At 42.7% G+C, this 87834-nt stretch carries 82 protein-coding genes, 1 tRNA gene, 2 pseudogenes and 1 riboswitch (1 of these 86 running past the window's edge); of the genes and pseudogenes, 13 read left to right on the plus strand and 72 right to left on the minus strand.

Features of this window, described 5'->3' with window-relative positions:
* Positions 1-1169, minus strand: partial view of a leucine-rich repeat protein gene (locus G587_RS24250; RefSeq protein ID WP_051200837.1) — the 5' portion only. 1969 nt of this gene lie to the left of the window's left edge; the window shows 1169 of its 3138 coding nt (coding positions 1-1169); it begins with the start codon at positions 1167-1169; its stop codon lies beyond the left edge, outside the window.
* Positions 1170-1321: 152 nt separating this feature from the next.
* On the opposite strand from G587_RS24250, the gene G587_RS0106720 reads away from it, so the two are divergent.
* Positions 1322-1567 carry a helix-turn-helix domain-containing protein gene (locus tag G587_RS0106720; protein WP_026491606.1) on the plus strand — a complete coding sequence of 82 codons (246 nt, stop codon included), beginning with the start codon at positions 1322-1324 and terminating at the stop codon, positions 1565-1567.
* Between the two features lie 66 nt (positions 1568-1633).
* On the opposite strand, the gene G587_RS0106725 is transcribed toward G587_RS0106720, so the two are convergent.
* The gene (locus G587_RS0106725; protein ID WP_026491607.1) at positions 1634-2560 is read right to left on the minus strand and encodes a hypothetical protein; all 927 of its coding nucleotides are present in this window, start codon (positions 2558-2560) and stop codon (positions 1634-1636) included.
* Positions 2561-2789: 229 nt separating this feature from the next.
* On the opposite strand from G587_RS0106725, the gene G587_RS0106730 reads away from it, so the two are divergent.
* The gene (locus G587_RS0106730) at positions 2790-3026 is read left to right on the plus strand and encodes a helix-turn-helix domain-containing protein (RefSeq protein ID WP_026491608.1); all 237 of its coding nucleotides are present in this window, start codon (positions 2790-2792) and stop codon (positions 3024-3026) included.
* A gap of 45 nt (positions 3027-3071) precedes the next feature.
* On the opposite strand, the gene G587_RS0106735 is transcribed toward G587_RS0106730, so the two are convergent.
* From G587_RS0106735 to G587_RS0106915, 37 genes are all read right to left on the minus strand, one after another.
* Entirely contained in the window at positions 3072-3692 is a 621-nt protein-coding gene (locus G587_RS0106735; RefSeq protein ID WP_051200839.1) for an HAD family hydrolase, read from the minus strand.
* Positions 3693-3713: 21 nt separating this feature from the next.
* On the minus strand, positions 3714-5486 hold the full coding sequence (locus tag G587_RS0106740) for a hypothetical protein (protein WP_026491610.1): 1773 nt from the start codon (positions 5484-5486) through the stop codon (positions 3714-3716).
* A 21-nt stretch (positions 5487-5507) separates the two neighbouring features.
* Entirely contained in the window at positions 5508-6557 is a 1050-nt protein-coding gene (locus G587_RS0106745; RefSeq protein WP_035786006.1) for a glycosyltransferase family 2 protein, read from the minus strand.
* Positions 6557-7816, minus strand: coding sequence for a glycosyltransferase family 4 protein (locus G587_RS0106750; protein ID WP_242830045.1), 1260 nt, complete (start codon positions 7814-7816; stop codon positions 6557-6559). Before G587_RS0106750 ends, G587_RS0106745 begins: the two co-directional genes overlap by 1 nt.
* A 4-nt stretch (positions 7817-7820) precedes the next feature.
* Positions 7821-9146 (minus strand): glycosyltransferase family 4 protein, encoded by a 1326-nt coding sequence (locus G587_RS0106755; RefSeq protein ID WP_026491613.1) that lies wholly within the window; start codon positions 9144-9146, stop codon positions 7821-7823.
* Positions 9147-9156: 10 nt separating this feature from the next.
* Positions 9157-10110 (minus strand): glycosyltransferase, encoded by a 954-nt coding sequence (locus G587_RS0106760; protein WP_026491614.1) that lies wholly within the window; start codon positions 10108-10110, stop codon positions 9157-9159.
* Positions 10111-10122: 12 nt separating this feature from the next.
* Positions 10123-11283, minus strand: coding sequence for an EpsG family protein (locus G587_RS0106765; protein ID WP_026491615.1), 1161 nt, complete (start codon positions 11281-11283; stop codon positions 10123-10125).
* A 39-nt stretch (positions 11284-11322) separates the two neighbouring features.
* Positions 11323-12144, minus strand: coding sequence for a glycosyltransferase family A protein (locus G587_RS0106770; RefSeq protein ID WP_035786009.1), 822 nt, complete (start codon positions 12142-12144; stop codon positions 11323-11325).
* A gap of 1 nt (position 12145) precedes the next feature.
* Positions 12146-13279 (minus strand): hypothetical protein, encoded by a 1134-nt coding sequence (locus G587_RS0106775; protein WP_026491617.1) that lies wholly within the window; start codon positions 13277-13279, stop codon positions 12146-12148.
* Positions 13280-14692 (minus strand): sugar transferase, encoded by a 1413-nt coding sequence (locus tag G587_RS0106780; protein WP_026491618.1) that lies wholly within the window; start codon positions 14690-14692, stop codon positions 13280-13282.
* A gap of 10 nt (positions 14693-14702) precedes the next feature.
* Entirely contained in the window at positions 14703-15476 is a 774-nt protein-coding gene (locus G587_RS0106785) for a glycosyltransferase family 2 protein (RefSeq protein WP_026491619.1), read from the minus strand.
* Positions 15476-16408, minus strand: coding sequence for a glycosyltransferase family 2 protein (locus G587_RS0106790; RefSeq protein ID WP_026491620.1), 933 nt, complete (start codon positions 16406-16408; stop codon positions 15476-15478). The genes G587_RS0106785 and G587_RS0106790 overlap by 1 nt, the downstream gene beginning before the upstream one ends.
* 5 nt (positions 16409-16413) lie before the next feature.
* Positions 16414-17355, minus strand: a complete 942-nt coding sequence (locus G587_RS0106795) for a GDP-L-fucose synthase family protein (RefSeq protein WP_026491621.1) — start codon at positions 17353-17355, stop codon at positions 16414-16416.
* Between the two features lie 63 nt (positions 17356-17418).
* Positions 17419-19215 carry an LIC_10190 family membrane protein gene (locus tag G587_RS0106800; RefSeq protein WP_026491622.1) on the minus strand — a complete coding sequence of 599 codons (1797 nt, stop codon included), beginning with the start codon at positions 19213-19215 and terminating at the stop codon, positions 17419-17421.
* Positions 19216-19231: 16 nt separating this feature from the next.
* Positions 19232-20110: a dTDP-4-dehydrorhamnose reductase gene (gene rfbD / locus G587_RS0106805; RefSeq protein WP_026491623.1), complete on the minus strand. Its 879-nt coding sequence runs from the start codon at positions 20108-20110 to the stop codon at positions 19232-19234.
* 80 nt (positions 20111-20190) lie between these two features.
* Positions 20191-20454: an HPr family phosphocarrier protein gene (locus tag G587_RS0106810; RefSeq protein ID WP_026491624.1), complete on the minus strand. Its 264-nt coding sequence runs from the start codon at positions 20452-20454 to the stop codon at positions 20191-20193.
* Between the two features lie 32 nt (positions 20455-20486).
* Entirely contained in the window at positions 20487-21836 is a 1350-nt protein-coding gene (gene glmM, locus G587_RS0106815; protein WP_026491625.1) for a phosphoglucosamine mutase, read from the minus strand.
* A 15-nt stretch (positions 21837-21851) separates the two neighbouring features.
* Positions 21852-23132 (minus strand): CdaR family protein, encoded by a 1281-nt coding sequence (locus G587_RS0106820; protein WP_026491626.1) that lies wholly within the window; start codon positions 23130-23132, stop codon positions 21852-21854.
* Positions 23129-24016 carry a diadenylate cyclase CdaA gene (cdaA, locus tag G587_RS0106825; RefSeq protein WP_026664231.1) on the minus strand — a complete coding sequence of 296 codons (888 nt, stop codon included), beginning with the start codon at positions 24014-24016 and terminating at the stop codon, positions 23129-23131. Before cdaA ends, G587_RS0106820 begins: the two co-directional genes overlap by 4 nt.
* Before the next feature lie 6 nt (positions 24017-24022).
* Positions 24023-24988, minus strand: coding sequence for a hypothetical protein (locus G587_RS21710; RefSeq protein WP_051200843.1), 966 nt, complete (start codon positions 24986-24988; stop codon positions 24023-24025).
* 5 nt (positions 24989-24993) lie between these two features.
* Positions 24994-25383, minus strand: coding sequence for a hypothetical protein (locus G587_RS0106835; protein WP_026491628.1), 390 nt, complete (start codon positions 25381-25383; stop codon positions 24994-24996).
* A gap of 7 nt (positions 25384-25390) precedes the next feature.
* Positions 25391-25819, minus strand: a complete 429-nt coding sequence (locus tag G587_RS0106840; protein ID WP_026491629.1) for a flagellar protein — start codon at positions 25817-25819, stop codon at positions 25391-25393.
* A gap of 29 nt (positions 25820-25848) precedes the next feature.
* Positions 25849-26568 (minus strand): ComF family protein, encoded by a 720-nt coding sequence (locus G587_RS0106845; protein ID WP_051200845.1) that lies wholly within the window; start codon positions 26566-26568, stop codon positions 25849-25851.
* Positions 26558-28783, minus strand: coding sequence for an SF1B family DNA helicase RecD2 (gene recD2, locus G587_RS0106850; protein WP_026491631.1), 2226 nt, complete (start codon positions 28781-28783; stop codon positions 26558-26560). Before recD2 ends, G587_RS0106845 begins: the two co-directional genes overlap by 11 nt.
* A 103-nt stretch (positions 28784-28886) precedes the next feature.
* Positions 28887-29264 (minus strand): rod-binding protein, encoded by a 378-nt coding sequence (locus G587_RS0106855; protein WP_026491632.1) that lies wholly within the window; start codon positions 29262-29264, stop codon positions 28887-28889.
* A 15-nt stretch (positions 29265-29279) separates the two neighbouring features.
* A complete protein-coding gene (locus G587_RS0106860) occupies positions 29280-30107 on the minus strand; it encodes a flagellar hook-basal body protein (RefSeq protein ID WP_026491633.1) in 828 nt (275 codons plus the stop codon).
* Positions 30108-30192: 85 nt separating this feature from the next.
* A complete protein-coding gene (locus G587_RS0106865) occupies positions 30193-31053 on the minus strand; it encodes a flagellar hook-basal body protein (protein ID WP_026491634.1) in 861 nt (286 codons plus the stop codon).
* A gap of 37 nt (positions 31054-31090) precedes the next feature.
* A complete protein-coding gene (locus tag G587_RS0106870; protein ID WP_026491635.1) occupies positions 31091-32083 on the minus strand; it encodes a rod shape-determining protein in 993 nt (330 codons plus the stop codon).
* A 205-nt stretch (positions 32084-32288) separates the two neighbouring features.
* Positions 32289-35168 (minus strand): excinuclease ABC subunit UvrA, encoded by a 2880-nt coding sequence (gene uvrA, locus G587_RS0106875; RefSeq protein ID WP_051200858.1) that lies wholly within the window; start codon positions 35166-35168, stop codon positions 32289-32291.
* Between the two features lie 49 nt (positions 35169-35217).
* Entirely contained in the window at positions 35218-37212 is a 1995-nt protein-coding gene (gene uvrB / locus G587_RS0106880; RefSeq protein ID WP_026491637.1) for an excinuclease ABC subunit UvrB, read from the minus strand.
* A 60-nt stretch (positions 37213-37272) separates the two neighbouring features.
* Positions 37273-38133, minus strand: coding sequence for a serine/threonine protein kinase (locus tag G587_RS0106885; RefSeq protein WP_026491638.1), 861 nt, complete (start codon positions 38131-38133; stop codon positions 37273-37275).
* Positions 38121-38744 carry a hypothetical protein gene (locus G587_RS0106890; protein WP_026491639.1) on the minus strand — a complete coding sequence of 208 codons (624 nt, stop codon included), beginning with the start codon at positions 38742-38744 and terminating at the stop codon, positions 38121-38123. Before G587_RS0106890 ends, G587_RS0106885 begins: the two co-directional genes overlap by 13 nt.
* 155 nt (positions 38745-38899) lie before the next feature.
* On the minus strand, positions 38900-40159 hold the full coding sequence (locus G587_RS21715) for a S41 family peptidase (protein WP_196808783.1): 1260 nt from the start codon (positions 40157-40159) through the stop codon (positions 38900-38902).
* Between the two features lie 53 nt (positions 40160-40212).
* Positions 40213-41436, minus strand: a complete 1224-nt coding sequence (locus G587_RS0106900) for a murein hydrolase activator EnvC family protein (protein ID WP_242830046.1) — start codon at positions 41434-41436, stop codon at positions 40213-40215.
* 29 nt (positions 41437-41465) lie between these two features.
* Positions 41466-42362 (minus strand): permease-like cell division protein FtsX, encoded by an 897-nt coding sequence (gene ftsX, locus G587_RS0106905; protein ID WP_026491641.1) that lies wholly within the window; start codon positions 42360-42362, stop codon positions 41466-41468.
* Positions 42349-43038, minus strand: a complete 690-nt coding sequence (gene ftsE, locus G587_RS0106910) for a cell division ATP-binding protein FtsE (protein ID WP_026491642.1) — start codon at positions 43036-43038, stop codon at positions 42349-42351. Before ftsE ends, ftsX begins: the two co-directional genes overlap by 14 nt.
* A 224-nt stretch (positions 43039-43262) precedes the next feature.
* A complete protein-coding gene (locus tag G587_RS0106915) occupies positions 43263-44345 on the minus strand; it encodes a PucR family transcriptional regulator (protein ID WP_026491643.1) in 1083 nt (360 codons plus the stop codon).
* Between the two features lie 179 nt (positions 44346-44524).
* On the opposite strand from G587_RS0106915, the gene G587_RS0106920 reads away from it, so the two are divergent.
* Positions 44525-44716, plus strand: a complete 192-nt coding sequence (locus G587_RS0106920) for a YjfB family protein (RefSeq protein ID WP_026491644.1) — start codon at positions 44525-44527, stop codon at positions 44714-44716.
* Positions 44717-44765: 49 nt separating this feature from the next.
* On the opposite strand, the gene G587_RS0106925 is transcribed toward G587_RS0106920, so the two are convergent.
* Genes G587_RS0106925 through G587_RS0106935 form a run of 3 tightly spaced genes read right to left on the minus strand, consistent with a single transcriptional unit; the run spans position 44766 to position 48170 of the window.
* Entirely contained in the window at positions 44766-45599 is an 834-nt protein-coding gene (locus tag G587_RS0106925) for a CvfB family protein (protein WP_026491645.1), read from the minus strand.
* Positions 45593-46360 carry an acyl-[acyl-carrier-protein] thioesterase gene (locus G587_RS0106930; RefSeq protein ID WP_026491646.1) on the minus strand — a complete coding sequence of 256 codons (768 nt, stop codon included), beginning with the start codon at positions 46358-46360 and terminating at the stop codon, positions 45593-45595. Before G587_RS0106930 ends, G587_RS0106925 begins: the two co-directional genes overlap by 7 nt.
* Positions 46361-46364: 4 nt before the next feature.
* Positions 46365-48170, minus strand: a complete 1806-nt coding sequence (locus G587_RS0106935) for a DUF6020 family protein (protein WP_155829447.1) — start codon at positions 48168-48170, stop codon at positions 46365-46367.
* Positions 48171-48231: 61 nt separating this feature from the next.
* Here G587_RS0106935 and G587_RS0106940 point away from each other — a divergent pair, with 61 nt between their 5' ends.
* Positions 48232-49827, plus strand: a complete 1596-nt coding sequence (locus G587_RS0106940) for a hypothetical protein (RefSeq protein ID WP_026491648.1) — start codon at positions 48232-48234, stop codon at positions 49825-49827.
* Here the strand turns inward: G587_RS0106940 and G587_RS0106945 are convergent.
* Complete coding sequence (locus tag G587_RS0106945; RefSeq protein ID WP_242830047.1) at positions 49798-50235, minus strand: sugar 3,4-ketoisomerase; 438 nt, start codon at positions 50233-50235, stop codon at positions 49798-49800. The genes G587_RS0106940 and G587_RS0106945 overlap by 30 nt on opposite strands.
* Before the next feature lie 136 nt (positions 50236-50371).
* Here G587_RS0106945 and G587_RS21720 point away from each other — a divergent pair, with 136 nt between their 5' ends.
* A complete protein-coding gene (locus G587_RS21720) occupies positions 50372-51520 on the plus strand; it encodes an AI-2E family transporter (protein ID WP_051200849.1) in 1149 nt (382 codons plus the stop codon).
* Between the two features lie 2 nt (positions 51521-51522).
* On the plus strand, positions 51523-53202 hold the full coding sequence (locus tag G587_RS0106955; protein WP_026491650.1) for a GGDEF domain-containing phosphodiesterase: 1680 nt from the start codon (positions 51523-51525) through the stop codon (positions 53200-53202).
* A gap of 57 nt (positions 53203-53259) precedes the next feature.
* Here the strand turns inward: G587_RS0106955 and G587_RS0106960 are convergent, their stop codons facing one another.
* The 12 genes from G587_RS0106960 to mtaB form a co-directional block, all read right to left on the minus strand.
* Positions 53260-53895: a CPBP family intramembrane glutamic endopeptidase gene (locus G587_RS0106960; RefSeq protein ID WP_026491651.1), complete on the minus strand. Its 636-nt coding sequence runs from the start codon at positions 53893-53895 to the stop codon at positions 53260-53262.
* Between the two features lie 118 nt (positions 53896-54013).
* Positions 54014-54086 (minus strand) — tRNA-Gln (locus tag G587_RS0106965).
* A 142-nt stretch (positions 54087-54228) separates the two neighbouring features.
* A complete protein-coding gene (locus G587_RS0106970; protein WP_026491652.1) occupies positions 54229-56340 on the minus strand; it encodes a glutamine synthetase III family protein in 2112 nt (703 codons plus the stop codon).
* 108 nt (positions 56341-56448) lie between these two features.
* Positions 56449-57705 carry a peptidase U32 family protein gene (locus G587_RS21725; RefSeq protein ID WP_035786013.1) on the minus strand — a complete coding sequence of 419 codons (1257 nt, stop codon included), beginning with the start codon at positions 57703-57705 and terminating at the stop codon, positions 56449-56451.
* A 13-nt stretch (positions 57706-57718) separates the two neighbouring features.
* Complete coding sequence (locus G587_RS0106980) at positions 57719-58360, minus strand: O-methyltransferase (protein WP_026491653.1); 642 nt, start codon at positions 58358-58360, stop codon at positions 57719-57721.
* Positions 58357-58752, minus strand: a complete 396-nt coding sequence (locus G587_RS0106985; protein WP_026491654.1) for an endolytic transglycosylase MltG — start codon at positions 58750-58752, stop codon at positions 58357-58359. Before G587_RS0106985 ends, G587_RS0106980 begins: the two co-directional genes overlap by 4 nt.
* 17 nt (positions 58753-58769) lie before the next feature.
* Positions 58770-60452 (minus strand): ribonuclease J, encoded by a 1683-nt coding sequence (locus tag G587_RS0106990; protein ID WP_026491655.1) that lies wholly within the window; start codon positions 60450-60452, stop codon positions 58770-58772.
* Positions 60449-60907, minus strand: a complete 459-nt coding sequence (locus G587_RS0106995) for a Fur family transcriptional regulator (RefSeq protein ID WP_026491656.1) — start codon at positions 60905-60907, stop codon at positions 60449-60451. Before G587_RS0106995 ends, G587_RS0106990 begins: the two co-directional genes overlap by 4 nt.
* Before the next feature lie 15 nt (positions 60908-60922).
* Positions 60923-61183, minus strand: coding sequence for a DUF1292 domain-containing protein (locus G587_RS0107000; protein ID WP_026491657.1), 261 nt, complete (start codon positions 61181-61183; stop codon positions 60923-60925).
* The gene (gene ruvX / locus G587_RS0107005) at positions 61183-61620 is read right to left on the minus strand and encodes a Holliday junction resolvase RuvX (protein ID WP_026491658.1); all 438 of its coding nucleotides are present in this window, start codon (positions 61618-61620) and stop codon (positions 61183-61185) included. The genes G587_RS0107000 and ruvX overlap by 1 nt, the downstream gene beginning before the upstream one ends.
* Entirely contained in the window at positions 61620-61895 is a 276-nt protein-coding gene (locus tag G587_RS0107010; protein ID WP_026491659.1) for an IreB family regulatory phosphoprotein, read from the minus strand. Before G587_RS0107010 ends, ruvX begins: the two co-directional genes overlap by 1 nt.
* Before the next feature lie 50 nt (positions 61896-61945).
* A complete protein-coding gene (gene mtaB / locus G587_RS0107015; RefSeq protein WP_026491660.1) occupies positions 61946-63295 on the minus strand; it encodes a tRNA (N(6)-L-threonylcarbamoyladenosine(37)-C(2))-methylthiotransferase MtaB in 1350 nt (449 codons plus the stop codon).
* Positions 63296-63383: 88 nt separating this feature from the next.
* Between mtaB and G587_RS0107020 the strand changes: the two genes are divergently transcribed.
* Entirely contained in the window at positions 63384-63614 is a 231-nt protein-coding gene (locus G587_RS0107020) for an HPr family phosphocarrier protein (RefSeq protein ID WP_022760362.1), read from the plus strand.
* Between the two features lie 144 nt (positions 63615-63758).
* Here the strand turns inward: G587_RS0107020 and thiI are convergent, their stop codons facing one another.
* The 16 genes from thiI to metK all read right to left on the minus strand — a co-directional run bounded on the left by thiI (position 63759) and on the right by metK (position 82400).
* Positions 63759-64961, minus strand: coding sequence for a tRNA uracil 4-sulfurtransferase ThiI (gene thiI, locus G587_RS0107025; RefSeq protein ID WP_026491661.1), 1203 nt, complete (start codon positions 64959-64961; stop codon positions 63759-63761).
* Positions 64962-64970: 9 nt separating this feature from the next.
* Entirely contained in the window at positions 64971-66179 is a 1209-nt protein-coding gene (locus tag G587_RS0107030) for a cysteine desulfurase family protein (RefSeq protein WP_026491662.1), read from the minus strand.
* 40 nt (positions 66180-66219) lie between these two features.
* Positions 66220-66969 carry a 16S rRNA (uracil(1498)-N(3))-methyltransferase gene (locus G587_RS0107035; RefSeq protein WP_026491663.1) on the minus strand — a complete coding sequence of 250 codons (750 nt, stop codon included), beginning with the start codon at positions 66967-66969 and terminating at the stop codon, positions 66220-66222.
* 54 nt (positions 66970-67023) lie between these two features.
* On the minus strand, positions 67024-68079 hold the full coding sequence (locus G587_RS0107040) for a 50S ribosomal protein L11 methyltransferase (protein ID WP_026491664.1): 1056 nt from the start codon (positions 68077-68079) through the stop codon (positions 67024-67026).
* A gap of 63 nt (positions 68080-68142) precedes the next feature.
* Positions 68143-69318, minus strand: a complete 1176-nt coding sequence (gene dnaJ / locus G587_RS0107045) for a molecular chaperone DnaJ (RefSeq protein WP_026491665.1) — start codon at positions 69316-69318, stop codon at positions 68143-68145.
* Positions 69319-69501: 183 nt separating this feature from the next.
* Positions 69502-71382 (minus strand): molecular chaperone DnaK, encoded by a 1881-nt coding sequence (gene dnaK, locus G587_RS0107050; protein WP_026491666.1) that lies wholly within the window; start codon positions 71380-71382, stop codon positions 69502-69504.
* Between the two features lie 44 nt (positions 71383-71426).
* The gene (grpE, locus tag G587_RS0107055; protein ID WP_026491667.1) at positions 71427-72095 is read right to left on the minus strand and encodes a nucleotide exchange factor GrpE; all 669 of its coding nucleotides are present in this window, start codon (positions 72093-72095) and stop codon (positions 71427-71429) included.
* A 21-nt stretch (positions 72096-72116) separates the two neighbouring features.
* Entirely contained in the window at positions 72117-73148 is a 1032-nt protein-coding gene (hrcA, locus tag G587_RS0107060; RefSeq protein ID WP_026491668.1) for a heat-inducible transcriptional repressor HrcA, read from the minus strand.
* A 148-nt stretch (positions 73149-73296) separates the two neighbouring features.
* Entirely contained in the window at positions 73297-73896 is a 600-nt protein-coding gene (locus G587_RS21730) for a DUF6465 family protein (RefSeq protein ID WP_051200851.1), read from the minus strand.
* A gap of 91 nt (positions 73897-73987) precedes the next feature.
* Positions 73988-75184, minus strand: a complete 1197-nt coding sequence (locus G587_RS0107070) for a pyridoxal phosphate-dependent aminotransferase (RefSeq protein WP_026491669.1) — start codon at positions 75182-75184, stop codon at positions 73988-73990.
* 62 nt (positions 75185-75246) lie between these two features.
* The gene (locus G587_RS0107075; protein WP_026491670.1) at positions 75247-76197 is read right to left on the minus strand and encodes a glycosyl transferase GT17 family protein; all 951 of its coding nucleotides are present in this window, start codon (positions 76195-76197) and stop codon (positions 75247-75249) included.
* Positions 76187-77242, minus strand: coding sequence for a glycosyltransferase family 2 protein (locus G587_RS24255; RefSeq protein ID WP_026491671.1), 1056 nt, complete (start codon positions 77240-77242; stop codon positions 76187-76189). The genes G587_RS0107075 and G587_RS24255 overlap by 11 nt, the downstream gene beginning before the upstream one ends.
* Positions 77239-78006, minus strand: coding sequence for a DUF5672 family protein (locus tag G587_RS21740; RefSeq protein WP_242830048.1), 768 nt, complete (start codon positions 78004-78006; stop codon positions 77239-77241). Before G587_RS21740 ends, G587_RS24255 begins: the two co-directional genes overlap by 4 nt.
* A gap of 73 nt (positions 78007-78079) precedes the next feature.
* Positions 78080-79123: a glycosyl transferase gene (locus tag G587_RS0107090; protein ID WP_026491672.1), complete on the minus strand. Its 1044-nt coding sequence runs from the start codon at positions 79121-79123 to the stop codon at positions 78080-78082.
* Between the two features lie 56 nt (positions 79124-79179).
* Entirely contained in the window at positions 79180-81069 is a 1890-nt protein-coding gene (gene asnB, locus G587_RS0107095) for an asparagine synthase (glutamine-hydrolyzing) (protein WP_026491673.1), read from the minus strand.
* 134 nt (positions 81070-81203) lie between these two features.
* The gene (gene metK, locus G587_RS0107100; protein WP_035786016.1) at positions 81204-82400 is read right to left on the minus strand and encodes a methionine adenosyltransferase; all 1197 of its coding nucleotides are present in this window, start codon (positions 82398-82400) and stop codon (positions 81204-81206) included.
* 172 nt (positions 82401-82572) lie between these two features.
* Positions 82573-82666, minus strand: a riboswitch (SAM riboswitch).
* A 216-nt stretch (positions 82667-82882) separates the two neighbouring features.
* On the opposite strand from metK, the gene G587_RS0107105 reads away from it, so the two are divergent.
* The 6 genes and pseudogenes from G587_RS0107105 to G587_RS25050 all read left to right on the plus strand — a co-directional run bounded on the left by G587_RS0107105 (position 82883) and on the right by G587_RS25050 (position 87562).
* Positions 82883-83284 carry a BlaI/MecI/CopY family transcriptional regulator gene (locus G587_RS0107105; RefSeq protein WP_026491675.1) on the plus strand — a complete coding sequence of 134 codons (402 nt, stop codon included), beginning with the start codon at positions 82883-82885 and terminating at the stop codon, positions 83282-83284.
* A gap of 28 nt (positions 83285-83312) precedes the next feature.
* On the plus strand, positions 83313-84488 hold the full coding sequence (locus G587_RS0107110) for a M56 family metallopeptidase (RefSeq protein ID WP_026491676.1): 1176 nt from the start codon (positions 83313-83315) through the stop codon (positions 84486-84488).
* A gap of 338 nt (positions 84489-84826) precedes the next feature.
* The gene (locus tag G587_RS0107115; RefSeq protein WP_026491677.1) at positions 84827-86140 is read left to right on the plus strand and encodes a leucine-rich repeat protein; all 1314 of its coding nucleotides are present in this window, start codon (positions 84827-84829) and stop codon (positions 86138-86140) included.
* A gap of 139 nt (positions 86141-86279) precedes the next feature.
* Positions 86280-86555 carry a helix-turn-helix domain-containing protein gene (locus G587_RS0107120; protein WP_022763376.1) on the plus strand — a complete coding sequence of 92 codons (276 nt, stop codon included), beginning with the start codon at positions 86280-86282 and terminating at the stop codon, positions 86553-86555.
* Entirely contained in the window at positions 86542-86829 is a 288-nt protein-coding gene (locus G587_RS26170) for a HipA N-terminal domain-containing protein (protein ID WP_026491678.1), read from the plus strand. Before G587_RS0107120 ends, G587_RS26170 begins: the two co-directional genes overlap by 14 nt.
* Before the next feature lies 1 nt (position 86830).
* Positions 86831-87562, plus strand: a pseudogene (locus G587_RS25050) (type II toxin-antitoxin system HipA family toxin).
* Here G587_RS25050 and G587_RS25820 read toward each other — a convergent pair.
* A pseudogene (locus tag G587_RS25820) lies at positions 87542-87834 on the minus strand (RNA-guided endonuclease InsQ/TnpB family protein); the annotation flags it as partial. The pseudogenes G587_RS25050 and G587_RS25820 sit on opposite strands and share 21 nt — an antisense overlap.

An 87834-nucleotide genomic window follows, 5' to 3' on the forward strand; every position in this document is an offset into this window, starting at 1 on the left:
ACAGTTACATTTACTGTAATTGTCTCATTTACTGTTTTTTTAGTATTTGCATCTACATAAGAATATGAGCCCTTAACACCAGCTGTTCCTGCCTTCAGAGCTGTTATACTGCCATTTGATCCAACTTCTATAACAGACTCATCAAGACTTTCCCATGCAACATTTACATTTGATTCACCGTATGTCATGCTAAATACGGATGTTGCACCTTCTTCCATTTCCGCCGATGCTTTATGTTCATTAATTACTACAGACCGTCCATCAACCGCTAATGCGATTTCAGCGGGAACTATCGGCTCCTGATCATCAGCAACCACAAAGCTTTGAGTAGCAGCCAAAGACAGGTCGGCATTCATTTTCCATGTTCCAACAGCCATCGCAGGTACAGGTGCTGGAGTCTGAGCTTCAGTCATATTTGTCTGTTTCTTACCAGTCACCTTACCATTACTGCTAACTGTAATAAATTCATCATCTCCAGCTTTTGCGGCCCAAGTAATGTTCTTTTCTACCGGAGCCCCATCATTCCACAAGATTATAGTTGCATCATCGCCAACGTCAAGCTCAGCATAATCTTTTGATTCCGCATTTATTGAATCTCCGTCCGGATTGGTAACTGCAAAATCATCACCTATTCCAACTACGTTAAATGCATATGACTGAGTTGCAATAACTTTATTATTTTGATCTTTCAAGTCCACTGTAGCAACATAGGATCCTGCTTTCGCAGTCGTCCCCTGACCGGTAACAACAGCTATGGTACCACTTACAGTACTACTCTTTTTACTACTATCTACATCATTTGAGAAAGTATTATCATCGATCGCGAACCCAGTTGCATCTTTACCCGTCTCATCTTTTATAGAAACAGTAGCCTTTGGCGCTAAAACAGTTTCTGTAATCGAATCTGTATAAGTAACTGTAGATGTAAGTGTAAGACCATTTTTACCATTTCCACTTAACGCATCATTTTTTGCGAACAGCTCTCTTGTTGGTATATTTTTTACCCTATTTGCAGCAGACAGTGTTCCCATCTCATTGACTCCCGCAGTCGTTTCACCTTCTGCTTGCGCCACTATCGCCGTAAACGGAGCCGCGACTACTCCACTCAGGTTACTTACAGCCAGTGCTCCAGCAAGAGCATACGACCATAACTTCTTGTTTTTCCTCATGTTGTCATTCTCCCTTCATAAAAAAATTTTTCGTTAAAAAGATAATTTTTTGAAAATTCTTATCTTTAGCATATTTTATGCTCGAAAAAATGTTAGTGTCAATACAAGATTCTGATTATTAACATATTTTTTATAAATTGAAAGGACACGTTATGAAAATTTATGAATATAACGGAAAAAAGAACATTTGTGGTGAAAGAATTAAAGCCGTCAGAAAGGCCAAAAAGCTCACCCAGACTGAGCTTGCGGCACAGATTCAGACAAGGGGAATATTCATGGATCAGATTTCACTTAGCCGAATCGAGAATGGTTCCCGGTTTGTTTCAGACTTCGAGCTAAAATGCATTGCAGAATTGCTGGAATGTAGCATCAACTGGCTGCTTACAGGCAAAAATTAACGGATTACACCACACATGGCATAATCCGTCTTTACATAATAAACCATTAAGTTTTTGAAAGCTTTGTTAGTTTTTATTATTTACTAACAATTTAAATTCTTTATACTCTTTAAGCACTTTTTGATAATATCCAGGATCCGTTGACGCCTTTCCAATATCATCCACTCTATTCTCTGAGTAAAGCCAATTATATACATCCTGTATCTCTGAAGTCACTTCTTTTGTAACCTGTTCGGTAAGTTCTATATCATGAATCCTTTGTCTATCCCATTCTTTCATATAGCTCTTGGTCACCTCCGATTTCTTCTTCACGGAACTAACGATACCATCAAGCTCTAAAAGAGAGCTGAGAGGCTGTGTAGGCTTATTCCCCGTAACAATATACCTCACAAGATCCGCAACTGCCTTTCCGTTAAACTTGTCAGGTGGCAAATTATCTTTTCCTTTGCCGTAAAAGAAATAATTCACTCTACCATCATCATAGCACAAATCCGGATGGCTGGTCAGCACGGTTTTCGCCTCATAATACATGTCTCCTACACCAAATGGATCATATGAAAGAACCGTAATAGAAACATAGTCCAGTAGTTTTTCATACGGAGTGTTGCTTTCCAATAGCTTCGAATCCACCATAGATGAATAAAACCTCTGTCTCCTGGGAATCCCCGTTCTATCTGCTGCTCTGTCCTCTACTTCAACATCATAGGCAACGTCTGATGTCGCACTTCCGTCTGCCTCTGCTGCTATAAGTGCATCGAATCTGACACCATGCATCCCATTATCAATCCCTGTTAATACTTTCTCTCCAACCGCTCCCTTAATTATTACTTCATGTCCAACGATTGTAGAAATGATTATGCTGGCGACCTTCTTCGCAGTAGCAGGATTCTCCATAACGCTATTAAACAAAAAGTTATTTACAAGCGTCATATCCTCAATTTTTTTCTTTGCCTGCTCATAAGTTATTGCCTCATACTTACTTATTTCTTCCATAACTCTGATCAATCTCCTCACAATATTTCCATAGTGATCAATTAGGAATAATCACTATGGAAATATTCTAACATATGTTCGGAACAATTGTTCGAACAAGTCCTTAAATCTTTCTTAATATCCATTTATTAATTTTTTATTAAATCTAAACATTCTTATCATTAGCACTTTTTTTGCTAATAAAAATGATACCTTCTCTTTGACTATTTTTAAGGGGAGATTTCTTATCATGAAAATTTACGATTTCCAAGGAAAAAAGAACATTTGTGGCATGCGCCTAAAGGAAGCAAGAAAGGCCAAGAAGTTATCACAGCTTGAGCTTGCTGAAGAAATGCAGGCAAAGGGAATTACATTGGAGCGCGATTCAATAAGCCGCATTGAGATTGGCACCAGATTCGTTGCAGATTACGAACTGATGATGTTTTCACAGATACTGGAAAAAGAAGTGACATGGTTTCTTAGTTGAATCCATGCCACTTCCTTTTTTTGCGAAAATTATTTATATAAAACCTTATATTCCTAATTTCCTAAGTTCTCTTATCACCTGCTCGTAGCTCTTATAGACAATACCCTGCATCGAAAGTGCTTTAGCTGCTTCAATATTTTCGAGCATATCATCTATAAACACACACTCCTCGGCTTTTAGTTCATATCTCTCCATAAGCAGTCTGTATATTTCAGGATCCGGTTTGGTCAGACCTACCGAGAAGCTTATGATTCCTCCGTCAGTTTCATCCAGAAATTCCTTCATAAACGGATTGTCATCCAGACCCTGCTCTGCAAAATTTGAAAGAATCAGTACTTTGTAACCGGAAGCTTTCAAGTCTCTTATCCAGGGAATTGTTCTTTCTCTTTTCCGCACAATACCATTTAGGTCACAGAAAGCATTCCTTAATTCTCCTTCTATTTCAGGATCATGTCTTGCAAATATTCCGATTGCACCTTCAAGATCAACATGATTTTTATCAAACTCAGTCCAATCTCCGGGATTTGTACATGTAAGTAAAAGTCTCTGTACCATATCTTCGGTATAGCCCTTGTTTCTGAAAAAGTCGTCAAGACAGCCATCCACAAGAACTCCGGTTATATCGAAGATTATTGTATTTATCTTACCCATATTTATCTTACCCATTTTTATCTAACATCTTTCAAGTTATTGCATCTCTATTACTGTCCACATATCCTTCCGGGATATCTCTCCGCTCCAGGATAAATTGGGGTCTGCTTTCATCAGTACGCTGAGTATATTGTCCATATTATCATTATCCGCGATATATACAGCTAATATATTCGCTTCAGCAATCTCACTGTCGTCTATGGCTTCAAGATTATCCGAGTTGACATAATAGAGCTTGTCATACACCAGAAGTTCATCCGTGAGCCGCCATATATTATCCGGGGTTGCACTGTTATAAATCACAACAGCTTTAGCTCCCTCTGCCTTCATATCCTCGGAAAAAGCAATCCTGTCCTTATCCTCAGGATAAAGGAAAAGAACGTTCTGATCAATCGTAAGTCCCTTGATAAGAATTATGGTAAAGATCAGCAGCGTACCAAGAACCGGTATCTGTATCTCAGCGAAGGTCCTGTTTCCCACAATTGCTCTTATACCTATTCTGGTAAAATACGCTGCAAGCAGCAGTACTATCGGATAGATTGGCATCTGATAACGATTGGAGGTATCTCCAAGTAGAAGCGCTGTCTTTGAAACCAGGAAAAAGTAACCAACAACTGAAACCATCAAAATTCTGATGTGAGCGATATGGAGCTTATCCTTCTCCCCTTTAACTCTCAGCATAAAGAAAAGTGCTATCAGCGCTATAACTGCCAAAACAATTATTATCCAGAGCATCCCTGAAAAGAGATATTTATTCAGAAGTCCAAAGAAGAATCCCAGTCTGTCCCAGATATTTGACATATCGGAAAAGGCCTCGGCTGCTTCCTGTCCTCTGTAGCCTCTGAAAATATGTGAAAGTGCTGAAGGATATATGAGGACTGCTATGCCAAGGGAAACAGCTCCTCCCAGAGCATATACCAGGATGTATTTAAATCTCTCCGCCATTGATGCGGCCTGCTGAACAAATTCCTCATCTCCCAGTATGTTTTCGATGTTAAGGACAGGCGCAGTATCCTTGTCAGTATCCTGATTCTTTTTCTTTCTGTTCTTAGGCATAAGAAACAGGAACCACACACCGAACGAAAGCCCCATAACACACATATAGATCAGGTAGTAATACTGAGTCAAAAATCCGAGAACACTTACCAGTGCTATCGCTGCCACATAGGATACAAACCCCTTTTTGAATTTTGCATCGAAGGGCTTATCAAGAACAAAGCCTTTAAGCTCATTTCCCGCATAATACTTTTTTATCAGACTTATCAGCTTCATGTGCAGATAGGCGGATGCCAGCACAAAAACCGTAAGCCACATGTACATTCTGATGAATAGCACACAGGAAATAGTCATTGGATTAAAGCCGTAAACGAACATAAGAGTAAGTCTTAAGCCCTTACTCATTCCAATAGCCTTCGCAAGCTTATTAAGAATTACAAAACTTATGATAAAGGCGATAAGATTTACGATAAGCCCCTGCCATTTGCTAAAAATCCCCGGACTCAGTGAACAAACCGTATGCAGAAGATCATAAAAAAGCGGAGGATGAACATCCCATGACTGCACCAGATGGACAAGTCCATAGTTAAAGCCTTCGCCTCTTTTAACTACAAATTCATCCCTCAGGGTGTCAGTATCCACCCACTCTCTGTCCGGATAGTAAAAACCAAGGCTTCTGTTTGATGAAAAATAAGAATAGTACTCGTCCTGATGGTAACCCGCTTTCTGTGCTCCATAGAAGCAGATAAATACCACCTGAACGATCAACATAAGAAGCAGTATTAAGCTATACTGTTTTGTCTTTAGCTTCATGCTCAGCTCTTCTCTCCTATACTATTTAATCCCTCTCACCTTAGCATGTGCGCTCCTCACTGCCTTTGGTGCTATACCAAGTGCAACAAGATACGCTCTGTTCTTTGTCGTAAGATATTTATTTGAAAAAATATCCTTCATATGTTTTTGCAAAAATCCCACAACTTCTTTACGGTAGAATTTATTGCCATGATTCATCTTACTTATCGGAATGTGCAACAGGTAATCAAGTCTCTGAATAAGACAAAATCTCATTGCCACATCCATAAGAGCAGGAAAATTCTTCCTTACCAGTCGATACGCCACATCGGAATTTCTCACAATATCCGTAAACACCGGAGGGAAATAATCCTTCTGATCCGCTTTTTTCCTTGAATTGCTGCCGCTCCTGTAAAAAACATGGTAATACTGCTGTGGCAAAATTACCAGCTTCTCCACCCTTTTAAGCATATGTATCATAAGATAAAAATCTTCGTTCAGCTCATTTTCAGGAAATCCCCTGCACTCCCCCTTAAACAGGGCTCTGCTTGTGAGCTTGGTGCAAAAGGACGCATCCCCTGTATGCATCAAAAGAGTCCTGAGGTGCTGCTCACCGTTTATGGTCTTCACTGCCTTAGGCGGGATACAGACATCCGGCAGTCTTGTTCCATCCTCTGCTATCTCGTCCCTTGATGCCTGGGCCATAAGTACCGGTGATTCCTCTGTACTGTTCTCTTCTATCGCCTTCATGAGACTCTCATACATGTGAGAGTCCACGTAATCATCCGAATCCACGAATCCGATATAATCTCCTGTAGCCGCACTTAGCGCCAGGTTCCTGGCCTTACTGCTTCCGCCGTTTTCCTGATGAAGCAGAAGCATTTTGGGATGCTGTTCGCCTTCCTGCTCAGATTTCTCTATGAATTCCTCTATCCGCTTATAGGTATCATCCGTTGATCCGTCATCAACAACAATTATCTCCATAAGCTCAGACGGATAGGTCTGATCGCGGACAGATTTCAGGCAGCGGACTATCAGATCCTCGATATTATAAGCAGGTATTATTACACTTATCTTTTTCCTGAATGTCATCACTCTAAATGATTATCCTCCTGAAGTGCTCTGATAAATCCCGGAGCCTTTATAATATGAGCAACACTCATAGGTCCGTTTTCCGGTGGAATATACTTTTCATTCGCAGCAAGCTTACTGCAAAAATCAAGCAATTTCCTTGCAGCGGCAGAACCGTTCCATTCATCGGCCACAGTCTCATACGCTGCTCTCTGAAGCCTTCTTAATAATTCTCCTCCCTGTTTTCCATGTATTATCATATCGAGCTTTTTCTTTAGCTCTCTCTCATCGCAGCCGTCAAAGGTAAGTCCGTTTTCTCCGTTTCTTATAAGATAAGGAACCGATCCTGCCTCAGAGGATGCCACAACTGCGCAGGCACTGTTCATGGCTTCGTTCACAACTGCTCCCCAGCCCTCAAGATAGTTACTTGCAAAGAGGAAAACATGGCTCTTTTCCATGATATCCCTTACTTCATCAGGCTTCATAAAACCGCTGAGAGTAACCCTATCCTCCAGGTTCTTTTCCTTTATCATGGCTGATATCTCCGAAAACAGCGGACCATCACCAATTATATCCATGTGGAAATCCACATCATTTTCTCTTAAGTACTCAGCAGTCTTAACTGCAAGCTCAGGATGCTTTAGCTTAATAAGACGAGCTGCAAAACATAACCTCAGCTGCTCGCCATCCTTGTAGAGCATGTCAGATATTTCCGAAGTCTCATATTTTCTAAAGGGCGGAAAATACCCCCATTTAAACATTTTTCCAGGATAAGCACCAATAAGCTTATAATCCCCGGACACATACGCCCCGGCACACAGCATGTAAACAGGCTTGTTCCTGTACTTAATGTGCTCATCATACTTTGCCTTAAGGCCCCTCGGGGAGATCATCTTCCATCTGCCCTCACGGTAGATTCTCTCACTCACTCTGATAACCGGTTTTCCGGAATCAAGTCTTGCTATTATCCTCTGCATGGCAGGGGTATCCTTTTCAAGACCCGTCCATCCAAGGATAAGCACGTCCGCCTCGTCTATGAGCTTAAGGCATCCTTTCTCATCCTCGTAAAGTCTGTGCACATAGGGCAACTTGCCGCCATCCTGTCCCCATCCCATATTCTTCCTCTCAGATTCCATGGGCTGAGCCTCAATAAATGCAAATGCTTCGCCAAGCCTTGAGAAGAGTTCATCACAGAAGGGAATCTGATGATGATTTATGAAGTTAGATATAAATGTAATCTTTATTATGGTCTTATCCTCATCCATCAGCTTCGCTGACACCTTCTCAATTACTATTTATCTCCTTGTATATCTCGATAAGCCGTTTGTAATTCTCTCCGGCATCGTGGGTTATCATGGCGTGTTTTCTTGCATTATCTCCGTAAACAGCTGCAATTACAGGCTCTCTGAACATCTGCTTTACGCACTTTGCAAGCTCTGACACATTTCCGGCTTCAAACAAAAGTCCGTCCACATTTTTCTCAAGCATACTCGGAATACCGCCTGTCTCAGCAGCAACAGTCGGAACACCAAGGAGCATGGCCTCTGCCATGGTATTGGGGGAGTTCTCAACGATTGACGGACACACGAAAACATTACACTTAAGAAGCTGCTCCTTCATCTGCTCTCCGGAGAGCTTTCCAAGCATGATAACCTTTCCGCCAAGTCTTCCACGTCTTATCAGCTTCTTCAAATATTTTCCATAAGCGGAAATTCTGATAGCCAAGGGATATTTACTACGTCCGGAGGCATTTTTCTGCTCATCCGGAATAGTAACTGTCTTTCTCTTAATTCTGCCAATAACACTATTACCTGCAACGTACAGCTTCGTATCAGGAAACTCCTTAAGTATCTCAGGCATCGCTTCAAGCATGAAATGAAATCCCTTGAGAGGATAATCTCCCTGGGATAGAAAAATGCTGTGTGACACCGTGTTAACCGATCTCCATGCCCCCTTGTAAAAGGTAGGTCTCATGGTCTCGTTCATTTTATGGTACTTAGCTTTAGGATTTATCGCAGCAGTAGCCTCTTTGTCAAAATCGGTTCTTCCTGTGATATGTCCTGTCAGCATTATTGCTTTTCTCTCATTCTCAGCACGCTTCTCAAACTTCTCCTGCTGCTGTACAAGCGAATCATTTTTATATCTGTCGCGGAAGGTCGTATCCTTATACACACTCTCGGGAAGCCCTGCCATATACAGCTTACTGATCTCACCACAAATACCCTGTATCCCCAGAAGTGTTTTTTCCGGCTTATCAAATACCTTTATGGCTGCCAGGCTGTGCGGGAACTCCGTTCCAAAGACATGTATGATATCAGGCTTAAAGTCCTCATATATCTCGCCAAATCTGCCTTCCAGCTTTTCATCATATATCTCGGGGGTATTTAAATTTTCTGAAAAGCCGTAGAATTTAACCCCGTCTATTTCTATAGCATCCTTCCCAAGGTTATCAGCAGGAAAAGCCACACCAAGAGTGACATTCCCGGATTTTTTCCCGGATGAAATCCTGTCATAGGCTCCTGATAACCAGCCCTCTCTGTCTGACCAGGGAAGATTATTAGCTCTCGCAAAGGCAGGGAGCATTATATTACAGACCCACAAAACTCTCATAGGAAACCTCTTAACGATGCCTGTAAATCAGGCTCTTAAGTTTATTGTAGATACCGGCTGTCTTGGGATTCTCCGATATCTTGGTGCGAAGCGGCGCAAGCGTAACCATCCGTATCATATCGAACTTTTTAATCTGCTGCTTCGGCAGATACATGCGTATAATCTGCTGCCTCTCGTTCTCAGATACCTTGCGGTTCTCCTTCGTCTCTGAAAATCCTCCGCCCTCGTAATCAGCCACGCGCATTTTCATATACTTGGTCTGCGCTTTCTCCACATAAAAACAGCGGAGGAAGTGTTCGTAATCAGCCCTCACCTTCCAGACCGTATCAAAAGCATATCTGAAAACCAGTCTCTCATCATAGAAGCAGGCCTGATGCGAAGGAACATTCCTGTAGCAGGCAAAATCATCAATCTTCGGATTGGAAGAAACCCTCTGCCTAGTCTTCATCTCGAAAATATCACCATAATAGATGGTGGGCACAATTGTTCCGGAGTCCCTGCTATCAAGCTGGATCTTCTCGAAAACCCTCTGCAGTACCTTATTGTTTGAGAAAACATCACCGCAGTTAAGGAAATAGACATATCCCGGAGCAGTGTCAGATTTTAATCTGCTTTCATCCTTCTTAACCGCATCTACAGCCATGTTCATGGCATCGTAGATTCCATGATCCTTGCTTCTGATAATACGGATACTTCCATCGCGGTATCTGATGTCAAAGGAACCATCGGAATTCACTTTTCCAGCACTAAGACGCTTTCTTCCGCCAGCCTCTGAGGTCTTGTCCTCACCACTGACACCGAGAACCTCCTCCGCTTTTTCAAGGGACCCATCTGTAGAACCACCATCCTTTATGACAATAGCCACATCCTTAAAGGTCTGAGTCTTTATGCTCTCCAGTGTCTTTAGAAGATCCTCACCGGCATTATATGAAACTACAATGATTGTAAAAAATGGTCTTTTCATGTTATACCTCTGTCAGCCAAAGCCTCTCTCCGATAATGTTGCCGGAAGCTCATGAAACAGAAAAGTCTCATAAGGCAAAATTCTTACTCCGTCGTCGCCTGCCTTCATCATGAAAACAGCGAAATACATAACACATCCGGCTATGGTCAGAACCTTAAACATTCGTCCGGCATTATATCTTCCGGCTTCCCTATCGCCAATAAGCCTTGCTAAAAGTGCAGGCACATACAAAATCTGTGTAATAGAAAAATAGTAAGCGATTCTTGAAATGGTGGGCAAAAACGAACAGAAAACATACATGAGCAGTGCACCGTAATTAGCGTAAAAATAAAAGCTCATTCTGCGGTCCTTCACCACGTCTTTTCCCAAAACAAAGAATGCCAGCAAAAGCACCGCAACGCATCTGGCAATACCCAGCTTACTGGTTCCGCCTGTCAGGAATTCCGTTCCCTCGTAAGAAGGATACAGCTTTACCGCCATATTCAGATAAAAATCCTTTAAAAACAGGCATGATATACATAACAGGGCAAGTGCACCATGCATCCACCTTTTCCACTTCATCTGAGCAAGCGGATACAATACCAGCACCACCAGCAGTGACTTGTGAAAAAGTGACCCCAATAAAATCAGAATAATAAACCTGGGCCAGTCTCTTTTTATGCAATAGTTTATGGAATAGAAGGCTATTCCAAGAGCCAGGTAATTTCTCACAGTGTTAAGGGACTGGAAATAGTAACCAAGCAGCATGAACATCGCAAAGGACATAAAGAAGTCCTCTGCCTGAATAAATATCCCTGCCAGGAAAAAGAACACGGTAGCAGCGGCAAAAATCGCAAACACTCCAACATAGTTCTCAAATCCCGAGAGATAATAAACTATCTTGGTCAGATAATTAAAACCCACCTCTGTAGGAACAAATGCATTACTGTAGGTTCTGTGCATGAACTCAACATATTTGCTGTAATCATTCCCTACATTTAACCTGAGCGCAGACACGCCTGTAAGGATAACAAACAGAAACAGAAGTCCCACAGAATTTCTCATCTGAATTCTGCTTATTCCTCGGAAAATGCTGCAGTATTGTCCCGTCCTTATAACCGGCGCGGTTACGGTTCTTTTTATCTGATATGCAATTATAAGGCTTATCGCAGTAAGCGCTAAATAAACAAGCATAAGATAACCTCTGGGACAGGCAAAAGCTATTTGTGTAAATTAAAAATTGCCTTCTCTCTCCTCCAGCTTTCCCTGTCTGATTCCCTTTTTCATAAGTCTGTAGCACTGAAGCACAGACTTTTCCCTACACATCTCTTTTCTCTTGACCAGTACAAATCTAAGGCTCATCGCAGCTGCCAACGAACCATACAGGAAATGGTAAAGCACGCCTCTGTCAAAAAAGAATTTGTCATTATATCCATCAAACCATGTAGAAGGCCTCTCTGCCACCTCATGTCCTATGCTGACATCAGTACGGTATATCCTTATTCCGCTCTTTAAACAGTCATGTAAAAAAAGCGAATCCTCACCGTTACTGTATTTAGCGCCTCCTCCAAACAGGACTGAGAATTTTACTCCTGCATTTTTTAATACAGCGGTTCTGGCCACTATGGCATAGGCCGGATATCTTCCGTAGTTTTTCCATGTCACCCTGGCAAAGTCTGTATTGTGATAGGTTTCACGGCCTTCCTGAGCCTTAACATTGAACATCAGCATGTCCGCCTCAGGGTGAGCATCAAACTCCTTCTCAACCAGCTCTGTGTAGCCATCATTATAAACAATGTCCTCATCAGCGAACTGAAGAAGCTCGCGGTCCGCGTTTTCCAGCGCAAGATTCCTTGATAAGCCAACTCCTCTTTCATTTCTGTGAAGACATTTTATCCTGCAGACCCTTCCCGTTCTGTCAGTATAATCATTTTCAAAAGTCTGATCCTCATCACACTGATTGACGATGACGGCATCAGACTGAATATTCATTTTTGATGGTAATGCCTTGGTATCCTGCCTGACAGCAGCTACCAGCAACTCTATTCTAGACATATCAAAGCCCCAGATATCTGTTTAAAAGCTTTATATCAGCATCTGTGATAACAATACCACAGACATTGCAGCCAAGCTTTCTAAGAAGGGAAATAAGGTGCTCTGTCATAGCTCCGTTATGAGTTCCCATGGATACTGCGATAACAGCTCCGTCAACACTTGACAGCTTGGCAGCTGAATCATTGGAATTACCGGGAAGTGTCATGGGTACTACTTCAGCCATGCCTTCAGGTATTCCGTTTCCGATGACGCTCTTAAGTCTGGATACGGTCTCCTCAGCTTTTTCAGATCCCTTCCTGTCATCAGCACTTATAAGCGCCACTGACTTTTCATTTTTCAGCTTCTCCCTGAACATGAACAGGAGCTCATTTCTGAAAAATGAAGGCTCCTCCACGCCGTCACTTGTAAGAACGCCAAGAACCGGAAGATTGTATCTTCTCTCCACATCCTCCGGAACATATACAGCATCATCCATTGCCTTTGAAAACAAAAGCACGAGAATGGCAAAAACAAATCCCAAAACTGCACCGAAAATTACGGCAACAGCCATTTTATCCGGGATAAGCTCCATCTTTGTATCTGTTCTTCCAAGAAGCTTAATCTGTGTAAATGCCTCATTATTTTTTCCGTATTCTACCAGGGCTGCGTTGGCAGCATCTGCTATGGCACCTGACAATTCCCTCTTGGGATTGGATACGGTAAAGATCATAACTCTGACATCAGAGGGTATATCCGCATTCACGGAAGCTATTACCTCTTCCCTTGTGACATCGCTGCCCTCGTGATATCCCGCCTCATCAAGCTTCTCCATTATTCCGTCAAGAATATTGTAGTCGGTTTTCTCCACAAGGTTCTGGTCCTCTGCCTTCACAAGAAGATTCCAGGTATAAGCGTTATAGAAATCAACCTCTGTACCTTTGTTCTCATCATAGGCAAAGGTAATATAAAGAGTGGATTCAGTCACATAATTCCTTGCAGGAGCATATACAACATTTGCAAGGAAATAGATTATTCCCGCAACGATTGCTCCTATCACAGCTGCCACTGGAATTATCCATATTTTTTTAAGAAGCACCAGATAAAAAGCCCTGAGATTCAGTATTTCATTATCGTAGCTTTCACGTTTAGTTGCCATTTAGTTTTCACCGGAATTTTTAAGTGCTGTAGTCTGTGTTTCCTCTACGCCTTCAGTTGCATCGGGAGTAAATAAAATCTTAAGTGTCAGAAGCATCAGCTTGAAATCAAGCCATACTGAATAGTTCTCAATATAGGCAAGGTCAAGCTTAAGCTTATCATACGGAGTGGTGTTGTATTTACCATAAACCTGCGCATATCCTGCAAGTCCGGCCTTAACCTTCATTCTGAATGCGAACTCGGGCATTGTCTCCATATACTGAGCGATAATCTCTGGTCTCTCGGGTCTTGGTCCGATAAAGGACATCTCTCCCTTAAGAATATTGAAAAGCTGCGGCAGCTCGTCTATCCTGCACGCCCTTATAAACTTTCCTATAGGAGTAATTCTTGAATCATGTTTGGTAGCAAGTCTTGCCACGCCATCCTTCTCAGCATCAACTCTCATGCTTCGAAACTTCATGATCTTAAACTCCTTCTGCCCCTCTGTACAGCGAATCTGCTTGTACAGTACAGGACCTCTGTCATAGAGCTTAATGATTATTGCAGTTATTAGCATTATGGGAGATGTGAGTATTATAAGGAGCAGAGAGCATACAATATCAACCAGTCTCTTTATAAAGCGCTGCTCGATCTTAAGGTAATACTCACGAAGTAAAAGAACGGGGGTATCAAAAATGTGCAGCTGCTCAGATCCCTTAACAAGCACATCAGTTATCTTGGGCATAAGATAAACTCTGATAGAATTTGAATACAAAAACTTCAGAAGCTTATTTCTCTCCTTGGTAGGAATATCCCAGATAACAACAGCATCATAGCCCTCTATGCATTCTCTCTCAATCTGCATCAAGCCTTCGCTGATATTCATACATTTAACGATATTGTATTTGTCCTGTCTTGAATTGAATTTTCTTAAGATATCATCAACCGGATATTCTCCGCTTACAAGAAGCATCTGCCTTGCAGGGAAGATTGAACGGTATAGCCAGTTGGTAAACACAGCCCACAAAAAGGAAATAACGAGCTGTATCGCCAGTACCTCCAGCATCGGATAAACAGGAACCAGTCTGATTCCAAACAGTGATATCTGAAAATATGAGATTATATTTACCATTAAAAGGGCGAATATCTGAGACAGGAAAATATCCATAGCCTTCAGATATCCTATCTTCAAGCCCCCATAGGTGTTAGACAAAAAGAGTACTAAAACGAAATAAATCGCGATTACAAGAAGATGTCCACGGAAATAGAGATGTAATCCGGGACCAACATAATATCCGCCGGCATATCTGGGTGCGTTAACAATCGGATAGTAAACATTAAACCAGAACCAGCCATAAACAAGGGTCTGCATCAAAAGACCTATCAGCCCCAGGCATAATACAAATACTCTTTTTTTAGATTCAATCTGTTTCATACAATTCCCTTTATAGCCTGCGCACTGTAGCTCTCACAGCCCATCCCACAAAGTAAAAAAGACTGGCAGCTACTGATAATCCGGCTATTTTTCTGTACAATCCCCAAATTCTTCGGATTGCCGAAAACTTATTTGATGAAAGCGATTTCGTAGGTCTCCTGTATATTGCAAGGACTTCATCAAGTCCGTATGCAATGGTGCCCCCTTTAAGTATTTTCCACCAGGTGGCAGTATCCTCACTCTCGATCTTCGGCATGTAAATATCATCTTTTGGAAGCTTTTCCATATCTATCATGACGGTTGTTGTAAAAATAATCGTCCTGGAAAGCGCCTCCTTAAATGAGAATTTTTCCGGCACATGAACTATGCGTCCCGTAGGATTCGCATTTTCATCCCCGAATTCATATGCGGTAAAAACAAATGCAGCATTCTTTTCTTTAAGAAAAGCAAGCTCCTTTTCGAGCTTGTCTTCCTTCCATATATCATCAGCATCCAAAAAAGCCAGATACCTTCCGGTTGCTGCGCTTATTCCTGTATTTCTTGCAGAAGCCGCTCCTTTGTTTACGGCAGTCCTGATGAGCTTGATTCTGTCATCACCCTCGTTCTTTACACCTTCTATGATCTCGGTGCTCTTGTCCGATGAGGCATCGTCCACAAGAATAAGCTCGAAGTTCTCATAGGTCTGACGCTGAACCATTTTTATGGTCTCACGAATGTAATCCTGCGCGTTATACACGGGAACCACGATACTGATGCGATTTCCTAGGCTTCTGTCACTTTTCATCAGATCTCTTCCTTAACGATATAAATCGGTCTGTGCTTAACCTCAAGGTAAGTCTTGCTGAGGTACTGTCCCACAATACCAAGACAGAACAACTGAACACCACTTACCAGTGAAATGATGCAGACCAGTGACGGCCATCCGCTTGTAGGATCACCGAAGGCAGCTTTTCTGATAATAGTCACAATAATAAGTATCAGCGCAAGGAAGCAGAATATCACACCCAGGAAGGATGAAAATGCAAGTGGCACTGTAGAAAATGCCATAATTCCATCAAGGGCATATAAGAACAGCTTCCAGAAGGACCATTTGGTCTCTCCCTTTTTACGCTCAATATTTTCAAACTCAAGCCACTTTGTTGAGAATCCAACCCATCCGAATATTCCCTTGGAGAAACGGTTGTACTCCTCCATGGAAAGGATCGCATCCACAAACTGTCTTGTCATAAGTCTGTAATCTCTTGCTCCATCAACAATCTCTGTCTTGGACATCTTGTTGATGAGGCTGTAGAATCTGCGAGCAAAGAAGGATCTGATCGGCGGCTCGCCCTTTCGTGTAACTCGTCTTGTAGCTACGGAATCATAACCCTCATTCACGATGTATCCGTACATCTCAGGAAGCATTGCCGGCGGATCCTGAAGGTCACAGTCAAGCATTACTGCGTAGTCACCCTTAGCCTTCTGAAGGCCTGCATAAATAGCAGATTCCTTACCGAAGTTTCTTGAAAAATTAATGAGGTGAACCCTTTCGTCCTGCTCATGAAGCTTCTTAACCTCACGGACAGTACCATCCTTGGAACCATCATTTACATATATTATTTCCATGTCGACATCATGCTCCTTAAAGAAGCTCTCAGTCTTCATGAGTTCATCGTAAAAATCTCTTATGTTCTCCTCTTCGTTATAGCAGGGAACAATTATGCTAATAAGCTGCATTTCCTTTATCTCTCCGCTCTCATAGGGTTATTCAAAAAGTCATCATAAGCAAGCCTGATGCCATCTTCAAGCTCAGTCTTGTAGGTCCAGCCAAGTCCTGCTGCCTTTGAGACATCAAGGAGCTTTCTGGGTGTTCCGTTGGGCTTGGTTGCATCCCATTCGATCTCGCCTTCATAGCCAACAACCTTAGCGATTGTCTCTGCCAGCTCCTTAATAGTAAGTTCTTTACCTGTTCCGGCATTTACTGTCTCGTCTCCACTGTAATTGTTCATAAGGAATACGCACAGGTCTGCAAGATCATCAACATATAAAAACTCACGAAGCGGTGAACCATCACCCCAGCATGTTACCTTTTTAAGTCCTGCTTCCTTAGCTTCATGGAATCTTCTGAGCATAGCAGGAAGTACATGTGAATGTGTAGGATGATAGTTATCATTAGGTCCGTAAAGGTTTGTAGGCATTACGGAAATATAATCTGTACCATACTGCTTATTAAGATATTCGCAGTACTTAAGTCCTGAAATCTTAGCCAGAGCATAGGCTTCGTTGGTCTTCTCAAGCTCACTTGTAAGAAGGCAGCTCTCCTTCATAGGCTGAGGTGCCATTCTGGGATAAATGCATGAAGATCCAAGAAACTCCAGCTTCTTACAGCCATTTTTCCAGGCAGAGTGAATAACATTCATCTCGAGTATCATATTTTCATACATGAAATCAGCCAGTGCGCTCTGGTTAGCCTCAATTCCGCCAACCTTAGCTGCAGCAAGGAATACATACTCCGGCTTTTCCTTTTCGAAAAACTCCTCAACAGCATCCTGTCTTGTGAGATCAAGCTCTTTATGTGTACGGGTAATAATATTTGTATAACCCTGTTTTTCAAGTGCTCTTACAATTGCTGAGCCCACCATTCCGCGGTGACCTGCAACATAAATCTTTGCATTTTTCTCCATAACATATATCTCCAATCAAACTACAATACTTTATTTTACTCTATTTTGCCTGTTTTTTTCAACTTACCTGCCAGCGGGCAAAAAACCATCCAGTATACTTTCATCTGCCATGGTGAATCCATCGGGATTAGGAGTTGACGGAAACTTGTCATAACCGGTTCTGTCGCCCTCTGTAGGATAGTAAAATATCTCTCCGTTTATCTCCTTTTCCTCAAGCTCATAACTGTTATAGGGCTGCTGAGAAATAAGGTTTGCACCGCTGAATCTTGGAACATCATCCTTTATCAGCATTCCGAATTTAAATATCATAAAAGCAGCAAATGCCACTATCACTATCTTGTAAATATATCCCTTTATATCCTGTCCTATGCGGTTGTCAAAAAGAATGACAAATCTTCCGATAAGAATTACCGCTGGAAGCCAAAGGTATATGCATCCATATCGCACAAGGGGCGAAGTGAACAGGAAATAAAAAAGTGCAATATAAGCTATTCCTTCAATAAAGATAAAATCCGAAAGTGAAACGGTTCTTCTGTGGCTCAGATGGAATATCTTTGTTATCCCCTCCTTTTCCATAGCTGTCCCCTTGTTCTTTCCGGAAAAAGCACTCACAAGGAAATAGAGAACACAGCCAAGATACACCGGCAGGCATATCGCATCCAACATCAGCATCCCTTTATTTACAAGTGTAAGTCCGGTAAGCCATGTAGGAAACCACTCCGTAAAGGGAGCAGCTATCATTGAAACATCCGTAAAGCCTCTGCCGTATACCGTTATCTCATTTGCATCACTGAGAGCTGTCTCATACGGTATTTTCCATGCAAAATTAAATAGATCAATTCCGGTAAAGGGATATACAAGCCACCCTGTCTGAATCACGTTTCTCACAAAGTACGGAATCGCGATCACAAAGCAAAGCAATACGCAAAGGGCTATAGAGATAATTCCCTTTTTACCGTTTTTCTTTACAATGTAGACTATCGGATAAATCGCAAGAAGTACCAGTGGTGCTGCCGATAGCTTTATTGTTGTTATATACACAGCACATATACTCAAAAGTGCATATGGTAAAAACGCCCTCTCATGTGCCGCATAAAGATCAAGCCAATGGATAACTATATAGAGTACCATTGTGGCCATGAAGTAATCCGATGCCGGTGAAACCATTTCATCAAAAATGGTAAATAAGTAATATATAGCTACAACTCTGACAAAATCAGATAAAATGATGTGCTGTCTTCTCGCAATGCTCTTAATATCTGCACTTTGCCATGCCAAAAGGAGCGCGAAATATCCTGCCATCGCATGCATGGGCTTTCCTAAAAAAGCTCCACTGTAAAGAGCAGAAAGCGCAAAGGATGCGCTGTTATACCCAAGTCTTAGATGAAGATTGCCAAGACCCTTTACAACACCGAATTCCTCAATCCATCTGATAGCCTGCGCGTGATACAGATCCGTATCATAGTGCATCAGTCCATGTGAGGTTCCGTATGCCATCAGAAGAAAAATCGCCAGATACAGCCAGAAGCTACCGGTGCTGACAATCCTTCCCATTCCGACGATAAGCCTCTCATTCATCCCCTCTCTGTACTGATAGTACAAAAGGAAGCAGGCAAGCAACAGAATCAGATTGGCTGCCAGAGATACCCTTGTAATAAGGCTGAACAATTCAGCATATACATTGACCACCAGAATTCCTGCAACAAGTATGCTCTCGGTATACTTATATGTATAAGGGGTTTTCTTTTGTCCCTTGGCGGATTGCATACAGCCGATTGAAGAAATACCTTCAAGTGTGGCATACCCGATAATGTATGTAGTTATGATCACATAAATCCAATTAGCAATTACAGCCAGCATTTTTAGGTACTATCCTTTATCCAACAAGCTCCTTAAGATATCTCTCAATTGCATCATGCCAGTCAGCAAACATGAAATCAGATGTCAGCTTGAGCATGTAATTCTCAAGGATTGAATACGCAGGTCTGGGAGCAGCCTGCGGATTCTTTGCAGAGTACTCTGCACTTGTCACATGATTGACCTTTGTATTTTTACCTGCAAGTCTGAAAATCTCTTCGGTAAAATCTGCCCAGTTTGTATCGCCTTCACAGGTACCGTGGAAAAGTCCATAGTTCTCTGTTTCAAGAAGGAAGTGGATTGCTCTTGCAAGCTCGTAGGTACTTGTAGGTGTTCCAAGCTGATCGCATACAACACTTACTTCATCGTACTTTTCAGAAAGACCGAGCATTGTCTTTACGAAGTTCTTGCCATCACCATAGAGCCAGGCTGTTCTTATAGTGAAATAGTTCTTTGCAAACTTCTCAACAAACTGCTCACCTGCAAGCTTGGTAATTCCATATTTACTTACGGGACCTGTCTTATCGAATTCGGTATAGGGCTTGTTGCCATCACCTGCAAAAACATAGTCGGTTGAAATATGAACCAGCTTAGCATCTGTGTCAGTAGCTGCTATAGAAAGGTTTCTCGGTCCAATGGCGTTTATCTTGTAAGCCAGATCCACATCGCTCTCCTGAGCATCAACTGCTGTGTAAGCTGCGCAGTTGATGATTGCGTAGGGCTTAACCTCTCTGGCAAGAGCTACAACTGAATCAACATTTGTAATATCGAGAGGAGTAATTCCTTCGCCCTCAAAGACATCTGTATTAACCAGCTCATACTCGCCTGTCTTACCAAGCTCAAGATTTACTGCTCTTCCAAGCTGTCCGTTACATCCTGTTACAATGATTTTTTTCATAAAAATTCACCTCTTTGATTCATTTCTCATATAACGCGCATACGGACGACAAAATTGCCGTCCGTTTTGTTATCAGTATATTATTCACCAAGGCCATTCTCTATAGCTTCAACAAGGGCTTTCATTGCCTCTGCTTCATCCGGCCCCTCACATTTAAATTCAAGTTCATCTCCACATTTGATGCATGCACCAAGAACACTGAGAACGCTCTTGGCATTTGCTGAATTATCACCATACATAAATGTGATATGCGATTTATAATTCATCGCGACTTTACATAAATTCCCTGCAGGACGCAAGTGAAGCCCTGTCGGGTTTTTAATAACCACTTTCTGTGTAATCATAAATGTTAACCTCTATTTAAAAGCTGTACGTATTACAGCATTACATCCTGTATCAACTCTGCAAGTTTCTTAGCTTCTTCCTCTATAACCTTCTGGTTTTTGCCCTCTATCATTACACGAACAAGAGGCTCTGTTCCTGAAGGTCTGATAAGTACTCTTCCGTCTCCGGCAAATTTCTTCTCGAGCTCCTCGATTGCACTGGCAATCTCAGGATACTCCATGTAATGATCCTTCTTATGTGTAGGTACGGTAGCATTGCAAAGAGCCTGGGGCATAACCTCCATAACCTTTGAAAGCTCAGAAAGCTTTTTACCTGTATCCTTCATAACCTTAAGAAGATGAAGTGCTGATAAAAGTCCATCTCCTGTTGTGTTATCGTCAAGGAAGATAATATGTCCTGACTGCTCTCCGCCGAGATTAGCGCCGATCTCCTTCATGCGCTCAAGAACATATCTGTCTCCGACCTTAGTCTTCTCAATCTTGATTCCTTCACGCTCTCCCATTTTGAAGAAGCCAAGGTTACTCATAACTGTAGCGACAATTGTATCGCCCTTAAGATCTCCTCTGTCCTTCATATGCTTGCCGATGATGGCCATAATCTCATCACCGTCAACAAACTTACCATTCTCGTCAACTGCAAGGAATCTGTCAGCATCTCCGTCAAAAGCAAGACCTATGTCAGCCTTCTCGGTAACAACGCGTCCCATGAGCTCCTCCATATGTGTGGAGCCACAGTTAGCATTGATGTTTGTTCCATCAGGATTGGTGTGGATTGCAATAACCTGCGCACCTGTCTGTCTGATAGTCTCAACTGATGTGTAAGAGCTTGCACCCTCAGCACAGTCCATAACAATCTTGAAACCATCAAGTCTTACATCAACACATGTCAGATTGTGGTTGATATACTCCTCGCGGGCATCTGTGCGGCTCTTGATCTTACCAACACCTGCGCCTGTAGGCATCTTAATACCCTCAAGATTATGCTTAATGAGATCCTCGATCTCGTCTTCCATAGCATCGGGAAGCTTAAATCCGTTGCCATCAAAGAACTTGATTCCATTGAATTCCATCGGATTATGTGAAGCAGAAATAACTACTCCTGCATCAACGCGATATTTTCTGGTAAGGTATGCAACAGCAGGTGTAGGAAGCACTCCTACGTTTACTACATTTGCTCCAACTGAGCAGGCACCAGCCATGAGTGCAGACGCAAGCATATCACCTGAAAGTCTTGTATCGCATCCTACCATGATTGTAGGCTTATGCTTATTTTCCTTAGAAAGCACGTATGCTCCGGCCTGACCGAGCTGCATTGCAAGAAGTGGTGTAAGTTCATCATTAGCCACGCCTCTTACTCCATCTGTTCCAAATAATCTAGACATTTTATCCTCCAAATATCATTCAATCTTCGTTAATCTCACAACAGCATTAACCATGTCACATGTTGTAACGCCTCCGGGAAGCAGTAACGAAACATTTATATTGTACTCACCTGAGATATCCTCTGCTCCGCTCTCTACCTGTGAAAGATCGGCAACACCTGACACATCCTCAGGTTCAATTTTGTTAACCTTATCGGAAAGTCCGCTGATCAAAAGATCAAAGTTCTTTCCCTCATCAACAAGCTCAGCTTCATAGCCTTCGGGAATATTGGTTATCTCGATCTGACTATAGGGTACGCTGACTGTCTTATCGCTCTTCTTGTCAATATGAGCCACGACTGTTGCGATTCCATTGAAATCTGCATCGCCAAAGCTTACATTGCCAGGCAGATATCCGGACAAATCGATGGTAGTTGTAAGATCACCGGTATATCCTGTGATATCAAGAGCTGCATCTGATACAAAAATTGAATCTATCTTGTTAAGTACTGACATTCTGCCAGCAAGCAGAACATCCTCCGGACTGAATTCAACCTCACCTGTTGCTACATATCCCTCAGCAGGAATACCTGATATCTGATAAGTGATAGGTACTCTCTTTGTAGCAAGAATAGTAACTGACACGCCAACTGAGGAACTGCTGAGCTTTAAGTTGTCCTTCGGAACTTCATTACCTTCATCATCATAGAGATGAATCTCTGCATTGGTTCCGATGTTTGTCGTGTAGCCTGTAACCTCTACATTTACCTGAGCATCCTTCACGCTGTCAACAACAGATTCGGCTCCTGTAATTCTGATCTGGTTCTGATCAGTCACAACATCACCTATTATATACCCATCAGTCAAGGTACCTGTCGTTGTAGCAGAAATCGCCAGTGTCTTTGAGGCTCTGTTCTCTATGCTCAGCTCCACAGAATCAATACTTCCGCTAATGCTCTGTATCTGATTACTGTACTTATTGGTTGAAAGCTGAATGGCAACATAATATGTACCATCAATATTTGTTGTATTTTCGAGATCTGCAATAGCAACGATATTCTCCTTGTTAAGAGAATCAACGATGGATCTCGGAGCATAAACGGACACGGTCGATATCACATCGCTGTCCTCAAGCACCTGATATACCTGGTTGTTATCCGTTATGCTGTTTGCATTTCTAAGGGTGACCGGAACATTACTGAATCTAACTGAATCCACCGGGTCACTGATGTTTGTAACAAGGAACCAAAGAATTGCTGCGAATAAAAGTGAAGCAATCTTCAGCCCCAGATTGGCAGTCAAATTGAGCTTCTTCATTTTGCAATCCCTTTCCCTATTATGCTTATCTTGTTCTTCTTATTCTTCTTTTTATCCTTTTTATCTTCAGTGGACTTGTTCTGGATCTGGCGAAGCCTCTCTCTCAAGCGCTCACTATCCACTGCTCTCTCAAGCTCGCCCATGTAAGCGACGCTTATTTTTCCTGTCTCCTCGGAAACTATTATCGTAAGGGAATCTGTAACCTCGGATACACCGACACCTGCACGATGTCTTGTTCCAAGCTCCTTACCAAGCTCCATATTGTCTGAAAGAGGGAGATAGCAGGTCGCAGAAGTGATCCTGTCTCCTCTTACTATAACCGCACCATCATGAAGAGGTGTATTGTGCTCAAAGATATTGATAAGAAGCTGGCTTGTAATAATTCCGTCTATATCAATACCCGTTCTCTCATACTCGCTAAGAGATGAAAGCTGCTCTATTACAATGAGCGCACCGGTTCTGACCTTGGCCATCTCAACGCAGGCTCTCACTATCTCGTTAATAGTCTTGTCAGAAAATCTGCCCTCCTCTGTTGCCTCTGTGAAGTTAAACAAACCGTGCAAAAAGTTTCTTCGGCCGATACCTTCAAGTGCCTTCCTGAGCTCCGGCTGCAAAATTACAACCATCGCGGTTACTGCGATACCAAATACATTCTGAACGATCCACAAAATGGTGGACATGTTGAATGCAGCAGCAATAACTATAAAGACAACAATAACTACGACCCCTTTTAACAGGGACCATAGTCTTGTAGTTTTGGCCCAAACCAAAATATGATAGATCAGGAATGCAATTATCAGCATCTCGACGACATCGAGAGCCCTGACCGAAGGCATATGCAGGTTTGTCAGATTGTTTTCAAGAAAAAATCCGATGTGTTGCATCTAAAATTACTCGCCTCTATCCTTGCCTCTGTAGTCTCTACCGGCGTTTGATCCGCTGATTTTCTTAACCTTAGGAGCAGGTGTAGAAACTGTAACCTTCGGAACCGCCTTGACGTAGTAGTAATACTCATCATCCTCAAACTGCACCTTCTCAATTCTCGAATAATCGAGATTGAACGCAAAGAACTGAAGAATCAGGAGTAGTAAAATTGAAATAACAGTCTGTACTATTACTGCTATAAATGAAAGCTCTGTAGAATAAATCATGTCACCAACAAGCAGACAAACAATATCTGCAAGAGCTCCGGCTACTATAGCGATAGTCCAGGCATGATCAATTGACATTCTTCTAATGAAATAAACTATAGCCAGTGTTATGGCAAACGCACCGATAAATACCCACATGCGCTTATTATTCAAAAGCTCGGAAATAACTGTCTGGAACTGGGTAGCAGTCTCCTCGATCTGACCACCTGTAAGAGTTGTGGCACTTCCTGAAATATAATTCACAAGAAAAGCAACCACGATTCCACATGACATTGAAATGATTGATGTGGGTGTTCCCATAAGTCCCAAAGCAATGGGCATCACATAAGGAATGCTGAAATAGAAACACATAGGTGTCAGCATTACCGCGATAGTATCCTTCGGTGAAAATCTGAAATAAAGCAGAAACATCAAAAGAAAGATGATCAGTGCTATAGCTGCACAAAAGATTGAAAGCTTGTAAAGATGTGCAAGAATAAATCCGGCAGAGATGAGCACCATAAAGTTCTGCGGCATAATTGAACACAAAAGTGATGCCATAAGCAGTATGGGCAGCTTTGTCAGATTAGTCTGATATCCAATCTTGTTACTGATCATCGTAAGTGCGATTAATGAAAGTAAAAACTTCCACACGTATGTGATGTACAGTTCGTATTTAACATAAAAATTCTTAATATATTCTCGTATTTCTAGTAAAGATGTCATTTCCCCTATTCCTTTTCATACATTCTTCCCAGCTTTTTAAGGCAGGAATAATATGCCCTCATATTCTTACGCATTCTTCCGTATCGTATAGAATAAATGATGTATGAAATCACTGAGTACACGACTACAAGCGCAACATAATAAACCAGATATTTTCTGGCCGTTGCTGCAATATCCGTGTTGTATATATCCTGAAGTACATCAGAAAAATGATACATCACATAGGCAGCGACCAGTATCAGATAAACCACTGTGGCACTGATGATAGACTTCAGCACCTGGAATCCGACATAGTCGCTGCGAAAGTACGAATTTATAGCGTTATTCTTTTTCCCCTCATGCTGCTCAAAGGCAGCCATCCTGGTCATCAGGATAACTCTCTCCTCGTTTAACATAATATCCTCAGGTTTTAAGAAATTTCATTCCGGAGGTTGCATCCGACTTCTGAGCCTGCTTCTTAGCTATTTCGGCTGCAAGAGCCTGCTGACGCTCCTTAACAGTATTATTCAACGCGTTTGTAACAGTTGCCTTACACTTTGCACATAATCTGCCTGTTGAAATACGAGCACCACAATTCTCACAAGTAATCTGGATAGGTGATCCTTCAGTGAAAACAAGTCTCTCCTCCAAAATCCACTTCTTGAGCTGCTTAGTTGAAACTTCGCATTCTTCGGCTATCTGCTTGATTCCGCTTCCAGGGTTCTCTTCGATATATTTCTTAACCTGCTGGAATTTTTCCTCAATCTCCTTCTTGCAATTCTCGCAGATAACATCACCTACGATATAATTGAACATCTTACCACATCTTGAACAATTACGAATATTACTCATGATATCCTCCTATTTTGCAGTGGTTATTTTCACACCACCTGGCCTATTGCAAGCGTTACAAAGAATATCCTATTCACTCCATGTCTTCGAAATCCCCTGGCTAGCTCATCAATAGTACTGCCGGTCGTGTAAATGTCATCAACAAGGATAATACACTTAAATTCTACATCATTTTCACTTATATTGAAAGCCTTTTTCAAATTTGAACGCCTTTGTGATGCGTCCAAAAGCTTCATTGGAACTGTATCTCTGACTCTGATAACCATGTCATTTATGACAGGTATGTCAAATTGTTTGCCAAGAGCTCTTGCGAATTCCTCCGCCTGATTGTACCCGCGCTTACGCTGCTTTTTCCTGTACATCGGTACCGGAATTATGGCATCTGCATGCATGCTCCTAATGGCTTCTCCCAGATAATTGGCTGCTGCCTCGGCATAAAAATCCGCATATTCTCTTCTTCCCGAATACTTGAATCTGTAGACCGAACCCGAAATGGATCTGTATCTGAAAATACCAAAGCCTCTGTCAAAATAGTGCTTTGTCTTTTCACAGTCGGGACAATACTCCTTATCCGGATCCCCCAGGGGCTTTCCACATTTCATACAGATTATTCTCCCGGCAGGCTTTATTATCTTCCTGCATTCTGGATGTATCAGCCCTTTACCCTGACCTACTATTTCATCACAGACAGGACATCTTCGAGGATACAGAATAGATATGACCCCCTCCTTTATATCCTCAATCTGCACTCATAGCCTCCAGTATTCTCGTCTTTAATCCCGTATATCGTTTGAGCTGCTCCTCATTTTCGATCATAGTGTCCACAGTTTCCTTATTACCAAGGATAACAACGCATTTCTGTGCTCTTGTTACCGCTGTATAGAGGAGATTCCTGTTTAGAAGCATCCTAGGCCCTCCAAGTAGCGGCAATATAACCGCGGGATACTCTGATCCCTGGGACTTATGTATTGTAATGGCATAGGCGTGCTCAAGGTCATCAAGCTCTGAAAAAGGATAGGTTACCTGTCTTCCTTCATCAAACTCAACCACCAGCTCCTTCATAACCGTATTTATCTCTTTTACAACTCCCATATCGCCGTTGAATATACCAAGACCCTTTTCAACCGTAATTCCGAATTTCCCCAGTATCTCCCACTCGGCCTGGTAGTTGTTATGGATCTGCATGACCCTGTCCCCGACTCTTATTACTCTCTCTCCGTGAACATATTCCTTTTTATGTTCATCCGCAGGATTTAAGTATCTCTGCAGCACCGCGTTCAGTGTCTGGGCACCTAGAGGACCTCTTTTCATTGGTGTAAGCACCTGTATGTCGCTGCTTGTGGCTTCAACATAGCCCGGAAGCTTATCCCTTATCAGTTCGATCATATGCTTGTAGATGACATCCGCATTATCTCTTTTCAGAAAAAAGAAATCCTTGCTCTTGTTATCCATCTTGATCTGGCTGCCATCCTTGATTTTATGGGCATTCATGACAATATCACTCTGCTTTGCCTGCCTGAAAATCTTCTGAAGAGTAATAGTAGTAAACTGTCCGCTCTCTATAAGGTCATGAAGCACCTGTCCCGGACCAACGCTCGGAAGCTGTGAGCTGTCTCCCACAAGGATCAGGTGAGTTCCGGGAAGAACCGCTTTAAGCAGAGCTGAAAAAAGATGCATATCAACCATGGACATCTCATCGATTATGATCGCGTCTGCTTCCAGAGGATTATCCGCATTCTTGTCAAAATGGATCCTGGCTCTGTCAGCGTTATCTTCAGAGAGACCTGCCCCGCCTACTCCAAGAAGCCTGTGTATCGTATAGGCTTCATAACCGGTTGCCTCCTTCATACGCTTGGCAGCTCTTCCCGTAGGCGCAGCAAGAAGAATCTCCATCTGCTCCTCGGCATAATATTCAATTATGGTATTTATGGTCGTGGTTTTTCCCGTTCCAGGTCCACCGGTGATTATTACAACACCGTTCTTTGCGCTTGCCGCAGCTGCTTTTCTCTGAAGATCATCAAGCTCTATGTCTCGCCTTTTCTCGATACTCTTTATTCTCTCAAGCAGTGCTGCATCAGAGGTGCCTGACACCTGAAGATTAAGCTCCTTTAGCATGACCGCTATAGCCTGCTCCTCATAGAAAAAAGAAGAAGCATACACCTCATCCTCTCCTCGGTAGATGAGCTTCCTTTCAACCATCAGGTTGTCCATCTGAAGAGTTACGTTATCCTTTTGTACCCCAAGGAGCTGCACGCATTTTGTTAGCAACTCTTCTCTTGGCAAAAAGCTGTGGCCATCAGCTGATGCTTCCAATAGCACATACAGTATACCGCTTCTTATTCTGTAATCTGAATCAACGCTTATTCCTACTCTGGATGCTATTTCATCAGCCGTTTTAAAGCCTATTCCTTCGATATCATCCGCCAGCTTGTATGGATTCTCTTTTAGTATCCTATAGACCTGGGCTCCGTATTTCTCATATATTCTGACTGACATATTGCCTGTAATTCCATAGCCGGACATAAAAACGAAGGCATCCCGCATTTCTCTTTTTTCTGTAAGCTGAATAGCAATATCCCTAGCCTTCTTCTCACTTATGCCCTTAATCTCTGCCAGTCTTTCAGGTTCATCTTCAATTATCCTGAAGGTATCTTTTCCAAACTTCTTTACAATTCTTCGGGCCATTGTCTCGCCAATTCCTTTGATGGCGCCTGACCCAAGATATCTCTCCATGGATTCCGTATCATCTGGAGCAGCTATTTTATAGCTGCTGACCTTGATCTGTTCTCCATAGACAGGATGCTCTGTCATTTCTCCTTCGATCTCAAGAGTATCCCCTTCATCCACGTCCACGAAGCTTCCGACGCAGGTAATCTCCTCGCCGTCAGAGACAAAAACCATTACCCCATAGGTTTTGTCCGGACTTCTGTATATAAAATGATCTATATATCCCTTTACTTCCATCTTCCTCCCTGAATTGACCAAAAGTATTCCTGATTCAAAAATAGACAAAGAGCCGCAAGCGACTCTTTGCAAAGAACAAATTATCTATTCACTTGATCATGTTTTAAATGTTATAGTTTCTCTTCATGTTCTCATAAAGCATCTGCGCAAGTCCTACGCTCTGGGTATCTGCTCCTGTAGATGCTATGTCCTGAATGGTGAGATCCTTGAAATAGTCAACCATTTTGCCCATGGATCCCGACTCATCCTTACTGAATACCTTGGTGGTATTCTCATAGCCCTTATAGATCTGCTCCATAAAGTACGCCTCGAACTGCTTGCAGGCATCCATAAGTTCCTTATCAACCTCAGCCTTATCCTCATCTGTCTGGATTCTTCTCACCTTGGATGCTGCTGAATTGATCTTATCGGAAGCAGCCTGACTGCTGGCATATTGCGAAATCCCTGTTAAGTTATTTATAGAATTCATATCAATTGCCATATCTTACACCCTTAATTATCTCTTAAGTCCGTTTGCAGTCTGCATCATTTCATCAGTAGTAGTAATAGCTGTTGAGTTCATCTCGTAAGCTCTCTGAGCAACGATCAGGTTAACCATCTCTGTTGCTACATTAACATTTGAACCCTCCAGGTATCCCTGAACTACTGTACTTCTTCTAATACCCTGAGTGGTAGCTTCGGGAAGTGCATTACCGCTGGCCATAGTAGCCATGAAGCTTGTATCTCCAACTCTCTCCAGGCCTTCAGCATTTCTGAACTGGAAAAGAGCTATTGTTCCGATATCCTGCCTTTCCTGGTTAGCATTGAGATAATAAAGATTACCCTCTGCATCACAGGTTATGTCTGTTGCCTTAACTGTCTGATCGGTAACTACCAGCGGATTACCATCTACTCCGATTACAGGATTACCTTCGGAGGTTGTGAGCTCCAGAGTGTTTGCCTCTGTAAGTGCCCATACGAAGTTACCATTTCTTGTATATCTGATATTGTTCTGATTTAAATCCTGAGCATCTGTTGAATATGCAAAGAATCCATCACCCTGAATAGCAAATGCAGAGCTTGAATCATTGTCCTGCAGATTGCCCTGTGAAAAGAACTGATTTATTGATGAAACTCTTACACCGAGTCCTACATCCGAATTAACAGGTGATCCTGTTGTCTGCACCGTCTTGGTTTTCAGCTCCTGATACAGAAGTGATTTGAACTTTGCACTCTGTGCCTTGTAACCTGCGGAGTTAACATTTGCAAGGTTATTTGCGATGGTGTCTACATTTGTCTGCTGAGCATTCATTCCTGATGCTGCTGTCCATAAGCTTCTTACCATAAAAATACCTCCTGGCTAAAAAACCATACTCTGCCATTAATTATTTCGGCTACTTAGTCCGATTTATTAAGACCTGCGTGGTTTTTTACTGTACCTTTCCGAGCTGATTAACCGCTATATCCAGTGTATCCTCTTCTGCCTGCATCACCTTGGAATTAGTCTCGTAATTCCTCTGAATCGAAATGATATTAACCATTTCATCCACAACGCTGACATTTGAAGCTTCCAAATATCCCTGATTAACGGTTGCATTTGCTTCAGCAGCAGTAGTAGATACCACCTGTGCACCTCCATCACCAATGATGAAAGCGTTATCCTGATATCTCTGTAAAAACTGAGGAGAATCAAATCTCGCAACCTGTATCGTCGATACAACATTTTGATTTTGAACAATTCTGCCGTCCTGCAAAATTGTGGAATCCGAATTAGGATCAAGCTGAATGGGATTATTGTTGACATCCAGGACATTATTACCCTCGCTGGTGACTAAGTAGCCATCCTGCGTAAGGGTAAAATTACCGTCTCTGGTATATTTGATAAGCTGCCCTCCGCCATCAGGATCATCTGAAGCGAATGAGGTAGCAAAAAATGCATTACCGCCGGCGCCCATATTATCATTAACCATTTGGTCGTCGACATCAGGAAGTCCGTTGTTAAGAGCAACGTCATAGGTCTGGCCTGTCTGTCTGAGGCCTCCCTGTTCGAAGTTAGTATATGATCCCGCAAGCTTTACGCCGGGATTCATAAGGCCCAGCCTTCTGGCAGTCCAGGGCGCATCAGAATAGTCCTTGATCTTCAATCCGAGAAGATCACGAAAAGACTGACTAACCGAGCGTTCCTCCTTGAAACCGGTAGAATTCACATTGGCGAGATTATTAGTCTCGATATCCATGCGCTTCTGTTCGTTTACCATGCCTGTGTACGCTGTGTAAAGACCTTTTACCATATACTATCCCCTATTAATTTTTTTGAACATCACGAAATTAAATTTCTTTATATCCGGCAAGGAACTCAACGTAACGTCCTGTTCCGATAGCAACCGCTGTCATGGGATCCTCCGCAGTAACAGTATTGATACCTGTCTTGGATGCGATAAGATCATCCAGTCCACGAAGAAGGCTACCGCCACCGGTAAGAACAATTCCTCTGTCTGCTATATCTGCAGCAAGTTCCGGAGGAGTTCTCTCAAGTACGCCGTGGATAGCTTCTACGATCTGAGCTGTTGTCTCACGTAAAGCTTCCTCTGTTTCCTCTGAAGATACCTTAACAGTCTTGGGAAGACCTGTTACAAGGTTACGTCCTCTAACATCCATATAATCAGCTTCAGCTCTGGGATATGCTGCACCAATCTTGATCTTGATATCCTCAGCAGTTCTCTCACCGATAAGGAGATTGTGCTTTTTACGCATATATCTGACTATAGCTTCATCAAAATCATCACCCGCGATCTTAACTGATGTGCTGACAACTGTTCCTCCAAGAGAGATAACAGCGATATCAGATGTACCACCACCTATATCAACAATCATATTACCGCAGGGCTTGGTAATATCTATTCCTGCACCGATAGCAGCTGCAATAGGCTCCTCGATGATACGGACATCTCTTGCGCCCGCCATAAGGGTAGCATCCTCAACTGCCTTACGCTCAACCTCTGTAACTCCACTGGGTACGCAAACAGCGATAAGTGGTTTACGGAAGGTTCTGTGTCCAATAGCCTTGGTGATGAAATACTTCATCATCTGCTCAGTAACTTTATAATCTGAAATAACACCCTGTCTAAGAGGTCTGACTGCAACAATGTTGCCGGGTGTACGTCCAAGCATAAGTCTGGCATCTTCGCCAATAGCCTTGATCTTCTCTGTGTCCCTGTCATACGCAACAACTGAGGGCTCTTTTAAAACGACACCCTTACCACGGATGTAAACAAGGATACTTGCTGTTCCTAAATCAATACCTATGTCTGTATACTGCATGAAATCTATTACCCCTTTCTGGAAATAAGGCTCAGAGCGCATAGTCGCTCACATTAACTATTAAAAGATATAATTCATTAAGCATTATAAACCAATGGGGCGATATTTTAAACACAAAATAACATTTTTTTCATATGCCACATTCATGTCAGTAGTTATATCGGCAGTACTTTATAAAAACTTTATACTTTTTTGCAAAAAATTTTTATTTTTTCTCCAGCATTTTTTTGATGTAGGCTCCGGTATAAGATTCCTTACATTTCGCAACCTGCTCGGGTGTTCCCTGGCTGACAACCGTTCCGCCTCCGGATCCGCCCTCAGGTCCCATATCGATGATATAGTCACCTGTTTTTATCACGTCCAGATTATGCTCGATAACAACTACTGTGTTACCTGCATCCACAAGATCATGAAGTATCTTTACAAGCTTTTGCACATCAGCAAAATGAAGTCCCGTAGTAGGCTCATCAAGAATGTATATGGTCTTACCTGTACTTGCTCTTGATAACTCCGTGGCAAGCTTTATTCTCTGAGCTTCACCACCTGAGAGCTCTGTTGAAGGCTGGCCGAGCTTAACATAACCAAGTCCTACATCATAGAGAGTCTTGATCTTTCTCTTTATGGTCTTGATATTTTCAAAGAAAGGAAGCGCCTCTTCTACTGTCATATTGAGCACATCATAAATATTCTTGCCCTTATAATGTACCTCCAGAGTCTCTCTGTTATATCTCTTACCACCGCAGACCTCACAGGGAACATATACATCAGGAAGGAAATGCATCTCTATCTTGATGATTCCGTCTCCGCCGCAGGCTTCACATCTTCCGCCCTTAACGTTAAATGAAAATCTTCCCTTTTTATAACCTCTGGTCTTGGCATCAGGAGTACCTGCAAAAAGATCTCTTATCATATCAAACACGCCAGTATAGGTTGCAGGGTTTGATCTGGGAGTTCTTCCGATGGGTGACTGGTCTATTGCTATGACTTTGTCAAGCTGCTCTATTCCTTCAATTCCTTTATGCTTTCCAGGAATACAACGGGCGCGGTTTAAGTCTCTCTCAAGGTGCTTATAGAGAATCTCATTTACAAGTGAGCTCTTTCCTGAGCCTGACACACCTGTAACAATAGTAAGCACTCCCAGAGGAAACTTAACATCAATATTCTTAAGGTTATTTTCCTCTGCTCCTTTTACCTTTAGCCATCCGGTAGGCTTTCTTCTATGCTCGGGAACCTCTATCTTAAGCTTTCCTGAAAGATACTGACCGGTAATGGATTCCGGAACCTTCATTATCTCTTCCGCTGTTCCTGCAGCAACAATCTCACCTCCGTGAGCGCCTGCACCGGGGCCGACATCAACGATATAATCCGCAGCTCTCATGGTGTCCTCATCATGCTCAACCACGATAAGTGTATTACCAAGATCCCTCAGATTTTTCAGAGTATTAAGAAGCTTGTCGTTATCCCTCTGGTGCAGTCCGATACTGGGCTCATCCAGTATGTAGCATACTCCGCAAAGGCCTGACCCTATCTGAGTCGCAAGCCTTATTCGCTGAGCTTCACCGCCGGACAGAGTTCCTGTTGCTCTGGAAAGAGACAGATAATCAAGACCCACGTCGATAAGGAAGCCTACTCTGGCTCTTATCTCCTTTAGAACCTGCGCACCGATGAGCTCCTGCTGCTTTGTGAGCTTTAAGCCTTCAAGATATTCATGAAGATCACCTATAGACATAGATGTTATCTCAAAAATATTCTTGTCATCTATAGTAACTGCTAGAGAATCTGCCTTAAGTCTCTGACCCTTACATGCAGGGCAGGGCGTAATTCTCATATACTGCTCATACTCAGCCTTCTGGTTCTCAGAAAAGGTCTCTCTGTATCTCTGCTCAACATTTTTGATAAGGCCATCAAAGGTAATGGGATATCTTCCCTCACCTCGCTGACCCGAGTATGCAACAGTAACCTCTCTGTCTGCTCCATGCACCAGCATATCTCTCACCTTTGCAGAAAGCTTTTCAAAGGGCGTATCAAGACTGAACTTATATTCCTTGGCGAGGGCTCTAAGGATCGCGTTACTAAAGCTTCCCTCCTTGTTTGAGGACTGCCATCCCATAACCTGGAAGCATCCTTCATTAATAGAAAGAGACTTATCCGGGATCATCAGATCCTCGTCGAATTCCATCTTATATCCAAGACCCGTACACTCAGGACATGCGCCAAAAGGATTGTTAAAGGAAAAGCTTCTGGGCTCTATCTCTGAGATACTGATTCCACAGTCAGGACAAGCAAAGCTCTGACTGAAATTCATTGGCTTTCCGTCAATTACATCAACCGTCAGAAGGCCTTCTGCAAGATTAAGAGCACTCTCAATTGAATCAGTAAGGCGTCCCCTTAGCTCCTCTGTGTCCTCCCTGATCACAAGTCTGTCCACGATTATCTCAATATTATGCTTGATATTTTTATCGAGCTTAATCTCCTCTGAGAGATCATACTGGCTGTCATCAATTCTCACACGAACAAAGCCGGCTCTCTTAGCTCTGTCCAGAACCTTGGCGTGTTCACCCTTTCTTCCTCTTACAACAGGTGCAAGAATCTGAAATCTTGTGGATACAGGAAGTGCCAGAATCTGGTCTGCCATCTCATCAACGCTCTGCCTTCTGATCTCCCTTCCGCAATTAGGACAGTGCGGAACGCCTATGCGGGCATAGAGCAGTCTGAAGTGATCATATATCTCCGTAACAGTTCCCACCGTTGATCTGGGATTTCTGTTTGTAGATTTCTGATCTATTGAAATTGTAGGAGACAGTCCCTCTATTTTCTCAACATCAGGCTTATCCATCTGCCCCAGGAACATTCTTGCATAAGAAGACAGTGATTCCATGTATCTTCTCTGTCCCTCCGCAAAGATGGTATCAAATGCCAGTGATGACTTTCCCGAACCGGAAAGACCTGTGAAAACAGTGAGCGTATCCCTTGGTATATTAACCTTAATATGCTTGAGGTTATGTTCATTCGCACCGCGAACACGAATATAGTCGTGAATATCGTCAGATAAAATTCTCTTAGCTGTAGTATTCTTTTTAGTCATATGTGTATTATCCGCCATTTTTTCTCCTTCGCCCTTACAAAGATAAAGATCACTTTCCTCCTGTTACTTCCAGGAGATGCTTTTTAAGGTCAATCATCTGATCTCTCAGCATAGCAGCTGTCTCGAAGTCAAGCTCTGTAGCAGCTCTCTTCATGCGCTTCTCGACATCCTTGATAACCTTCTCAAGCTCCTTCCTATCCATTGATTCCGGATCCTTCTCGAACTGAACCTCCTGCTTCGCAACAGCCTTGGTGACACTGATAAGATCACGGACTGCCTTGCGGATTGTCTGAGGTGTTATTCCATGGGCTTCGTTATATTCCTGCTGAATCTTCCTTCTTCGCTCCGTAATCTCGATAGCGTTCTTCATGGAGTCAGTCATATTGTCAGCGTACATGATAACGTGTCCGTCTGCATTTCTTGCAGCTCTTCCGATTGTCTGGATCAGTGATGTCTCAGACCTGAGGAACCCTTCCTTATCAGCATCGATTATCGCAACCAGCGATATCTCAGGAATATCCAGACCCTCTCTCAAAAGGTTGATTCCCACAAGAACATCAAATACATCAAGTCGCATATCGCGAATTATCTGTGCTCTCTCAAGGGTATCGATATCTGAGTGCATATACTTAACCCTGATTCCGGTCTCAGCAAGGTATTCCGTAAGATCCTCTGCCATTTTCTTCGTAAGAGTTGTAACGAGAACCTTGCTCTTCTTAGCTGTCTCCTTATTGATCTCCGTGATCAGATCATCAATCTGTCCCTCTACAGGTCTAACGGATATCTCGGGATCCAGAAGTCCCGTAGGTCTTATTATCTGCTCAGCGCGCAAAAGCTCATGCTCAGCCTCGTAAGGTCCGGGAGTAGCTGAACAGAACAGCATCTGATCTATATGCGTCTCGAATTCTTCAAAATTAAGAGGCCTGTTATCAAGAGCCGAGGGGAGTCTGAAGCCGTAATCAACAAGCGTGGTCTTACGGGATCTGTCTCCGTGGTACATAGCTCCTATCTGCGGAATCGTCATATGTGACTCATCCACAATTATCAAAAACTCTCCGTCAAAAAAGTCCATCAGCGTAAGCGGTGGTTCCCCGGGCTTTGCAAAATTAAGATGCCTTGAGTAGTTCTCGATACCGGAGCAGAACCCCGTCTCTCTCATCATCTCCACATCAAAATTCGTGCGCTCCGCAATTCTCTGAGCCTCTATAAGCTTATCCTCACTCTTAAAGAACTTAACCTGCTCATCGAGCTCAGCCTCAATATTCTGGCAGGCAAGATTTATCTTTTCCTGGGGTACAACATAATGAGATGCAGGGTAGATCATCACATGGGACAGCTCACTTTTAATAGTGCCTGTCACCGGCTCAACCTCGCAGATTCTGTCTATCTCATCACCAAACAGCTCTATTCTTATGAGATAATCATCAGCCTGTGCAGGGAAAATCTCGATGGTGTCTCCTCTTACTCTGAAATTACATCTGTTTATATCAAGGTCATTCCTTGTGTACTGAATCGCCACCAAATCCTTAAGTATCTGATCTCTGCTCCTCTCCATACCGGGTCTTAGTGAAATTGACATCCCCTTAAATTCATCAGGACTACCCAGACCGTATATGCAGGATACGCTGGCAACAACAATGACATCCTTCCTTTCTGTAAGGGAAGCGGTTGCAGAAAGCCTCAGCTTATCTATCTCATCATTTATGGCAGAATCCTTCGCAATATATGTATCCGTCTGAGGTACGTAAGCTTCAGGCTGATAGTAATCATAGTAGGACACGAAATACTCGACAGCATTATTTGGGAAAAATTCCTTGAATTCTCCATAAAGCTGCCCCGCCAGTGTCTTGTTATGGCTTATGACAAGTGTGGGCTTATTAAGTGCCTGTATTACATTAGCCATGGCAAAGGTCTTACCGGAGCCGGTGACACCCTGAAGGGTCTCAAACTGATTACCGCTCTTAAATCCATTTACCAGCTTCTCTATGGCCTGGGGCTGATCCCCGGTGGGCTTATACTCAGATTTTAGTTCAAAATGATCCATGAGTTTTCCTCTTTTGTTATCCGAACATATTTTCGATATCTCTTAATTCTAACATAGGATTTATAAAAACTCAATCGTGTCACAGGTTCTTACAATATCAATAAAAACTCCGCATATTTCCTCATCTGCCCTATATCTGCCCGGAAACCTAATTAGAATATTTTTATAAAATTTCTGTAGCAGAAAAATATTTTTCCCCGCCCTGATCTTTAGCAGATCCTTTCTAAGCTCAGCTGCTGTGGGATACCTTTCTGTCGCACTTGGCATAAGGCACTTATTTAAAACAGCTCTCATCTCATTCTCAAATCTTTTTGAGACAGTTGCCCTTTTAAGAAGTCTCTCCATGGTTTTTCCAAGCTGATATATATCAACCTGAAAGCTCTCGCTTCCAAGTCCCCCGTATTGCTCAGGTGCAGCGTAGTTCTTTGTTCCAGCAAGTAGCACCTCTCCATTTTTTATGTCACCGCCTGCATATCCTTCCAATATCCTGGCTGCTCCAAAATCTATCAGGAACATATTTCCATGGTCATCAATCATGATATTTGAGGGCTTTATATCCCTGTGGATGACAGGCGGATTTAATCCATGGAGCTTAACCACGAAACTTGCCATGTATACAAACAGCTTTTTTAAATCCCTCTCTGACAGCCTTTCTATTTCAATCCTGTCGAGAGTCTTTCCCGGAATCACACTCATAACAAGTGAACCATCCTTTTCACCATAAAACGCAGGCGCTTCCACATAGCCCTCCTCTGTCAGATACTTAAGTATATTCGTCTCATTTTTTAGCTGCATGAAGGAAACTCTTTTATTACCCGCCTTTTTCACAATGCATTCAGTCTGTCTGTTGCACAAATAACCACGATAGATTTCACCATTTCCGCCGCTTGCAATGTGGCCTGTAATCTCTATTTCATGCATAAGGCAGCTGCCGTCACCGGCCTCTCCTCTCCCCTGCTAAATAACAGACTTCTAAGATATTCAATGTTTTCCTGCATTGTCTCATTATCTATACACATCTGTGGACACATTCTTTTGTGAATATCTGCCCCAAGCTGCCTTTCATAAAAAGACTGGGTTCCCACAATAAGCGTACTCCCTTCTGACAATCTCCCTGTGGCGTAGCAATAATCTACTGATGCATCGCTCACATTTTCGCAGTGAATTTCCGTGGCTCCGGTCCTTCCAATTCTCATTACCCTGTTATTTCCGCGGTTCATAATGTGATAATTAATTCCCTTTAATATCAGAATAGTGATATCCGGATTTTTCCTTCTGCGGATAAGACCGCCCTTTCCGAATCTTATAAAAAGCCTTTGAAGACAGTTTTCAATATCACCATCCGCTTCCTTGTATATCATTTTCTCGGCCGCTCTTATGATCTTATCATTTAGCTTTGCAGCCTTTTTATGTGCACTTAATACCATCACAACTACGTCAGATCGCTTTTTTGTATGGACTGCCTTTATCATCAATCCATCATTATTCAATTTTTCTCCGGGCTCACGCAAAGTGGCCGCATAGTACTCCAATTACTACACTTCCTTTCAAATTTTATATTTTGCAAATGGAATAAATACCCGATGACATCGGATATTGAATCAGAAATAAAAACATAGATGAATATATCTTAGAAATAGCGTTATGTCAATAAAAAAGTAGAGGGGAGAACCCTCTACTTAAAATGTTATGCAGCCTCATCCTCGGATACATCTGCCTTTGATATTTCTTTTTTCAAAATCTCAATAGCCTTATTGAGCTGATTATCAGTACCGTCCTCGTTGTACTTTTCATTATCAAGCGCTATCTCCACATCAGGAGTGATGCCCACGCCGTTGATGTCATTTCCCTTAGGTGTGAAATAGTTGCTGATTGTAAGCTTAACTGCCGTTCCGTCTGTGAACGGGAAGATTCTCTGTACAACGCCCTTACCGTAAGTGGTCTCACCAACTATTGTTCCTACGCCGTAATCCTTGATGGCACCTGAGAGAATCTCAGAAGCACTCGCAGAATAGCCATTTACAAGAACTACAACAGGGATGTCGATTTTCTTGGTTCCGTCGCACTCATAATCCTCACGGTTACCATCTCTGTCCACTGTATAAACGATGTCACCCTTGGGAAGTATCTCTCTTGCTATATCGCATACAGCCTGAAGGCTTCCGCCGGGATTTGATCTAAGGTCAAGAACAAGTGCTACCATGTTCTGATCCCTGAGTTCCTTCATTCCGGCTTTAAACTGCTCTGTCGTTACGGAGTCAAATTCGGTAATACCAAGATAACCGATATTATTTTCAAGCATTGTGGTGTTGACTGTCTGAGCCTCAACCTTGTCACGCTTTACCTTAAACTCCAAATAATCAGACTCACCCTCTCTGTAAATGGTGAGTTTAACCTCAGTACCGATCTCACCTCTGATCATTCCGACTACTTCTGAGAGTGTCATGCCCTGAACGCTCTGGTCTTCAACCTTATAGATCACGTCGTTGGCTTTAAGTCCGATCTTCTCAGCAGGTGACTCCTTGATCGTTCCAGTGATTCTTGGAAGATTGGTGTCTTTATCCATACTGACATAAGCACCGATACCATAGTAAACACCCTGGGTATCAGACATAAGGTCCTCATACTCCTTTGGTGTGTAGTATTCGGAATAGGGATCTCCAAGAGAAGAAACAACACCCTTATAAATAGCGTCAGCCTCTGCCTGTCTGTCGATCTCTGTTTTATAATAGTAGGTTCCAATGGCATCCTCTATAACTTTGACTTTATCTATGGTTTCCTGCGTCAAAGCTGTTTCCGTATTGGTAACATTCCCCTTCACAGGAGTAAATGCGACTCCTTTTATCTTTACAATCAGGAATCCAACCGCCACAAGAAAAGCAGTTCCGAAAATTCCCAGCACCAATCCAAGGAAGAGCATTCCAATTCTGTTATCTCTTTGCTCCATAGTAACACTTCCTTTCGCCCTGAATGTCATCTGCACAACCGGCAGATTATCTATTATTTCAAATAGTTCCAGGGACTAACATAATTTCCGTTTAGTCTTACTCCAAAATGAAGGTGAGGTCCTGTAGATCTTCCTGTTGAACCTACCGATGCAATCTTCTGTCCCTTAGATACCTCCGCACCTGTGGATACACTAAGAGATGACGCATGCATATAAACAGTATATAAACCACTTCCATGAGATATCATAACATAATTTCCCATAGTTGAATTATAAGCCGCAGCAACAACCTTACCATCATAAGCAGCCAGAATAGCCGAGCCGCTAGGAGCTGCAAAATCCACACCATTGTGCATCTTCTGAATACCCAGCGTGGGATGCATTCTCATACCAAAATTATCGGATATTCTCGAATATGAAGGACATGGCATTGCAAACATTCCGCCATCATACTTTCTTACATTCTGAGCAGCAAGCTCTGCCTTTTCTGCCTCAACTGCCTTCTCAAGAGCTGCAATAGTGGCATTTTCCTCCGCAATCTGCTTCTCATATTCTGCAATTGCCGCCTCTTTATCCTTAATATCACCGGCGATGCTGTTGACCTCTTTGTTCTTTTCAACAATAAGATTCTGAAGGTTCTCTTCCTCGATCACCACATCTGCCTTGGCTTCATCAAGGGTCTTCTTCTCCTCCTCCAGAGCCTCCTTTGTAAGAGTTGTGAGCTCAGTATGTGCAATATACTCCTCAAGCTTTGCCCTGTCATAGGCAGACAGTTCTTCTATATACTCCGCCTTGTTAAGCATGTCCGAAAAGCTTCCGGCCTCAACAAAAAACTGAAAATACAGCGCATTTCCCTTTTCATACATGAAGCGTATTCTGTCTTTCATAGCTTCATACTGTTCGTTCTGGATACGGATAGCTTCTTCAAGCTCCTCCTCCGTCTCCTTAATGCTCTGTTCCTTTTCTGCTATCTTCTCGGTAAGCTCATCTATCTTTTTCTGAATACTCTCAAGATTAGCATCAAGCTGCGTTATGTAGTTATTCAGGTCTGTTTTTTCTTTTTCCAGGGACTTTTTCACATTCTGAAGGTTTGTCAGGGAATTCTTCATTGTTTCCCTTTCCTTCTTGGCATTGGATATCTGTCCCTCCTTCTGCTTTATACTCTCGGTCGTAGCCTTCGCATAAACATGAGAAGTATTAAAAGAAACTGTGCCCGCAAGCAGGCACAGAACCATGACCACCCCAATTATTCTTTTTCCGATTCCTCTGCTGTCCAACGTATAGCAACCTCCCAAATGTTGCTCTTTTATACATGTAAGTGTTTACGTACGGTTGTAACACTTCCAAGAAAACCAATTCCCACACCAATAAGTATTGAAATAGGCGTAAGGGCTTCGAATATCTTTCCTACAGGGAGGATATCCAGTATTGAATTCAGCATTGAAAATCTGATTGCCAAAAACTCAGCTGCCTTATTGTAAACAAAGTAGGTAATTACAAGTGGAATAAGTGAGCCGATAAGTCCGATAATAATACCCTCTATTACGAAAGGTGCACGTACGAAAAAGTCCGTAGCGCCTATGTACTTCATAATATTGATTTCTTCTTTTCTTACAGAAATACCGATCGTAACAGTATTGCTTATAAGGAAAATTGAAACCAGAAGAAGTATTCCTATAATTCCGAGTGACACATACGCGATCAGACTGTTGATACCACTAAGTGTTGAAGCAGTAACCTCTGATCTGTTGACCATTCTTACGCCATCAATCGACTCAAGATATGTAACCAAAGCAGGCTGCATCTTTACGTCACTAAGATATATCTGCAGGTTGGCAGAATCCTCAAGGGGATTCTCTGTGAATCCGTCCGCATATTCGCCAAGATAATCTGTCTTGAAGCTCTCCCATGCATCCTGAGCTGATATGTACTCAACCCTGCTTACCTCCGGGCGCTTTTCGATCATGCTCTTGGTTGCAAGGATCACATCCTCACTTATGCCCTCGTTAAAAAATACTGTAACTGATACACCCTCTTCAGCGGTCTGAACTACATGCTGAAAATTGGTAACTATTGAATAAAACACGCCAAACAGGAACAAACATGCACTTATTGTTGCAATTGAAGCAAGTGTATACCATCTGTTTCGTCTAAGGTTTTTAAATCCCTGCCCCAGCGTATATAATAAACTACTCATCCTCATCGTGATACTCACCCTCTTCTTCGTCGTGAATCACGACGCCTTTTTTCATAGTAATAACGCGCTTGTGCATCGCGTTAACAATCTCCCTGTTATGAGTAACAACTATAACAGTTGTACCGTTCAGATTAATCTGCTCCATGAGCTTCATAATTTCCCAGGTATTATTAGGATCAAGGTTACCTGTAGGCTCGTCTGCAAGCAGAATCTCGGGCTTATTAACAATAGCCCTTGCAAGCGCAACTCTCTGCTGCTCACCACCTGCAAGCTGAGTAACCTTACTCTTATACTTTCCTGCAAGTCCTACCATTGCAAGAACTGAAGGAACGTTCTTCTTGATATCCCTGGTGGATTTCTGAATTATTCTCTGGGCAAACGCAACATTCTCATACACATTTCTGTCCTTGAGAAGACGGAAATCCTGGAATACAATGCCCAGTTTTCTTCTGAACTTAGGGATGTTTCTGTGGCGCATTCTGCCAAGATCCTGTCCCATTACTGTGATGGTTCCGTCTGAAGGAACAAGCTCTCTAAGCAGGAGCTTGATCAGAGTAGATTTACCTGATCCACTGTCTCCCACTATAAAAACAAATTCACCCTTCTTGATATGAAGGGTGACTCCATTTAAAGCTGGTGCGCCCGTTGAATATGACTTGGTCACGTTTTCAAGCGTGATAATATCATCAGCCAGGTCAGTTGCGACTGAGCGCTTTCTTTTGTTAACTTTTTCCATACCATTCATCCTTTACTATTAGCAGCGATACACGGATTTCTTCGTCCTTCGGACTCCCGAAATCCTACGGCCATTCGGAATCCGCACTATCGTGCTACTTCCTCATGCCCGTTCAATTCCCAAGGTCATAAGTCGTTTTGTGCAAGCACAACGACTTCGACTTTGGTAATTTAGTATCGCTCCATGTATTTCATATATCTTACAACCATGAGTGCTATCTTAAATGTGATCGCATCATCAAAGACCCTAAGGTCAAGTCCTGTGCTCTTCTGAAGCTTATCAAGTCTGTACACAAGTGTATTTCTGTGTATAAAAAGCTGTCTGGAAGTCTCAGAAACGTTCAGGTTGTTCTCGAAGAACTTATCAATAGTAGCAAGTGTCTCCTGATCGAATCCATCAGGATTTTTACCACCGAATATCTCGCGGATAAACATCTTGCAAAGCGGTATCGGCAGCTGATAGATAAGTCGTCCGATTCCAAGCTCCCCATAGCTTATAACCTTGCGCTCATCAAAGAAAATCCTTCCTACATCAAGAGCCATTTTAGCCTCTTTGTAAGAGCGGCTGACCTCCTTGATCTCGCCAACAACTGTACCGATCGCAATATGAACACCTGTAATGCCAAGCGATTCAAGATGCTCCTGAAGCTCTGCTGCTGCCTTGGATATATCCTCGGGCTTGCCATACTCAGACACATCCTTAACAACTATAACATTATCTTCGTCAACCTCAGTTACGAAATCTCCGCCATTACCGGTAGCGTGTGTCCTTACAAGCTCAAGGACATTATTCTCTCTTACCTTATCTGCTGAAATAATCATGGTAACACGCTTGGAATCAGCAGGAATGTGGAGTTTCTTCGCTCTACTATATATATCTACCAAAAGCAGGTTGTCAAGGAGAAGGTTCTTGATAAAGTTATCCTTGTCAAAGCGTTCTTTATAAGCAACCAGTAGTCCCTGTATCTGGTAAGCGATCATCTTACCGATCGTATATGTGCTCTCGCCGCTTCCGGCAGCAATCAGGATATACTCAAGCTGCTGCTCGTCATACACCTTAAAGAACTGGTGTCCCTGAACCTCCTGTGAATCTGCAGGTGATCTTACAAAGTCCCTTACAGACTCTCCCATGTTCGCAAAATCCGGTTTTGTAGCAGCAACTTCATTGCCATCTACATCCAGCACGCACAGGTCAACATGGGCAATCCCTTTCAGCCCATCTATAGTATTTTGAAGGATTTGATTTGAAATCATAGATAATCTCCCACGATTATATTTTCATTGTTCTTCTTACATTCTACTCGATAAATGCATAAAAATCCACAAATTTTATTTAATTTTTTGTTGATTTTCCATAATAAAAATTTAAACACTTTGTCCGATATAAGATATAGAGTAGTAGAAGCGTATTCCATGCGCAAAAGGAGGTGCTTATGGACATACCCGAATTATCAATGGCATTATCAGCAAGCAAGGTGCAATCAGACTGGGGAACAGCTATGCTCTCCAAAAATCTTGATGCCCTCAAAGAAGTTGGCGGTACCATTGAAGAGATGTTGGATGTGTCCGCCCTCGAGAGATCCGTAAATCCCAATTTGGGTGGAAGCATCGACGTCAGAGTTTAACATCAAAACATTATGAACGCCCCATGCCTGGCATGGGGCGTTCTACTTTTTATTTAATGCTAATATCGCTCTCGCCTATCTCTATCTTACCTTCCTTAAGAAGATGTCCAACAGCGCGTTTAAATTCATTCTTACTCATGGACATTTCCTCCCGGATACGCTCAGGAGATGCCTTATCGGTGAAAGGAAGTACTCCTCCGTTTTTCTCCATCTTTTCAAGGATAACCTGTGCATCAGTATCTATCTGGAGATATGCCTTCTCACGAACACTGAGTGTAAGCTTTCCATCCTCGCGGACTTCAATAACTCTCGCAGTTATCTCATCCCCGATCTTAATATCTCCATAGAGTTCCTTCTTGGGTATAAGCGCTGAGAAAATATCATCAACAGCTACAAATACTCCGAAGTTACTGCTGGTCTCGTAAACCGTTCCGCGAACTCTGTCCTCCTTATGATAAGGACTGTCCGTGCGAAGGAATTCATATACATTCATGGTCACGGCAAGTCTTCCGGATTTATCAACATACAGCGCACACAGTACACTCTCGCCAGCCTTCACCTTCCTGGTCTGCTCTCTGAATGGCAAAAGCACATCCTTCTCAAGCCCCCAGTCCATAAATGCTCCGATCTTGCCCACATCATTTACCTTGAGCATATTTACCTGACCGAGCATAAGCTTAGGTGTTCTTGTTGTAGCTATAAGCCTGTCATCGGAGTCCTTGTACAAAAATACAGAGAGCTTGTCTCCGAGCTTTGCATCCTCCGGCACCTGCTTTTTAGGAAGAAGCACCTTATCGTCGCTTCCCTCCTTCTCTGCAAGGTAAACACCAAAGTCTACCTGTTTTATAATTATCAGTTCCTGTTTTTCTCCAATTCTTAACATTTTCCTGTCCTTTTTATCTCTACTATTGAATATGGCTTACCATTTGTATCATTTAGCGCAGCCGTATATGCGCCGTCCTTCATATATATCACAGGACTTATCTCATCACCAAGATGAGCCTGTTGCCTGTATTCAGCTCTTATCTGAATTCCGTTCCTGCTTCCGGCAAGAGCCTTTAACTCATCAAGCCCTTCTCTTCCCGCAACAAGGTCAAAGGACTGAAGCGCAATCCTGATATACTGCCCGTTATTTACATGATTATTGGAATCAAGGTGATGCATTCCAACCTTTTTCACATCGGCCTCATAGCTATCAGCATCCTTGGGGATTGCTATCTTCCTGGGCTCATAGTTCATCGGAAGCTTCTCATCCAGCGGGTATGTCTCTATCACCGCGTCATCAATCCTTGAAGGGCTACCCTCCTTCATATTGATCAATGACCACACCGAATTAGCAGTTGCCAGCCTCTCTCCGTCCTCGGTGTTCATGAAAAAGTTACGAAGTCCAATGAAGCCCTTAAGCTCATAGGGTATGGTTCCGATTATAATTCTCTCTCCAAGACTGGGAAGTCTGTTCACCACGACCTGCCAGCTGTTTATCACCCAGGCGAGTCCCCTCTCTCCCATGTATTCCATGGTCGCAGGTCCCTCCTGAGTCTGAAAAGTCGAACAGTCCTGAAAATAATCTATCAGTGATTCGAAGGTCAAAAACTGCTCAAGATCTGTTTCAGTATATCTTATTCTTGAATTAAACGTATACATACTCTCACATCCTGTTTTCACATTTCTGCGTCTTCATAATCATAACACAAATTGAAAGAGTTAGCGGCATCAGCATGGTTATACCGTACTCGTATCTGAAATCAACCACCGGTGCAGCAATTAAAAGCGTGAAAATAAGCGCCGCCTGCAGAATGATTGGAAGCAGCAGCTTTTTATTACTCACCCTTCCAAGCATCACGAAAAGAGTAAAAATCACAAGCCAGGTATAGGCGCCCGCACACCACAGCATTCCATACAACGGCACGAAGCTTCCAAGCTTTATCAGTATCTCTTTTCCCTTAACTACTGCCTTCCCGCCTATAAGCGGAGTGGGAACCAGACCATAGTTGTTCCCCATTATGCCATCTATGTTACCGACATCATAGGGAATATCAGGATACACATATCCGCCCTCTAAGTCAAACCATGCCCTCACATAGTCCAGGGGATATTTAAGTCCAAGGCGCATCCAGAGCCCCAGATAGGTCCCCTTGTTATTCTCTATCACATCAGGGTGACCTGCTCTTACAAGCTCCTTCATATTATCAGCAAAATCGGCTGCGTAAAGCTCATGAATATATGTAGTATCTATGACAGCATCTATGAGCTCCTTATCCTCCGCGGTAAGCTCTCTGTCTTCCACAAGTACTCTTGCAACCTGCTGAATGGGAAGAGACAAAGACTCGGTAAAATCAGGCTGGATTATCCCTGCAGCATTCATCACAGGCCCTTTGATCACTACAACAACAATTATTGCAGCGGCAATTGAAGCCAGTACTTTCGCCATTTCCCCTCTGAACATCCAAAGCATAAACGGCACGCAGAGCAAAAACGCATACCATCCATTTGATCTAAAGAGAGCCATCAAAACTGCCAGGATCGACAGAATAACATAATCAAAAGCTCCATTCTTTTCCTTTATGGCCATATCGCAGAGTCTGCAGCCCATAAGCATCATAATGCCTGCAAAGGGAACGTCCTTCCAGATTGTCACTGCAAATACCGCATTAAAGGGCACCAATGCAAAGAATACCAGTGAAAGAAGAAACCACCTGCCTTTTCCAAGAACCCTTCTAACCTGAAGTACAGTTCTTCCACAGCAAAGAGAAAGAAATATCATCTGTGCTATGGTATAGAAGCTTATGGCCTTATTCACATCCCCTGTAAATCCAATTCCTAAATTATAAAAAATTGAAATGCAAAGAGTATGAATGACAGGGTGATGGTTCGACCAGGGATTCACGCCGATCACCTGCTCGTACTGGACGATAGAATCCGCCGTCATTATTCCGGGATATTCATATAAAAAATATGGAAACCAGCATAAGAAGCAAATTATAGCAGAAAGAAGAACCACGGCAAGACCTCTCACCGCACTGACCTCATTGGTTGCAGCACTCTCTCTTTCTGGTGACGCATTCGAAGCAATAGCATTATTTTCAGCAACGCCATTTTTCATATTTACAAGAAAGGCTCCAAATCTTATAGCTGAAAGCACCACAAGAAAAAGTCCTGCAAATATGATCGCCATTCCCACAATTCTAAAAAGCGAACTGTCAAAACCGGAAACAGCCTTTTTTCCAAATAAAACTGTGATAGCAGCTGCTGCCAAAGCAGAGATACCAGCCATCAAAGCTCCGGTAGTTTTATTAATTCGAATCTGAGATTTCTCCCAAAGAATAAAAAACAACACAAAGAAAACAAGTGTAAGCGGGTTTCTCACAGTCATGCCCAAAAGCAGTTGGAGCCCCCAGGTACACATAAACGCCACAAAGGCATTCTTCAATTCTTTTGTATTATGTCCAACCATATCTGATATAATCCTTTTAGAAATATTAGGCCAGAAAGCCCGGAAGGAACTACATTATCTCATGGAAAAAACAGTCCCCTCAACAAACAGTATAAAAATATATGAACTTATTTACTATATTTATTTTTTAGTCCTCTTTGGAGCAAAAGCGGTTGGTCTTTACGATGGACAGACGCTTTACAACGCCTGCCTTGTTCTTGGAGTCCTTGCCTTTGGCGCTAAGGTTCTCTCCACAAGACACAACCTCGCTGAGTATCTTGTAATGGCATCTATCTTATCAGTAGGAGCCCTCACCTATCTGTGCTCCGGTGAAAAAGGACTTCTCCTATACTTTACCATGATGCTCGGCATGAAGGGCATAAACGAAGAAAGGGTAATGCGAATTGGATTGTGGGTACTTGGCGCTTCATATTTTACCCTGTACCTTATGGCAGTCACAGGCATTATCCCCGAACTAAACCACATGAACAGACGCACCGGTTACGGGTATCTCCTTCGTCACTCATTAGGCTACCCCTATCCCAACACCACTCACACGACACTTTTAATTCTGCTTATCCTGTTCTTCTATCTATATAAAGCTGACAGCATAAAGCAGCTCCTTAAGGCATCAATAATTGCCATGCTCCTTAATCTGTACATTTACGCCTACACAGTAAGTCTTACAGGCCTTCTGTCTATAACGATCTATCTGGCAGTAAACCTGTATTTGCAGGCAAGGACGCACAGATCCGGGCTCGAAAATGCTTTAATCCGCCTTCTCTTCCCTGCCATTGTAATATTTTCAATCGTTGGTCCCCTTCTTGCCAGGGGAAGCGTATTTACATTTTTAAATAAGCTTCTGCACAAGCGCTACGAATACGCTTTATACTTCCTGACTAATGAAAAGATCACACTTTTCGGATCTTACTTTAAAAAGCCGCCGACCAACTGGTATATGCTGGACAATTCCTTCCTGTACCTTTTCCTGCAGCTTGGAGTGATTCCCTTTGCAGTAGTCTGTATTTTGTACCTTTTGTGGATAAAAAGGCTTGTGTCCGAAAACAAAACCCGCGAACTCGCTATCATAATAACCTTCTGCTTTATAGGAATGAGCGATCCCTTCCTGTTTAACCTAAGCTACAAGAACCTGACCTTTATCTTCCTTGGAAAATGGCTCTATGACGCATTGACAAAGCAGGCAGATAAATACCCCGCTATATTAAAAAAGGAATTCCTCATTCTGCCCTTTGGTGAAAAGGAGCTAGCATGTAAGCCTCTCTTTTCCTCAAAAGCAAAGAGCTTTTTCGCAGGTCCTTTTTATGAAATCGGAACCCATATCATAAAATATGCGCTTATTTTTGCCATAATCGGCATGATCGGCAGCGTATGCTATAGCAAAGCCGTAGCAGAGCCCCAGGTTCTCTATGTAAATACAAAAATCGCAGATCCGTATTTCAAGCATAAAAACATCGAAATGACTCAGGAAGAGGTGGACCTCGCCCTTGCAGAAGGTAATATCGTAGAAGGCTATAATCCCGAGGATCCCACCATGTATGTCTTCAAGAAAAAAGCTCCGCATATGGAGTATATACGAAGCATAATATCCTGTGGTTTATGGGCCGGACTTATCTCTGTTTTACTGATATCAGTTATCAGAGTTATTCGCAAAGAATGATATCTCTTTTACGTATTCATCATAGTCTCTGATGTACTCGCTTGCATCATAATGCTCACTTGCAAGAACCAAAAGAACCGAATCCGCACTGAAATCATACATCTCCTTCCAGACCATGTTTGGGAGATAAATTCCGGTGTTGGGTCTGTTGAGGCAGAATATAGCCTCATTTCCGGCGCCGTCCAAAACCTTTACCTTGCTGGTTCCGGCTACATTTATAAGTACAAATTCTGTCTTCCTGTTTGCATGCTGTCCGCGCACGACAGTCGCATCACTTCCATACATATAGAAGGCTCTTTTTATTTCAAAGGGTATATCCATTCCGCCTTCAACAATGACGAGCTGGCCTCTCTCATCTCCCATGTCCTTGAACTCGATCATCTTTACGCGGTCCATATGATTTAACATTTCCAAACTCCTATCCGTATATAATTAAACGAAACTTAATACTTTTTTAATTGAATCCTGTCAGGTCAAATAATAGAATGTACTTATAAAATACTATAGATTGGGGGTTTGTGCAATTTAAGCACAATTACATAATATGAATTTTTTAAAAAAATGCGTAAACCAAAAATGGTTCCCTTACACTGTTGCTTCCTGTTCTGCCGTACTTTTGTTTCTTGGAGTATCGCATATTAACCTGTTTTTTCAAGCGCTTGGTACTCTTGGAAAGTATTTTTCGCCGGTAATCACAGGACTTATCCTTGCTTATGTCGTTCATCCTCTGGTTGCTTTTTTTGAGAAAACCATATTGTCAGGGATAAAGCAGGCAGGCATCAAAAGATCAATAGCTATTTTATTATCAGTTGCCATCATAATACTGTTTATTGCAATTCTTATGATCGCCCTTATCCCTCAGCTGGTAGACAGTGTAACCAACTTTGTTTCAAACCTGGACGGCTATGCCGCTTCACTTGAATCACTGCTGAATAAACTGAGTACCACTGCAGGAAAATATCACGTTGACCTGTCGGGAATCACTGAAAAAATCAATACATTTCTGTCACAGTTTGCCCAGAAGCTCCCTGCTGCAATGTCTCAGATCATTAACGTTTCCGCAGGTATTGGTCAGGGATTCTTCACCTTTATTTTAGGATTTATTCTGGCTATATATTTTCTTGCCGGAAAAGAGAAGCTCCTGTATGGCACAACAAGGCTTATGAAGTTATTTGTTCCCACCGCAATGTATGAGCGCATGAGCATCTTCTGGAGCACCTGCAACGATATCCTTAAGCGTTACATCGCCGGCGATATCCTTGACGGCTTACTTGTAGGAATAATCAACTGGCTGTTTATGATCATTACCGGAATGTCCTATTCCGTACTGATCTCACTGTTTGTAGGAGTTACAAACCTTGCTCCCACCTTTGGCCCCATCGTCGGAGCCATAATAGGCGGATTTATACTTGTACTGGTAAATCCTCTCCATGCTCTTATTTTCCTTATCTTTACGATAGTTCTTCAGACTATGGACGGATATGTAATAAAGCCCAAGCTGTTTGGTAATACCCTTGGCGTTTCATCCGTTTGGATACTTGTAACTTTGGTAGTTGGCGGAAGAATGTTTGGAATTGCAGGAATCATGCTTGCAATACCTTTCGCAGCTATCTTCAATTTCACTTATCAAAACTGGATTCAGAAAAAAGAAGCCCTCTTAGCTTCCCAGAATGAACCACCTAAAGAGGAATAGCTATGAATGTAGAGGAGTATACATATCAGGAACTCAAGCATATGTTGGATTACATGAAGCGGATGTACGATACTGTCCGCCTCGTTGATCCTGTCGAATGTCGTGAGGTTTCAGTAGATACCTCTGGAGATCTTCACTATGAAAAGGAATGCCATGCAGCTTGGAACGCAGCCTCAAGATGTTCAAACTGCTGCAGTTATCGTGCTGTCATGAGTGGCCAGCGTCAGACCAAGGTAGAGGTTTATGATGGTCACAGATTCCTCATCCAGTCTATCCCGATCAAGCTAATACTCCCTGACAGAAATAATTTTTCCTGCGTTATGGAGCTCATCAGTATAGATGATAAGGAAGGGGAAATAATTGAAAATCCCCCTCAGATATCCGCAGGCCAGGATGGCCGTCAGATGTCCCAGGGTACTGCTGAAGCAGACTATACCGCAACCCACGATATTCTCACAAGACTCTATAACCTTGATGGAATATGCCGCGAGGTAAGACGTCTTCTTGTTGATGACCCTGATGTGGACCGCATTCTCATAACAGGTGACATCCGCCATTTCCGCACTCTCAATGAGCGCTACGGAACTCAGCGCGGCAACGAAGTTCTTATGGCCATCGCAGATATGCTAAGGAAAAGATGCGGCTCCGACACCATTTACGGCCGCACCCACGCAGATCACTTCGTACTCTGCATGCCTGAAGAGCGCTTTGACGAAGGAATTTTCATGGATGCCCTCGAAGAGATTGGGCAGATGATAGACACAGAGAACTATCACCTGTACTTCCACCTTGGCGTATTCAGAATTGAAGATCCCGATATACCGGTCAGCCTGATGATAGAAAGAGCTGACCTTGCCCTTAAGACCCTGCACGAGCAGAGAGAAAACATCCTGACCTTCTATACTAATAAGCTTCTTAAGCAGACAGAGATGGAGAATGAGTTCCTCAGCTCCTTCAAGGAAAGACTTGAGGACGGTCAGTTTCATATTTATCTGCAGCCGGTTTTCGATGGGGACATGAATGTAACAGGAGGCGAGGCACTCACCAGATGGATCAAGCCTGACGGAACCGTGGTCTCCTCCGAAAAATATATCCACATACTTGAAAAATCCGAGCACATCGCTGATCTTGATACGATGAACTGGGAGCTCGTTATGAAGCAGCTGCAATCATGGCAAGATACAGCCCATAGCGACCTTGTAATCTCCGTAAACGTATCTCCCAAGGATCTGTTCTATATGGACGCCTTAAAGAAGATCAAGGAGCTTGTAGAGATCTATCAGATAGATGCCAATCAGCTGATACTGGAATTTTCCGAAATAGATCTCATGAAGGATACGGAGCAGCGCCTTGCTATCCTGGATCGCTTCAAGATGGAAGGCTTCAGAATTGCCATTGATAACTTTGGCGAGGGCAATCTCTCCCTCCATATGCTAAAGGAGCTCCATACAGATTATGTAAAATTTGACAGAACCTTCATTGCCGGTATCGGGGATGAAAGAAACAGAATTGTATTAGAAGCTGCTGTAAAGCTTGTTAAGCAGCTTGGAATGACAGTAGTTGCAGAGGGTATTGAAACCGAGGAGCAGTTCTCATATCTGAAGTCTCTTGGCTGTGACAGATTCCAGGGCTACTACTTCTCACACGCTATACCTATTAATGAATTTGAATCAAAATATTAAAAATAATATTCAGGAATTTTTCCATAAAAAACGGGTGCCGAAAAGCACCCGTTTTAATTATCTAAGTGATATTCTCGCAACGTCGTATACGATTGCAGGAACGTGTTGATACATCATGAAAAGCATATGAACAGTTATCGGAACATATATGTTTCTCGTACAGAAAAACGCTATAGCATACGGCAGTGAAAGAACCATAGCCTCCACAACTCCCAGCGGAAGATATGCATAGCTGAATCCGCAAAGTACAAGTCCAAGAACAAATGTAAGCATCGCTGATGTCGCTGATTCAAAATTCATAATAGCTTTTCTGAAAAATAATTCTTCCGATACAGGACATAGGAAAAGAATTGTTACCGCATACAATAATTCACCGATATAACTATTCTCCCAGGTAATACCGAAGGTACCATCCAGAACACCGATAAAATTGGCCTGTATGAGATTCATCTTAACCATGTAGGCTATCTGTGCACCTACTACTGTAAGAGCAACAGGAATCCAGAACTTCTTAAGACTCTTAAAATTACAGGAATACTCTTTAAATGAAAAGTCCCTGCTAAAGTAAACAACAAGAACCAGATAGAACACAAAGAATATATAAAGTGTCTTAAAAGGCTTTATTATACAAAATGCTATAAACAGTAACTCCCACACTATTGGGAACGCAAGATTCTTAATTTGAGATTTCACAACGCACCTCTAAGCTTGATTCATCTATTCAAACAATTATAGCACAACAACCGTTATATTTAAAAATAATTATCTATGATAAAAAAACTCCTCAGAGATATTTCTGAGGAGTTATTAGCTGGGCTAGTAGGATTCGAACCTACGGAATGACGGAGTCAGAGTCCGTTGCCTTACCGCTTGGCGATAGCCCATCGACAAGAATGAATTATACGCATATCTAGAATAAAATGCAAGCACTTTTTTCAAAAATCGTTAATTCGTTTATTGGTTGTATAAAATTACCCTCATCCAGTGGATGAGGGTAATGGAATTCTTCGCTAAAATTCGCTAAGCTCAGCCTTCAAACAAAAGATCTGCGTATGTAGGGAACGGCCAGTCATTCTTATCAACAAGCATCTCAAGCTTATCAGCAGGAGCTCTGAGTGCCTCCATGGAAGGAACTACTGTATCCTTGCAGAAATATGCGCGCTTTCTTGACTCTGCAATGGTTCTTGCCTTCTCTTCATTCTTAATAAGCTTATCAAGAGCCTTCTTCATGTCATCAAGAAGTGACATTACTTCCTTAAGCTCGCCGACCATGACATCTGCTGAAACTCCTGTGCTTGTAACCTGATTAACGTCTGTAGCAAGTCTTCCTGCATACTTCATTACAGCAGGAATGATCTGCTTACTTGCCATATCGATCATGGTAAGAGCTTCGATGTTGATTGTCTTTGAGTAGGTCTCAAAAATAATCTCCTGGCGCGCCTCAAGCTCAGTATGTGTAAATACGCCAAACTTCTTAAAGAGGTCGATTGCCTTCTTGGTTGTAAGAACCTCAGCTGCCTCGATTGTGGAAGGAATATTGGGAAGACCTCTTCTCTTAGCTTCCTTCTTCCACTCCTCAGAATATCCGTCACCATTGAAGATTACTCTCTCATGCTCTGTGAGATATTCCTTAATGATGTCGTGAACTTCCATATCAAAATCATCGGCCTTCTCAAGTCTGTCAGCAGCCTCGCAGAATGCCTCTGCAACAATTGTGTTAAGAGCAGTATTTGAGCTTGCCATAGAGTCAGAAGAACCTACCATACGGAACTCAAACTTGTTACCTGTAAATGCGAAGGGTGATGTACGGTTTCTGTCTGTAGCATCCTTCTCAAATTCAGGAAGTGTTGAAACACCGGTCTTAAGCTTTCCGCCGCGCTTTGATCTTTTAGCTTCACCTGTTTCAATAAGCTGGTGAACCACATCCTCAAGCTGCTCGCCGAGGAACATAGAGATAATAGCCGGAGGTGCCTCATCTGCGCCAAGACGGTGATCGTTACCAACGTCTGATGCGCTCTGTCTGAGGATATCAGCATGTCTGTCAACAGCCTTCACTATGCAGGCAAGAACAAACAGGAACTGAATATTTTCATTAGGTGTATCGCCGGGATCAAGGAGATTAACTCCATTATCCGTGCAAAGAGACCAGTTATCGTGCTTACCTGAGCCATTAACACCGGCAAAGGGCTTTTCATGCAGAAGGCATCTCATGTTGTGGTGCTCTGCTACTCTCTTCATGGTCTCCATGATGATCTGGTTGTGATCTACAGCAATATTAGCTGTCTCGTAAATAGGTGCAAGCTCGTGCTGTCCGGGAGCAACCTCGTTGTGCTGGGTTTTTCCGGGAACGCCAAGCTTCCAAAGCTCGTCGTTAAGGTCCTTCATGTACTCTCCGACACGCTCTCTGATAACGCCGAAGTAGTGATCCTCCATCTCCTGACCCTTGGGCGGAAGTGCTCCGAAAAGTGTTCTTCCTGTAAAGATAAGGTCAGGTCTCTTAAGGCTCTTCTTCCAGTCAACAAGGAAGTATTCCTGCTCGGGACCAACTGAAACATTTACTTTCTTGGCATCGGTATTGCCAAAGAGATGAACAATCCTTAAAGCCTGCTTATTTACAGCCTCCATGGATCTGAGGAGGGGAGTCTTTTTATCAAGAGCCTCTCCGTTATAGGAACAAAATGCGGTGGGTATGCAAAGAGTCACGCCTGCGCCTGTCTCCTTCAGGAAGGCAGGGGAAGTGATATCCCAGGCTGTATAGCCTCTTGCCTCGAATGTTGCACGAAGACCGCCTGACGGGAAGGATGACGCATCGGGCTCACCCTTAATGAGATCTTTTCCTGAAAAAGATGTCATCATATGTCCATCACCACGGGCACTTGTAATAAATGCATCGTGCTTCTCAGCAGTTATTCCGGTAAGTGGCTGGAACCAGTGTGTATAGTGCGTTGCACCGTTCTCCATAGCCCAGTTCTTCATGGCATTAGCCACAGCATCCGCAGATGCAAGTGAGAGGTCTCCGCCATTTTCCATGACCTGAATGACCTCTTTGTACACACTCTTAGGGAGACGCTCACGCATTCTCTCGAGTGTAAATACATTCTTACCGAATAGTTCCTCAACCTTGACCTGTTCGCTCATAAACACCTCATTCTTAAATTTTTTCATAATATGCCAATGATTGTACATCATAACACAAAAATACTCAAACACTATAATTATAGTGTCTGAGTATTTAATAATTTTCTCTTAGCAGGATATGTTCTCTGATGAGCCTGTATGAACTCTTAAAATGTCATACTTCTCAGTTTCCTTATCAAGCTTAATATATAATACTTCCTTCGGATGAGGACAGCTCTCGACCTCTTCTCCGGCCTCGTTGATTATACCAAGAACCTTTGTCTCGATATCTCTTCCGTCGGGCTTCATTATCTCTATAGTATCGCCAACGCAGAATTTATTCCTCTGCTCGATCTTGGCAAGACCGTCCTCTGTAACTTCGCCAACAATACCAAGATATGTGTACTCATTAACATAAGTGTTGGCATCATAAATCTGAGCCTCGTCAGAAGGCTTACCAAAATAGAATCCTGTTGTGAACTGTCTGTAGGTGCATCTGGAGATCTCATCAAGATACCAGGGCATATTCTCCCTGTACTTCTCCTCTGACTCGAAATAGTCATCTATTGCCTTACGATAGGTTCTTGCAACTGTAGCTACATAGAGAGCTGTCTTCATGCGTCCCTCTATCTTGCAGCTGTCAACACCTGCATCTACAAGCTCCGGAATATGCTCTATCATGCACAGATCCTTGGAATTGAAAATAAAGGATCCTCTCTCATTCTCATAAACAGGCAGATACTCTCCGGGTCTTGTCTCCTCCACAACAGCGTACTTCCAACGGCAGGGATGAGTGCACTCACCGTGGTTTGCATCTCTTCCTGTAAAGTAGTTGGATAACAGGCATCTTCCTGAATAGCTGATGCACATTGCTCCGTGGATAAAGCTCTCAACCTCAAGATCATCGGGGATATTCTCGCGGATTTCCTTTATCTCCTTTAATGAAAGCTCTCTTGCTGCAACTACTCTCTTTGCGCCAAGATCAGCCCAGAACTTATAGGTCTCGTAGTTTGTATTATTAGCCTGTGTGGATACATGAATATCTATCTCAGGACAGATTCTTCTCGCCATCATGAACATACCGGGATCAGCAATAATAAGAGCATCAGGACCAAGCTCCTTGAGCTCATGGAAATATTCCTCTGCTCCCTTAAGATCATCATTGTGGGCAAGGATATTAGCCGTTACATGAACATGAACGCCATGCTCGTGTGCAAACTTAATACCCTCAGCCATATCATCATGGCTGAAGTTCTTTGCCTTGGCGCGAAGCCCAAAGGAGTTACCACCGATATACACGGCATCTGCTCCAAAAATTACTGCTGTTTTTAATACTTCAAGGCTGCTAGCAGGTATAAGCAGCTCAGGTTTTCTTCTTTCTCTCATTATTACCTATCCTTTATAACTTAAGCGACATCGCCATTCCGTCGCCAACATTCAAAATAACACTTTCAAGCTCAGGGTCATGCTTTATTGCAAACAGATACTCCCTCATTCTCTCATGGATCGTACGGTTTCTTCTGGTCACAGCAAATCGTGACTCCATAACATCTCCATCCTGGAGCACATTGTCGGACAAAAGCAGTCCTCCCTTTACAAGAAGTCTCTTGCAGTCAGGCAGAAAATTGATATACTGCCCCTTTGCCGCATCCATAAAAATAAAATCATACTGACCTGAGAGGCCCGCCAAAATATCTGCCGCGTCCCCCTCAAGCAGTGTGATTTTTTTGTTTACGTCGTACTTATCAAAATTTTCATGAGCCACCGGAATACGCTTCTCAAACTTCTCAATTGTAGTTATCTTCGTATCCGGATCCGAGTAGGTCGCCATTAAAAGTGCTGAAAACCCAACGGCACACCCTACCTCCAAAATATTCTTCGGATGATTCTGCCTTAGAAGAAATCTTATAAAGCTCTGAGTATCCTTCCTTATAATCGGAACATCATCCGCAAGAGATTTTCTCTCAAGCTCATCCAGAAATGGCTCATTGCCCTGATCAAGTGAATTGATAAAGGTGCTTATTCTCTCGTCACTGATCAATTTCCAGCCTCCTCTTTGTCTGCTTCAATTGTGGAAGCGCACATAATGCCTATTATCTCATCAGGAGTCATGGAAGGACTAAGCTCATAGGTGCCCGGAGCGATCATTCCGTGATACTCTGAAAAACGCTCCTGCATCCAGAACAGAGTCTTATCCTTGACCAGTCCTCTGTTTTCCAAAAGCTCTGCAATATCTCCCACAGACATGCTGTCCGTTATTGAAACAGTCACAGTCCTTGTGTCATACTGCGAAGCCGGAAGCTGATTGTATATGTTATATCCATAGCTATATGCAAGTGACGCATATTTGCTGATCAGCATTATAGCCACAATAACCAAAAAAATCTTCACTATTGTATCTACAATACCTAAGCCTACACTCCTTACGTTCATAACTCCTCTTTCCCTAATTAGTAATTAGAATCCATGATAATAGGGAGAATCATGGGTCTTCTCTTTGTCTTCTTCCAGATGAAATCAGACAGGCCTTCTTTAACAATATTCTTAAGCTTATTCCAGTCTGTGATTCCCTTATCAAGAGCCTCGCTGACATCATCAAGAACGAGATCTGTTGCATCGTCTATAAGTTCATCGGATTCGCGAACATACACAAATCCTCTGGATACGATACTGGGACCAGATACAAGCTGTGCATTATCTCTGTCAATGCCAAATACTACTATAACTATACCGTCCTCAGCAAGTCTCTGCCTGTCGCGAAGAACCACGTTACCGACATCTCCTACTCCAAGACCATCAACAAGGATAGCTCCTGTAGGAACCTTGCTCACTACCTTCGCGCTGTCCTCCTTTAACTCGAGGACATCACCGGATCTGATGATGAAAATATCATCCTTATCCATTCCAAGTCCCATAGCGATGTTCTTCTGAGCTATCAGATGCTTGTACTCACCATGAACAGGTATTGAGTACTTAGGACGAACCAGTGTGTAAATAAGCTTAATATCCTCCTGGCATGCATGTCCTGATACGTGAACATCCTGGAAAATAACATCAGCACCTCTTACAAGGAGGTCGTTGATGATGTTTGTTACAGCCTTCTCATTACCCGGTATGGGATGAGATGAAAAGATTATGGTATCGCCGGGACGAATGCTTATCTTCTTATGCTGTCCGCTGGCCATTCTGCTAAGAGCAGCCATACTCTCACCCTGGCTTCCTGTTGTAATGATAACAGTCTGATTATCAGGGTAATTCTTGAGCTGATCTATATCTACAAGTGTATTATCCGGAATCTGAATGCACTCGAGCTTCTGGGCAATATCGATAATATTGACCATACTTCTTCCCTCGACCACAACCTTCCTTCCGAATTTGTATGCAGTATTAATAATCTGCTGAACACGGTCTACGTTTGAAGCAAAGGTAGCAACAATAATTCTTGAATTGCTGTGCTCCTCAAACAGTGAATCAAAGGTTTTTCCAACCGTGCGCTCAGACGCTGTAAATCCGGGACGCTCTGCATTTGTGGAGTCACACATAAGTGCAAGGACTCCCTTTTTACCAATCTCACCGAATCTCTGAAGGTCGATAGGATCTCCAAAAACAGGTGTGTAATCAACCTTGAAGTCACCTGTGTGCACAACGATACCTGCAGGCGAATAAATAGCAAGAGCTGCAGCATCTACGATAGAGTGGTTAGTCCTTATGAATTCTACCCTGAAATCACCAAGGTTAATGGACTGTCCAAACTTTACAACCTTTCTTCTTACCTTCTTTAAAAGGCCGTGCTCTTCAAGCTTGTGCTCTATGATTCCCATTGTAAGTCTTGTTGCATAAATAGGAACGTTGAGCTCTTTTAATACATAGGGAAGCGCTCCGATATGATCCTCATGTCCATGAGTTATTACGAAGCCCTTTACCTTATCTATGTTGTTCTTCAAATATGTGATGTCCGGTATTACAAGGTCGATTCCCAGCATATCATCATCAGGGAATGACAGACCACAGTCCACCACAATAATACTGTCCTCATATCTGAAGGCAGTAATGTTCATACCAATCTGTTCAAGGCCTCCAAGCGGTATAACCTGAAGCCCTGAAGCAGAATTATTAGTTTTCTTTTTATTCAATCAGTTTTTCCTCCACATTCGTTGCAATATCCGTAGAGTTTAACCTCATGATCAGTAACTTTAAATCCGGTCTTCTCGGCGATTTTGAGTTCCAGACCTTCAAGCATGTCCTCCTCAAATTCCAAGACCTTCCCACATTTAACGCATATCAAATGATGATGGTGGTGTGCGCCACCGTCCCTCGCATCATGAGCAAGCTCGTAGCGTTCTACTCCATCATCAAAGTTCACCCGATCTATAAGATGTAACTCCATTAGTACTTGTATAGTTCTATAAACAGTAGCCAATCCAATTTCAGGATGCTCTGTCTTTACCAAATTATAAATATCCTCAGCAGTCAGATGTTTCCCGGGATTCCTGCCAAGTATTTCCAACATGATGAGTCTCTGGTTTGTAACCTTAAGACCCTTTTCTTTTAGTAATGCCTTGAATTCATCGGTAGAAACCGTTCCCATGGATCATACCCCCGGTTAATCCAAACCTATATCATCCTCTTCAAGCAGCTTTCTGAAAAGTGCAGCAACTGCTTCAAGCTCTTTGTCATCATCAACAATAGTATAATTAGCCTCTGCTTCGCCTTCCTCTGAATCATCGCGAAGTATGAGGGCCTCTCCGTCACCATCCTCTGTATCTGTCACGAGGATATATGATTTCGCACCAATCACTGTCTGTTCCAACACAAAAAAGTCCACGGGTTCTTCACCCTCAGGACGGAATGTTATTTTTTCCATTATTTACTTTCCTTTTCCGTTTCGCGGTTATCAAGATAGTCCTGCAAAATAATCTGTGCAGCAATCATATCCACATATTCCTTGCGATCTGACTTCTTAATACCTACTTCGTCCATTATGGCATCAGCCTCAACTGTTGTAAGGCGTTCGTCCCACATGATTACAGGAATAGACGTCCTTCTCTCAAGCTTATCCCTAAACTCCTCAGAGAGAGCAGAACGCACCGACTCAGACTGATCCATGTTCAGCGGAAGCCCCAATACTATGAGTTCCACACCGTACTCCTGAATCAGCTCTTCAATACGAGCTAGTGTTTTTCGAAGTTTGTTCTCTTCTTTTCTACGGATAATCTCTTTAGCCTGAGCTGTCAAAAGAAGTTCATCGCTGATGGCAACTCCGACTGTCTTAGATCCGTAATCCAAACCCATAATTCTCATTATTTTCTGGACCAGTTATTATTTTTTATATACTCTGTGAGCATCTCTTCAACCAGCTCATCGCGCTCAACCTTCATAATAAGGCTTCTGGCACCCATGTGGCTGGTAATATATGTAGGATCTCCGGACATAATATAACCCACAATCTGGTTTACAGGGTTATATCCCTTCTCAAGAAGTGCTTCATATACGATTGAAAGGACCTTCTTGACACCTGTCTCAGGATCAACCTCTACTTTAAAAAATTGTGTATTGCCAAGATTATTATCTGCCATATTGCTATCCTCGCTAAATGATTACTTAAAAAAATAATACCGCATTACGCTTAAATAAGCAATGTATCGTCTCTTAAGAAACTCTTAAACGTGTGTGTAGTAATGCTTCCGGACGTTATATTAAGTGCCTCTGCCTGCTCCTTGGGTACAGCCACCCTCACATATCTGGTGGTAAGGCCGATCATGTACCTCTTACCGCCTATCTCTTCAACGTCCTCCCAGAGGATCTTCTCTGTCTTGCCGATGAAGCCTTCGCGATACTTCTTTGACTGCTCTTTAGTCATTGTGAGAAGCACATTGCTTCTTGCTGTCTTTTCCCTGTCAGTAAGCTGATCCTCCATCTTGGCAGCAACTGTGCCCTTTCTCGGAGAATACTTGAAAACATGCATCTCGTAAAAATTTATATCCTCAGCAAACTTCCTGCTCTCTTCGAAGGTCTCCTCCGTTTCACCGGGGAATCCTACTATAATGTCTGTTGTTATTGCAGGTGCCTCGTAGGCTTCCCTTAGGAGCCTTACGCTATCCATGTATTCCTCCGCAGAATAATGTCTGTTCATCCTCTTTAAAGTGTCATTGCTTCCGCTCTGAAGAGAGAGGTGGAAATGAGGACAAACCTTGGAAAGAGCCGCCATCCCCTCTGCAACCTCTTGTGTTATTATTCTGGGTTCAAGGGAGCTTAGTCTTATTCTCTCTATTCCATCTATAGCATTAAGCTTTTGAAGAAGCGGTAAAAGAGCTGATTCACCCTTATCAACACCATAGGAACTGATGTGAATTCCCGTAAGAACTATCTCCTTACAGCCATCCTTTGCGAGCTTTTTAACCTCATCCAGGATATCCTCCTCATCTCTGCTTCTGATTCTTCCTCTGGCATAAGGGATTATGCAATATGTGCAAAACTGATTGCAGCCATCCTGGATCTTGATATATGCCCTTGTATGTCCGGGCATGCTGGCAAGCTCCATGCGTTCATATCTCTGCTCAGGATCGTTGATCTTTGTAACGCTGAGTCCTCCAAGTATTTTGTCTGCTGCCTGGCCTGACTCCTCTTCCTTCTCCCTGAAATACTCCTCAAGAATACTTACTATCTCAGCCTTTTTGTTGTTTCCGACGATCAGGTCTATGCTGTCATCCAGCTTAACTCCCTCTTTGTCGGTCTCAACATAACAGCCACAGGCCACTACCACCGAATCAGGATTTTTTCTCTTTGCACGATGCAGCATCTGTCTGCTTTTGTGGTCTGCAATAGAGGTAACTGAACAGGTATTTATTATGTAAATATCTGCCATTTCATCAAATGACACAATCTTATATCCACATTCTTGTAACTTTTGTCCCATGACATCTGTCTCGTACCTGTTTACCTTGCATCCGAGACTATGTAGGGCGACACTTTTCATATTAAACCTCCGTTATTTTTGACGTATATAACATTGACTTTTAACGTCCTTCCGTTTATTATGAAGAAAAGAAGGAGGTATTTGCGCAATGAAAACCGTAAAAATTTCTTTAAACTCTATCGATAAGGTAAAATCCTTTGTAAACGATATTACAAAGTTCGATTATGATTTCGACCTTGTATCTGGTAGATACGTAATAGACGCAAAGTCTATCATGGGTATTTTCTCACTCGATCTTTCAAAGCCGATCGACCTTAACATCCATGCTGAAGACGGCGCCGACGAAGTGCTTTCAATCTTAAAGCCTTACATGATCTAATCTTAGATCTAAATTCAAGAAAACTACTGAAACCTGCGACCTGGTCGCAGGTTTTTTTAGCACAACCTCTGCCAAAGGACAGATTTCCTTAAAATCCAGGTCTTCCCCCTGGGGGGAAGGTGGCACGAAGTGCCGGATGAGGGGTTATGCTTCAAGCGTAATTATCTCATCTGTCTCAAGAGCAGTCTTCACCAGTTCATCTATCTTCTCATCGAGACGGTGCTCGTGTGATCTGATAACTTCAAGGCGAGGCTTTGTTACAGGGTGCTTGGCCACAAAGATTGTGCAGCAGTCCTCGTAAGGAAGAATTGAAGTCTCATAGGCATCAATTTTCAGAGAGATATCCACAATATCCTGCTTATCAAACGCAATGAGCGGTCTGTAAACAGGCATATCTGTTACTACTTCATTGGTTGCCATAAGGCTCTCCATGGTCTGTGAAGCAACCTGACCGATACTCTCACCGGTAATAAGGCCCATGCACTTGTTCTCAGCAGCGATCATGTCTGCAATTCTCATCATATATCTGCGCATGATGATAGTAAGCTCATCGTGAGGACACTGCTTGTAGATGTACATCTGAATATCTGTAAAGTTGATTACATGAAGTCTGATCTTACCTGTATACTTAGCGATAACCTTGGCAAGATCTACAACCTTCTGCTTAGCTCTCTCACTTGTGTATGGCGGAGCATTAAAATAAACTGCCTCTATTTCAGCACCGCGCTTAGCGATCATGTATCCCGCAACAGGTGAGTCAATACCACCTGACAAAAGAAGACATGCCTTACCGCTTGTACCGATCGGCATTCCTCCGGGACCGGGAATAATCTCAGAATAAATATTAACCTTCTCACGGATCTCTACGCTTACAAGAATCTGGGGATCTCTCACATCAACCTTCATCTCAGGGAACGCATCGAGAACCTGCGCTCCGATCTCAGCAGCAGCCTCCATGGAATCAAGAGGATAAGTCTTATCAACACGTCTGCACTTGATCTTGAAGGTTTTGTTCTTGTCCGGATAAACTCCGTCCAGGAATTTGATTACCTCCTGTGACAGGCCGTTAATATCGGGAAGCTTACCGTCGCCATCTCTTTCTATGCATACAGCAGGGCAGATACCGGTGATACCGAATACAGTCTGAAGTGCTGCTACGGTCTCATCAAAATCAAAGCCCTTGGCATTTAAGTATATTCTTCCTGAAACACGGAAAATACTAAATTCGCCCTCGCACTTTGCGAGCACACGCTCCATCTGTCTTACCAGTGCCTCTTCAAAAAGGTATCTGTTCTTACCCTTAATTCCTATCTCTGCATATTTAATAATAAATGCATGGTATTGCATAACTTCTCCTTATCTTCTTGAAAATTGTCTAAGCATAGGAACAATTTCCTTAAACACTTTTACTGTCTCATCTATCTCTTCTGCAGTAGTGAACTCAGACATACTGATTCTCACCGTACTGTCATATAATTCCTTGGGAATACTTATCGCCTTAAGTGTCGTTGACACCGACGGATGGTTTGAGGAGCAGGCACTTCCCGCTGATACATATATCTCCTTATCCTCCAGCGCATGAAGCAGAACCTCTGCTCTTACGCCCTTAACCGACACGCTTACGATATGCGGTGCTGTCTTACTGATAACCTCTGTAAGTTCCTCATCTGTAAGATCGCTTATCTTTCTATCGGAGGTATCTATTCCGTTTATTCTGATATCAGGAAGCTCAGTTGTAAGTCCCTTTATCAGTCTGAACTTCAGACTATAGAGCATCTTACGGTTTTCATCAAGAGTGCTGTATATCTCTTCAGCAGCTCTTCCGAGCCCTGCAATTCCAGGAATATTCAGGGTGCCTGATCTAAGGCCTCCCTGCTGTCCACCGCCATAGGTGATGGGCACGATTCTTACTCCGTCCTTTATATATAAAAATCCGATTCCCTTGGGGGCATGGATCTTATGTCCGCTCACAGACAGCATATCTATTCCCATCTGCTTGGGAATAAGCTGCTCTTTTCCGTAGCCCTGAACTGCATCAACATGAAAAATGATCCTGGGATTAGCAGCGTGGATGATCTTCCCTGCTTCCTCAAGAGGCTGAACTGCACCAATCTCATTATTAACAGCCATGATTGAAACGAGAATAGTATCTTCTCTTATGGCACTCTTAAGCTCTTCAAGATCTATAAGCCCTTCCTCGGATACCTTAAGATATGTCACCTCAAAGCCCTGATCCTCAAGATACTTCATGGAATTAAGTATAGCCGGATGCTCAATGCAGGTAGTGATAAGATGCTTACCCTCTCTGTGATGAGCCATGGCGCCGCCAATAACCGCAATGTTATCAGACTCTGTTCCGCCTGATGTAAAAAGTATCTCCTTCGGCTTAGCCTTCAATGTTTTTGCAATCTGCTCTGATGCTTTTTTCAGGTAATTCTCAGCAACAACTCCCTTGTGATGCATACTGGAGGCATTACCATAATCCTCCATCATTGTCTTCATGCAAAGCTCTGATACATCATCATATATCCTGGTTGTCGCAGAGTTATCTAAGTATATTTCCATATTTCCTCATTCCGTTACTGCCGATAGGCAGTAGTAATGTTTATGCTTCCAAATGATACATGAGCCATGCCAGCATGGTAAAGCCGGCTGTCTCTGTTCTAAGAATTCTTTTGCCCATGGTTATAGAATTAAAACCTGCTTCCATAGCAAAGCTCACCTCTTCATCAGCAAAGCCACCCTCAGGTCCGATGAACACCGCTATGCTCTGTCCGGGCCTTACAGCTTCAATCAGCTCTCTGGTTTTGGTCATGCCCTCAGCCTGCTCATAGGGAAGAAGCTTAACCTCCATATCCAAGCAGAAATTTATTGCTTCCTTGAAGCTCATGGGCGTCCCTATTTCAGGAACGAATGCTCTTTTACTCTGCTTTGCTGCTGCCTCAGCTATAGCCTGCCAGCGCTTTATCTTATTCGCAGCCCTTTTTTCATCAAGCTTAACCACCGATCTTTTCATGGAAACCGGTATAACCTGATAAACTCCAAGCTCAACTGCCTTCTGAATAATAAGCTCCATCTTGTCAGCCTTGGGGAGTCCCTGAAAAAGATATATCTTTGCAGGAAGCTCCACGCCTGACTCCTTCACAAAACGAAGCTCACCGACAAGCTCTGTATCCGTAACAGACTCAATTCCAAAGCGGTATTCCTTGTCTTCCTCTTCTCTGAAACTGACAGAAAACTCCTCTCCGGGCTTCATTCTAAGGACATTAACCATGTGGTTATAATCAGAGTCTGTAATTATTATTCTTTTTCCATCATCAATAAGCTGACTACTCTCAGCAAAAAAATGATACATAAAACCTCATCTGCCCCTTGGGCACATTCTCCTATTGAGAAGACTTAGTTTAAATTACTTTCTTGAAATAACTGATACCCACTCGCCCTGCTTGCAGATTTCTATAACCTTAAGTCCGGCATCCTCATGTGCCTTGCGGATCACTTCCTCTTTAGCTTCAATAATTCCTGAAGTGATATAAATTCCCCCATCCTTAAGGAGTCCCGGAACAATAGGTGTGAGTGGTACAAGAACATAGGGAAGGATATTCGCTACTACGATGTCATAGCCTGTTCCAACCTGCTCTTTAACCTTATCATCATCAATGATATTACCGATTATCAGATCAAAATCCTCTACAGCAACATCATTTGCCTTCTTATTATCAGCGACTGCAGGCTCTGCACAGGGATCAAGATCAGTACCCACAGTATGTCCAGCGCCAAACTTCATCGCAAGTATAGACAATACCCCACTTCCGGTTCCTACGTCAAGTACTCTGGCTCCGGGAGTCATATATTTCCTAAGTGCGCGTATGCAAAGCTGGGTTGTCTCATGCATACCTGTTCCGAAAGCTGTACCCGGATCAATATGAAGGGTGATATTCGCCTTCTTTTTATCCTCTTCGTCAGGAGTCTCCCAGGAAGGGATCACCAGAACATCATCCACAAAGAACTTGTGGAAGTACTGCTTCCAGTTATTTATCCAGTCAATATCCTCTGTTACATCTACGGATATTGTACCGTCCCCTATATTTGAAAAAGTACTGAGCTCATCAAGTACTTCCCTGATAGCAGTCTTCATCTCATCAGGAGTCTTCTTTACTTCTATTTCTTCGCCGTTCTCATCATACTCATGAACCGTGAGGACATTATTGTCATCAACCTCAACGAAAAAGTTCAGATATGCTACTCCATCCTCTCCGGGAGCACTAATTGCACAGCTGTCTACTCCTGTCTCTTCATCATCTGCATCCTGAAGGTCATCAGTAAACATCTGCTCCTTATCGGCAGCTGTAAGAGGCGCATTGTCCTCAATCTGTGCACCCTCAAGACCTATATCCATCATGCTGCTTACAATAATATCCTCAGATTCCTCATTGGTTCTAATTCGAAAACGCATCCATTTCATAATAAGACTCCTTTACATACGAACAGCGGGGAGAAATTTTTCTCCCCGCTCCATATTCATATATTATTTTTTCTTTCCGAAAAATCCGCCCTTTTTCTTGCCATCGTCATTTCCGTCCTTGTTGCCGGAAATAGCATCAGCAGCGTGCAGGCTGTCTCCTGTCTTTTCATCAAACTGTTTAAGAAGCTCCTTGGCCTCCTTGGACAATTTATCAGGAACCTGAACAACAAGTGTTACATAGTGGTCTCCGCGAATGTCCTTATTTCTAAGTGTAGGAACACCCTTGCCGCGAAGTCTTACTCTTGTGTCAGTCTGTGTACCGGCCTTAACATCGTAGAGCACCTTACCGTCTACTGTATCAATGGCAACAGTTCCACCAAGTGCAGCAATTGCATATGACATCGGAACAGTTGAGAAGATGTCGTAATCCTGTCTCTGGAAAATAGGATGATCTGCAACGATAACCTCAACAAGAAGATCTCCTCTGGGGCCACCGTTTCTTCCGGGCTCACCCTTTTCACGGATACGCACGCTCTGTCCGTTATCAATACCTGCAGGAATAGATACCTGGATTCTCTTAGTGCTTGCTACGTAACCTGTTCCGCCACAGTCAGAGCACTTATCCTTGATAACCTTACCGCTACCATTACAATCAGGACATGTCTGAACGTTTCTTACGGTTCCAAAGAAGGACTGCTGTGTAAATACAACCTGTCCCTTACCACCGCACTTAGGACACATCTGAGCTGTTGTACCGGGCTTTGCACCGGTTCCCTTACAGGTCGGGCAGGGATCCTTAAGCTTGAGCTCAAGCTCCTTCTCACAACCAAAAACAGCTTCTTCGAAGGTGATTCTTACGCTGGCACGAATATTAGCTCCCTTTGCAGGGCCGCTTCTTGCACCCTGGCTTCTTCTGCCACCACCGAAGAAATCTCCGAATATGTCACCAAATATATCGCCAAAGTCAGCACCGCCGAAATCAAATCCGCCAAATCCGCCGGCACCGCCTTCGAATGCAGCATGTCCAAACTGATCGTACTGACGTCTCTTTTCCGGATCACTTAATACCGCATAAGCCTCAGAGGCTTCCTTAAACTTATCAGCTGCAGCAGCATCACCGGGATTCATATCCGGATGATACTTCTTAGCAAGTACACGGTATGCTTTTTTTATCTCATCATCACTTGCGCCCTTGCTGACACCAAGGACCTCGTAATAATCGCGCTTCTGATCTGCCATTAATATCTCCTATATCTACTACTAAATGCCCAATACATCCTACATTATGTATTGGGCTTTAGCAATATTTTAAATATTAAACTTTTATAAAGATGGAAGCTTATACTTCACAAGGAAGTTCTGCTCTCGCTTCGCTCGCCAGAACAGTGTAGTACACTAAGCTCGAAAAAACTCGCTAAGTGATTACACTTCTCTGTAATCTCCATCAACTACATCGTCAGAATTACCTGCATTTGAGCTCTGAGCTGCGCCGCCCATACCGGACATGTCAGGACCTGCACCCTGAGCACCTGCTGCGCCCTGAGCCTGCTCGTAAACCTTTGCAAACAGAGCCTGAGCATCTGTCATAAGCTTTTCCTTCTGGCTCTTGATTGTGTCGATCTCGCTGTCTGTAAGCTCACGATCCTTAGTCTGCTCAAGAGTATCCTTGAGAGCCTTGAGGTCATCCTCTACAGTCTGCTTCTGAGAAGCATCGATCTTATCTCCAACTTCCTGGATAGCCTTCTCTGTCTGGAATACGAAGGAATCAGCTTCGTTTCTAGTATCGATGCCTTCCTTACGCTTCTTATCCTGAGCTTCGTACTCAGCAGCTTCCTTTACAGCCTTATCGATTTCCTCATCAGACATGTTAGAACCAGCTGTGATTGTGATGTGCTGCTCTTTACCTGTTCCAAGATCCTTAGCTGATACATTAACAATACCGTTTGCATCGATATCGAATGTAACCTCGATCTGCGGAACGCCTCTCATTGCCGGCGGGATTCCATCAAGACGGAACTGACCAAGTGACTTGTTGTCCTTAGCAAACTGTCTCTCACCCTGAAGAACGTTGATATCAACTGCTGTCTGGTTATCAGCTGCTGTTGAGAATACCTGGCTCTTCTTTGTAGGAATAGTTGTGTTACGCTCGATAAGTCTTGTAGCAACACCACCCATTGTCTCGATTGAAAGAGAAAGAGGTGTTACGTCAAGAAGAAGGATATCACCTGCACCTGCATCGCCTGCAAGCTTACCACCCTGGATACCAGCACCAACTGCTACGCACTCATCAGGGTTGAGGTTCTTGGAAGGCTCCTGACCTGTAAGCTGCTTAACCTTCTCAACTACGCAGGGAACACGAGTTGAACCACCAACAAGGAGAACCTTGCCGAGGTCTGAATAGTTAAGACCTGCATCCTTCATAGCGTTCTGTACAGGAATAGCACTTCTCTCTACGAGATCGTGGATAAGCTCTTCGAACTTAGCTCTTGTGAGGTCCATATCAAAGTGCTTGGGTCCCTCAGCTGTAGCTGTGATGAAAGGAAGGTTGATGTTGGTTGTTGTTGAAGAAGAGAGCTCCTTCTTAGCCTTCTCAGCTGCTTCCTTAAGTCTCTGCATAGCCATCTTATCGCCTGAAAGGTCTACGCCTTCCTTAGCCTTGAACTCAGATACCATCCAGTCGATGATCTTCTGGTCGAAGTCATCACCACCAAGGTGTGTGTCACCGTTTGTTGAAAGAACTTCGATAACGCCATCACCTATATCAATGATAGATACATCAAAAGTACCACCACCAAGGTCATAAACCATGATCTTCTGCTCTTTTTCGTTATCAAGACCGTATGCAAGAGCTGCTGCTGTGGGCTCGTTGATGATACGCTTTACATCAAGACCTGCAATCTTACCAGCATCCTTAGTAGCCTGACGCTGAGCATCATTGAAGTATGCGGGTACTGTGATTACTGCCTCTGTTACTTTTTCGCCGAGATACTGTTCTGCGTCTGCCTTCAGCTTCTGAAGAATCATAGCTGAGATCTGCTGAGGTGAATACTTCTTGCCATCAATTGTACGGCCGTTATCTGTACCCATATCTCTCTTGATTGAAGAGATTGTGTTCTCAGCATTTGTTACTGCCTGACGCTTAGCGGGCTCACCTACAAGACGCTCGCCATTCTTTGTGAAAGCTACGATAGAAGGTGTTGTTCTTGCACCCTCTGCGTTAGCGATAACGGTGGGCTGTCCACCTTCCATAACAGCTACACAGCTGTTAGTTGTTCCTAAATCGATACCTATGATCTTACTCATTTTTTATTCCTCCATATATAAATCTAAATGATTGAAATACTATATTATTTGGCTACGGCAACCATGCTGTGTCTCAGCACTGTGTCGTGGTACATGTAACCCTTCTGAAGCTCCTGTGCTACGAAGCCTTCCTCGACCTCTTCGCTCTCAACCTGCATTACAGCGTTGTGGAAATTAGGATCAAATTCCTTTCCTACAGCTTCGATGGGAGTAACACCAAGATCCTCCATCTGCTTCATGAGCTGCTTGTATATCATGTTCATTCCATCTGCAAAAGCGGAATTCTTCTCTTCTTCAGGGACTGCAGCAAGTCCTCTTTCGAAGTTATCAACAACAGGAAGAATCTTTTCAAGTACATTTGATGCTCCCTGATCGAACATCTGAGATTTTTCTTTATCGGTTCTCTTACGGAAGTTCTCAAACTCCGCAACCTGACGCAGATATTTGTCCTGCATCTCCTCAAACTTCTCTTTGAAGGGATTCTTCTTTTCTTTTTTACCGAAAAGACCTTTCTTCTCGCCTTCGCCGTTCTCAGCGCCTTCAGCACCTGCTTCTGCGCTCTCAGCAGCGGCAGCCTCTTCCTCAGCGGCCTCGGCAACCTTGTTTGCAGCATCTGCAACCTGTTTTGCCTTCTCAGCTACTTCCTGCTGAAGCTCCTTTGCTGTCTTCTTTCCGGACTCTTTATTAACGTCCTTCTTTACTTCCTTACTCAATTTAAATACTCCTTACTGGTTCTACTCTTTTTTATATAAATCATCCAGCGCTCTCATCATATTCTTAAGCGCCCCGACAACTTTGTCATAATCCATTCGCTTGGGTCCGATAATACCTACCGTTCCTCGCATTCCTTCACCCAGGTCATAGGTTGCAGTCACGACGCTGCAGTCCTTCATGGACTGAACCGGTGACTCATTACCGATGTAAACCTGAATTCCTGTCTCCTCTGATGAAGACTGAAGAGCATTCTCTACGATACTTGTAAGATCGCTCTTATCCTCAAAGGTAGTAATAAGATCACTTGCTCTCTCCTTATCAGCAAGCTCGGGATATCTGAAGATGTTATTGGCGCCGCTGGTGTAAATCTGAAGATCCTCATCCTCTGTAATTGCTTCACCGGCTGTATCCAGTATCCTGTCGATTATCTCGCTGTGTATTCCCGCCTCCTGCTTCATGGCGGTTATAAGTCCCAGGTTGATATCCTCAACCGAAAGACCTGCAAGTCTGGTATTGAGCAGGATGTTGAGCTTAAGCATATCTGCTTCGGAAAGCTCCTGCTCCACCTCTATCATGCGATTCTTGATCACATTACCTTCTATAACAATAGTGGTAAGGAGATGTTCCTCATCCACTCTTGAAAGCTGAACAAATTTAAGCTTGTTCCTGCGGATCACGGGTGCTGAGATCATTGAAGCGTAGTTGGTATCGACCGCCAGGGTCTTGGCAACCTGCTTAAGGAGCTTATCAAGCTTCTCTTCCTTATCAAGAAGCATCTCCTTCATATTCTCAACTTCCTGTTCCTTCTCAGCCAGCATCTCGTCTACATAAACTCGATATCCCTGGTCTGAAGGAATTCGTCCCGCGGAAGTGTGGGGCTGTAATATAAGTCCCATCTCCTCAAGATCTGCCATCTCATTTCTGATAGTGGCAGAACTGAGATTCAAATCCGTATATTTTGAAATAGTTCTGCTGCCGACAGGCTCGCCTGTCTCGAGGTAATTGCGAACAATTGCATGCAGTATTTTCTTTTTTCTGTCATCCAGTTGCATCAGATTACCTCCTTTTTTGTTTTGTGTTAGCACTCATTAAGGTTGAGTGCTAACATCTTCTGAGAATAAATTACCACTATAAATTCCTAATGTCAATACAAAGAAAAAACCCCGAGGAATAATCCTCGGGGATAATATGCCCACACAATTATAAGTTGAATTCAGCGTGAACTTCGCCGTTAACAACAAAATATACTTTTCCGTCCTCAGGCTTAACATAAAGCTCAAGAGTCTTGATCTCAGAAACTTTTCTACCCATGTCATACTGCCAAACGTTCTTAGCATTCTCAACGAAGGTGTCATAAGTAACACTCTTGTCTGCGAACTGAAGAACGATATTTGTCTTTGTTGCAGCAGCCTTTGTAGTTGTAGCCTTCTTAGCAGGTGCCTTTTTAGCTGCAGGTTTCTTTGCTGCGGGCTCAGCCTCAGCCTTCTTGGTCTCAGTCTTCTTTGCAGCAGCCTTAGTAGCTGTAGCCTTCTTAACAGGTGCCTTTTTAGCTGCAGGTTTCTTAGCTGCAGGCTTGTCTTCCTTCTTCTCAGCAGCCTTGGCAGGTGTTGCCTTCTTAACAGTAGTCTTCTTTGCTGCTGTCTTCTTAGCTGCAGGTTTCTTTGCTGCCTTAGCCTCTTCCTTCTTAGCCTCAGCTGCATCTACAGTCTTTGCTTCTTCTTTCTTTTCTGCAGCAATTACCGGTTTCTTGATAGTCGCAATCGGCTTTAAAGCTGCTTCTCTCAACTTGTCGTCAGCCATATCTCCCTCTCTTTCACGTAAGGAACGCATGCTTTGCGTTTTTGCAAATTTATCATTACGTTTTTGAGTTTAGTACAAATTCGAAAAAAAGTCAACATTTATGCGCATTTAGACCAATTTCGATTCTGTCAAACGCCATTTTAAGCACTTCCATGGATGATGCAAAGGAAATTCTCAAGAAACCAGGCGCAAAATAAGCACTTCCGGGCATCGCTGCAACGTGGTGTTTTTCCAAAAGATACTCACAAAGCTCCGTATCCTTTTCGATAACTCCATAGCCCTCGTATTCTTTACCGAGAAAATTTCTTATATCAAAGAACGCATAAAAAGCGCCCTGGATCTCGTGACTCACAACGCCAGGTATCTTTGAAAGTCTCTCCTGAACGTAATTCCTTCTTTTTTCAAACTCTGCTGTCATGTATGCCACACAGTCCTGAGGTCCGTTTAAAGCCTCAACAGCCGCATACTGGGATATACTCGGCGGAGTTGTGGTAGTCTGACTCTGAACCTTGATGGAATTGGCTATCACATCGCGTCTTCCGCATACGTATCCAAGTCGCCAGCCAGTCATGGAATAGGTCTTTGAAAAACCGTTAACCACGATTGTTCTGTCCTTCATCCCTTCTATAGAAGAAATACTGAAGTGACGACTTCCTTCAAATATTATTTTTTCATAGATTTCATCGGAAATAACAAAGATATCTTTGCGGACTGCGATCTCCGCAAGCCCCCTGAGCTCCTCCTCACCATAAACCTTACCGGTGGGATTGTCGGGAGTACATATAATGACGGCCTTGGTGTGCTCGTTACAAGCATCCTCAATAGCCTTAAGATCAAGTGAAAAATCATCGTTTCTGCCTACCATTACAGGAGTACCGCCTGCAAGGCTGACCATATCGGGATAGCTGACGTAGCACGGTGTCGGGATAATTACCTCATCACCCTCACCGGCAACAGCACAAAGCGCAGCAAACAACGCCTGCTTCGCACCAACCATGACAGCAACCTCATCCATTCCGTAGGTGACGCCGTTGTCCCTGCGGAGCTTCTCTATAATCGCCTCTCTTAAAGGCGCAATTCCATTTCCAGTCGTATACTTCGTAAAATCATCCCTGATAGCCTTTATCCCGGCCTCCTTGATATGCTCGGGTGTTGGGAAATCAGGTTCTCCCACATTAAGTGAAACGATGTCCTCGCCCTTACGCTTCATCTCCTCCACCTTGGCAAAAAGCGCGGTGGTCGGCGAAACCCTGAGGCTCGACATCCTTTTGGATAAATTTGTGCTCATAATACCACTCCTCCGGTTAACTCCTCGTAGCCTGATGGCAGCTATGCTCTGCCTCTGCTACCTTACTTCAGCATCCTCCTCAGCTTATGATAAGCTTTTCTGCAAAATCTCCCCACTGTGATATCAAACCTGTGATATAGCCTTGAAAAAGCTGTAATCTCAGGCATAACCAGGAAGTCATATTCCCCAATATGCTCCCTTAAGTACGCAGGGTATGTGTCATCTATCTGAACTCTTTCGAATTTTGCATCTCTTCCAAATATATCCTGACCAAGCACCAGTCTGTCCATGGTCTCTGCAAGTATTTCTCTGTCGTTGTACTCCTGATGAGCCGCAGCCTTGACCTTAACGCCAATTCTCTTGGCGGGATTCGTCTCGTGATATCCTCCCATGTAGCCAAAATGCCAGCCGCCATCCGCAACTCTCACTGATCTCTCATCAGTAGGTGGTACAAGATCTCTTAATCTGACTATTCCTTCTCCCGGAATATTATCTATAGAAGTTATCTTTGTGCCCAGCCACTTTCTGTCCGGCACCGCAATCTCAGGAAAATCTCCTGTTATCGACAAAAGCTTTCCCGACTTTTCCTCCATATTAAAAAAGCCATAGAAGTTTCTCTGTGCCAGGTGATAAACCCTGCTCTTATCGAAGTTCTTTATAATATCTTCCAAAACCTTAGGATTGGGAATCTCATCCACATCTCCAAAAAGGATTATGTCATCCTCTGTCGCTCCGACTCTCTTTAAGCCCTCCTCCAGATAGTTTTTCTGGAAATAGTCTCTCTCGTGAGTCAGCGCTTCCTTGGGTGTGTCCGTTACAACCACGTATTCTATGCGGTCGAGGTAATCCTTGTAGAGCTCCTTGTTTTTCTCAAAGCAGAGCTCCTTTTCCTCTCCCGAAAAGGTCATGGTTGCTTCCTCGATTATGAATTTATCAACATATGGGCCAAGTATATTCAGCCTTAGCTTTAATATATCAACCTCATTAAAAAACGGAATACAATCATATACCATTTTTTCTGATCCTCGCTTTAATATAGGACTTTAACTTATGCTTAAGGCCTGAGCGGAAAAGCCTCATGTCTGCACCCTGCTCCACCTGAAGCCCGTGTACGAAAACATCCTCCTCGGGCGCCCAGTCAGGCAGCTCTAGCAGCGCGTATTTCTTATAAAAATCCGTCGCCATCATTTTATTGATCTTTCCTTTTATATCTTTGGCAGGAAGATTTGAATAAATAAGCTTCTTCATTCCAATGGTACAGGTAAGAGCCTTTCTCTGCGTTATGATCTCATCATACTTATCGCCGCACCATTTATGGGCAAACTCATCAAAGGCTTCCCAGGCCCTTGCCTGATTATCAAGAAACTCCTCGTGGTAGCTTCCTGTAAGTCCTTCCTCATTTATCCTGTAAAGATACAGTATGCGGTCAAGATATGCAATACCCTTTGCCTTATCAATTATGGCTGCAGTCTGCAAAAGATCCTCTCCGTGATTTAAGCGCCTTCCATCAGATAGGCAGGTCTCAAGGGCAAGCTTCCTTTTTATACACTTATTCCACATGGCATTAAGGGAATCCCCACTGCACATCAGCCTGTGGAAATCCTGCCTATTATCAGGCCCGTAGATCATATCCTCTGAAAAAGGAAAATTAAACATCCTTCTGTCAGGCGTATGAAGCTCGGCTGCATTGTAAAGGATAACATCAATATCATCATCTTTGGATGAATACTTATCTATTGCAGCCTGAATTTCACTAATAAGCTCAGGCACCACCTTATCATCAGCATCCATGAAAACAATCCAGTCACCGGAGGAAATCCTTACGCCCTCCTGTCTCGCTTCATAAGCAGATGCCTTCCCCATGTGAACGCTTTTCACATTGCCGCTACCAGATGCATATTTATCGCATATAGAAGCGCTGCTATCCCCGGAGCCATTCTCCACAAGGATAACCTCCATCTCAGTATCGCCAGGAAGCCTTTGCGAAGCCACTGAGCCTACCGCTTCTCTTATGTACTTTTCAGCATTATGAACAGGAATTATTACTGAAAACTTCATGTAACCTTGTGCTCCCTCTTCCATTTCTCGGATCTTCGCCAGAAAAGCAGCGGTCTGACAGCACGTTTAAATCTCTTCTTGGGGCTGTAGAATCTTGGATAGTTCTCGTTTTCTCCCCACCATTTATGGAAGATAAATGGCTCTATGCCCTTATTTTCAGGAAGCGGATGCTCCCTTCCAAACTTCACTGCCACATCCAGGGGAGCCCACTTAAGACCGTGCTCCTCCATCTCATTTTTGCAGTAGCAGCAAAGGAAAATATCTTCATTATAAAAACCGTCGTAAACCTTCTCCCAGGGCAGATTATGCTCCACGGGATAGGAAAGAAGCCTCTTGGATCTTATAGATACGCTGTTACCCACACGACATATCTCACCGTTTTTGTCACGGTAGGCATAATCATTCTTAGGAAGAGGCCAGGGCGAACCTATATAGTCATACTTCAAAAACTCATCCGACCAGTTTTCCGGATGAATGACAAAACCATCCGCATGAACTATCAGCACAAAATCGGTCTTGATGTGCCTTCCCAGCTCGTAGACCATTTTGTAGTTGAATTTATCTATGTTATCAAGCTTTGTTGTAAAGCTGAATCTGATGTCCTTTGGAAGGTAAAACGGCTTTTTGTCCGTAATAAGAACAGCATCGCCGAACTCTATGTCCCGCATGCTGTACTTCATGGCCTGCACCGTCTCATATACATCAACGCTTGTCATCGCTGCGATAGTAACATTTGGAAGTCGCAGCTTTTTCCCTTCACTCACAATAAAACCTCATCTGGCGCAAAGCGCCACCTCATTTATAAAAAGGCTTAAATCATTCTATCTTTTAATTACATTATTTCCCAAAGGTCTTAATAAGACCTGTTCTTCTTCCAAGAGATCTCACAATCTTCCAGAAGAAAAAACTTCCGTACAGAAGTCTTCTCTTTATATTCTGGAAAAAGACAGTAACCTCTCCCGGTCTCACATTCCTCTTAGCATAAAGAGCAGATCTCTTCTTATACTCTTCAAGCTCAGCCCTGCACTCATCAGCAGTAAATAACCTTCCCTTCTTATCCTGATAGGTAAGGAAGCTGTAGATGTTCTGCTCAGAGGACCAGAAACCATCTGAAATATTATGTCTTGCCCAGTACTTAGGCGCAATCGCATACTTAAGCTCCGTGCTGGACATAACAGGCATCATAGCAAAGGAAGAATTGGACAAAATAAGGTATCTTGCATTTTTAATGGTGACGTAATCCTTGCCCATATCAAAATGATGACACTCATACTCAGGAAGTACCTTTTTCGCTGCCTCCTCATCCTCTGTAACTATCATGAACCTCATATCAGGGTTCACCTTTTTCATATTCTCAATTGCGTTAAGCCAGTACTTTCTGTCCAGGAAAAGCTCCGGGCAGCTTGTGTATTCTCCGCCGCGCATATTGATTATGCAAAGATCGTCCGATGTATACTCATAGGACTCAGCCTCTTCTTTTACATGGAGCCAGTCCTTAATCTTATGTCTGTACTTCTCAAAATAGGACTGATCCTGGAGATTCCCGTAGATCAGTGTATTATCCTCCACATCAAAGAGCCTCGGGTCCGCACCTGATATGTAGCATCCATTTGTCATATCGTGAACGGAGTTACCCATGTAAAGTCTGTCATCCTGCTCCTTAAAAATCGTGAACTTATCCATATCCTCCCTTGGAATTTCCTCCCCAAGGTCGATATCCATAAAGTACATTCCCTTATTTGAGTGGAAGACATTACCCACCTGTCCCGGATTAACGAATCCGAAGGGCACGCCCTTTTCCTCAGCAAGACATCTTGTAACTATATAGAAAAACAGCTGGTTTCCCAGGCCGTATCCTTTTATAAATTCTGTTCCTATCATATTTATATCCTTCTTACAGATATCCCCTCATCCGTCAGCCCCCCAAGGAGAAGGCTTTACTTCTTTATAAACTCTTCTTCATACCACTGCTGGAACATCAGTATATACCATATCTGAATACGGTAAATTCCGCGCTCGGTGAAGTCTGTCCAAATTTTCTCAACAACATCAGGATCAAGAATACCCTGCTGCGCAATCTTTTCCTTATTAAGAAGTCCCTCTGCCCAGTCGCGAAGGTCGCTCTCAAGGAGCCACTTCTCAATCGGAATTGAAAAACCCTTCTTGGGACGCTCCATCATCTCCCTTGGAACGTAGCGATAAAGCACGTCTCTAAGAACCTGTTTACCAACATTGCCTTCACGAAGATATTCAACAGGAAGTGTCCATGCGAATTCCAGAACATCCCTATCAAGCATGGGCACGCGGGTCTCAAGCGAAACAGCCATGGCAGTCCTGTCCACCTTCACCAGAATATCATCGGGATGGTAAACAAGCATATCCATAAGCATGGTCTCGTGATTCACTTCATTTAAGAAACCATTCTGAAGCTCAGTATATTTATAGGGTAGATTTCCCTTTTTAAGCGCGATCATCTTGGTAAGGGGGTCCGTCTCATGCTCCATTCTGTGGAGATCAACCGGTCCCTCAGCTCCAAGGAGTGTACCCTTTATCCTGTAAATCTCTTTCTTGGAAAGGGGTGAGCCAAGCACCATAGCACTTGCAGCCTTCCTTATAGGATAAGGAATTCCATGCATCTTACCCCAGATTCTGCTTATAGATTCGTAGGATGTGTATCCGCAGAACAGCTCATCTCCGCCGTCTCCGCTAAGAGATACCGTCACATGATCCCTGGTCATCTTACTTACAAGATAGGTAGGAATCTGTGATGAGTCAGCAAAAGGCTCAGCAAACATTTTTGCCAGCTTCGGAATTACAGCCTTTGCATCCTTCTCAGTGATATACAGCTCTGTGTGCTCTGTTCCAAGATGCTTTGCAATCTCAGCTGCATAAACCGCCTCGTTGTAGGCCTTATCCTCCATTCCGATGGTGAAGGTCCTGACCTTACCGGGCTGTAAGTCCTGCATCAGAGCAACGATAGTACTTGAATCAATACCCGCAGAGAGAAAAGCTCCAACCGGAACATCTGCAACCATCTGTCCCTTAATGGACTCCTTAAGAAGTCTCTCAAGCTCCATGGAAGCTTCCTGCCTTGTGCCCTTAAAGGGATTGTCCTGCCCTCTCTTTGCAGTCTCCTTCATTGACCAGTAGACCGTCTCTGTGGTTTTCAGAGTATTAATATCTATTGTTAAAAGAGTACCTGCCTCGAGCTTATTTATACCTTTATATATAGTGTAGGGTGCAGGAATATATCCTTCCGTAAAATATATATCCAGCACATCGGTATTTATCTCATTATCAAATCCGTCTACAACACGAATGCATCCAAGATCTGAAGCAAACCCCAGAGCTCCTGCCACATTTCCGTAATAAAGCGGCTTTTCACCTACTCTGTCCCTTGCAAGAGTAACTGTTCCTTCCTTAGTATCATAGACAGCTATTCCAAACATTCCCTTGCACATGGAGAGAGCTTCTTTTGCTCCGTAATACTCTATTGCCTCAAGAAGGACCTCTGTATCAGAGCTTCCCCTGAAATCAGAATCAGTAGCAAAACCATCCGCTATCAGCTTCTGCTTTACATCCTTATTATTGTAAATCTCTCCGTTATAAACCATCACCATTCTTCCGGAGTGGCTCGTCATGGGCTGTGCGCCATTTTTTGAAAGGTCCACAATAGAAAGGCGCCTGTGTCCAAGCGCTACTTCCTTATTATCACTGATATATACACCATTATCATCCGGGCCTCTGTGCACCATGCGGTCATTCATCCTCTGAATGTTCGCCTTCGCATCACCACGGAATTTGATTAGTCCTGCTATTCCACACATATGTATTTTCCCTGTTTTCAAGTTTATGTTCTAAATATAAACATAGTACCACATTATATGTAATAAGAAAAAGAGCGCCGTACCTATATATTAGTACAGCGCCCTTCAATAATCACATTTTTATATAAGACTTATCAAGCCTTTACGATTTTCTTAAGCTCCTCAGCCTTATCTGTCTTCTCCCAAGGAAGGTTAAGATCGTTACGTCCGAAGTGTCCGTAAGCAGCTGTCTGCTTGTAGATAGGACGACGAAGGTCGAGCATCTTGATGATTCCAGCAGGACGAAGGTCGAATAACTCACGAACTGCTGCAACAAGCTTCTCGTTTGAAACCTTACCTGTTCCGAATGTATCTACAAGAACAGATGTAGGCTGAGCAACACCGATAGCGTATGAGAGCTGAACCTCACACTTATCAGCAAGACCTGCTGCTACGATGTTCTTTGCAACGTAACGAGCTGCGTAAGCACCTGAACGGTCAACCTTTGTGCAATCCTTACCTGAGAAAGCACCGCCGCCGTGACGAGCAGCTCCGCCGTAAGTATCAACAATGATCTTACGTCCTGTAAGACCTGCATCACCCTGAGGTCCTCCGATTACGAAACGGCCTGTAGGATTGATATAAATCTTTGTATTGTCATCAACCATAGAAGCGTCAACTACTGCATCGATAACGTGCTTTCTGATATCAGCGTGGATCTGCTCCTGAGTAACCTTCTCATCATGCTGAGTTGAAACAACAATAGCCTCAAGTCTGATGGGCTTGCCGTTCTCATCATACTCAACAGAAACCTGGCTCTTACCATCTGCTCTAAGATAAGGAAGAGTTCCGTTCTTACGAACCTCTGTAAGTTTCTTTGTAAGCTTGTGAGCAAGTGAGATAGCGTAAGGCATAAGCTCCTCTGTCTCGTTTGTAGCATAACCGAACATCATACCCTGATCGCCGGCACCGATTGCCTCGATCTCCTCATCAGTCATCTTGTTCTCTCTGGCCTCGATAGCCTTATCAACACCCATAGCGATGTCAGCTGACTGCTGATCAAGAGCTACCATAACTGCACATGTGTTACCATCAAAGCCCTTCTCTGAGCTGTCATAGCCGATCTCTACGATAGTGTCTCTTGCAATCTTGGCATAATCAACAACTGCCTTAGTTGTGATCTCACCTGTGATAAGTGCAAAACCTGTGCAAGCTGTAGTCTCACAAGCAACACGGCTCATGGGATCCTGTGCAAGGCAGGCATCAAGGATAGCATCAGAGATGTTATCACAAATTTTATCGGGATGTCCCTCAGTAACTGACTCGGAAGTGAAAATAAACTTTTCTGCCATTATAAATTTCCTTTCTGCGCTCTTTGCGCTCAAACAAAAACAATGAACTTTTTGCTTAATAAGCAAAAATAAATCCGCTTAGCGACGCCAAGCGGACCTGATATCAGATAATCAAATCCTCTTATTGCTCGCAGATCCTACCGCCAAAATAAAAAGCAATGCGGTATTCGATCACTTACTCACTACGCTCAGGTTGGCACCTTCCGGATGTCCGGGGTTGCCGTGGCTTCACAGATCCTATGTATCTCCACCACTCTGAATAAGAGAAATGTAACAATATGGAATTGTCATATCTTTTTAGATACACTACTATATAAATTTAAATCTTGCAAGATGTTTTAAGAAAAATTAATAAATCATCGCATAATATAGCAATAACAATTCTGATATTATAAAATGATAATACATTTGCATTTAATAAATCATTTTCGATTTTAATTTCACTAAAGTAATGAACAGTAAATTCAAGATTGGAGGTAATTGTGAAAAGCAAAGATTTGAATCCACGCGAAAAAGAAATCATGGAACTACTATGGAAAAGTACTGAAGCTATGACAAGCACAGATATGCTTGAAATGCTTGATCCCGAAAAATGGAACAAGCTCACTGTTTTCAGAACTATTAATAGTCTTATTAAGAAGGAATTCATAATTGTAAACGGTTTTGAGCAGTACAACACACAGTACGCCCGGAAGTTCACATATGCCATGTCCAAAGAAGAATACCTGGCTAAGCGTATGAAAGAGGATGGAATGGGGATAAAGTCCTTAAGCAGCATAGCGCTTGCCTTCATGGGGAATGAGCTTCCAAAGGACAAGAAGGAACGCAAAGAATTAATCGACGACCTTCAGAATATTATTGATGAATTAAAGTCAGAGAAATAGTGTCGTTCAGGGAGGGTATAAAAGAGTTATGTCAATAATGGATGTGTTCGCCGATTATTTTATGGGTATTATGGCGAGTAGTTTTTGCATTCTTATAATTTATTTTCTTAGAAAAAAGTTTTTCAAATTTGGGGTATTAAGTCTAAAGGGTTTGGTTTTTATCTATTGCTTGTGTATTCTTCGAGCACTGATTCCATTGGAACTACCTTTCTCTGTTCCGGTAAAATGTCAGTTATTAATGCCAATTACTGACCTTCTTTTCTTCATGCCCATATTATATAGAAATATAAAGATTTTTGGTTGGCAAATTGTAAGCTGTCTATACCTAACAATATTTTTCCTGCTTATTATTCGCCTTCTTGTTTATTATAATAGCGCATCAAAAGCTATGAAGCGTACACATGGAGTTGTTGATAAACAAGCCACTATACTATTAGATAAAATCCTTCACGAAGATAGACGTATATCTTCTGTAAAACTACTAACTTCATCAGATATAAGTAGTCCTCTCAGTATTGGATTGCTGAATCCTGCAATAATTTTACCTGCTAATTACAAAAGTTTGTACTCAGATCGTGAACTTTATTACATTTTGAAACATGAATATACTCATATAAAAAAACATGATTCACTAAAAAAGCTTCTACTAAATATTGCTTCCTGCTTCATTTTTTGGAATCCTTGCATGCTATTATTAAAAAAAGATTTTATCCAATCTATAGAACTCCGTTGTGACAATGAGGTTATTTCAGGCATGTCTTCTAGTGAAAGGAAAGATTATCTATCCACCATGCTGACAGTATTAACGTGTAAAACTCCAACACCCAATAGCACCTCATCATATGAACCCGCTTTAAACTTTGTATCAAACGAATCCATATATATAAAAGAAAGGTTCAAAATAATAGAAACCCATTCTGATGCACTGCAAAAAAAAGCAAACATCATGATTCCAATCATGCTGTTTGTCGTTGTACTTTGTTCTTACACATTTATTCTTCAGCCCAAGTATGCTCCACCAATAGAAGACATCATCGAAGGACCTGATTGCTATGAAATAGATATGCAATCCGATTACATCATTGTTTCAGAAGATGGTTCTGCCACTATGTATCTAAAGAACGGCACGCAATTATCTGCTACGGCTGAAGATATCGCATTTTTTAATAAATATAATGGAAAGGTCATATATAAAAAAAATTAAAAAAATATTTTGCTTTTTGCATTATTACTTGTTGTTCTAAGTCAAAGCCAACCTGTAATATTAAATTCACTTTGCCCTAATATAATAGCTATGGATTCGATAAAAAGAGCCAAAGACATAGTTATTAAAACCAGAAATTATCACGGAAAAAGCAACACAGAAGATGGGACAACCAAAAACATAGGTGGATAGACCCACATTGGATTGATGACTGAGTGTAAAAAATGCAAGAATACAGATATCAAAATATGATATCTGTATTGACATTATACAACCTAGTATCTATTATATGTGTATGAATCATTTTGGTTCTACAAAATAATAGGAGAAGAAAAGATATGAAAAAAAAGGGGTTTTGTTTCACACTATTTGCTGCATTTTCTATTGCAGCCGCATTTAATATGCATTCCATTACAGCTTCTGCCGAAAGGTTATATCCATCCGGAGATGATATTTCCTATAAACAGCTTAAGGTCGGCGACGTTTTTTATGATGATGAAGAAGATAGCGAACCTTTAATCTACAAAGTTGTAAAAACTGCAACAAAGAAAAGCCAGGATATTGAAGTCGAAATCGCAGGCATTAATCAAAAATTTGATTGGGCAGCCCATAACCGCAACGAATTTGACAAAAATAACATCAGCATCTGCGTAGATACTGAAGATTTGGATTTTAAGGTTATTGGTATCGGGGATAATGCTTTTAAGGATAATAAGGCAATATATAATTTCTCATTTGGACATGCCCCCATCAAATATGTTGGAAAAAGTGCATTTGAGGGCTGCTCTAATCTTCATGGCTTTAATGCAGAAGATGCTCTTACCACAATCAATGAGCGTGCTTTTTATAACTGTGGGCATTTAAGTGAGCTTCACTTTGATAATGACACATTAAAAAGTGTCGGAGCAGACGCATTAAGTAATACAAATCCTATAATCAGGATAACTACCTATAATATGAGCACCAAGCATGCTTCAAAAATCAGAAAGCTTTTCAAAAAAGCCGGTGCCCAGAAAATTTATTTCAAAATGTATGAACCCAAAAAAGAAAGCAAGAAAACAAAGATTCCTAATGAATCTGACGTCATGATAAAGCTTCCTAAGGGATCAACCTTTACATCTGATGAATTCACTTATAGAGTTATCAAACCCGCAACTAAGAAACATCGCGGCGAAGTTGAAATAACAGGCTTTAGTCCTTTAGCTACGCCAAGTAATCTTAAGCAGGTGGATCCCGGATCTGCCGTCGATGATATTGGTTATGAACGTTACGACATCGTAGGTATTGCCGATAATGCATTTAAAGATAATCAGACTATTACATATGTAATGTTTGCTGATTGTAATATCAGATATATCGGAAAGAGTGCATTTGAAGGCTGCACACAGATTAAAGACGTTACATTTGCACGAACCAAGGAACTCACCAAAATAAAGACAAAAGCTTTCTATGGCTGCGCATCCTTAAAAGAAATTTCTATAGAAGCAGGTAAGCTAAGCAAGATAGGCAAGAAAGCATTTGGAAACACACCTCAGAAAGCAAAAGTTACTGTCCGTAACATGAGCTCTAAACAGTTTTCAAAGATCAAACAGCTCATAAAAAAAGCAGGATTGTCAAAACCTAAATTCAAAGAAAAAACATATCCAAACTAATAAACTCGTTATTTGAAATTTATATACTCGGAGCTGCCAATTGGTTGACAATTGGCAGCTCTTTTTTGCTATTATGATAGCATTTCATTGAATAATATGAGCCAAAATGCTATTATTATAGCAATAGGAGAATTAAACGATGGATTATTTATGGGACACCCCTTCCGACGTTGCAAAAAGATTGGCAACAAAAATTAGAGATATCAGAAAAAGAAAAAAGATAACCCAAAAAGAATTAGCAGGACGTAGTAATGTTAGCTATGCTACGCTCCGAAAATTTGAAAAAACCGGGCAAATATCTTTGGAATCATTTATAAAACTAACCATGGAACTTGGCGTTGTTAATGAACTCAATGAACTATTTACCGAACCCGTTTACAACAGTATTGAGGAAGTTATAAATGCGAACAAATAAGACACTTGACGCATATTATCACGGGAAGCATGTGGGAACACTTGCAGAAACTCCCGACAAGAGAATCGCCTTTCAATATAGTAGCGAGTGGCAAAGAAATGGCTTTGCCATTAGCCCCTTTTCATTACCTCTACGGAATGATGTCTTTGTACCTAACGAAAGGGCTATGGATCGTTTTAGTGGTTTGTTCGGCGTTTTTGCTGACAGCCTGCCGGATAGCTGGGGTGAGCTGTTATTAGACCGACATCTTGAGACACTTGGATATACTCTATAAAATGGGTGGATCAAGTGGTGGAACACGTCCCAAAATACTTCTTTCCGAAGATAACCGGGAATGGATTGTAAAATTCCCATCCAAAACCGATCCCGAGGTTAGTGGAAAACGCGAATATGACTATTCTCTATGCGCTAAAAGCTGCGGTATTTCCATGACTGAAGCAGAACTTATTCCATCTTCTGTCTGTGACGGTTACTTTAAAACTTAACGATTTGACAGAAAAAGAGGAGAAAAAATTTTTACCATAACCTTCGCAGCACTTTTAGAAGCAGATTTTCGCTCTCCCTCATGTGATTATGAGGCTTTTTTCAAATTAGTAAGAGTACTTACAAAAGATGCCTCTTATGACATAGAACAGTTGTATAAAATAATGTGTTTCAACGTCCTGGCTCATAACAGAGATGATCATACTAAGAATTTTTCATTTCTTTATACAGATATGAATGGTTGGAAACTGGCCCCGGCATACGATCTCACTTATAGCGATACCTACTGGGGCGAACATACAACTTCTGTGAATGGTAAAGGAAAAAACATATCCGACAACGACTTAATCACACTCGGAATTGGTGCAGGATTATCTGAAAAAATGTGTAACCAGCATCTGACTGATATAAGAAACAAAGTAAACGCATTAGAAAAATATTTTGATAATCTGCAAACAGGCAATGAACTACCTCCACCGACTCTGCGTCGGAAGAGGTTTCTGTTATGCCGCAAAGCGGCATGAACCTTTGGGATGCTTAACGCATCCCAAAGAACAGGGCATGTCCACTATGCCCCTATCCCATTGGGTTACCTTTGGGAATACTTTTCTTAAGATATTGGCAGCTCCATTTATATCTGCATTTGTTATTGTCCCATCGTAGTGCCTGTAAAGTCCACGTTTTATCCTTTTTCCGGAAAAAACATAGTCAGCCTTACTTCCCTTTTTATACACAGGAATCTCATCCATCGCAAGAAAATCCGCTTTGGATGTATAGCTCTCTTCCGTAAGTGCAA

The sequence above is a fragment of the Butyrivibrio sp. XPD2002 genome (assembly GCF_000423945.1).
Taxonomy (GTDB): Bacteria; Bacillota; Clostridia; order Lachnospirales; family Lachnospiraceae; genus Butyrivibrio.

Coding starts and splice junctions, on each gene's coding strand:
- G587_RS0106720 (WP_026491606.1), top strand. CDS start 1,322: ATGAAAATTTATGAATATAACGGAAAAAAGAACATTTGTGGTGAAAGA.
- G587_RS0106725 (WP_026491607.1), bottom strand. CDS start 2,560: ATGGAAGAAATAAGTAAGTATGAGGCAATAACTTATGAGCAGGCAAAG.
- G587_RS0106730 (WP_026491608.1), top strand. CDS start 2,790: ATGAAAATTTACGATTTCCAAGGAAAAAAGAACATTTGTGGCATGCGC.
- G587_RS0106735 (WP_051200839.1), bottom strand. CDS start 3,692: ATGGGTAAGATAAATATGGGTAAGATAAATACAATAATCTTCGATATA.
- G587_RS0106740 (WP_026491610.1), bottom strand. CDS start 5,486: ATGAAGCTAAAGACAAAACAGTATAGCTTAATACTGCTTCTTATGTTG.
- G587_RS0106745 (WP_035786006.1), bottom strand. CDS start 6,557: ATGACATTCAGGAAAAAGATAAGTGTAATAATACCTGCTTATAATATC.
- G587_RS0106755 (WP_026491613.1), bottom strand. CDS start 9,146: ATGAGAGTTTTGTGGGTCTGTAATATAATGCTCCCTGCCTTTGCGAGA.
- G587_RS0106760 (WP_026491614.1), bottom strand. CDS start 10,110: ATGAAAAGACCATTTTTTACAATCATTGTAGTTTCATATAATGCCGGT.
- G587_RS0106765 (WP_026491615.1), bottom strand. CDS start 11,283: ATGCTTGTTTATTTAGCGCTTACTGCGATAAGCCTTATAATTGCATAT.
- G587_RS0106770 (WP_035786009.1), bottom strand. CDS start 12,144: ATGTCTAGAATAGAGTTGCTGGTAGCTGCTGTCAGGCAGGATACCAAG.
- G587_RS0106775 (WP_026491617.1), bottom strand. CDS start 13,279: ATGGCAACTAAACGTGAAAGCTACGATAATGAAATACTGAATCTCAGG.
- G587_RS0106780 (WP_026491618.1), bottom strand. CDS start 14,692: ATGAAACAGATTGAATCTAAAAAAAGAGTATTTGTATTATGCCTGGGG.
- G587_RS0106785 (WP_026491619.1), bottom strand. CDS start 15,476: ATGAAAAGTGACAGAAGCCTAGGAAATCGCATCAGTATCGTGGTTCCC.
- G587_RS0106790 (WP_026491620.1), bottom strand. CDS start 16,408: ATGCAGCTTATTAGCATAATTGTTCCCTGCTATAACGAAGAGGAGAAC.
- G587_RS0106795 (WP_026491621.1), bottom strand. CDS start 17,355: ATGGAGAAAAATGCAAAGATTTATGTTGCAGGTCACCGCGGAATGGTG.
- G587_RS0106800 (WP_026491622.1), bottom strand. CDS start 19,215: ATGCTGGCTGTAATTGCTAATTGGATTTATGTGATCATAACTACATAC.
- rfbD (WP_026491623.1), bottom strand. CDS start 20,110: ATGAAAAAAATCATTGTAACAGGATGTAACGGACAGCTTGGAAGAGCA.
- G587_RS0106810 (WP_026491624.1), bottom strand. CDS start 20,454: ATGATTACACAGAAAGTGGTTATTAAAAACCCGACAGGGCTTCACTTG.
- glmM (WP_026491625.1), bottom strand. CDS start 21,836: ATGTCTAGATTATTTGGAACAGATGGAGTAAGAGGCGTGGCTAATGAT.
- G587_RS0106820 (WP_026491626.1), bottom strand. CDS start 23,132: ATGAAGAAGCTCAATTTGACTGCCAATCTGGGGCTGAAGATTGCTTCA.
- cdaA (WP_026664231.1), bottom strand. CDS start 24,016: ATGCAACACATCGGATTTTTTCTTGAAAACAATCTGACAAACCTGCAT.
- G587_RS21710 (WP_051200843.1), bottom strand. CDS start 24,988: ATGACATCTTTACTAGAAATACGAGAATATATTAAGAATTTTTATGTT.
- G587_RS0106835 (WP_026491628.1), bottom strand. CDS start 25,383: ATGTTAAACGAGGAGAGAGTTATCCTGATGACCAGGATGGCTGCCTTT.
- G587_RS0106840 (WP_026491629.1), bottom strand. CDS start 25,819: ATGAGTAATATTCGTAATTGTTCAAGATGTGGTAAGATGTTCAATTAT.
- recD2 (WP_026491631.1), bottom strand. CDS start 28,783: ATGGAAGTAAAGGGATATATAGATCATTTTATATACAGAAGTCCGGAC.
- G587_RS0106855 (WP_026491632.1), bottom strand. CDS start 29,264: ATGGCAATTGATATGAATTCTATAAATAACTTAACAGGGATTTCGCAA.
- G587_RS0106860 (WP_026491633.1), bottom strand. CDS start 30,107: ATGGTAAGAAGCTTATGGACAGCAGCATCAGGAATGAATGCTCAGCAG.
- G587_RS0106865 (WP_026491634.1), bottom strand. CDS start 31,053: ATGGTAAAAGGTCTTTACACAGCGTACACAGGCATGGTAAACGAACAG.
- G587_RS0106870 (WP_026491635.1), bottom strand. CDS start 32,083: ATGCAGTATACAGACATAGGTATTGATTTAGGAACAGCAAGTATCCTT.
- uvrA (WP_051200858.1), bottom strand. CDS start 35,168: ATGACTAAAAAGAATACTACAGCTAAGAGAATTTTATCTGACGATATT.
- uvrB (WP_026491637.1), bottom strand. CDS start 37,212: ATGGATCATTTTGAACTAAAATCTGAGTATAAGCCCACCGGGGATCAG.
- G587_RS0106885 (WP_026491638.1), bottom strand. CDS start 38,133: ATGCATGAAATAGAGATTACAGGCCACATTGCAAGCGGCGGAAATGGT.
- G587_RS21715 (WP_196808783.1), bottom strand. CDS start 40,159: ATGGAGCAAAGAGATAACAGAATTGGAATGCTCTTCCTTGGATTGGTG.
- ftsX (WP_026491641.1), bottom strand. CDS start 42,362: ATGAGGATGAGTAGTTTATTATATACGCTGGGGCAGGGATTTAAAAAC.
- G587_RS0106915 (WP_026491643.1), bottom strand. CDS start 44,345: ATGATTTCAAATCAAATCCTTCAAAATACTATAGATGGGCTGAAAGGG.
- G587_RS0106920 (WP_026491644.1), top strand. CDS start 44,525: ATGGACATACCCGAATTATCAATGGCATTATCAGCAAGCAAGGTGCAA.
- G587_RS0106925 (WP_026491645.1), bottom strand. CDS start 45,599: ATGTTAAGAATTGGAGAAAAACAGGAACTGATAATTATAAAACAGGTA.
- G587_RS0106930 (WP_026491646.1), bottom strand. CDS start 46,360: ATGTATACGTTTAATTCAAGAATAAGATATACTGAAACAGATCTTGAG.
- G587_RS0106935 (WP_155829447.1), bottom strand. CDS start 48,170: ATGGTTGGACATAATACAAAAGAATTGAAGAATGCCTTTGTGGCGTTT.
- G587_RS0106940 (WP_026491648.1), top strand. CDS start 48,232: ATGGAAAAAACAGTCCCCTCAACAAACAGTATAAAAATATATGAACTT.
- G587_RS0106945 (WP_242830047.1), bottom strand. CDS start 50,235: ATGTTAAATCATATGGACCGCGTAAAGATGATCGAGTTCAAGGACATG.
- G587_RS21720 (WP_051200849.1), top strand. CDS start 50,372: ATGAATTTTTTAAAAAAATGCGTAAACCAAAAATGGTTCCCTTACACT.
- G587_RS0106955 (WP_026491650.1), top strand. CDS start 51,523: ATGAATGTAGAGGAGTATACATATCAGGAACTCAAGCATATGTTGGAT.
- G587_RS0106970 (WP_026491652.1), bottom strand. CDS start 56,340: ATGAGCGAACAGGTCAAGGTTGAGGAACTATTCGGTAAGAATGTATTT.
- G587_RS21725 (WP_035786013.1), bottom strand. CDS start 57,705: ATGAGAGAAAGAAGAAAACCTGAGCTGCTTATACCTGCTAGCAGCCTT.
- G587_RS0106985 (WP_026491654.1), bottom strand. CDS start 58,752: ATGAACGTAAGGAGTGTAGGCTTAGGTATTGTAGATACAATAGTGAAG.
- G587_RS0106995 (WP_026491656.1), bottom strand. CDS start 60,907: ATGGGAACGGTTTCTACCGATGAATTCAAGGCATTACTAAAAGAAAAG.
- G587_RS0107000 (WP_026491657.1), bottom strand. CDS start 61,183: ATGGAAAAAATAACATTCCGTCCTGAGGGTGAAGAACCCGTGGACTTT.
- ruvX (WP_026491658.1), bottom strand. CDS start 61,620: ATGAGAATTATGGGTTTGGATTACGGATCTAAGACAGTCGGAGTTGCC.
- G587_RS0107010 (WP_026491659.1), bottom strand. CDS start 61,895: ATGGCAGATAATAATCTTGGCAATACACAATTTTTTAAAGTAGAGGTT.
- mtaB (WP_026491660.1), bottom strand. CDS start 63,295: ATGAAAAGTGTCGCCCTACATAGTCTCGGATGCAAGGTAAACAGGTAC.
- G587_RS0107020 (WP_022760362.1), top strand. CDS start 63,384: ATGAAAACCGTAAAAATTTCTTTAAACTCTATCGATAAGGTAAAATCC.
- thiI (WP_026491661.1), bottom strand. CDS start 64,961: ATGCAATACCATGCATTTATTATTAAATATGCAGAGATAGGAATTAAG.
- G587_RS0107030 (WP_026491662.1), bottom strand. CDS start 66,179: ATGGAAATATACTTAGATAACTCTGCGACAACCAGGATATATGATGAT.
- G587_RS0107035 (WP_026491663.1), bottom strand. CDS start 66,969: ATGTATCATTTTTTTGCTGAGAGTAGTCAGCTTATTGATGATGGAAAA.
- G587_RS0107040 (WP_026491664.1), bottom strand. CDS start 68,079: ATGAAATGGATGCGTTTTCGAATTAGAACCAATGAGGAATCTGAGGAT.
- dnaJ (WP_026491665.1), bottom strand. CDS start 69,318: ATGGCAGATCAGAAGCGCGATTATTACGAGGTCCTTGGTGTCAGCAAG.
- dnaK (WP_026491666.1), bottom strand. CDS start 71,382: ATGAGTAAGATCATAGGTATCGATTTAGGAACAACTAACAGCTGTGTA.
- hrcA (WP_026491668.1), bottom strand. CDS start 73,148: ATGCAACTGGATGACAGAAAAAAGAAAATACTGCATGCAATTGTTCGC.
- G587_RS21730 (WP_051200851.1), bottom strand. CDS start 73,896: ATGGCTGACGACAAGTTGAGAGAAGCAGCTTTAAAGCCGATTGCGACT.
- G587_RS0107070 (WP_026491669.1), bottom strand. CDS start 75,184: ATGAGCACAAATTTATCCAAAAGGATGTCGAGCCTCAGGGTTTCGCCG.
- G587_RS0107075 (WP_026491670.1), bottom strand. CDS start 76,197: ATGGTATATGATTGTATTCCGTTTTTTAATGAGGTTGATATATTAAAG.
- G587_RS24255 (WP_026491671.1), bottom strand. CDS start 77,242: ATGAAGTTTTCAGTAATAATTCCTGTTCATAATGCTGAAAAGTACATA.
- G587_RS0107090 (WP_026491672.1), bottom strand. CDS start 79,123: ATGATAGGAACAGAATTTATAAAAGGATACGGCCTGGGAAACCAGCTG.
- asnB (WP_026491673.1), bottom strand. CDS start 81,069: ATGTGTGGAATAGCAGGACTAATCAAATTCCGTGGTGATGCGAAGGCG.
- metK (WP_035786016.1), bottom strand. CDS start 82,400: ATGGCAGAAAAGTTTATTTTCACTTCCGAGTCAGTTACTGAGGGACAT.
- G587_RS0107110 (WP_026491676.1), top strand. CDS start 83,313: ATGTCAATAATGGATGTGTTCGCCGATTATTTTATGGGTATTATGGCG.
- G587_RS0107115 (WP_026491677.1), top strand. CDS start 84,827: ATGAAAAAAAAGGGGTTTTGTTTCACACTATTTGCTGCATTTTCTATT.
- G587_RS0107120 (WP_022763376.1), top strand. CDS start 86,280: ATGGATTATTTATGGGACACCCCTTCCGACGTTGCAAAAAGATTGGCA.
- G587_RS26170 (WP_026491678.1), top strand. CDS start 86,542: ATGCGAACAAATAAGACACTTGACGCATATTATCACGGGAAGCATGTG.